Origin of the sequence: Butyricimonas sp., from assembly GCF_019423355.1 — a bacterium.
Taxonomy (GTDB): Bacteria; Bacteroidota; Bacteroidia; order Bacteroidales; family Marinifilaceae; genus Butyricimonas; species Butyricimonas faecihominis.
Window position 1 is genome coordinate 230,685 of sequence record NZ_JAHZBP010000004.1, and the last position, 115,343, is coordinate 346,027.

Here is a 115,343-nt window from a genome sequence, read left to right on the forward strand (position 1 = left end):
GGACCGAAGGGAACCTTTGAAGCGATTTGGAAGGCGGCTTATAAATTGATAGCGGATTGTAATGAGTTTCTGGAAAAGGTACCCGAACATCAAGATTTGATGTCACAAGCCAATTACAGAATGTCGATGGGAGAGGCTTTGGCTATTCGTACTTTGTTGCATTTTGATATGTTTCGAATTTTCGGGCCGGTGTACTCTGAGGCGAATAAGAAAGAATCCTCCATCCCTTATTACAATATGGTGACGGATGTCACGCAGCCTATTCTTCCGGCAGACGAGTTGGTTGAACATTTATTCGCGGATATTGATTCGGCTATCGTGCTTTTGTCTGAGGATGTGATTTTGACAGAGGGTATTGTCAAAGATGAAGATTTTTGGGATTATCGTAACCTGCGTTTGAATTATTATGCCGTGTGGGCGTTAAAAGCCCGTATGTGCTGGTATTTAGGAGATGAATATGCAGATGAAGCATACCGGATTGCAACAACCTTGTTGGAAGGCAAAGATCCGAAGACTAACGAGGCGAATAATTTTAATACGGCCTTTACCCCAGTTTCGCAAACAGTCGCGGTAAAAGATCGGGTTTTCTTCTGTGAGGAGTTATTTGCCTTACATAACATGAAGCGTACGACTATGTATAAAGAGTTATTTAGTTCCGATTTGGAAGATGATAATATTTTATTGTCAACCGAGAGTTATATAAATAAACTTTATGATGAACCGAATGATTATCGTAAGCATTCTTGGGAAGTGGCTACCGGGCGGCAGACTTCCGGTCTGATGGTGTTTGTGAAGTATGCAGAACAAACGGAAAATAGAAGTGATCCTTATTTATATGAAATTCAGTCAATGTTACGATTGAGCGAGCTTTACTTGATTGCCGCGGCGACAACAAATGATGATGCGGTGGCTTCTTCTTGGTTGGAGAAATTGCGTATGATTAGAGGGTATCAGTCAGGAATGGTGGGGACGGATGTTCAAACAACGTTACGGCAGGAGTGGGAGAAGGAATTTTATGGAGAAGGACAATATTATTACTATTTAAAACGTAATGGTATTACTTCTGTTTCCGGCCCTAATGGCTCCAAGAAACCCAATTATATTATTCCATTACCTGAGAGTGAAACTGATAACAGACGAGATTAAGAAGAATGGATTATGAAACAAATATTGATATTTTTAGGAATTGTTTTGCTTTGCTGGAGTTGTGAAGAAGACAAATTGGATTTGTATAAAGGTTCGGATAGCATTTATTTCTGTTACCCGAAGGTGACTTCTGGAGTGTCTAACGTGTATATGGATACAACGGTCTTTTCTTTTGCCATGTATAATGTGCCGGATACGATTGTTAGATTGTCTGTCAGGGCTTTAGGGGATATGGTTGACCGTGACCGTGCATTTAAGGTGAAAATTGAGAGTGCGACGGCTGTGGCCGGAACGAATTATGACGAGTTACAATCTGAGTATATCTTGCCTAAGGACAGCGTGTACGGGGAAATTCCTATTCATATTTACCGGGAGGGCTTGGGAGATGCTACAGTTTCTATCGAGTTGCGCTTGGTTTCTAATGAATATTTCCTGCAAAATATACCCCATAAAATTGTGGACAAGGATACCATCGATGTTACTCGTCACGTGTTGATGTTTACGAGTAAACTAACTAAACCGTCCATGTGGATGGAATCTTTTTTGGGATATTTCTCTGAGGCAAAATTTAATTTCTTTAATCAGGAAATGGGATTTGAGGCTACCGATTGGTTTAGTTCGGATAATGAAATAAAAAGTAGTATTGGCAATAAAATATTAATAGCGAATGTTTATTTTGCCAATTACCTGAATGCGATTATAGAGGCCGGAGATCCGACGCAGATGCCTCAAGATCCGGAAAATACGAATGAAGCGGATAAGGGATACATGACGTTCCCCGGTGTGGAGATACCGGAAGATTGGCCTGTTGCATCTGAATTGAATACAAACAATTAAAGGAAGAAGTGTATGTTGAAATATATTTATATCGGGTTAATAAGTTTGTTGTTGGCAGGAGTACTGAATTCTTGCTATGAAGACAAAGGTAATTATAGTTATAATTGGGTGCAGGATATCGATCTGATAGAGGTATTGAAAGATACGACGGTTGGGCGTGGCCATGTATTGTATCTTGAAGTCGACTTGAAAAAACAAGTTTTGGGAACGGAGGGTAAGACTGAGGTCGCTAATCCGGAGGATTATACTTTCGAATGGAAGGTTATCACGGGTGATGGAGATGTGGTGTTAAGTACTGAGAAAGATTTGAATGAGACGATAGACTTGGCGAGCGGGGTTAGTTATCAGGTAAATTATACGGTAACAGAAAAAAAGACAGGAGTATCTTGGATCACTGATTTTAAATTGAATGTGGTCGAGGAACTGAAAGGTGGATTTATCTTTATGACGGAAGATGCAGACCGTAAAGTTGATATTGAAATCTATGCAGATGATACGGAAGGAAATAAGGTTCATCGGACCGGTTTGTTGAGTGGTTCGGGATTCCCTTATTTGTCCGGAGGAGCAAATTCCATCGTTTATACAAACGTCAAGAATTGGGGCGGGAAAAGGCTATGGGTGGCTACCGGAGAGGCTACCGGTTGGTTGAATATGCCTGATTTTTCATGGGAAGAGAAGAATATGTTGCGTATGATTATGTTGACACCCCAGCCGGTTAGTTATACTATGAAGTCCATGTATTATTTGTCGAATCAATTTATGTATTTCTTTACCGGGGAGGGGAATGTGCATCTTTTGACTTCTAGGAGTATTCTTTCGGCTGATGTTACTTATGTGAATAATAAAAAATTCAAGGCTGCTCCTTATTATGGAGGTGCTAGTAGTAATGCGGCAATTTTATTTGATCAGGATCGGGGACGTTTTGTGTCCTATGCAATGAAGAGTGGTGGATTTGTTACAGAATCCTGTTATGACATGAATGACGAGTCGGCACTTCCGAATTCGGATTTGTTGTACATGCAACGGGTGACGAATGAGGGGACAGTAGCAATTGTGAAAGATGAGGATGGGAAATATCAGCGTTGTCAGTTTAGCATAGAAGAAAATCCGACGGGTACGTTCAAGGGACATTTGGATCAAATGGAAGAGTTGAAAGGTAATGCAGCCATGATCGAGGGGGCTGAATACACGGTTATTGATTGGATGAACGGTTTCTTGTATTTCTCTGTTGGTAATAAGCTATATACTTACCGAAAAGGAATTGATGAATGTGTAGAAGTTAATGTACCGGATGTGAGTTTTGATGCTATCGTTTCTTTGAATATCGTTACAAGTGGTGATTATAGTTCGAATATTTTTGTTGCAACTTATAGCGAGGCGAATGGCGGAAAAGTGTATCGGCTTACTCCGGAGAGTACCGATAGCCGTAATTTGACCGTAGAGGAAGTGATTGACACGGAAGGTGCTGTAAAATGTATAACTTATTGGTAATATTATTGATATGAAAATAAAATTAGGATTGATTGTTTGTTTGCTGGTTTCTGGGGTGCTACATGCCCAGAAACCGGTAACTGTGGAATGTAGTGTCGGAGAAGGGGTAGGAACGACTATTCAGTTGTTCGGAGTGGATAAAGGAGAGAAAAAAGTGCTGGCAAGTGCTTCTTATAACCAAAATGGTTATTATGGTTTTAGTTTTATCCCGAAATACGAAGGTTTTTATGTCGTGGGGGATGGTAGGCTTTATGAATACCCGCTTTATCTGAAAGCGGGGGATGCCGTTTCACTTTTTATGGATAAAGATACGGTGTATCTGACGGGTAAACATAATACGGCTGAGAATAAGGTGTTGTATGAGTGGGTAAATCTTTCTAAACGGGTGTGTGAAAAATCGACATATTTCATGCGGGTACGTAATAGTACGTATGAAGATTTTTTTCCGGACTTTGAAGCCTTACTTGCAAAGACAGAACCGTTTTGCAAGAGTATTAAAACGAAAAATACTCGTTTCAACGAATTGATGAAATATTTTGTCGGCTGCGAGTTGGATCGGTTTGCATTGAATTTTATTTATACCCCGCGTTCTAAGCATCCTTCTAAAGAACAGCGTATCGCCTATTATAGTACCATTACGGATAAAAATAAGTTTACGGATGAGAGGGTTTTGGAAATGCCTGATGGAATGAAACTTTTGAAATCGTACATGATGTTTTATTGTTTGGAGAATGGGAAAAGAGGGGGAGAGTTACAGGAGGCTCTATCTGTCATTCCCAGTAAGAAATTGCAGGGTGAGTTGGTCGTGAATCAGGCGAAAGGTTTCGGGCGTTCTTATTTCGAATATTTGGAGTTTATGGAGGAAGCTAAAAAATATGTGGATGCCGAGCAATTGAAAGAGTTGGAAGCTAAGGCTTCTGCCCTCTACGAGGCCAAGAAGGGGGAGAAAGCAATAGATTTTGCCTATCCGGATGCCGAAGGTAATATGCACTCTTTGTCCGACTATAAGGGGAAAGTAGTCGTGGTTGATGTATGGGCAACTTGGTGTTCGCCTTGTCGGGGAGAATTACCGCACTTGAAGAAACTGGAGAAAGCGATGGAAGGTAAGGATGTTGTTTTTATCGGGGTATCTGTTGACGAGAAGAAGAATTACGAGAAATGGAAAAAATTCTTGGTAGATGAGCAATTGCCCGGGGTACAATTGTTTGCCGATGGATGGAGTAAGATAACGAAAGATTATAAGATTACGGGTATTCCCCGCTTTATGGTTTTTGCCAAGGATGGCAGTATCGTGGAATCTCAAGCTCCACGTCCTTCCGATCCTTCTTTACAGAAAATGATCGAGAGTGAACTTCAGAAATAATTACAAGAATGGGACCCGGCAACTGGGTCCCATTCTTGTAATTATTTCCCCCGATTGGATTCCGTGAGTGAAAACTCTGGGAAATTCTCTTTTACAAAGCTTTTCGGAAGTTTTTGGATAACTTCCCGGTACGAGTGTTCAATGAGTTCTTCAATGAACTTGTCGGACAGGGTGCCGTGCATATTTATCCCGTTCCAGTATTTCTTGTTGAAGTGGTAGGCAGAAGTGATCTCCGGGTATTTTTCCCGTAATTCGATGGCCCAGTCCGGGTCACATTTCACGGCAATCCATTCGAATGGCATGATGTCCGTGCAGCAAAACATTTTGTTGAAAACCTTAAAGACTAACGTGGTTTCGTCAAAAGGAAATTCTTCGGTCGTGTGAGGAAAAGAGAGGCATAGCTCCCGGAGTTCTACGATGTCCATAAAATTGATGTTATTTCCACAAAGATAGGAATTTTTGTTTATTCCGGTGGAGACTTCATCTTTTCTATTCCTGTTTCGGTTACGGATTTCCCGGCTTGGGGAAAATAAAGTCGGTTCGGTACGGCTCCCCCTGTTATTTTTGTTTCAGAACAAAAAAATATGGAAATGAAAACAACAGGGAATTTTGGAATATTACTATGTTTTTGCATGATGTTACTTTCATGTAAAGATGCTGAACAAAAGGACCGTCAACAGGGAATGGTGGTCCGAGTGACACAAGCTGTGAAGCCTTCCGAGGGGGATCAGAAAGAATTTTCTTTTATATCGAAGCCTTTCCGTACTTCGGAATTGTCCTTCCGGGTAGGAGGACCGATCAAGCGGTTTGAGGTGTATGCCGGAACGTATTATAAACGGGGAGAGGTGATCGCGGAGATCGATCCTCGTGATTTCCGAATCCGAAAGGAACGTATGGAGGCGCAATACAATCAGGCGAAGGCCGAATACGAGCGTATCGAAGTCCTTTACCGGAAAAATAACGTTTCAGCAAGTACGTTCGAGAAAGCCAAGGCGGAGTATATTTCGGCGAAGACCGCTTACGAGACAGCTATGAATGAGTTGAACGATACCCGATTGGTCGCTCCTTTCGATGGGTATGTGGGAGAGGTGTATATCGAGGAGTTTCAAGATGTGAAAGCCTCTCAACCTGTCATTTCCTTTGTTGATCTCGGCCAGTTGAAACTGGAGGCCTACGTGACACAGGAGATCGCTTTCGGACGAGGAAATGTCCGGGAGGTTGAACTGGAATTTGATGCCATGCCCGGTAAGACTTATAAGGCGAAGGTAGAAGAGATTTCTAAAAGTACGACCTCGAACAATTTGTCTTATCTGTTGACAGCTTTATTGCCGAATCGGGAAGAGCATCTTCCGGCAGGTATGTCCGGGAAACTATTCTTGCGCTCGGATGGCGCTTTGCAACAGGCGGGTGTGATTGTCCCGCAGAAGGCCGTCTGTCATCGCCCGGTGGTTGGCGATTATGTCTGGACGCTGAATGCCGATGGGAACCGGGTAAGCCGAAAAAACGTAACTTTAGGGACATTGTTGCCGGGAGGAGAGATCGCTGTTGTGGACGGGTTGGAAGCGGGAGAGACCATTGTCGTGAGCGGACTTCGTTTTTTGTCGGAGAATATGGCGGTGCAAGTGGCTGACGAGAAACGTATTTAATGGATTCGGTTCGTTATAGCCTTTTTTAAGGGAAGATATTACTCGCTAAAAAGAATGTTATCATGAAACTGGTTAAATATTTTTTACAGAAAAAGTCTCTGACCATCCTGTTGCTTTTGCTTGTGCTGTTCGGGGGATTGTTCGCTTACGTGAAAATGGGGAAACTGGAAGATGCCCCGTTCACGATCAAACAGGCTTTGGTGCTTACCCCTTATCCGGGAGCCTCTCCATCGGAAGTGCAGGCGCAGGTGACCGACGTGTTGGAGGAATCCATACAGTCGTTGGGGGAACTCTATTATTTGAAGACGGAGAATCGGGCCGGGCTGTCAAAAATCACGGTTTACGTGAAGAAAGAGATCCGGGCGGATGAGATGCAGCAACTTTGGGATAAACTCCGGAGAAAAGTGAGTGATGTACAGGGAAAACTACCGGTAGGAGCGGGGCCTTCCATGGTGAACGATGATTTCGGGGATGTGCTGGGTGTTTTCTATGGGCTGACAGGAATGGGACATACCTACCGGGAACTGGAGGATCAGGCGAAGTTGATCAAGAATGAGATTCTTAAGGTGAAGGATGTTGCCAAGGTCGAGATATACGGGGTACAGACCCCGACGATTGATGTGAAAATCAGTCCTTCGGTGATGGCACTTAGCGGTATCACGACCGCGGATATTGCCCGTGCTTTCGAGGGACAGAATAAAGTGGTGGATGCCGGGGGGATAGATGTCGGGGAGAATCGGGTGCGTATCGAGTCAACCGGGAATTTCTATTCGTTGGATGACATTCGGAATCTGACCATTGTTTCTAAAGGCGGGGAGCATTTCCGGCTGGCGGATATTGCCGAAATCGAGGAAGCCTATCAGACTCCGGCTTCCAATATGATGCGTGTGAACGGGGAACCCGCTATTGGTATTGCTATTTCTACGGTTCCGAAGGGGAACGTGGTGGATATGGCCGAGGCGGTAAAAGAACAGATCGATTGGTTTACATCCGAGATGCCTGAAGGATATGCTCTTTCCTGCATTTATGATCAAGGGTACGAGTCTGCCGTGGCAAATCGGGGGTTCATTGTCAACCTAATCGTTTCCGTGCTGACTGTCGTGGCGATATTGCTCTTCTTTATCGGTTTTAAAAACGGGTTGTTAATTGGCAGTGGGTTGGTGTTTTCCATTTTCGCCACGTTGATCGTGATGTTTGCTGACGGGATTGCCTTGCAGCGTATGTCTTTGGCCGCGATTATCATTGCCATGGGTATGCTGGTGGATAATGCGATCGTGGTATCGGACTCCGCATTGGTGAATATGCAACGGGGGATGCGCAAGCGGATGGCCATTATGAGGGCTTGTTCTGCGACGGCTTTGCCATTATTAGCCGCAACGGTTATTGCTATCCTGACTTTTATGCCAATTTATTATTCACCGCATATTACGGGGGAATTGCTGTCTTCGATGGTTGTTGTGATCGGGGTGTCATTGATGTTTAGTTGGGTATTTGCCCTCACGCAAACGCCGTTCTTCATACAGGAATTCGTGCGTCGTCCACGTCCGGACGAGTTGACGGCAGAGTTGTTTACTGGTAAATGGTATGATCGTTTCCGACGCTCGTTACGGGTGGTGATCCGTCATAAATATGTGGTGGTGGGTTGTCTTGTGGTTATGCTTTGCGTGTCGGCGTGGAGTTTCCGGTTTATCCCGAAAGTTTTCGTGCCTTCGTTGGATAAACAATATTTCACGGTCGATATGTGGTTGCCGGAAGGGACCCGTATTGAAGAAACTGACCGGGTGGCGGACGATATGGCTGATTATGTCAGCACTTATCACGAGATGGAGATGGTGTCGGCTTTTGTGGGGCGAACTCCACCACGATATTATTTATCGAACGTGTCATTCGGGCCCCAGTCCAATTATGCTCAATTATTGATAAAATGTAGAACATCGTCGGAATCCCGTCAGCTACATGCCGTGTTACAAGATTCTCTCCCGGCGAAATACCCAGAGGCGTTTATCAAGGTGAATAGTTTCGAATTGAGCCCGTTGAACGAGGCGTTGATTGAAGCTCGTTTTCTGGGACCGGACCCGGCGGTGTTGGATTCTTTGGTGGGTGTTGCCGTGGATATTATGCGTCGCAATCCGAAAGTGGCGGATGCCCGTAACGAGTGGGGAAGTATGGCGATGATGATTCGTCCGGTGTATGATCCCGTGAAGGCCGGGGCCTTGGGGATCACGAAGGCGGATATGATGCAGTCGGTGAAATCCATTCAAGACGGGTTGACGGTTGGCGTGTATCGGGATGACGAGAAGAAGGTACCCGTGTTGTTGAAATCTGCCGGGGCGAATATTACGAATGCCGAGGCTTTGGGTAATTTCTCCGTGTGGAATGGGGTGAATTCTGCCCCTCTGTCGCAAGTGACGGAACGGATTGAAACCACGTGGGAGTTCCCACAGGTACGGACGTACAATCGGCAGTTGTCCATGGCCGCCATGTGCGGGGTGAAACCGGGTACTACTATGGCGGAAGTACACGGGGAGATTCGGGCAGAAGTTGAGAAAATACAACTCCCTGAGGGATATACATTCTTTTGGGATGCTCAATTCAAGGATCAAAAGGAGGCCATACAGGCCATCGTGATGTATTTCCCGTTGGCATTCCTGTTGCTTGTTGTCATTCTGGTGGCCTTGTTCGGAAACTTCCGGCAACCAATCATTATTCTTTGCGTGTTACCTTTGTCACTGATTGGCGTGGCTGTCGGGATGTTGCTCACGGGATTTGATTTCGGGTTCTTCCCTATTGCGGGATGGTTGGGATTATTGGGTATGATTATTAAAAACGTGATTGTGTTGATTGATGAGATCAACGTGCAGCACGGGAACGGGGTGGACTTGTACACTTGTATCGTGGAGGCCACGGTTGTACGTACCCGTCCGGTTTTGATGGCTGCAACAACCACGATCTTCGGGATGGTTCCTTTGTTGTTTGATATTGCTTTCGGGGGAATGGCAGCCACGATTATTTTCGGGTTGACATTTGCCACGCTATTGACGCTGTTTGTTACCCCGGCTCTTTATGCTATATTTTATAATGTAAAAGAAAATCAACGATGAAAAAGATATTTGTATTAGGTTGTATGCTGGCGGGTGCGTTTACCGTGTCCGCCCAACAAAGCTCTCTTCTTGAGAAATACCGGAACATGGCTTTGGAATATAACCATGATCTCAAGGCTGCGGAAAAGAATATTTCGGTGAGTATGGAACTGGAGAAATCCGCCCGTGCCGATTTGAAACCGAAAGTGGAGGCGGGAGGAAATTTTCAGTACACGGGAAATCCCATGGAACTATCGGTAGATGTGCCTTCGTTGGGACGTTCCGTGGGGTTTAAGGGGAAAAATATGAAATACGGGGTGTCGATGTCGCTCATGCAACCGCTTTATACCGGAGGACGGGTGCTTGAAACGATTCGGATGGCCCAGTCACGGCAAGTCGTGGCGGCACAACAGGCGGAGGTGGTGAAGAATGCCGTGTGTTACCAGACGGATATTCAGTATTGGAACACGGTGGCCCGGCAGGAGATCGTGGGCGTGGCCACGGATTTTCGAAATTCGATGTCCTCGTTGGTAAAAACGATCAGGGAGAGGGTGGATGCCGGGTTGGTGGACCCGCAGGATTTATTGATGGCGGAGGTGCAACTGAACGAGGCGGAGTACCGTCTGTTGCAAGCAAAGAGTAATTTCGAGACGGGGCGTATGGCTTTAAATTCGATTATCGGGTTGGAGTTGTCTAACCCGACCATGATAGAAGAGAATGTTCCTTTATTGCTGGTTGAGGATTCGGTTCTTCGGGGAAACGGGAGTAATCGGCCGGAGATCAGGATGGCCGAGGAACAGGTGAGGATGGCGGAAAGTGCGTTGCGATTGAATGATGCGCAGTATAAGCCACAGGTCTATGTCGGGGTTGACGGGAGTTATTCTTCTCCGGGGTATAATTTCCGCACGGATATGGACCCGAATTACGTGGCGTATGCGAAAGTATCCATCCCGGTGTTTGAGTGGGGAAAGCGGCGAAGTGAGAAGAGAGCTTCCCGGGGGCAAGTCGGTATGGCTTCCGATCAGTTGAACCGGGTGAAAGACAACGTGGCACTGGAAGTACAGACGGCACGGCTGAATTTGTTACAGGCACTGGAACAGGTGAAATTGACGGGAAATTCGTTGGAGAAGGCCAAAGAAAATGAGACGAAAGCGTTGGAGCGGTATGGGGAGGGAAAAACGTCTATATTGGAAGTGATCGATGCTCAGACCTATCGGGAGAATTCGCAACTTAATTACGTGCAGGCTAAAACGGAGGCGCAGAGCTATTATTCCGGGTTAATAAAAGCCTTGAACGCGTACGAATCTTTGTAAATTAGACTAACTTTGCTGAATAGATTGGAGTATAATATGACTAAGAAACTGGATATTTTGCTGTATGCCGGATTATTTTCCGGGTTGGGGGTATTTTCATATCTCCTGTTAGTGAGTTATTCCGGTTTTTCACCATTGGTACAGGAAGAGTTGTATTCTTTCGGGGCTTGTCTGTTCTGTATTCTTGCATTTAATATTTTAGGGTATTTCACAATGCGTATCAGCTCGTGGCTGAACGTGAGCTACGCTTTGAATATCCGGAGAAGGTGGAGGATCGTTGTGATTTACTTGTTGGTGATGTTGATGTTCTTTTTGCTGAACTATGGTTTACTAGTTTCGGCTAAGTTACTGGCGGGGGCATCGCGTCCTTTTACTTTCTATGCCGGGGGAAAGTTCGTACTGGTTCTCGTTTGGTTGGTGGAATTAGTTATCTTGGGGTTGTTGCTGGCTTTCAGGGCTATACGAGAGATGTTGCGGTTACAGCAACATACTGCGGCTTTGCAGGAAGAGAATAATACGGCGCGGTACGTGGCTTTGCAGAATCAAGTGAATCCGCATTTCCTGTTTAATAGTCTCAACACGCTGATTGCCGAGATCGAGTATAATCCTCGTAATGCCGTGGAGTTTACCCGGAATCTTTCGAATGTTTATCGTTACGTGTTGCAATGTCAGGATAAGACTCTTGTGACGTTGGGAGATGAACTAGATTTTCTGGATGCTTTCCTGTTTTTGCATAAAGTGAGATTGGGAGATTGTATTACCTGCGATATTGAAGTGCCGGATGATTGCCGGGAACGGATGGTGCCACCGCTGACGTTGCAATTGCTGGCGGAGAACGTGATCAAGCATAATTCGATTTCTGCCACTCTTCCGATGAGGATTGCCATTTGGGTTGATGATAATTTTCTGGTAGTGAGTAATTTGGTTCACCCTAGGAAGGATGTCCAGTCTTCCGGAATCGGGCTTCAGAATCTGGCAAACCGCTGTAAGTTGATTACAGGTAAAGAGATAGAAATAGTTGATAAATTAGGTGCATTTACAGTAAAAATACCTTTTGCTGATGAATAATTTGAAAGTAGCCATTATTGAAGATGAGGTGCCGGCAGCCCGTTTGCTACACTCTATGCTCCGGCGATTGCGTCCCGCTTGGGAGGTTATGGTTTTGCCGGGGAGCGTGGAAGAGGCGGTGCAATGGTTTGCCGAGAACCCGCATCCGGATTTATTGTTTCTGGATATTCAGTTATCGGATGGAGATTCGTTCAGTTTTCTGACATCTGCTCGCCCTTCTTCCGTGATTATTTTTACCACGGCTTATGATCAGTACGCAATTCGGGCTTTCACGGTAAATAGTGTAGACTATATCCTGAAACCCGTGGATGAGAAACGTTTGCTTGAGGCGATCGTGAAATATGAAACACTGGTTGCTGCAAATACATCTCCGGAAAACGGTTACTTGGATGTTATCCTTGATAGTCTCCGGCATCGGGAAAAAGCCTATCGTACTCGCTTTCTCATTGCGGGAGGGGAACGTTTCCGTCCGTTGGAAGTGAGTGACGTGGCTTATTTCTATTCCGAGAATAAAATCACATTTGCGGTGACCTATACCGGGCAGGAACATATTGTTGACCTTTCTTTGAATAAGTTGGTGGAACAATTGGACCCAGATCTGTTCTTTCGAGCTAATCGACAAGTATTGCTTTGCGTGAAAGCTATTAGTCATGTGGAACCTTATTTTAACGGTCGAATTGTGGTTTTCGTGAAACCACCCTATAAATCACAGATTATTATTAGCGAGGAAAAGATTACAGCATTTAAGTTGTGGTTGAATTTTTGATGTAATACATTCCCGTTTGAAGATAAACAGAAAAGAGGCTTTTTAGCCTCTTTCTGTTTGATGGTGGAGTAGTGGGGGATCGAACCCCAGTCCAAACACGGAATCCATATGCTTTCTACATGCTTAGCTTTTTGTTGGTTTTCGAATATAGCCCGGAAAAAAGCACCCAAACTATACCTTAGTTTCTGTTATTTCATCAGCACCACGAAACAAGATGTTGACTAACCTCGTATTGCCTGCACCCCGGATGCTGGTTGGCACAAGGTGGGACCGCCAGCGGGATGTCTCGTCTCCACTACCTTGAGCGGAGATTAAGCCTCAATCTACTATGATTCGATTAGGCAGCAAGAGCGTAATTTCTTTCGCCAATTAAAATTTTGCGTCCGGGATTTACGGGCCGGCTTCACTACGCCCGACATGCTTACATACCTATTCTTCATGCTGTCAAATCCACGTCTACCCCATAGATATGTGGATGCAAAGATACGAATATAATTGAAAATGGAGAATTGAAAATTGAAAATTATTCCATCAGATGCTCGATGAGGATTTTGACTCCGATGGCGATGAGGATGATTCCCCCGAATAATTCGACGTTGATACCTTTGATTTTTCCGAAACGGTAACCGCTGATAACTCCGATCAGGGAGAGGGCGAATGTCACGAAACCGATGATGAAGGCAGGGAAATAGATGCTCGTTTTAAGAAAGGCCATACTGACTCCGACGGCAAGGGCATCTATACTGGTGGCAACTCCCAGTGTCAGCAAGGTTTTGGTGGAAAAGGACGAGATGGTGGTTTCTTCTTCCCCAAAAGATTCGTAGATCATCTTACCACCTAGAAAACCAAGAAGGATAAAGGCAATCCAGTGGTCGAAGGCGGTAATGTACGAGCTGAAGCTGACTCCCATGAGCCAACCGAGCAAAGTCATCCCTCCTTGAAAAATTCCCATGGTAAGGGCCAGACGTAAAGACTGCCGCATGCAGAAAGGGCGCATGACAATTCCACCGCTGATACTTACGGCAAGGCTATCCATGGCGAGGCCTACGGCGATCAATAAAATGGAGATGATTCCCATGCATGAAATTTTTGACAAAAGTATAAAAATGATGGAGGAAATGAGCGTAAAAAATGTAACTTTGTAAAGATAGAGAGATTATTTATAATAAGTATAGATATGAATTTACAGACGAAGATTACAATTGCGGCACCGGATTTTTCGATAGATTATAATTCCAAGCTGATGATGTTGGGATCGTGTTTCGCGGAAAATATGGGTGGTAAGTTCTCGTATTACAAGTTTGACGTGGATGTGAATCCTTGCGGGATTATTTATAACCCGTTGTCCGTGGCAAACGTGTTGCGTCTGATTATGGAAGGAAAGCCGTTCGGGAAGGATGATTTAAGGAAAGTCGGTGAGAAATGGGTGAGTTTGTATCATCACGGGGCATTCTCGTCCACCGATCCGGAAGAGTGTTTGCGTCGGATAAACGAGCGTTTGGAGAGGGCCACGAGAGAACTTCGTTCTTTAGATTTATTGGTAATCACTTGGGGGACAGCGTGGGTGTACAAGCATATGGGGGAAAATATGATCGTGTCGAATTGTCACAAGATCCCTTCGCAGGAGTTTGAGCGTAGTCGGTTAAGCGTGGAGGATATTGTGAAGGAATACGTGGAGTTGATTGAGCGTTTACGGGAGATTAATCCGGGACTTCGAGTATTGTTCACGGTAAGCCCGATTCGCCATTGGAAGGATGGCGCTCACGGGAACCAGTTGAGCAAGGCCACGTTGTTGTTGGCGATTGATCAGTTGCGGGAGAAATTGGATCACGTGTATTATTTTCCGGCTTACGAGATCGTGTTGGATGAATTACGGGACTATCGTTTTTATGCAGATGATATGTTACATATGTCCGGTCTCACGGTGGATTACATTTGGGAACGTTTCCTGTATAGCTTTATCACTCCCGATGTGTTGGGGTTGATGAACCAGATCGGACGGATTAATAAAGGGGTGGCGCATCGTCCTTTCGACCCGCAGTCGGAGGATTATCAGCGTTTGGTAAAGAAAATGTTGGCTGAAATTGCGATGATTTCCCATTCCTACCCGATGATTAATTTCTCGGTGGAAGAGGAAAAATTAAAAAGTTTAGAATTTAAAATTTAGAGTTGAAAATCAAAAAGTGTCGGCCCCGTGTGGCTGGAATCTAAAATTTAAAATCTAAAATCCCACGGGTGGTGCCGTAACCGTGTCTTGCTCCACGACGGGATTCAATTCTTGTAGGTAAATAGTCGTTTTTACCGGGTAAGCTCCTGAATATTTTTTACGGATTCGTTTCAAGGCAGGGATTGCCTCGATGCGGGTGCGGAAATTACCTACCCGGATTTTAAAATCAGGATCGGTGTATTGCAGGTATGCCGGAATGTCCGGGAACTCTTCTTCGAATCGTTTGGTATAGCTTTTCAGCGTGTCCACGTTCGTACCGTATGAACTACGGGATAGGATTTGGATGCGATACCCTTGAAAAAGCTGTTCTTTCCGGTTCACGGAAATATTCAGTTTTAATAGTTGTTCGATTTTCGGATCGGCATGAATGATCACTTTACCTCCGGTAATGGAATCTGTTTCCGAGAGTTGTTTCACGAAGTCAATCTCTTTTTTGACCGGGGGAATAGAATCTGTTTGCGCCCAAGCGAGGGACGTGATGAAAAGTGATAATATGACGAGTGTTAATTTCATGGGTAAATCTCTATCGTGCGTTCAACTAATTCGACTTCAATCGACAAAGATAGTATAATTTGTCTTTTTGTGGTAGAAAAATAGATAAATAACACTATTTTTGTAGTCGCAAAAATTTAGCGTTCTACATGAAAAAGGAATAATAAGATGAATCAAGTAACAGATCAACAAATCATTGAAATATTGAGAAAAGAGGCCGTTCCGGCCTTGGGGTGTACCGAACCGGTAGCCTGTGCTTTGGCGTGTGCAAAGTGTAAAGAAGTATTGGGGGGTGTGCCCGAGCGTTTGGACGTACTGGTTAGTGGTAATATTTACAAGAATGGTATGGGCGTTGGCATTCCGGGAACAGGAATGGTCGGGCTGCCTATTGCTGCCGCTTTGGGCGCTGTTTGTGGAAAATCGGAGTACGGGTTGGAAGTGTTGAAAGAGGTGAACGTGGGGGATAACTTGCAGCGTGCGAAAGATATGTTAGGTCAGGTGACGGTTTCTTTGAAAGAGGATGCGCCGGATAAATTGTATGCCGAGGCTCTGGCCACGAAAGGAAATGATAGGGTGAAGGTGATTATTGCTCACACGCATACTAATATCGTTTTGGTGGAGAAGAACGGGGAAGAGATTTTCAAAAGAGAATTCCGTCTGGATACGTCAAAACCGGAAGATAAAGGACCGGAATTGAGCGTGAAGCGTATCTGGGATTTCGTGCATGAAGTGGACGTGAAGGACATCGAGTTCGTGTTGCAGGGGGCCGAGATGAACAAGGCAATCTCAGCCGAGGGATTGAACTCGGAGTATGGGTTACAGATTGGTAAGACATTAAAAGAAAATATAGATAAGGGGTTGCTGGAAGATGACTTGCTAAACCGCACGTTGATTCGTGCTACGGCAGCATCGGATGCCCGTATGGATGGATGCCCGAAACCGGTGATGACGAACTCCGGTAGTGGTAATCAAGGAATCACGGTATATCTGCCGGTGGTGGTGGCTGCCGAGAAATTTGGGGCATCCCGTGAACAATTGGCTCGTGCTTTGGCATTGAGTAACTTGATTGCCGTGCATATTCACCATTACATGGGACACCTTTCAGCTCTTTGTGGTATTCTGATTGCCGGAACTGGTGCGGCATCCGCAATCACCTATTTGATGGGAGGAACTTACGATAACATGGTGAACACGATCAAGACGATGTGTTCTAATTTGACGGGTATGATGTGTGACGGGGCAAAACAGGGATGTGCTTTAAAGGTGTATTCCGGGGTATCGGCTGCCGTACAGGCCGCTTTGTTGTCCATGAGAGGAATCAAGACGAATAATGATGGAATCGTGGAGGAAGATATTGAACGTACCATTCGTAACGTGGGTTTGATCGGTACGAAGGGTATGGAGGAGACGGATAAGACGATCTTGAATATCATGTGCAATAAGAAATAATAGAAAGAATTGAATCCGTACGTAAATATACACACGCATCATGTTGGTGAAGGAATTAACATTCTGGATGTTGGTGAAGGAAAGGCGTGGGTAGAAGGAGAAGAAAAACGGAAATCGGTGGAGGGGCAGGAGGTGTTTTATTCCGTGGGGGTTCATCCCATGAAATTAGCCGGGCTGGGAGAGAATGTTTTTACGGGGATAGAGGATACGGTACGGATGGAAAAAGTAATAGCGATAGGAGAGTGCGGTTTGGACCGTCGCTCTCCTATTTGTATGAAGACGCAGGAAGAGATACTGGACGTTCAAGTCGGTTTGGCGGAAGAGTTGCGTAAGCCGTTGATTATCCATTGTGTGAAGGCGTATTCGGAATTGATTGCCGTGAAGAAACGAACAGGTTCTTCCGTACCTTGGATTATTCACGGGTATAACAATAATGAACAGATATTGCGGCAGTTGTTGGATCACGGATTTTATATTTCCGTGGGAGCGGCTTTGCTGAATTCACGTTCGAATGCTTTTCAGTTATTGCGGATGATCCCGGTGGGAAGGTTGTTTTTAGAGAATGATGATAAAGAGGTAGAGATTTCGGTTATTTACGAGGCGGCATCTGCCATTCTAGGGGTAGATGTAGAGGCGTTGAAAGAAATAACGAGGAATAATTGTAATCAAGTTTTTAGAAAATAGTATGGATTGGCTGAGTAGAACGGAGTTGCTTCTGGGTGAAGAACGGTTGGGTTTGTTGAAGAAAGCTCACGTGTTGGTGGCAGGATTGGGAGGTGTCGGGGCGTATGCTGCCGAACAATTATGTCGGGCCGGAATCGGAGAGATGACGATTATTGACGGGGATTGTGTGGACGTGACGAATAAAAATCGTCAACTTCCGGCGTTGGATAGTAATATCGGTAAGGCGAAAGCCGAGATCATGGCGATCCGGTTTCGGGATATAAATCCGGATATTCAATTGCACGTGATCAATGATTTTATCAAGGATGACCGCATGATTGATATTCTGGAAATGGCGAAGTATGATTACGTGGTGGATGCTATTGATACATTGGCGCCCAAGATATTTTTAATATACCATAGTTTGCAAAAGGGGTATCGGGTCGTGAGTTCCATGGGAGCCGGGGGCAAGATGGACCCCGAACAAATCCGGATAGCCGATATTTCCAAATCCTATAATTGTAATCTAGCCCGGATGTTACGGAAAAGGCTGCATAAACTGGGTGTCTATAAAGGAGTAAAAGTCGTGTTTTCCCCCGAAGAAGTTGACCCGGAAGCTGTTGTTTTAAGCGAGAGTGAGAATAAAAAGTCGAATGTTGGGACAATTTCTTATATGCCACCTTTGTTTGGGTGTTTCTGTGCCTCGGTGGTGATCCGGGATATTACGAATCCGATTTGACGACATTATATTTACACAAATCCAACCCAAATAAAGAAGTAAATTAACCCAGATAATCTCGCTTTTTCAGAGATTATTCGAAGATTAGTCGTGGCTTAAATATTATGTAATGTCGGATCTCTGAGGAATCTTCGAGAGAGTTTCGAATAAGTGAGAGTATTTCTATTAAATTTTGGTAGCTTCTCTTGGGGTTCTCTTTAGTAAATAAAGAAAATGAGGGGGGGATAAATGACTTTTGGCACCCTCCCCCTTTTTTAAGCTCTTAGCTTTTGTGCAGTCAGCCGGTCCATCTTGGATTCGGCGTATTCTTTGGTGATCGTGATCGATTCGCAATTTTGTGAAGGAATCTCGAACATCAGGTCTGTCATGATGGCCTCGCAAATGGAACGTAGTCCGCGGGCTCCCAGTTTGAATTCAACAGCCTTGTCCACGATATATTCGAAAACCTCTTCATTAAAGTTCAGCGTGATATTATCCAACTCGAATAGTTTCACGTACTGGCGGATAATAGCATTCTTGGGTTCCGTCAGGATGTTCCGCAGGGCTTGACGGTCCAGTGGCTCCAGATAGGTTAGTACCGGGAGACGACCGATGATTTCGGGAATCAACCCGAAAGATTTCAAGTCTTGCGGTGCGATATATTGTAACATATTGTCCCGGTCAAGAACGGCCGTTTCTTTGCTTGCCGTGAACCCGACTACCTGCGTGTTCATGCGTTGGGCGATTTTCTTTTCAATTCCATCGAAGGCTCCTCCGCAAATGAACAGGATGTTTTTCGTGTTCACGGGGATCATCTTCTGGTCGGGATGTTTACGTCCGCCCTGTGGAGGAACGTTCACGATAGAACCTTCCAGTAGTTTCAATAATCCTTGTTGCACTCCTTCACCGCTCACGTCACGCGTGATGGACGGGTTGTCTCCTTTACGGGCAATCTTGTCGATCTCGTCGATGAAGACGATCCCTTTTTCAGCGGCATCCACGTCGTAGTCGGCAGCTTGTAGCAAGCGGGTCAAGATGGATTCGATGTCCTCGCCCACGTAGCCGGCTTCCGTCAACACGGTGGCATCGACGATGGTGAAAGGGACGTGGAGCATCTTGGCGATGGTGCGGGCCAACAGGGTTTTCCCGGTTCCCGTACGTCCTACCATGATGATATTTGACTTCTCGATCTCCACGTCGTCATTAGAATGTTTCTGTGTCAATCGTTTATAATGGTTGTAAACGGCCACGGCGAGGTGCTTTTTCGCCTCGTCTTGTCCGATTACATATTGATCCATGAATTGTTTGATCTCTATCGGTTTTTTGACTTCGATATGATCCATATCAAGGGGGGTAGAATGGCCTCTTTGTTCTTCCTGTACAATGTCATACGCCTGTTGTGCGCACATATCACAGATAAAACCGTCTACCCCGGAAATCAGAAGATCAACCTCACTGCGTGATCTTCCGCAAAATGAACATTTGTCTTGCATTACTTGTGTTCCCGAATTAATACTGTGTCAATCATCCCGTATTCTTTGGCTTCGGCCGCGGTCATCCAGTAGTCGCGATCAGAGTCTTTCTCTACTTTCTTGATCGGGTTCCCGGAATGATCAGCGATGATCTGGTAAAGTTCTTTTTTTAATTTCATAATCTCGCGAGCCGTGATTTCAATATCGGAGGCTTGCCCTTGAGCCCCGCCCATCGGTTGATGAATCATGATGCGTGAGTGCTGCAACGCGGAACGTTTACCTTTTGTCCCGGCTGTCATCAGCACGGCACCCATGGATGCGGCCATTCCGGTACAGATGGTTGCCACGTCGCATTGAATGTATTGCATCGTGTCGTAAATACCTAATCCGGCATAAACGGAACCGCCCGGGGTGTTGAAATAAATCTGGATGTCCTTGGTCGGGTCTGCCGATTCCAAGAAGAGTAATTGCGCCATGATAATGTTGGCTACATCGTCATCGATAGGTACTCCGAGAAAAATGATCCGGTCCATCATTAACCGAGAAAACACGTCCATGCTTGCCACGTTTAGCTGGCGTTCCTCGATAATGGTCGGGTTTATATAGCTGGAGACGGCAGATTCGAACCGGTGAAGGTTCAAGCTGCTAATCCCTTTATGCTTGGTGGCATATTTTTTAAATTCATCTTGTGAAAACATAATCTATGTATTTTAGTTATACGGGTGCTAAGTTACGAAAAAAAAGAAGGGGAAAAGATACTTTTGTCTATATTTGGGTTTAAAATTTGTGTTGTTGTGTTTAATCGAATAATGTGTTGCTATGCGGAAACAAAAGATTTGGTTATTTCTCGTGTTTTTTCTCCCGGTGATTTCCGTTTGTGGGGATGGGGTTTACAAGAAGAGTGGGAAGGGATTTCGGGACCTGAACAAGAATGGCAAGCTGGATCCTTACGAGAATCCGGCAGAGAGCGTGGAGGTGCGTTTGCAGGACTTACTCCGGCAAATGACGCTGGAAGAAAAAGTGGGACAGTTGGCTCATACCTTAGGCTGGAATTATTACGAGAAGGATGAAAATGGTCAGGTTCGGTTGACGGACTTGTTTCGGTCGGATCTGAAAAATCGTTATATCGGGTGTTTTTGGGCAACGCTGAGGGCTGACCCGTGGACCCGAAAGACTTTAAGGACGGGCTTGTCCCCGCGGGAGGCGGCAGAGATGACGAATGCCATGCAGCGTTACGCACGGGATAGCACTCGTTTGGGAATTCCCTTGTTTTTGGCGGAAGAGTGTCCGCACGGGCATATGGCTATCGGGACGACGGTGTTTCCCACGGCTATCGGGAGGGCAAGCACGTGGAACACGGAACTGGAGGAGCGAGTGGCCGAAATCGTGGCATTGGAGGCCCGTTTACAAGGGGGACATATCGGTTACGGGCCTGTGCTGGATGTTGCCCGGGAATTGCGTTGGTCTCGAGTGGAAGAGGGATACGGGGAAGATCCTTTCTTGAGTGGGAGTATGGGAAGTGCTTATGTCCGGGGGGTACAGGGAGGAAACGTGGGGAGTGGCGAAAATGTTATAGCCACGTTGAAACACTTCACGGCTTACGGGGTGCCTGAAGGCGGGCATAATGCCGGGATGGCTCATGTGGGAGTGCGGGAATTGTTGACAGAGTTGTCCTATCCTTTCGAGATGGCAGTGAAAGCGGGGGCGTTATCATTGATGACGGCCTATAACGAGGTGGATGGGATTCCTTGTACGGCGAATCCATTCCTGACGAATCAGCTTTTACGGGATCAGTGGGGATTTGCGGGATTCGTGGTTTCGGATCTCTACTCGATAGACGGGTTGATATCGCAGCGAGTGGCAGCCAGCCGGGAAGAGGCTGGGATATTAGCTTTACGTTCGGGAGTGGATTCTGATTTGGGTGGAAATTGTTTTAGTACCGATTTGGTGAAAGCTTGCCGGGAGGGGCGATTGGCTGAGGCTGACATTGACCGGGCCGTGAGTCGTATTTTACGGTTAAAGTTTAAAATGGGATTGTTTGATAATCCATACGTGAAGGTGAAGAAGGCAGAAAAGCTGATCGGCACGCCCGGGCATCGGGAGGTGGCGAGGGAAGTGGCTCGCCAGTCTGTTGTGTTGCTGAAAAATGAAAATCAATTGTTACCCTTGTCGAAGGAGGTGAAACGGGTAGCGGTTATCGGGCCGAATGCAGATAATGTTTATAATCAGTTGGGAGACTATACGGCACCACAGGCACCCGGTTCGGTAATTACTGTACTCGAAGGTATCCGGCAAAAGTTGCCCGGTGCGGAAGTCCGTTACGTGAAAGGGTGTGCCGTGCGGGACACGTTGGACACGTCGATCGGGGAGGCTTGTGAGACTGCAAAAAATTCCGATGTTGTTGTGGTGGTTTTGGGGGGCTCTAGCGCACGGGATTTTGAAACGGATTTCTTGGAGACAGGGGCTGCCGTTGCGAATGAACGCAAGGAGAGTGACATGGAGTCAGGAGAGGGGTTTGACCGGATTGGTTTGTCGCTGATGGGCAAACAAGTGGAATTATTGAAAACGTTATATGCCACGGGTAAGCCCGTCGTGCTGGTCATGATTCAGGGGCGTCCCTTGGAGTTGAACTGGGCCGCGGAACATATCCCGGCGATTTTAACGGCTTGGTATCCGGGCGGTGAGGGTGGTCGGGCCATTGCGGACGTGTTGTTCGGGGATTATAACCCTGCCGGACGGCTCCCCTTGTCTTATCCTCGTCACGTGGGGCAATTACCCGTGTATTATAATCATAAATCTGCCGGACGACATGATTATGTGGAGGGAACTGCTGCCCCATTATATCCTTTCGGGTACGGGTTGAGTTACACGACTTTTGTTTACGAGGGGATTGATGTGCGTGTCGAGGGGGATTCGGTTCGGGTTTCGGTAGATGTGAAGAATGTGGGAGGACGTGCTGGAGATGAGGTGGTTCAATTGTATTTGCGGGACGAACAGGCATCGGTGGTTACTCCTTTCATGCAGCTCAAGGCTTTTCAACGGGTTCATTTGACTTCGGGAGAATCCCGGAGGGTTGAATTTGTCCTTACAGAAGAACATTTACGAGTGCTTGACACCTCGTTGAACTGGCGGGTTGAGCCGGGATGGTTCACGGTGATGATCGGGGCTTCATCACAAGATATTCGGCAAAGGACTAGATTTAGAATAGATTGATCGCCTCTTGGTTTCATCGTTCTTATTCCTTGGGCTATCTTTGCGTTACATCAAAGGTACTCTTTTGGCATAACAATAACACGACATAAATATAAGAATGTGTTTATGCGGTGTTATTGTTATGTTGATGCTATGTTTATGATATAGCGAAAGGATAACCCAATCATGAATCAAGGGAAGTTTTGGGATAATCCCATGTTATATTCTTTCCGATGAACAGGTTTTTTGACCGCTATTATCGGTAAGTGATTTCAACAACATGATCTATGTCCGTGGGGACACTTCCCAGTTGTAGCAAGATTCCTTCTTTTGTTTTGGTGTATTTCACCGGAGTTTTGTCCTTGAAATGCACGATGGTCTTCACTTTTTTATTGGTGATCGGGAGTAAAAGCTGGTCTTTATTCAAATTTAGAATGTGAACGTAGAGTTTATTTCCTTTTTGGGTCGTGACTCCCCAGTCTTGGTGAGGGATGGTTCCGGCACGGGTTCCTTGGATAGTTTCACCATAGGTGCGCATCCATTCTCCGATTTCTTTCAAGTGCGTAACTGATCCTTCGGGAAAATCTCCACCCGGACGGGGACCCACGTTTAATAATAAGTTTGCATTGTTCCCTGCGGCACCCACCAGCGTGTGGATGAGTTGTTTCGTGGATTTGAAATTTCGGTCGTTGATGTTGTAGCCCCACGTGTTATTCATGGTCTCGCAGCTTTCCAACGGTAGGGCGCTGATTTCTGCATCGGCAGAGTACCCGGCTTTGTTTTGTCCCGGTAGATCCCGTTCGAACATTTGGAAATCTTCCCCGTCAAAAGGGGCTTTGTGATGGTTATTCCCGATCAGGCATCCCGGTTGAAGGCGGTGGATCAAGGTGTATTGTCTTTCCAGTTGCCAGTCCGCGTCGGGTTTATCCCACCAACCGTCGAACCAGATACCACCGATCGGGCCGTAATTGGTAAGTAATTCGGTTAACTGGGCATCCATGAATTTCAAGTAATCTTCCCACGTGCCGGAAGGGGTACGACCCGTGTTCCGTCCCGTGCGTCCCCACGGGTAATAATCCGGACGGTGCCAGTCGATATGGGAATAGTAGAAGAATAATTTAAGCCCGTGTTTCTGGCAGGCTTCGGCCAATTCCTTGATAACATCCCGTTTGAAAGGGGTAGCCTTGACAATATTGTAATCTGATTGTTTCGTGTCGAACATCGAGAATCCATCGTGATGGCGGGAGGTGAAACAGATGTATTTCATGCCGGCGTCCTTGGCGATACGGACCCACTCGTCGGCATTGAATTTGGAGGGGTAGAACCCGTCAGCCAGTTTTTGGTACTCCGCCTCGTTCAGGCTTTTATTGGTTAACACCCATTCGCCGTCGGCTAGCATGCTGTATATTCCCCAGTGGATGAACATACCGAACTTGGCATCCCGGAACCATTCCCGGTTGGTAAGGTTTTCTTGTGAAGGAACGTATTTCTCTTGGGCAGAGCAAAATACGACGGTTAATAATAAGAGCGTGGTAATGAATGTATTTTTCATGCTAAGGATTAGATTAAATTTTCACGAAGGTAATAAATGTGAAGAAAATGATCAAATGTTTAATAAATAAAACGGGAAAGGAGTGAAAGCCTGTTTATCGTGTCGCTTTTTGGAGATAGAAAATTAAGAGTTCCAGGTGTTGAGAGAAGTGGGAACGCAGGTGTTTGATCCCGTTGCGTAACAAGGTTTTGACGGTGTTGATCGAGATGTGGAGATCGTCGGCGACTTCTTGGTATTTCATATCCTGCATGAATACACGGGTAATGATTTTTTGGGTTTGATCGGGCATTTGTGCCAGTTCTTCTCTGATTTCCAGAAGGAGTTTTTCGTCAAACGTGATGGTTTCCTCGTCAATAATTTCTTGCTTTATAATGTCGATGTGGTAACGCATGACATCTTTTTTCTCTATTTTGTCCAAGCAAGCGTTTCTGACAGAATTGAAAAGATAGGTTTTTATCACCTTTTCGTCTGATAACAGAATATCTCTTTTTTCCCAACAACGAATAAAGACATCCTGCACGATGTCTTCCGCATCGGCCTCTGTCTCCAAGTAATTGAGGGCGTAAAGACACAAGTTCTTCGCGTATTTATCGAAGATGTGCTGCAAATCGTGGTCGAGATCGTTTTGATTTTTCATGAATTTATTTATCGTGCAAATCTAAAATATTTTATTGAATGAAACAATCGTATGTAGCTTGTAAAGTGGATAATTGTTGATTTTTGAAAAATAATGTGTTTGTTGATTCACCCGTTTTTTGCTTTTCCCGTCTTAGAGGTAAAATGAAATGATATGAACCGAATTTCGGATGATGTAATAGAACGGATTATTGATTTTTACTTGGGAGATATTTCCGAGCGAGAGAAGATGGATTTGGAGAGATGGGTGAAGGAGACTCCGGGGCAAGAGCAATGCTTTAAACAAACCCTGAAGATGTGTCAACGGTTGCGGTTAAGTTCACGTGAGGAACGGGCAGGGGGGATGAAGACCCGGATACAGGAAAAATGGCGGGAAGAAAGGTTGAAACGGCGGAGACGATTCGTGTGGGGCGTGATCTCGTCCGCGGCGGTGGTCTTACTGTTGGTGGGTATTTTCCACGTGTACTACACGAACCGGAAAGAACCGGTGCCGGAGACATTGCCTAAAATCAGTTTGTTGGAGAGTAAGCACGGGGAGAGAGAGGCTATTTTGCAATTTCCATCAGGGAACGAGGTCATGCTGGGTAGAGAGAATGATCGAACCGTGCCATTGGCGGAAGGGATTGTCTTGAAGAGTGATTCAGTGAAAAATCTGTTCCCTCAACCGGAGAGCGGGAAGGACGTGATGACAGAGGAATATCACACGGTGATTGTTCCCCGGGGAGGGGAGTATAATCTGACGCTGGCAGACGGAACGAACGTGTGGTTGAATTCCGATTCGAAGTTGAAGTTCCCTCTTCATTTTGTCGGGAATCAACGAGCCGTTTATTTGGAAGGGGAGGCTTTTTTTGAAGTGACTTCCGATTCGTTAAAGCCTTTTGTGGTGAAAACGGCGGAGGCAAATGTCAAGGTGTTGGGGACGTCGTTTAACGTGATGAATTACACGGATGAGGCGAAGGTTGAAGTGGCATTGTTAAAGGGGAAAGTGAAATTCGAGGATACACGGAATCGACAGACTCGTGCGTTGGTGCCGGGTGAGGTGGTCCGTATGGACAAGGCGAGTACTTCAATCGTTCTCACGAAAGAGGATGTCAGTCGGGTGAGCGCTTGGCGTACCGGGTATTTTTATTTCGAGAATATGTCGATGGAAGAGTTGGTCGTGAAGTTGGAACGCTGGTATCAAGTGAAATTCACTTTTGCCAGCGAGAAGGTGAAACAGATGCGTTTTACCGGGGCCGTGACGAGATACCGGGATCTGGAATACGTGTTGAAAATGATCGAGAAGACGAGGGATATTTCGTTTGTCGATTTCGGAGATCAGATTAAAATATATGAAAAATAAAATCCCGAAACGTGTTGCGACCACGCTCCGGGAGGTTTAGTAATACCGTAAATATTAACTAACTCGAAACAAAAGTATGAATAAAAAACGAAGAAACAGGCTTGTTGGACACAACAAGTTGTCAAAAATTTGTCAGGTTATGAAGTTAGGCGTTTTTTTGATGGTCGTGTTTATCACGAATGTAACGGCCGGCACGTTAGCCCAGAAGACGATGACCGTCACGGGGAGCCAGTTGAGTTTCAAGGAAATTTTTTCCGAGATTCATAAACAGACCGGTTATACGGTGGTGTATAATAATCACCGTTTGAATAGTGATTACCGCTTGAATGTGAATTTCAAGAATACTCGTTTGGACGTGGTGTTGCGTGAAATATTGGAGGGAACCGGGTTGACTTACGAGTTGATGGATGAATTTATCATCCTTTCTGCACTCCCGGCCGAACCGCAGAAAGGGAAAATTATCTTGGGAAAAGTCACGGATGGTAAGAAAATACCGATGCCGGGGGTGACCGTGCGACTGGATAGTGCGACGGTAGGGACGGCCTCGGACGTGAACGGGATGTTCCGCTTGTCGTTGCCGATGGAAAAGGGAACGCTTGTGTTCTCTTTTGTGGGCTACAAGACCAAGAAAGTGAATTTCAGTGCCGCGACGAGGGATACGATTCGGGTGGTTCTGGAGGAAGATGTGTCGGATCTGGACGAGGTGACGGTGGTTGCCTACGGTTCCCAGAAACGGAGATTGATGACAAGTGCCGTTTCCTCGATCAAGGGGAGCGAGATTCAGGAATTGCCGACGCATAGTCTGGAGAGTTTGTTGCAGGGACGGATGGCAGGAGTGGAGGTGAATAATCTCTCCGGCGCTCCCGGTGGTGGCGGGTCTATCGTGGCTATTCGTGGCTACACGAGTATCGGGGCAAAGGGAGAGGGTGAGGATCGGGAATACGGAACTCCTTTGTACGTGGTTGACGGAGTGCCTATTCAATCCTTTACGTCATCGGTTACCGGGGCTAACACGATTGCCGATCTTGACCCGGCAATGATCGAGTCGATAGAAGTGTTGAAAGATGCGGCAGCGGCGGCACTTTATGGTTCTCGTGCAGGGAACGGGGTCATACTGATCACGACCAAAAAAGGACGTGTCGGTAAAAGCCAACTTTCGGCAAAATTTTCTTATTCAGCTTCGTGGCTGCCCAAGACACCTGAAGTTACCGGGGGACACGGGGAACGTATGTATGCGCTTAACGCTTTGAAACGTACGGTTGAGCCTTATTATGATGTGAAAACCAAAGAATGGAAGGTGCCGACTTCTTACGAGGAGGTGTACAATCTGGTGGGGAAAGATATGGGACCGGTCTATAATTATTTTTGGGGTGGTAGAGATAAGATTGCTCCGGAGGTTCCTTATTTGCAAGATAGTTTGAATCCATTCTTTAATAATTCCACGGATTGGTGGCGGTATATGTACCGTACGGCTAAGGTGATAAATGCAAATTTACAGATGTCCGGGGGAAACGAGGCTATGCAATATATCGTGGGTGTTGGTTATTTTAAAGAGGAAGGGATTATCATCAGCTCTGATTTTCAACGGGCCACGTTATCCGCTAATATTTCATCTAAGCCGATGAGACATTTGAAGATGGATTTTATGAGTACTTTCACGTATAGCGACCGTAGTAGAGGGGAGGCAGAAAGAGGACTGAGTTCCAAGATACAAGGAATATCGGTTGATCCGAACCGGACTTCTTCGCTATTGCCGGGGGATAGTTACGTGAAGGAGTACATGATGGAAGATTTGAATTCCAAGATTGAGAAGAATAACAGTTACACGGCACGTTTGAATCTAAAACTGGATTATGAATTTATTCGTGATTTGCATTTGTCTGTTTCCGGTTCTCTTGATTTTAATCAACAGAATTTGAATAAATTTACTCCCAGTACGTTAGATCGGCAGAATCACTTTTCAAAATCGGAAGGTGATATTTCACGAAGCATTATGATGCTGAATGAGAATTTGTTGAATTATAAATTCAAGATAAAACATGATCACCAATTCGGTGTCTTGCTTGGGCTTTCTTTCGAAAAAGACCAAAAGTTCAATAATAGCGGATCCGGGTTGAAAGGGCCGAATGATTATGTGCATTACGTGGGAAAAGGTTGGGGAGGTGCTTCTAATATCGTGTATTCCGGAGGGTATGCTAAGGGGGCGTATACTTATGGCTCTTCTTTGACTGAGGAGACCATGTGTAGTTATTTCGGTCGGTTGTCTTATAATTATAAGGAGAAATATATTTTGGAAGGTACGATTCGGCGGGACGGATCCTCTGTCTTTGGAGAAAAGGTGCGTTGGGCAACATTCCCGTCCGTGTCTGCGGGGTGGGCATTTTCAGAAGAACCTTTTATGAAACGTTTTTATTGGTTGAGTTTCGGTAAACTTCGCGGTAGTTGGGGAACCTCCGGGCAAAAATTTTCCCAACCTTATTTGGCGCAAGGGCTGTTTTCGGCTTACGCGTATACTTTTCTCGGGCAATACGGTATGACCGCAAATAAGAAAGGCGGGCTGATTAACCGGAAGTTGTCTTGGGAATCAACCGACCAGTATAATTTAGGGTTGGATTTGGACTTGATGGACTATCGTTTTAAAATGGTTCTCGATTACTACTATCGTTACACGAAGGATCAGTTGAATCAGGTTGATTTGCCGGGTGATACTTATTTGTTCGATATGCAATGGCAGAATGTACTGGAAACTTCTAACGAGGGGATCGAGCTGGAGTTGCAGGCTAATATTTTGCGCGAGACTGCCGTGAAATGGCGGATGAAGTTGACAGCATCCCGTAACTGGAGTCGTTTCGAGAAGAGTTACACGGGTATGGATTATAAAGAACAGGTTATCGGGAAGCCGTTATATCAAATGCGGGCCTACAAGACTGACGGTTTTTATAATACTATGGATGAAGTTCCTTATATTTACTTGGCGAGTGGGGTGAAACAACCTTTGTATGACATGGGAATAAATGAAGGAATCTTTTATCCGGGGACTCGTCGAATTCTGGATCTAAACGGTGACGGGCAGATTACGGAGGATGACCAGTACTTTGCATCCAGCCCGCTGCCACAAATGCACGGGGGAATCTTTTGTGATTTACGATGGAAGGATTTTGATTTAAGCATGGCATTTAATTATTCGTTAGGCAGACATATATTGCGGGTATACGATGATTATAGTTTGCAGCCGTGGGAAACTCCTGAAAACTCTATCCGGGTGGACTTACGTAAGGTTCATGCGTGGGAGAATAAGAATACAAAGAATCCGAAATATCCCCGTTTGCAATCTTATAAGAATAATGGAGACCAATTTGTCGGGCTTTATGATAGTGATATCGAAAATATACATTTGTTGCGATTGAAACAGTTGACTTTAGGATATAATTTGAATGAGAATGTATCGAAAAAATTCGGGTTGTCGAGTGCTCGAATTTACGTGACGGCTGAGAATCTATTTTTACTATCCAATTATTCAGGATTGGATCCGGAGATCGTGAGTATTTTTGACGGAATTGATGCATTGGGATCTTATCCGCTACCACGTAAGTTTACGATCGGGTTGAGTGTTAATTTCTAATACAAAGAGTTATGAAGAAGATATGGATGTATTTATTTTTTCTACCATTGTTCGCTTGCGATGATTTTTTGACAGTAGAGTCGGAGAATGACGTGACTTATTATAGTTATTTCAAGACGGAACAGGATGTGGAAGCTGTTATTACGACTATGATGGCGATGGAAATTGATATGTGGGGATCTGTTATGAACGTCGATGTATTTGATATTGCAGCGTTACCATGTGATGAATATTGGAATGAAGACCAAAGGAATTTGGCCTTGACAGCATTCTCGATCATGGAAGGCGTGTCTTGGGGAGGTTATTATTCGATCATTGGACATGCTGATTTGTTAATTGATAATAGTTTCCGCTTTGGAGGAATGACAGAAGAGCGGAAAGAATTCTGGTTGGCTCAGGCTAATTTTATAAAAGCACTTTGTTATTTTAATATTGCCCGTAACTGGGGAGATGCCCCGATTCCGCCTAATTCCACGGCTACCGAACCTTTAGCGAAGAGTCCCGTGAAAGAGGTGTTGGGAAAAGCGATTGAATGTGCCGAGAAAGCGTTGGTTTTGCCAACGCATGAAAAGTTGGTCGATTCGTATGGTAACAAGTTAACCTCAAAGCAATATGCCAGCTTGGGAACGGTGAAAACATTACTGGCTAATATATATGCTTGGATGGGAGGACTTTACGGTGAGGAAAGTTATTGGGAGAAGGCAGAAAGGTATGCTTCGGATGTGATTGATGGTAAATGCGGCTTTTATAAACTAGAACCAACGATCGCCTTGTTGTTAGAGCGTACGCTTGGAAGGGTACGAGAGAGTGACGAAACCATTTTTTCAATAGAGGTTTCTGATAAAGATATGGATTATATGCAAATAGGATGGCTACAATATCTTTATCCGGGGATTTTATTGTGTACTTACCCGGAATTTGATTCTAGCCCGGAGCTTGCGGAAACAGGTTTTCCCCGTTATTTGGCGGCACGAATCTCGGTTGAAACCGTGGAAAATATGTTCCCGGAAGAGGATGATGCACGTAAAGAGTTATATTGGTATGATTTGGGAAATGTATTTTGGTGGAAAATTACGAAACGTGACGATGATGGTAATCCGATTGATTCTGTTAAAGTCATCTCCGATTACGCTTACTTTTATAAATGGCATGATGTGATTCGCTCTAAAATAGAAGGTAACAAAGGAGATGTTCAAAATGTGGAAGGGAATAGGGTGATTTGGAGATTGGCAGACTTGAAATTGTTGAGGGCGGAGAGCCGGGCCCGTTTGGGGCTGTCGACAGCCGTGGAAGATTTAAATGATGTGCGAGAACGAGCCGGGTTGGAGCCGTATGCCGGATCGACAGATAGCGAGGATTTGCGTCGGGAGATATTTAACGAGCGTGACCGGGAGCTGTTCGGTGAAGGGCAACGGTATTTTGATATTGTTCGTAACGGGTATTTGGACCGGCTTTCGGAAGCTTATCAGCAACTCACGGCTAAGGATATTGAAAATGGCGCTTTGTATAGGCCTGTTGCTCAACGGTCTTTTAATAATAATGAATTGATGACACAAAATAAATATTGGTTATGGAGAAGATAAATGTATTTTTCAAGTGTTTGGTTGTGGCCACTCTCGTTATTTTGAGTGCCTGTACGGATTACCAATATATTGATACCGGTTTGGCAAACGGTAAGCATGATTGTACCGTGTGGGAGTATTTGCATAGTCAGCCGGATGATTGGGATTCCACGATTATTATGATCGAACACGCCGGGATGAAAGAGTATTTTGATGGCTCAAGGCAGAATGAACAAATTACCTTTTTCGGGATTACAAATTTGAGTATATTGGCATATATGCTTGATTACAAGGAGGCACATCCGACAAAACCGTGGAAGACGGTTCGGGATATTCCGGTAGAGACCTGTCGGCATATACTGAAACGCCTTATTATCCCTCAGCGATTGGTGGTTGAGGATATTCCGAGGGGACGTTTGGAGGCAGTCCGGGGTGGTTATACTGAAGTTGAAGGAAAAGTTTGTAAGACGCTTGAGGGAGAGATGTTCGTCTATACTTACCGGGAGGATTATAATTATATCCCGGAAAAGGGAGAAATTGGTTTGTATGTCTATCTACATGGCTCCGGTAATAGTGATGCCAACCGAAGTGTGTCAACCGATATTCAAATGAGTAACGGGGTGGTACACGCCTTAAGTTATGGTTTTAGTCTAGAAGGATTATAAAGTGTATATGATGAGAACAATATATTTATTGATAGCTTTTGCTGGTTTGTGCATGACTAGTTGTCAAGAGGTTACAATCGGTTATTTGAAAACGGAACATGCCAAGTATTCTATTGATACGTTATATGTTGGCGAAAGAAGTATTCTTGAACAGATTGAGGCAATGGAATTACAGTACCCGCCGGAGTTGAAAGAGATGGCTTTGGCGTATCGTGAATTGAAAGTCTTGGAGGAGGAAATGGATGGTATATATGCGGAGAGTGATGCTTTGGAGGAGGAACTGGCATCTTTGGACGAAGAGACTGATGCGGGGCGGATGGAAGAGATATATACCCGGTTGGGTGAGATTGATGAATGGTTCTATCATTATGATGAGTTGGATGGTATTTACGGTAATGGCATGGACGTGTTTTGGGATGAAGGATACGATGACATTGATCCGATATGTGATGAATATATTGGGTTAATAACTAAGATTGAAGATGCTATTCCTTGGTCAACTTCTACGATCGAGGGTGTTCTGGGAACACAACCTATTATGTATTCGATTGCAGATGTAACTTCGACAGATGGTAATGCAGACCTTTTTAAAGAAGAACTTGTGATGCAAGGAGGTGGGCGAATGCAACTTCCGTTTGCCTGTAAAGCTCCCAAAGGAACCTATCGTATTGCAATTATTATAGAAAACGAGGGATATTCCCATCGTTTGGATAATGTGTTTACGTTTATAATAGATTAACTCACCGTATTTCGATGTGGTGTGGACTGCCTAATTCCAAACTTGGTTAGGCAGTCCTTCTTCTTGTATAGAAGGCTGTTTGCTTCACAATACGGAAATGAAATCGAGTGTGAAAGAAAATAATTTGAAATAAATTTGCAAAAACGCTTGAATATCCGAAATAAAGCGTACCTTTGTCTCAGATTGAATTGAATCATTTGTATTTAAATCTCTTTCCTAGCATGTATTTGTATCGTTAAGTAGACTTTCTATCATTGTCCAATCTCAATCGTTTTTATTAATTAATCAAAAATTGTACTTGATGAACATTTACATTTCAAATTTAAGCTATGGCGTTGATGACGCAGATTTAAACACGTTGTTTGCTGAATACGGTGAAGTTACTTCAGCTAAAGTTATTATGGACCGGGAAACTGGTAGATCAAGAGGATTCGGTTTTGTTGAGATTGCTGACGAGGCAATGGGACAAAAAGCAATCGATGAATTGAACGGTGCTGAATATGACGGTAAGGTAATTAACGTTAACGTGGCTAAACCGAGAGAAGAAAGATCAAACGGTGGAGGTCGCGGAGGATATAACAGAGGTGGCGGAAGTCGCGGAGGTTATAATTCAAATAGAAGATATTAAGATATTATATATTCTGAAGGAAAGAGGCTTGGAAACGAGCCTCTTTTTTGTGTTAAATATTTAATAGCCAGAATAATAAACCAGTCGGAAGGTAATCTGCCAGTTCTTGGCGGAGTTTTTTCAAGGCAACTTCGATGTGTTTTTCTGCCGTGCGGGGAGAGATTTCCAATTCTTCGGCAATTTGGGCGATACTTTTACCATCGAAACGATTCATAATGAAAATCTTTTGGCATTGAGGGGGAAGTTGACGGATTGCCTTTTCAATATGTTCCCGAAGTTCTGATTCCACGTAATATTCCCAAGTGAGTAATCCGGTAATGTCCCCTTTTTGTAAAAGTTGCTCTTGGTACTCGTTGCGTACCTTTAATTGTTCCAAGTGATTCAGGCAACGGTTGCGGACGGATGAGAAGAGGTAGGCTTTCGCAGATTCCATGAGGAGTGAATCTTTTTTTTCCCAAAGAGTGATAAAAACGTCATGCACGATGTCTTCCGAGATCTCGATCTGGTTCGTGAAACGATTAGCATACACGATTAATCCTGAATAGTACAGGTTAAATAAGGATTCGAACGTCTTTTTCTCTATGTTTATCATACATCAGGTTTCCTACATCAAAACAAATTTAGAATTAATATTTTGATATTGATAAAATAAAAATGTAATTTTTTCGAGAATGTGACTACGTGTATTTTTTACTTGATCTGTCTTGGTTATATAAAGAGAAGAAAAATATGAGAGAGAAAGATCAAATCGAGAAGAATGACACGGAATATGATGAAGCCCGATTGGAGGAAACATTAGATATTTTCATGCAAATGCGGGCTGTGGATAAAGCGAAAGGTTACCGTAAAATCGTGGAACCCGTGAATCGCAGAGCCCGTCGCCGGCAATTTATTTTATTGAGTCGATACGCTGCAGTTATTGTCGTGATCGTGGTGGTGGGTATAATTTGGGGAGTGCGGGGGAGAGTTGACCACGCTGTTCCGGTGATTCAGGTTCAAGAGATTACTCCGGGAGAGATGAAAGCCAAGCTTATTTTAGCGACGGGAGAAAATGTCCTTTTAGATACTTTGTCCTTAAGAAGAACTGTTATTCAGGAGGCAGGGGTTACGATTCAAAAGGCCAATGGGGTTTTAACTTATGAACATTCGGGTAAAGAGGACGTTCATTCTGTGGAAGTTGTTTACAACACGCTAGAAGTGCCTAGAGGTGGGGAGTATGATGTAGTGCTGGAAGACGGTACGCGGGTGTGGTTGAATGCAGACTCCCGGTTGAAATACCCGGTTGTTTTTCCCGGTAATGAACGTCGGGTAATTTTGGAAGGTGAGGCATATTTTGAAGTGGCAAAAGACACGAATCGTCCTTTTTGGGTGGAAACAGGCGTACAATCATTGAGGGTGTTAGGAACGGCATTTAACGTGTATGCTTATCCGGATGAGGCAGATATTTACACAACATTGGTACACGGAAGTGTGGCTGTATCTGTTGAGAAACAAGGAAATGAACAGATCCTTGTGCCGGGGGAACAAGCTGTTTGTCATGTGGATAGAGGAAATTTTACGGTTAAAAAGGTTGATGTACAACAGGTGGCAGCTTGGAAAAAGGGGGTGTTTGTATTTGAAAATCAGAATTTGGAGCAAATCATGTTGAAATTGGCTCGTTGGTATAATGTGATGGTGTTTTTTCAAAATGAAGGTGCTAAAGCGATCGAGTTTAAAGGGAATTTACCCAAATACAGTAATTTTAAATCGATATTACAGGTGATAGAAAAGAGTAGTAATGTAAAATTTGATGTTCAAGGGCAAACAGTTGTCGTGAGTATATAAAAAAATCGGGGGAATTTGACAGCTTCCCCCAAGATTTGAAAACATCTGTTGACAGCAGATGTAATGTTAAATAAAATCATAAACAAAGTTATGAAAAAAAAGATCGGATGTGAACATTTTCCGGAAGGAAAATGGCGAAAAATTTTATTGATTATGAAGTTGAAGCTTTTTATTTTGTTATGTTGCATTCACACGTTAAGTGCCACGACTTATTCTCAGGATCAGAAGCTGGATGTGAAGTTCGAGAATGAATTGATCGTGTCGGTGCTTGATTACTTGAAAATGCAAACAGGGTATCAATTCTTTTTCCAAAAGGGAATCGTATCTGAGACGGAGAAAATTACGGTGGTCTTAAAGAATGCCACCTTGAATGAAGTGTTGGATAAGGTACTGAAGGATCATGGGTACTCTTACGAGGTGCTAGATGGCGTGATTGTCGTGCGACGAATGGAAGAACAAAAACAGGAGAAAAAAACGCTTGTCGGTATTGTTACAGACCAGAAAAAAGTACCGATGCCGGGAGTTACCGTGAAAATTTTTGGTACAAACATTGGAACGGCGACGAATGCTAAAGGGCAATTTTCTTTAACTTTACCCATGGCGCAAGGAGCATTGGAGTTTTCTTTTGTCGGGTATAAATCTCAGAAAGTAAATTTTACCGGAAGAACGAAAGATACGCTTCGTATCGTGATGGTGGAAGATATTCAGGCATTGGATGAGGCAGTTGTGGTGGCTTACGGAACGACGAATAAAAGAGAAATGACCGGGGCCGTGTCAGTTGTCAAGGCCGAAGAGTTACAAGGAATACCGGCTTCGGATATAGCCTCTCTTTTACAAGGACGGGTTGCCGGTTTGGATATTACGAATATGTCCGGGGCACCGGGAGGTGGTGGAACAGCTATCACGATTCGGGGATACAATTCTTTGGATGTGGAGCAAGGACGGCGGTTTTCTAATCCTTTGTGGGTGGTTGATGGGGTTCCGTTAAATTCTTTTGCTTCTCCGATTACCGGTACTAATTTACTGGCAGACATTAATCCGGATATGATTGAATCGGTTCAGATATTGAAGGATGCTTCTTCGGCTTCTATCTATGGTTCTCGTGCTGCCAACGGGGTGATTATCGTGACAACTAAAAAAGGAAAGAAGAATCAAAAAGCAACCTTTTCGATCAACGCATCTCAATCTTGGGGTATCGTTGCTGAATTTCCCACGATGGTTATTGGAAAAGGGGAACGTGATCTGCGTTTTAAAACGCTTGAAGGAACGCAATTAGCTTATTTAGATAAGACGACCAAGCGATATAAATATCCCTTGTCCAATGAGGAAGTTTTTTGGAATGATCAACATGCATCTTATGATTATTTCTTTTCTGCCCAGCCGGGCAATCCCGTAACATTGATTTATCAAGATAGTCTGAATGCTTTTTATAATAATGCAACGAATTTTTTCCCGGCTTATTTCCGAACAGGGAAAGTGACAAATGCTAATATTCAAACTTATGGTGGAGGGGAAAGGATGACTTACGGGATTGGTTTGGGGTATTATAATGAAAAAGGGGTATTTGTCGGAACCGGATATAATCGTATGGATTTGAATTCTTCTTTGAATGTAATGCCGGTCAATCGGGTAAACGTGGATTTACGTTTTAATGCAACATTGACGAATCGGGACCGCGGGGAAAAGGTGGAGGGTTTTGGTACGGCCCCAATGGTCGAAGGAGTACCGGGTGATCCTTTCTGGCAGAGTACGTTATTGCCGGGTAAAGGAACTGAGGCTTGGGAGGCTACGATTGATAAATTGAAAGGAACAAAAGAAAAGAACCGTTCTGTTCGTTTACGAACTAATTTTAAAATAGGGTACGAGATTATTGAAGGATTAAGTGTTTCAACTTCCTTGGCAACAGATTATTCTATCCATCGTAGAAATTATTTTCAACCTTCTTACTTGAGTGGTAAAGGGTATTCGATGAGCTTGGGTGAAACGGGGATAAACCTGATGGTGTTGAACGAAAATTTGTTATCCTATCGAAAAACGATAGGCGAAGATCATACTTTTGATTTTCTCGCTGGATTCTCTTATCAATATGATCAGATGGAATATAACGGGGGAACGGCTGAGAATTCTCCAAGTGATAAGATTTATTATGCACCGAGTGGATTGCCGGATTTGGGACAGGAAGTAAATGAATGGTCGGGAGAAACGGTCCCGGTGGCTTTTCAGCATTACCAGTCAAATATGGAGGAACAGAAACTATACTCCTATTTTGGACGTTTGGAATATAATTATCGCTTGAAATACTTGTTGTCTCTGAGTTTCCGTCAAGATGGGAGTTCCGTGTTCGGGCGGAATAATAAATGGGGAACTTTTCCCTCTGTGGCTGCCGGATGGAGCTTTTCAGAGGAGCCTTTCATTAAAGATAATTTGGGTTGGCTTTCGTTCGGGAAGTTGCGGGCTAGTTGGGGACGTTCCGGTAAAATGTTCGAATACCCTTATTTGGCTTACGGTTTGATGGGTCCCGGAGAGTTTTCACATCAAGGGAATCCGACTTTGGAACCAGTGTATAATGGAGGACTTTATAATGAAGATCTTTCTTGGGAAGAAACCGATCAGTATGATTTCGGTTTAGATGTTGATCTCTTTGAGTACCGATTAGGTATTGTTCTTGATTATTATTATCGATATACGGATAAGTTGTTGTATCAGGTCGGACTTCCCGGGGATTATAATGGTTTTATGTCCCAATGGGCGAATGCGGCCGCTTTGTCGAATGAAGGACTTGAATTGTTGATTAAATATGAAATATTCCGTCGTTCTGATTTGTATTGGAAAATTTCTGTAAATGGAGCTAGAAATTGGAACAGGATTGAAAAATCATATAATGGCAAAGATTTGGGATTTGGAATTACAGGTAAGCCATTGAATCGAATCTCAGGATATAAAACGAATGGGTACGTGCAAAAACAGGAGGATCTTCCTCTATATTTCACGGCACAAGGTGAAAGTTGTTATCCATATTCTTTAATGGGAGGTTCCTATTCTTCTTTTTATCGTCCGGGAGATTATTATTACGTGGATGTGGATGGTGATGGTGTGATTTTTAATGATGGTGTATTTTTAGGAAGTGCTTTACCTATTATAAGTGGGGGAATTGTAAATGAATTCCGGTGGAAAAACTTTGATTTGAATTTTTCCATGCATTATTCCATCGGGCGGCACATGGTGAATCAGTTACCTTCCATATCTTTGGCATTCTCAACTGATCCGTCCCAGAAATATTACAAGCATCCCGTATTCGTGGATATAAATAAAACGACTTTCTGGCAGCAAGAAGGGGATGATTCGGATTATGCCCAATTACGTCTTGGGAGTGAGGGGTATGTCTTAGACAGACAAGTAGAAAAGGTGAATTATTTGAAATTGAAAACATTGACTGTTGGTTATAATCTGCCCAAATCGTTGATCTCTAAATGGGGAATGGAGCAATTACGGGTATTTGTGAGTGGAGAAAATCTTTTGACTTTTTCCAATTATTCAGGGATGGATCCTGAAGTTGTGAGTATTGTAAACGGGGTAGATGACGGAATGAGTTATCCATTAGCCCGGAAGTTTACTTTAGGTCTAACTGTAAAATTCTAGTTATGTGTAAAATACAATATTTTGTAATAATGCTTTTCGGTTTATGTTTATTGTGTGGATGTGAGGATGCGTTGACCGTGAAGCCAGAAAATTCACTCACCTATGAAAACGGTTTGAGTACTCCGAAAGATTTCGAATCCTTTATCAATGGGGTGGATAAAGCTCTAAAAGTGTTGACTTACACGAATGAACCGAATCTTCAAATAAAGAAAGGTGTGTATGTCGATGACTATTACGATGATTCTGAAATGGAATGGTCCCAGACATTAAGTTTTCCTTCTTCTGAACTTTCATATTGGAATACCCGGAGTTGGCAGATATATTATCAACCGATAGCTAATGCAAATGTCGTGCTCGCTTATGCGGACGTGGCAGATTTATCTTCAGAGGAGCGTAATTTGTACAAAGGACAGGCTTGGTTTTATAAGGCTTTATTATATTTGGAAATTATCCGTCAATGGGGAGATTGTATGTTGATTCGAGATCAGGTCGAGCTATTGCCGACGGCGAAGACGAATTGGGATGAGGTGGCTGATTACGCGATTGATCTAGCAACGAAAGCTGCTGAGGTATTACCCGAGTTTGATAAAATCAGAATGGCAAACGGGAATGTGGCAACGTATAAATCCACCCCTTGCAAAGGAAGTGCAAATGCTTTATTGGCACATCTCTGCGCTTGGAAAGCGGGAGGGAAATATTTTGCTCACGATGATGCTTATGATGAAATGGAGTTATGGAAAAAGGCTGAAGAGGCGTGTACACGGGTTATTACTTCCGGCCAGTATGGTTTGGCGGCAAATCCGGAAGAAGTATGCGCAAGCGTGTTGTTAGGGGATAGTCGGGAGAGTATTTATGAAACGATTACACGTAATTTTTGGAACGAGGAGAGACTTCCTATGGGGCCTAAACATATTGTAGAGGACTATGCAGGATGGCCAATAATTCCGACAATACAGCCTTCGTCTGTTGCGTATAATGTTTGTCGTATAAAGGCCTCTTCCATGAAGGAGATGTATCTTCAAAATGATTTACGTCGGGAAGCTTATTTTTATAAATTGGATTCCATGAGCCATGATACGTTATTACCTGTGACCGGAGGGTATGCTTATTTGTACAAGTTTCGCAAATTTTACACGGAAAGGACGGACGACGGGTATATCATGGTACGCGGTTTGGATCAGAATAAAATCTGGTGGCGTTTGGCGGATATTTATTTGTTGCGTGCGGAATGTCGAGCCCGTTTAGGAGGTAGTTACATGGAGGGGGCGATTGATGATTTGAATAAAATTCGAGAGCGTGCCAATGCTAAACTCTACGATGCCTCGGAGTATGGGGGAGATTTGAGATACGCAATTTTTAAGGAACGGGAAAAAGAGCTGTTGTTGGAGGGACAACGCTATTATGATATTATTCGGAATGATTATGTCCGAATGGAATTGAAAGGGAATTACCAAACGGTAACCAATCAGGATTTGAAAGATGGAGCTTTGTTTTTGATGATTGGTGACGGGGCTTTCAGCCAGAATCCCTTGCTGCGACAAAATACGTATTGGCATCGACGTTTGTAAATTAATTTGTTGAATCATGAAAAATAAGTTTATGAAAAAGATATGGCTATTATGGGGAATTATTGCTCTTGTTTGGGCTTGTGACACGGAACAAAAGGTGATTGATACGGGTGTTTCTAATCCTTATTTTGACGGGACAATTATGGATTATTTACGTTCGAATGATAAAAACTGGGATCTGACGGTGGAGATGATTGAGCATGCCGATTTGACGGATTTATTCGAGGGACAGGTGGATACTTGTCCGGAAATTACGTTCTGGGCTCCGCCTGCCTATTCTATTTTGCGGTTTATGCTGGAGTCGCAGAAAGCTGCGGTTCCCGGTGAGATTTATACGAAAATTTCGGATATGCCTAAAGAATTGTGCAGGACGTTCCTGTTGAAACATGTGGTGAGCAAGAAATATTTGAAGTCGGATATTGCTTACATTAATAAAGATTATTTTATCAACGAAGAGAAACAAGATGGGGGAACGGATATGACTTGTATCGGAGGCAACAAGATTCGAGCTTATTTACGAGGGTCTTCATGGGCCGGAGTTGCAGAGGCTGGGGCCGTGACACTTAATCTTTATTCTATGGAGCACGGGGAAATCCCTGTGGCTTCACCGGATATACAGCCCAAAAATGGTGTTGTACATGCATTAAATTACAGTTATAATTTTGGAAAAATATAAAAATTTAGAAGATGAGAACGCTAATAATACTTTTTATGCTGACTATCCCATTCTCGATGGTTAATATAGGATGTCAGGATATTGAAATCGGATATTTGATTACGGAGTATGCCGGGTATAGTTTAGATTCATTAGTAATAAATTATGAACTGGATGCAACACCCCCAGAAGAGGTATCGAATCCTGAATATCAAATGTATTTGGATATGGGATTTAGCCCGGAAGAAATTGCGATGTTTTTTCAAATTTACCCGACAATGTTAGTTGGGGGTGGAGAAGATTGGCTGCGGGTGACTTATGGTATGCCTTGGACAAGTACCCCAATTGAAGGAATAGAGGGAAGTAACCCGATCTGGTGTCAGGTGAAATCAATTACTTCGGAGGGCGGGGATGCTGATAAATTAGCCGCTTGTATTTCTGTCCGGGGGAATGGTGTCCTTTCTGTTCCGGTGGAGAATGATGTTCCTCGGGGAAGGTATAGTATTTCTTTAAACTTTTGGAATGAGGGCAGGTCAAAAGATGTGAATAACTGTTTTACGATTATCGTGAGATAATAACGATACGTGAATTGTATGATCGGGTGGGAGCGAATGGCTCTGCCCGATCATTTTTCGTGATATTATTTTTTCCATCTGATCGTTCGAGAATCCGGATTTTTGCGTAAGTTTGTCTCCATGAGTGGTGAGAATTGTATCATGGAAGAAGTTTTCTCTAAAATAAAGAATGGAGACCAAGGGGCATTTGAACAAGTGTTTCGGATGTTCTATATGCCATTGTGCGATTATGCAGTCATGATTCTTGGTGATCAGGCGGAGGCAGAGGATGTGGTGCAGGATCTTTTCACGTATCTCTGGAAAAGTCGGCAGGAGGTTCGGGTGCAGGAGTCCGTGAAATCTTATCTTTTTACTTCGGTACGTTTCCGGGCTTTAAATGTATTGAAACATAAAATGATAGAGCGAAAACATGGAGCGTCATTGATGGCGTTTATTGAAGATCTACAAAATTCTGATTACTCGGAAGAGGAGATGCAACGTGTGGAGCAAATAAAAGAGGTTCTGCAAACTTTACCTGCGCAATGCCGGACGGTGTTCACGATGAGTTGTTTAGACGGGAAAAAATACAAGGAGATTGCGGATGAATTGGGGATATCGGTGAATACCGTGAAGTCTCACGTGATGAAAGCGTATCGGGATATTCGAGCTAGGGTAGGTGGAGAACACACTTCCGTATTGCTTTTTATTGCTTTACAAGGCCAAAGATAGATGACATGAATTGAATATATAGGTCTTGATAATCAGATCTTTTTTTAATGTGTGATATTTTTCTTGAAAAAAGTTCATTTTTAACTCACCTTCTTTTGAAGGATGATTGTCGTATAGGAAAATAGATACAAAATGAACGATTTTCTGGAAAATAATTGGGAGCGTTTGACTTCTCTGTGGCGAAGGCCGGAGGAGGGAGAGCTATCTCAGGAGGAAAAAAAGATATTGCAACAACAATTCGAGATCCGACAGGCCATGCACGGATTGAGTTCCCATCGTTATGACGTGGATAACGCATGGCGGAAAATACAGCCGAAAAGGGGTAGAAAATGGATGTTGTCGGTTTGTAAATATGCGGCCATATTTGTATTGGGTGTTTCTTTGGTTTATGTCGTTACCCGTCCGGAGCCGAAGGAAAAAATTGTACGTGCTGAAGTGATAAAACCCGGTAGGTTACAGGCAGAATTGCGTTTGGGAACGGGAGTACGGTTAGCATTAAACGAGCATCAAGGAGTTTATTCCTCGGGAAATGCGGGAGTGGAGATCGTGAATGACACGGTGACGGGGAAAGTTTCTTACCATATTAATGAAGAGTCTGATCAAAATTCATTGATAATTAATGAATTGATTGTGCCTAAAGGTGGTGAGTATTCTCTAGAATTACCCGATGGGACTATAGTTTGGGTTAATTCAGAATCCTCTTTACGTTTTCCAGAGAAATTTGCACTAGATCAGCGAGAGGTGTTTTTGGAAGGAGAGGCTTATTTCGAGGTAAAAAAAGATACAAACCGACCTTTCTACGTGCGTACGGAAGCTGGAAATGTGCGAGTATTGGGAACATCCTTTAATGTGTGTGCTTACCCGGAAGATCGTTTTTGGCAGACCACTTTGATTGAAGGCTCCGTGATGATTGCACGAGGAGAGGAAAAAGTGTTGATGAAACCCGATGAGCAGTATCAAATTAATTTGAAAACCGGAAAAGGGGAGCTAAAGGAAGTTCTACCGGAATTGTACTCGTCTTGGCGGGATGGAAAATTTTATTTCAAAGCGTATACATTTGAAGAGTTAGTGGGGAAATTAGAACGATGGTATGACTTCACCATGTTCTACACGAGCGAGAGTATCAAAAACCGCCGTTTCTCGGGGGTGATCAACAAGCATGAACCTTTACAGGATATGTTGAAATTCTTGGAAATGACTTCTGATGTACAATTTAATATAAAAGGAAATGTGGTGACAGCCAGTTTGAAAAATAATAAATAACACGGTAAAAAGAAAGAACGAGAGATTGCGGCTCTCGTCCTGATTCTTAACCCGTGAGGATTAATAAATAACAATGTAATTACAAATCTATGAAAAAAAATGATGATGTAGGCTTATTCTACTGGAAAAGTAGAATAAAAAAAATGTTATTGCTTATGAAGCTAGTTTGTTTTGGAATTTTAATTGGGTTGATGCAAGTACATGCTACAACTTACGGGCAGGCGGAAAATGTGTCGTTTGAGCAAAAGCGGATGACGATAGACCAAGTGTTTAATACAATTACGTTACAGTTACAGTATGATATTTTTTATAGTGATGACGAACTTGATATAAAACAAGTCGTGGAGATTCCGGCATTGAGGGCGAATATTGAAGATGTTTTAAAAGCTGTTCTAGGAGAGCGATTCTCGTATCAATTTATTGGTAAGACTATTATCATATCACCTGCATCGGCGGACCCACAAGTTAATAAGAAAAGTGTTCGACTGAAAGGATTCGTGTATGACGAAAAAAAAATACCCATGCCTGGGGTTACCATTCAAGTAGTGGGAACTTCTGTCGGTACGGTATCTATCAATAATGGTTGGTTTGCCATTGATTTGCCGATATTGAAAGGAAAATTGAAGTTTTCTTTTGTGGGCTATAAAGATCAAGAAATAGAGTTCACGGAAAAAACAGACACGCTTCACATCTATATGAAAGAAGATGTTTCAAATTTGGATGAGGTGGTAGTACGGGCTTACGGTTCTCAGAAAAAACGCGAGGTAATCAGTGCCATATCCCGGGTGACGGCAGAAGAAATGAAAGAATTACCCACGGCAAGTTTGGTAAATATGTTGCAAGGCCGGATGGCGGGAGTGATGGTGGTGAACCAGTCCGGGGCACCGGGAAGTGCCCAGATGGTAGCTATCCGGGGGTATAATTCCTTGATGACGAGTGGGGCTAGCGATGGTCAGCCGCTTTACGTGATAGATGGAGTACCCATGCACTCATTCGTGTCTCCGGTGTCCGGTACCAACACGATGGCGGATATTGACCCTGCCATGATTGAATCCGTGGAGGTGTTGAAAGATGCGGCAGCTGCTTCTATTTACGGTTCTCGTGCGGGGAACGGAGTGATTTTGATTACGACAAAAAAAGGACGAGCCGGTGAAGCTAAATTTTCTGCAAACGTTTCTTATTCTGCTTCTCAATTAATGGCATATCCCGAGCAGGTTGGAGGACGGATGGAGCGGATTATTAATTTGGAACGATTGAAAAATGATCGGGGTGCGATGTATGACTACACCACCAGGAAATGGAGTTGGCCGACTTCTTATGAAGATGTTTACGAGGCTTTTTCTGGAACGTATGATGGTTTTTGGGGAAACGGACATCTGCAACAAAAGATTTCAGACTATTTACAAGATAGTTTGAACCCGTATTTCAACAATAGCACGAACTGGTGGAAATACGTTTATAAAACGGGAAAAATCTTGAATGCCAATCTTCAGGCATCCGGGGGAAGTGAGCGCATGCAATATATGGTTGGTGCCGGGTATTACGAGGAGACGGGTATTGCTATAAATAGTTCTTACGGTCGTTACAATTTATCCTCTAATCTGACGGCAAAGCCCACGAAAGGATTGGATTTAAATGTGCGATTGTATCTGGCTTATACGAACAAAGATCGGGATACCCGAAATTTGATGTCTCATAATCGTTTTGAGGTAATAACGGCAGATCCTAGTAGTACCTCAACGTTGCTCTCTAATTCTTCCGAGGTGGAAGCAGAATGGTTGAGAAATGCGAATGCGAAAAAAGATAAATCCGATGCTTACCGGGCAATGGGATCTGTTTATTTGCAATACGCTTTTTGGAAAGGGTTCTCGTTGACGGGAAGTGCTAGTGTCGATTTCTCTCAAAGTAATTCTAATATCTTTTCTCCGAGTTGGTTAGATGCTTCAAGCTGGGAAGAGAATAGATCGGAAGGATCTATTTCCCGTTCGATTACGGTTTTGGGGAACGTGCTGTTACGTTATAACAAGTCGTTTAAGGAAAAACATAATTTAGAAGTTTTGCTGGGAATGGATATCAATAAAGAGCAATATCATTATATCAACGGTCATGGTAGAGGAGGTCCTAGTGACAATATTTACTATTATAATCCGAATATTAATCAGCCGATCAAGAATCATGGATACGGAGATTATGAGAATTGGGAATCCATGACGAGTTACTACTCTGATTTTAGGGAGAAAACGATGTTGAGTTACTTTACCCGTGTGGGATATAACTACAAACAGCGTTATTTGGTGGAAGGAACTCTTCGTCGCGATGGTTCTTCTACTTTTGGAGAGGATCATCGTTGGGCGACATTCCCTTCTGTTGCCGTGGGGTGGGCTTTTTCGGAGGAACCCTTCATGCGTTGGGCTAGCTGGCTTGACTGGGGAAAATTACGAGCAAGTTATGGTACTTCTGGGCAAATATTTACGGATGAATACCTGGCTCACGGGTTAATGTCTGTCGATAGTGATGCGTTTATGGAGAATAATGGCATGATCCCGAACACGATGATCAGCCCGGACTTGACTTGGGAGAAATCTGAACAATATGACATCGGTTTGGACTTGGATATGTTTGATTACCGGTTAAAGATGAAATTGGATTATTATTATAAGTTAACTTCATCGTTGATTTATAACGTTGAACTGCCGGGTACGATCTTGCTTGCCGGTGCGCGGACGGAAAACGCTATGGAACTGTCTAACGAGGGGATCGAATTGGAGTTGGAAGCGGATATTTTAAGGAATCATGCTGTGTTGTGGCGGACGAAGTTTAATATTTCCCGTAACTGGAACCGTTTTGAAAAATCCTATGATGGGAAAGATAAAGATGGGCTTATTATTGGACGCCCCACTTCCGGATTGATGGTCTATGCGGAAGACGGTTTTTATGACTCGGATGATGAAGTTCCGATAAATTGGAAAATAGATGGTAGTCAAGAATATTTAGGAACTAGTGTGGACCCTATGACGGGTACGAGTGGTATGGTCGGACGGCAAAAGTTATTGGACCTGAATGGGGACGGTAGAATCGGTACTGATGATATGTATTACGTGGGGACAGCACAACCGTTGGCTTATGGTGGATGGGTGAATGAATTGACATGGAAGAATTTTAGTTTGAACATGTTGTTTAATTATGCGTTGGGACGAAGCATGATTAATATGAGACCTAAATCTATCTATCAAACTGTAATTAATGTGAATCCCACTGATATGGATTTTTGGGAAAAACCTGGAGACGATGCTGATTATCCGTTTTTTGGTTATGATTTTGAGATGCAAACGGACAAGCGGGTGGAGAAGGTACATTCCGTTAGTTTGAAACAGTTGACCGTTGGATATGATGTAGCTAAAAAGGTGTCAAAGAAGATAGGATTCTCTGGTATCCGCTTTTTCGTCACAATGGAGAATTTATTTTATCTGAGTAATTATTCCGGGGAGAATCCGGAGGTGGTTGATGTGTATAAAGGCATTGATAGTGGAAGTGCTTATCCGTTGCCAAGAAAATATTCGATAGGTTTAACTCTTAATTTTTAGTGAGATGAGAAGATTGATTTATGGGATAATGATGTTATTACTTTTTGCCCGGTGTGCCGATTTTATTGATGTCGTTCCGGAAAATTCAACGACGTTTACAAGTTTTTTTCAAACGGAGAAAGATGCAGAGGCTTTGCTGAACTCGTTGAAATCTCAGGAACGAAAAATGGTGTTGAACCAAATTTATGAACCACATGTCTCTGCCGGCTTGCTCGTTGACTCGACTCAAGATCTTGAGATCAATCAGGCAAAAGGTTTAGATATAAATGTCTATACCCGTGTTAATTGGAAGGAATATTATAGAACGATCAATTATGCCGATGTGATTTTAGATAATCTACATCGTTTCCCTCTTTCTGACGAAATCCTAGATATATATGCGCTACAGGCTTATTTTTCCAAAGGCTTGGCTTATTACTATCTTGCTCAGCGTTGGGGAGAATGTCCTATCACGAAAGGCTCCTTGTACATGGATAAAATAGCGAAAAGTCCGGTCGGGGATGTTTTGGAGGAAGCGACCAAGTGGGCTTTGAAGGCGATGGATCTGCCGACGTGGGAGAATCTGAAGGACTCTGACGGGAAACAACGAGGAACCAAGCAATATGCGTCGAAAGGTGCTGCGGCTGCCTTATTGGCTCACATTTATTCTTGGAGAGCCGAGATTGAGGGAAAGCCGGAATTTTGGGCGGAAGCCGAGAAATATTGTTCTATGATCATCAATGGTGAGGTGGGTAACTATTCGTTGGCCAAGGATCCGGAAGAGGTGTGTACCGGGGTGTTGCTTCGTGGGCATGCGGAGAGTATATGGGAGATATACAAGACAAAAACGGAAATGTTGACCCCGGAGGCTTATTTTCAGGCACAATTTGTGGAGTTTCCTGTTAAAAAGAATTCACAGATGAACCCGAGCAAATGGCCGATGTATGCTGTCAGGAAAACGACTGTCAATACGATGTATGACAAGGAGGATTTGCGTCGGAACGCTTATTTTACTTGGTTGGATGCAGATTCCATATTTATGTACAGTCAGGGTAAGGAACTGGTGGCGGACACGATGCGTCCGAAGGAAGGTTCTTACGACAATGATTTGGAAAACGGGGATATCGGTTTGCTGACCTTTGATAACGATGACATTGAGTTTGCGTACGTGAACGTTTTCCGGAATGCGTTTTACGAGCTTGATTCTTGGAGTGGTAAATTAAATTACCGAGGAATGGATATGGACAAAATCGTGTGGCGTTTGGCAGATATTCTTTTGTTACGGGCGGAGTGTCGTGCGAGACAAAATCTTCCTAACGCGGCCGATGATTTGAATGCAATTCGGGAACGGGCATACGGTAACCGTATGCATGATTATGATCCGGCTAGAGATGGTGATTTACAATATGCCATTTTCCATGAGAGGGAGAAAGAGTTGTTTTTCGAGTTTGATCGTTTTTATGCTTTGCGCAGAAACGGACTTGACTATGTGCGTAAGATTTCACCGCAATTTGAAGCTTTGACAGAGACAGATATTAAAAACGGAGCGTTATATTACGGTGTCCCTGATGATGCTTTTACGGCTAATGATTTAATGCGTCAAAATGTTTACTGGAATGAATTTTTACAATAAAGGAGCGGTTATGAAAACGACAAAATTTATAGCGATTATCGTTTTGTTGTGTGGACTTGGGGCCTGCACGAAAAACAATTTTATTGATACGGGAATTTGTAATGGTCGGTTCGACGGTTCGTTACTGGAGTATCTGGAAGCTCCGGCTAATTCTTATAATTGGGATTCCACGGCCCTTATGGTGTATCGTGCGGGTGATGACGTGGTACGCTTGTTCGAGGGGCAAGATCCAGATCATCCTGAAATTACCTTTTTGGGCATCACGAATCATAGCATTCGGCGTTATTTGCTGGAGCGGGGATTGAGTCAAGTTGCTGATTTAACTCCCGAGTTCTGCAAAAAAGTTTTGCTTTGTCACGTTTTGGACGGAAAGTTGTGGCGGGATAGCATTCCTTTGGGAGAGGATGGTCAAGGGGGAAATCTGATCAAGGGGGGAGCTTATTATACCACTTTGGGGGGAACCCGGTTAGCCATGTATACAAAAAGAGGAAGTTGGCAGGGAATTTCCGATATAGGTGCTTTGGCGATAACGATTAAATCCACTCATACATTATTAAAGTTAGAGGATGTTGTTTCCACGAATATAGAACCGGATCACAGTCTGGTACATGCGATGGCTTATTATTATGATTGGACAAATATGTCTGATGATTTACGTTGAACTTAACGACTGAAGAAATATGAGAATAATGACAATATTGATAGGATGTTTGCTTGTTTGTTGTTTTGCATGTCAAGAAAAAACAATCGGTTACTTGATCACGGAAAATGCGGGTTATGAACCGGATTCTTTGATTATTCCCAGCACGTTGGATCCGGAGAAAGATGCTATTCGGATTGAAAACAAGGCCCCTTGGATGACTTTTAGTTTGCAAGGGTACGAGGGTACTGCACCTATTACTTTTACGATCGAGTCGGTGACTTCTACGGCAGGGGAGGAGCAAGCCGCTTTGTTTAAGGAGGAGTTGACAATCCGTGGGGGCGGTGCTATGTTTTACCCGTTAGAACATAAAGCGGGAGCGGGGACGTATGTCGTTTCTGTTCGTCTGACCAACGAGGGGTATAGTCAGGTGATTGAAAATGCCTACACCTTTCTTATCGAGGAATAATATGTAAAAAGAAGTGGTATCAAAATGTATTTGGTACCGCTTTTTATTTTTTAATAAAAACGAAAGTACATGAGGTTCATATTATTAATGTTGCTTTGCGTGTTTACGCTGAATGTGTTCGGGCAGGGTATTGATTTCTTCAAAGGGAATTTAAGTGAAGCTTTGACAAAAGCTAGAAGTGAAAATAAAATTGTGTTTGTGGATTTTGTAGCTTCGGGGAGTGAGCCTTGTGAGCAAATGTCGGCAGAAGTTTTTTCACAAGAGATTATCAGTGCGTATTTTAACCAGAGATTTATTTGCGTGCAAATTGATGTTGAAAAGGAGAAAGAGCTTACCCAAAAGTACGATGTGACTCGAGTCCCGAGTATGCTGTTTTTTAGTCCGGAAGGAAAGATTGTCAAACAAATTGTAGGACCAATTTCTTTGACGGATTTAGTGCAGACAGCGATGTTTGTTGCTGGAGATCTTTTGTCATTAGAAGACCAATGGGTAGCTATGCAGGGAGATAAAAAGAATTTGGATTTGCAGCAACGTTTTTTGTTACAAGCTCCCGAATTGATGGCTACGATCAGGAACCAAAAGGAGTTGGAAAAATGGCAGTTTCGGGTAGAGAAAGTAATCAAGCATTATCTGGCGCAGAAACCGCGGGAAAATATGATTAATCGGGAGGATGCTAATCTCATCATGATGTATTGCTCGCAACCGCAGAAAAAGAATGAACCGGTGGAATTCATGATTCAACATTTAGAGGAATTCCAACGAATATTACCCGTGTACACGCTGGTTTCATTTTTTGCCAGTTACCAAGACAGGCTGGTACAAAGCATGGCTATGGATGGGGATCTTGAGTATAAACAACAGATAGCCAGAATAAAGGGAGATTTGAAATCGGTATTCGACTCGGTGAAGACGAAAAGTTTCTCCGTGGAGTATCTCATGACAGCTAAAGCTGATGCCTTTTACGCTTTGTATGCTCAAAAAGATCAAGCGAAATATGTTCGCTTGCAAAAGGAATTTTTTGATAAAATGGGAGATCTTGCCAGTCCGAGTGATTACCAGCGTGCCGTGGTTGCCTTGATGGATGCCGTTGCCAATAAGTTGACAGAAGAGTCTGCCACAGCAGCCTTGTCGTGGCTGGATAAGCTTTTGTCGGGGAATTCCGATATGGCGACACGGGTGAGGTATTTGATAATGGCAGGCGATTGCTATCAGGTGTTGGAAAACAACGAGAAAGCCAAAAGTTGTTATAATGAAGCTTACATGCTCTCATTCCAAACAGGTGATATTAATTTGCAGGTACGTTTGAGGGAAAAAATGGATCTGTTATCTTAAGTTATTGGTTTGTATAATAGTATATTAAGCAAAAATAATTAGTAATGTAACAGGTTTATCGATGCCTAACCAAAAAGTAATACCGGGGCTTTCTTTAGGTGCGTGAAGAATGGGTCACGGTATTACTTTCTTTTTATCAAGTTTTATTCCACGATCCATCTCTCGATATTCCGAGTATTATTATCAAAGTTAATCCCGATTTTGAACAACTGTCGGGAATCCGCTTCAAATGGTCGGGCGTAATGTTTCGCTTTGATTTGTTGCAAGGCTTCTTCGGCAGAACCTTCCAGTTTGAATTCCATCACGTAGATGTAACGGTCGGTTTGCAGTACGAGATCCACCCGGCCTTCGGATGTGTGATATCCCTCTTTCACGTAGAAACTTACAAGACGGAAAACAATAAAAAGTACGTTTTGATAGTGTACTTCCAAATCCCGGATCAACTCGTAAGGCGTGTCGGCAAAGAAGCTTTGCAGGCGATGCAGGAAGGCATCCGGTTGGTCGGTTCTAATCTCTTTCACGAATTGTTGGATCTCGAACGGAGACTCCACTTTATTCACGTTTGTATAGAAAGGCATTAGGAATTTGATAAATCACGGGGATAGGTTTTTCGTCGGTATAAATACTATTGAGGACCTCGGAATTCGTCTCTTCCTGAGACATCTGTTCGAGGTTATAATGATTTTGTTTCAATAATTCGACCAACTAGGTGGGAGTGCCTGTTTCGAACCAATAACTACCGAATTCCTAAGGCAAATTTTATGTCCCCGTCCATGGTTTTCAAGGCCCCGTAAAATGGTTTCAACGTGTTTCGGAATTCCCGTTGTAACTCGTCATTATTGATCGCTTGCAACATGGGTTTATCGTATTCGTCAACAAGGTAATGATTCGTACGTGTTATATGCGGAATATTTTTGTGACCCGTGGAATAATTTTGGGGAGATTATTTTACTTTTGCTGTAGAATTAAACACATAAAAATAGAGAAGAAATGACAGCAAATTGGTTTGAAGCGAAGGTAAAATACGTGAAAGTTGGCGAGGATGGAAAAGAGAAAAAGATGTCCGAGTTGTATTTGTTAGATGCGATGTCCTACACGGAGGCGGAGAGCCGGATCACGGAAAATCTGCGGGAGATGATTCAGGGAGATTTTTATATCGTGGGATTGAAGAAATCGAACATCACGGAGTTGGTGGAGTCGAATGACGGGAATGACGATAAGTGGTTCAAGGCGAAAGTGGCGATTATTGATGCGGACCAGATCAGTGGTAAAGAGAAAAAATCTCACCAGTATTATTTGGTGGCGGCAGCGGATATTGAGAAAGCGTTGGCTAATTTGCAGAAGAGCCTGTCAACCTACGTGGTACCTTTCGAGATCAGCTCTTTGACCGATACGAATATTATGGATGTGTTCCCTTATTTCTCTGATGACGCAGAGCAAGAAATCCCGTCCAACTTAAAGCCGTTGGGCGATTTTGAACAAGAGGCAGAGATAGACGCTTAGTGTAAAATATATTGAAATAATGGGGTTGTACAAAAAGTCAATTTTATTTCAAGAAACTCCTCCGTCACTTCGTGCCACCTCCTCTATAAACAGAGGAGGAGCTGGTGATTTACTCCGAAGATAGAGAGTATTTCAGCTCTCCCTCTGTTTATAGAGGGAGTACCCCGAAGGGGGGAGGGAGTTTGAAGAATGACTTTTTGTACAGTCCCATTATTATTTTAACACTTCATCTATAATCCGGTATTGCGTGTTGAAAAACAACCGTCTCTCGATGCGTCCGCTCCTAGAAAGAAGTGTGGAAATATGGCATAGCGAGTTAATCCATTCTTTTATCTTATTGAAATTGTCTTCCGAATCCTGTATCATCGAAAAGCTGAAATTCGTTTGGAACAAGGCGAGATGTTTGTTGCCGGAAAAGAAATAACTACTGGAAAAGCCCACGTTAATTGACGACACGAGAAAATCCGTTTCGGGTGGGAAGGGAATGCGGGGAGTACGGGTTCCGTTTAGTGTCTTTTCTAATTGTGAAAGTATAAGTTTGAGTTCATTTTTGATGTCTTCTTTTTCCTGTTCGGAAATAATATGTGTTTTGTAAAAATTACTTATCTCTTTAGATAATGCCCAAATTAGCGAGCTATCCCAAATATAAAAAACGTGTTGAAAGTTATACACGTCATGATATTTTTCACCGATAGTCGACAACCTAGGGGGAAGTTTCCACTGGGAAAAATTGTTATACTCGTCGGATTGCACGAAATAGTACCCCCATTTAAAGAACATGAATTTCATCATAAGCGGGGAATGTATGAAACATTCCAGAGGCAACGAGTGGTAGACATTCCCGCTCGTGCCGGGTTCGTCCCGGTTGATCTCTTCGATATGTTTAAAATTAAGGTCTATCATGTCACATAGGGTATCGATAGAGTGAAATTTTAACGGGGTTTCCAGTATGAATGGGAGCCATTGGATGTCTTCTTCTTGGTATAAAAGACTATCGAGCGAGATATTCAGAATTTTGGCCAGTATTCCCATTTCCCGGATGGAAAAATTTACTTTACCCGCCATCCTCCGGTAGACCGACTCTTTTTCCAGTTTCAGTATGTCCGACACCTGATTAATAAGTTCAGCTCTCTTGGAATTTCTTTTGTGTAGTTCCTCGATGAATTTATCATGAAGATCTTTTTTTCTCATGGTGGTTCTATTTAGTCATATACTCGATTCAGATAATTGTGAAACAATAATCAAATATAAACATAAATCCAGAGGATTTTTTTTAATATTACGTTAAAACGCGGGTTGTTTTAAGAATAGATTCTTCCTCTTGAATGATTCTCCGTTTCGGAGAATGGCAAAATGGTAAATCCTCTGAGATGGAGGATATGCAATGCCAACGTCTATTTATGGTATGGATAAAATCAAAAATGGCAGAAATTCCGCAAAAATGTATGATTGACCGCGGGGCAATGGACTAAAGTTGTCTTTTTCGGGCGATCTTGATGGCCTACTTTTGTATTTAGAATATAATATTATAAAAGCAAGCGAATGAAAAATAGAATGGTTCTAATGTTAACACTGGCGGCGATCGTTTTTGTCGGTTGTGTGAATGAGAAGGAAGATAAGTCGCCGGTAGGTGGCGGAGTGGCTGACGTGGCTTACATTTCTCTTCAAGTTAAAACAGAAAAAAACGAGGCTCGCTCCTCGGGTGAAAACGCGGGTATGAATGAAAGTGATTTGAAGACTCTCTACTTGATAACTTTCGACGAAACGGAAAAAGTGGTCGGTATACCCAAGACGACAGAGTACTATACCAAGATCGAGAATGCCGCTTCGAAACCGGATGCCATCAAAATCTCGGCGGCCTCTGAAAAGCTACTGGTGATAGCCAATCCGGGAGATAAACTGTTGGATGTGATTGAAAATATCAATGATCGAACCACCTTCTCCACGATAAATGCGGCAGTGAAAGAGGTTACCATGGCGGAGATTACAGATAAGGTGGACGCTATCGCCAAGGGGTTCACGATGATCAACAGCGGGAATGAGAGTGGGAAACAAGCTGGGGATAAAATTACCGATCCGTTGATTAGTCTTGTCGGTAAAATTCAAGTGGTGTCGAAGGACCTGAAAGAAGAGAATGCTATTGAAGAGGCCGAGAAAGAGGGTAACCGGGTCGACGTGAAAATTGAACGTCTGGCCTCTAAAGTGGAGTTGAAACTTAAAGGGGATAATAATGATAACGTCGTTGTTGAACCTACCGGGGCGACCTTCACGTTTAAAAACTGGACACTTGACGTGGTGAACAGTACGTTCTATCCTTTTGCCGAGAAAACCCTACTTACCGTGATTCATTCGTCCGGGGGAAGTTACGTCAGTAATTTTTATACCAAGGACCCGAATTTCACGGATGCCACGGGGATCGTGAATGCCTCGGTCAACCAGACGACGTATGAACCGGAACTGGTTGCCCCTTACTCTTGGATGGCGGCTGCAAACGGAATTTATTGCATCGAGAACACGATGAATGACAATGCCCAGATATTCGAGAATGCCACCCGTGTCGTGATCAAAGGGATATATTATCCTGAAAATCATGTCGGGACAGGAGATTGGTTTAGTTTTGCTGGTAAAACGTATGCTAATTTTGATGACCTGAAAGCGGCGTACAATGCCAGTGACGTGGGGCCTAACCTGAAGGCCGCCTGCGAGGCCATGTACTCTAGCATACGATCTTACGCGGATAAGCATAGTGATGTGAATCTTAGCGGGACATCGTTTAAAACCTTGGAAACATCCGATTTGGCGCAGGTTAAGAATGGAGGGGAAGTCCTTAAAAATGGGAAAACCCCGGTTATCCAGTGGTATCAAGAGGGCCTCTGTTACTATTATTACGAGATTCGTCATGATAATGATACTGATGAACACATGGCTTTCGGGAAATATGGTGTCGTGCGAAATAACTGGTATAAGTTGACCTTGGGTTTAGTGAAAGGTCCCGGAACACCTTGGTTCCCGGATATTGATAATCCCGGTCCCGGCGATCCCGATCCGGATGATCCTATCGATACTTCTACCGGGTATTTGGGAATCACCGTGGAGGTCGCACCGTGGATTATCTGGGAAAACGAGATCGACATTTAATGATTGAGAATCTGGATTATAAAATTTCAACGTATGAACACGGGAAGGTTATATCGGGATTGGAGCCAAAGGATAGGTATCGCGTTGGCGTGCTTGTTTCTGTGGTCATGCGACGTGATAAAGGAAGATACGGACAACTGTGGCGTGTACTTGGAATTTATCTATAATTATAATATGGAATATGTCGACTCGTTCGATCCGTGGGTCAACACGGTTGACATATTCGTGTTTGATACTGATGAGCGTTTTCTTTTTACGAAACATGCCCGGCGGGAAGAACTCGTCGGGGGAAAGCAAATGTTGCTGGCTGATAATCTACCCGTGGGACACTACAAGATCTTGACCGTGGGAGGTTTGACCAATCATTTCCGGGTATCGGATGTGCGGGGGAATGCGCTTTCCCCGGGCGAAACGATGTTAGAGGACGTGCGGATCGCTTTAGAACGGATCTCTCAGACCGTGTCTCATGAATTTTCCCCTTTGTGGATCGGGAAAACGATAGAGATTGATTATAAAGCGGATCGGGGCGTGTACCCGGTGTCTTTGGTTAAAAATACGAATCATTTTCACGTGTTACTAGCTGAAGTGGGTGGTAGTAGTGCGGGACGTGCGGACCGTCCCGCTTTTATTTTTGAAATCCTGACACCCGAGGGAGCGGTCTACGGACATGATAACGTTCCCCGGGTGCAGGAACCCGTGACTTACATGCCCTATTCCCTGATGGCGGGCGAGGGGCCGGAAGTCTTGTCAGAAGGCCACGTGAATACGGTTAGGCTACTTTACGATGAGGATTACGATTATAAACTGATCGTCTATGATACACGGACCGGATTGCGGGCATGGGATTATGATTTGATGAAACTCTTGGAGTCGAGAAAACCGATGCTGCGTCCGGACGGGAGTACGCTCCCCGTGCAGGAATTTCTCGACCGGCAAAGCGAGTGGCGTTTGGTGATCCTGTACAAAGAGGGGGAAAACCCGTCCGGTTTCGTGGCTTTGAGTATTGAGGTCAACGGGTGGATCGTTTGGCGTAATGACATAGAGGTTTGATGTATGAAAAGCAAAATGTTACATATCGTTTGGATTCTGTTCTTCTTGGTGGCCTGCATCGGGGAGCGTTCGGAGGATGGAGGGGGAGAATCTCTCGGTTCGCGGGGAAAGATCGACGTGGAAATACTCGTGCGGGGGGCCGATGAACATGATTTTGTTCGAACGGTTCGTTTTGTCGTGTTCGATGATGCTTCTGTTTCCCCGACGTTGGACATAAACGAGTTAGTAGCCTTGGGTGACGAGGAACGTGATGCAACCCGATTTAAAACCACTCTGGAAGTGAAGACGAATCCGGATAAAATGCTTGTCGTGGTAGTGAACGAACCTCAGGTCATGACGAGTGTACTGAATGCGGTCATTGCCCCGGAACAACTGGAAGAGATGCTTTTCCGGATGGATGATACCTTTAGTTTTGATCATGTGCAACCCTTGATGTCCGGGATTCCGATGTCCGGGGTGAAACGGAAAATCGTGGTGGAGGAAAACGTCACGACCAACGAGAAGATCACGATTGAACGGGCCGTGGCCCGTGTCGAACTCTGGTTGAAGAAAGCCGACGAGATTGCTTTCGCCCGGCTTTCCACGTCCATGAATTCTAGGGTACTCTTGGAGAATACTTACGGGAAGGGCTATCTGGTGACGGGGACAGAAGCCGATAAAACCCGTTTCCAGACCGGGTTAGAGATCGAGAATAATTTCGGTTATATACAAACTCCCACTTCCGGTTTCGAACACGTCATTTGGAATTACCGGGATGCAAACGTGTTGGAACTATCGGATGCCCCGCAACGGATATGTATGTTCTACACGCCGGAACGAACTTACGAGGTTGCCGATGACCGGAATAAATTGTTTTTGGATATACGAGGACTAAGTTCTCCGGAAGGGGAGAGAGGCATCCGCACCGCACTCACGGAGTTTATCCCGGAAGGGGGAAGTAGCCCGCGGGTGATTACGGAAATTCGGCGGAATAATATTTACCGGATCATCGGGACGGTGAAAGAAAAGACAGTACAATTTGAACAGGCCGTACTCCCGTGGACCGAGGTGGAACAAGGGACAATTATCGATCCCCAGTACTACTTGCGGGTAAGTCGGGACGTTCTTCATGTGGGGCGTGTGGGTGATGTTGTTTCGATTTCGGTGGAGACAAACTATAACAGGAGCGACCGGGGGTTCCCCAAGGGCGTGCGGTTGGGTGAGATTAGCTACTATGATAAAGATGATCGGCCCTTGGAAACGACTGCCGGGGGACGGGATTGGTTGGTGGTTAATATGTCCGGAACGGACGGGGATTTATCCCGGAATGCGGAGTTCATCGCAAAAGCGAGCTTGGGCAGTGTTCCCGCGGGATATTACGCTTTGGTTGAAATTAAAGCGGGAAACCTGATTAAGATCATTCGGGTTACCCGCTCATGATAAATAGCGAGTAAGATATGATGAAACGATTCAGAGGGTGTTCGAAACGGTTTAGCCTGATAATGGCCTTGCTCTTGTCGGGACTGGCGGGATGTGTACATGATAAGCTGGACGGGCCGGACCCGTCGGGGAAAGTCATGGATATAGAACTGGTTATTCCGGGATTCGAGATTCCCTTGACCCGCTCGATAGAAGGGGACAAAGGGGAAGCTGCGGTACGGGCGATAGACCTTTTATTTTTCGATCGGTCAACCCCGTCCGCTAAACTACTCCAACATCTGAGCGTGATCGATTTTAAGCAAGAACCCGCGGGTTCGGACTATAAAGTGAAATTTAGCTTGAATCTTGCCAAGGACGATCAGGTCAGCCTGATTGCGGTTGTCGTGAATGCCTCGGATGCGGTGGAACGGGCCTTGGCGGGAAGTCCGGCGGATGCCGAAAAACAAGAGCTATTAAAGGCCTTGACCTTCAGTACTTCCAAGGATAAGGATGACACGTATAAATGGAACGTGAACCCGCCGGGATATACGCCGGTTCCCATGTACGGCGAGATGGCTATGGAAGGAGTCGTGCCGGGCTATCTTGTCTCCGTCTCCTTGACCCGGATGCTGGCTCGTGTGGACGTGGAAAACAAGGTTAGCGGGGAAGTCTTCCAACTGGAGGAGATATTTCTGGTGAATTACAACACGTCCGGGTACATCGCCCCGAAATGGGACGAGACGACCGGTGTGCTTGTCCCGGACCCTTATACAGCAAACAAGAACCCGATGATTCCCGTCCCTTCGGGAAAACAGCCGGGTACGGAAGAGGCGGCGATGAAGTACGGGTACAAACAGGCCGCCAATACCCCGGGAGCCTTGATGGCGGGGAAAATTTACACCTACGAAGCTGTTAAGAACGTGGCGGCTGACCCGAAAAACGGGGTTTGTTTGGTTGTCAAGGGCAAATACAGGGGCGAGGACTATTATTACCGGGTGGACTTCACGCGGACTGCGGGAGAGGCGGCTGATGTGGCGTGTATGCCGTTGTATCGTAATCACAAGTATGTTGTTACCATAACCGATGCCGAGGGTATCGGTTACAAAACCTTTAAGGAGGCTCTTCACGCATCCGGGGTATTGTCGAACTTGAAGACATCCATTTTGATCGTGAACTTGGAGGGAATAAATCACATCGTTTATGACGGCCAATTCTTCATGGGCGTGGAACGTCGTACGCTGGACCTGCCTTACGGTATAAGTCGGCAACTTACTTACCGGGTGAGTTCCGATTACCACGGAGCATGGGAGGCGCGAGTGATTGATTCGGATGCAAACACTTGGCTCCGGCTGGCCGGGGGACAACCGGTCACGAACGGGACGGATATAAACGGGAACGGTTTGGAACTGGTGATTTCGTCCGTGTTCTCCCCGGGTAGCGGGCGTGATTACGTGACGGGGCAGATCGAGTTCACGGCGGGTCGTCTGCGGGATACCCTAACCGTGAGAAGGGTCCCGATCGCGGAGATGTTTGCCCGGAGCAATGTCGTGCTAAATTCCGGGATACTGACTTTTGCCGTGACCGCGGAGAATAACCGGGAGATTCCCGCTTGGTCGCAAGGGGTGTTTTTCAAATGGGGATCGTTGGTGGCGTTAGCTCCAGCCGGGAATCCTTATGACCCGGAGGTGCAAGCCGTTTATTACCCCTCCCACCTGAACCCCTCGGATTGGAAGGGAGGTCTGGCCGGGTGGGATAAAATCCCGTATGCTCATTCGAATTTCAACTTCTCCATGCCTTCCGCTACTGGGGAGGACGTGGATGCTTTCGAGGAATATTCCGGTAATACCGGGTTCAGTGAAAGCGCGGGCGTGGGGGATATTTGTCGCTATATTTCCAGTGGGCCGGGTGGGAAAGGATGGGTCGAGGGCAAATGGCGTTTACCAACAAATGCCGAGTTGGAACTCTTGTATGAAGAAACCGGGATAAAAACGGTGTCGATGGGTGGTTTCGTCAACCTGACTGCCGAACTGAACCGGGATGCCGGAAACTACCTGCACGGGAACTTTGATCCTGAAAGCGGTTGGTTCCTAGGGGCAAACGTGGCGGGAACAACGGCAACGTCTGACCATAGAGCGGTACCCCCGTCGGGGACGGTCTTCCTGCCTGCATCCGGGCAACGTTACCCGGATGGTAACGGGGATGTGGTACATGTCGGTGCGTACGGTTATTACTGGGCTTCTACGCCCTATCCGGTGAATGGCGGATACATCACCGATTATCTTTTCATATATAAAAGTGGGGTTGATTTTAATGCAGCCGATCGCTCGTACGCTTTTCCCGTTCGCTGTATCAAAGATTATTAATAATCACTAACACGACGAGATATGATAAAGAGACTATTCTTTTGTTTGTTTGCATGGGTAATGTGTTCCGGTCTATCAGTGCGGGCTCAGGAGGGGCTGCTCCCTTTCTTCCGGTCATTTCTGGATGGAAATTTGAATAAAATAACCTTCCCCGGTCCGAATGAACCCGGGGCTTCCGGGCGAGCGGCTGATGGGAATTATAAGCGAATAAACCGGGCGGTTTTGAACCAGTGGGGGTTGCAGTTGACAAGAGGGAAGGAAGAGATCGGGGCGTTTTACTTGCCGGAATATATTTTTTCCACGCAAGACGGGTTGTTGATTGAATTCGAGTATATCATGATGTACACGAATGCGGAAGAAATTGGCATAACTGATGGAATTTGTATGTTCCTTGTCGATGCAACCACGAACGAATATATCGGTTCGAACTTGAAATATGGAGCCGAGGGTGCGGGGTTTGGTTACACGCACCGCCGCTCCGGGCACACGGATATTAGATATGGCGTGACCTCGATCACCGGGATGAAGGGAGGTTATCTTGCCGTGGCTTTGGATCAGGGGCATTTTAAAAATTGGCGTTTCGAAAATTATGAGATGCGGAACGGGATTCCTTACGGGGATGCTGGAATTGCGAACGTACAATCGGCAACATATAATACCCGGAGTAACGTGACAATTCGGGGGGCCGCGGGAAGAGGCGAAAAGGTGATAACCACTTCGCTCAAAACTCACCGGATAGCGGAAGGTCGCTGGGGTTATCCTGTTCTCATTACTCGTCACACGGGATGGGATGAGAAGACCGGACTGGAAGATCCCAATTCCGACGGGTTGAGAAACAAGGCCGGATTTATGTTGAACACCCAGACTGGAATGTATGAACAATATGTTGTCCCAAGAATCGATAACCCCTTCTGTATTGCAGGGGGAAAGCTGTTTTATCATTCAGATGAAAGTGCTTATCGGAAAGCGATCATCGCTTTGGAACCGAACACTATCGGGGGTGGATTCCGGATCACGGTGACCATCCAACACGGAACGGAAAAGACGGTCGTGATCGAGAACTATACCTATCCTTCTTCCTTGTTATATACGGAGAATGGTATTCCTGCCCAATTTATTCCCGGGGAATACCCCACGATTACCTATTACTCGAATCCGCCACAAACCGAACTGGCCCTCAAGACTCCGGAAAAACTGGCTATAGGTTTTATGGCATCGACAGGGCAACTTACTTCCTACACGAACATCATCCGGAACCTGCGGATAACTCCCTTGTACGGTGCCAATGCGGAGGATGATATTTACAACCATCGTCGCGGTCCCGTCATCGTGCGTCCGCTGGATAACGATGTCGCCTATCGGCTTGTCGGCAACCAACCGGGTGCCAGCAAAGACAACCTTGATTTAACGAGTTTCAGGATATGGACGGACGAGAAACATTGTCTGGGAGACGGCCAATTCGAGCATGAAGAAAAGGGTGTCGGGAAATGGAAATATAACCCAGAATCGGGTGAAATGACATTTTTTCCGGCAAAAGACGTGGGTGGGGAAGCCGTTATCTGGTATGACATTAAGAGTATACACAGCCCGTACGTTGCGGAGAAATACCGCTCGTCTCTGGCGAAAATCGTGATAAATTTTACGGATGATGAAGGTTGAGTTCCCCCCTTCTCCCGGAAACGTTTGTAAAAAAGAATTGCAACGAGCTTTATTTTGTTAAATGTTTATATATGTAATTGATTTGTAGTAGTATATGTTTTCGTGCATGGAACGTAAATTATGGGTTAAAATTTGGCTTTATACTATTAACTTTATACCTTTGCCGGATTAATTTTCTTCGGGTCGTTTGTTATGGACGAGAGACATTTAGTTATTGTTTTTAACGATCGGGTGAAACTTGAAAGAAATTCAAACGTATTTGGAAATAATTAATCTATAAAGTTATGAAAACAAGAATAGAACATGATTTACTAGGCAACAAAGAGGTGCCAATGGATGCGTATTATGGCGTTCAAACTTTGAGAGCTATCGAGAACTTTGCTGGTATCAGTAATTACACGATCGGAATGTTTCCGAATTACGTGAAGGCTTTGGCCATGGTAAAATGGGCTGCCGCGAAAGCAAACTTTGAATTGGGATTGATTCCTGCTGATATTACAAATGCCATCACCGCTGCTTGCGAGGAAATCATCGATGGTAAGTTGGCTGACCAGTTCCCGGTAGATATGGTTCAAGGTGGAGCCGGAACTTCCACGAACATGAACATCAATGAGGTTGTTGCCAATCGTGCATTGGAACTGTTGGGACACCAGAAAGGTGAATACCAATATTGCCACCCGAATAATCATGTGAATCTTTCTCAATCAACGAATGACGCTTATCCTACATCATTCCACTTGGCAATTATCCTGACCAATAAAGAAGTGGTTGCTGAAATTAAATTGTTGGTTGATTCTTTTAGAAGAAAAGCAAAAGAATTCGAACACGTGTTGAAAATGGGACGTACCCAACTTCAGGATGCCGTTCCGATGACTTTGGGCCAAGAGTTCGAGGCATATGCTTACACGTTGGAAGAGAATATCGAGCGTTTGAACGAGGCCGCTAAATTATTCTTGGTAGAAAACATGGGTGCTACGGCTATCGGTACGGGTATCAACTCAGAACCGGAATACGCTGAAATCTGCGCTCGTGAACTTCGCATCATCAGTGGTGAAGAGTTTGTTTTAGCTCCGAACTTGATTGCTGCAACCCCGGATACCGGAGCTTGTGTCACTTACTCTTCAGAATTGAAACGTTTCTGCGTTCAGTTGTCTAAAGTATGTAACGACTTGCGTTTATTGTCCAGTGGCCCGAGATGCGGTTTGAACGAGATCAATTTGCCTCCGATGCAACCGGGATCTTCTATCATGCCGGGTAAAGTGAATCCGGTTATCCCGGAAGTGGTTAACCAAGTATGTTTCCGCGTGATCGGTAATGACACGACCGTGATGATGGCTGCCGAGGCTGGTCAGTTGGAATTGAACGTGATGGAGCCGGTAATCGTTTACGCTTTGTTCAACTCCATGCAGATGTTGACCAAGGTTATGGATCGTTTGAGAATTTTGTGTGTTGACGGAATTACTGCTAACGCTGACCGTTGTAAAGATATGGTGATGAACAGTATCGGTATCGTTACTGCTTTGAACCCGACTTTAGGTTACGAAAATTCATCTCGTATTGCCAAGAGAGCTTTAACGGAAAACAGAAGTGTTTATGACTTGGTTTTGGAAGAAAAATTATTGACGAAAGAGGAGCTGGATAACGTGCTTCGCCCGGAATTAATGATTGCTCCGAAAAAATTCTACAAGAAAAAATAACAAAAAGTGCTTTAGTTTCGTAACAAAAAGCGTTACCTTCGTAAAACTAATTAAATTTAAAGCATAGGTTATGAAAAAAAGTTTTAATCAAATGATTGCTGTTGTGATGATCGCAGTGTCATCAGTGGCTTTCACAGGGTGTTACGGTTCTTTCTCTTTGACTTCCAAGTTACATAACTGGAACGGACAAGTGTCTAACGCTAAATTCGTGAACGAGTTAGTATTCTTGGGATTGTGTATCCTTCCGGCATACGAGTTGTGCTGCTTGGGTGATGTTTTGATCTTCAACTCTATCGAGTTCTGGGGTGGCCAAAATCCGGTTGCCATGAAAGCTGGAGATGTGGAAGAAGGTCAGGTAATGTACGCCGGACATCCTTACCATGTAACTAAATCTTTGAATAAGATGGTCGTTGCAAGTGAAGAGACTGATGCTGTTGCTGAATTCCAATATTTCCCGGAAGAAGAATCTTGGTATTTAATGGATGGTCAGAACAAGGCTAAGTTGATGAAAAACACGAAAAAGATGATGAAAGCTGTTGTAGCGATCAACTAATTTTTTTCGGTTCAGATAATGAAAGGACGTCTTCGGGCGTCCTTTTTTTTGTGTCCTTTTGTCGCGTGATAACAGGAATCTGCTCGCTGTTTTTGTATCGGCACGTTGAAGGTAAAGGGGGAATTCGTCGCCTGTAAATGGGGACGTGAATAAAGAATACATTTATACTAACTGATAAAATTCGGATGAATACCGAATATAGTATTTTAATTAAATTGTAAACATACTTTATGAACCTTATTATATATAAGGTTCATATAAGGTTTCTATAAGGTATCTATAAGGTTCATGACGGTATTCGTCCGGAACAGATCTATTCATTATTATGAAATATGCCATTGCTTGGTCGCTGACTCCCATCGTCTTAGGCTTGTTCTGCTTGGATTGTCGGGTTGAACGGGCGGGGAACTTGGACGATTGTGAAAATAGAGGCGTAGCTGTTTTTGGGAGGTTAACTGATATATCGCCAGTTGATTTTAGTTTTGAAAAGACGTTTTACTTGGGTGGCAAAGGTTTGATTCTCTTCTTTTTGTAGGAGAGGATCGTCTTCCAGAATGAGCGTGGCAGCTTGGGCAGCCTCGTTCAGGATGCGGCCGTCTTTCCCTAGGTTGGCTACCCGCAGGTTGCAAGTTAGCCCGCTTTGTTGTGTTCCTTCGATGTCTCCCGGACCGCGTAGTTTTAAATCGACTTCGGCAATCTCAAAGCCATCATTCGTGGAGGTCATGGTCTCGATCCTTTTACGGGACTCGTTAGACAGTTTGTAGGAGGTCATCAGGATACAATACGATTGTTCGGCTCCCCGTCCGACACGCCCGCGCAGCTGGTGCAATTGGGATAGTCCGAAACGTTCGGCACTTTCAATGACCATGATAGAGGCGTTGGGAACATTTACCCCGACTTCGATCACGGTGGTTGCCACAAGAATACGGGTTTCTCCCGATACGAAACGCCTCATGTGTTCCTCTTTCTCTGTCGGTTTGAGTTTCCCGTGAACGATGTCCGCCGTGTATCCCAAGGGGGCGAAATAACTCATCACGTGTTCATAGCCCTCTTCCAAGTTCCGGTAATCCATCTTTTCCGATTCGGAGATCATGGGGTACACGATGTAGGCCTGCCTGCCGAGTTCCAGTTCTTTCTGGATGAATTTATAGACTTGCAGGCGTCTTGCCTCGAATGCATGATGTGTGGTGATAGGTTTCCGGCCGGGAGGAAGTTGGTCGATCACCGATACATCTAGATCACCGTAGAGGGTCATGGCGAGAGTCCGGGGAATGGGAGTGGCCGTCATGACCAGCATGTGTGGGGGAATCGTGTTCTTTTGCCACAGTTTAGCTCGCTGGGCAACTCCGAAACGATGCTGCTCGTCGATAACGACAAGTCCCACGTTTTTAAAATTCACCACGTCTTCCAGTAGGGCGTGTGTCCCGATCAGGATTTGCAGACGTCCGTCGGACAGGGCCTCGTGAATGATTTCCCTTTCTTTTTTCTTGGTGGAACCTGTGAGTAGGCCGACGCTAATCGGGGTATCCTTCAGAAGCCCGGATATGGTTTCGTAATGTTGGGTGGCGAGAATCTCCGTCGGGGCCATGATGGCGGCTTGGTAACCGTTGTCGAGGGCGATCAGCATACACATCACGGCGACAAGGGTTTTGCCGCTTCCCACGTCTCCCTGCAACAGGCGGTTCATTTGCTTGCCGGAACCGCAATCGGAACGGATTTCTTTAATAACCCGTTTCTGCGCGTCGGTCAAGGGAAAGGGTAGGTGATTGTGGTAGAAATCGTTGAAATAATCCCCGACCGTGGTAAAGAGATGGCCTTGGAAGGCTGCCTTGCGGTTGAATTTCAGTTTCAGTATATTGAGCTGAATGTAGAACAACTCTTCAAATTTAAGCCGGTATTGAGCCTTGCGGAGCATGTCCGGGTTTTCCGGGAAGTGGATGTTGTGCAAAGCCTCGTGCAGGTAGATCAAGTTGTGTTTTTTGATGAACCATGCCGGGAGGGTTTCTTGAATCCTGCCGTTGATAGCTTTGAAAATATTCGCTTGTATCTTGTTGATCAGCCGGGAGGTCAGGTAACTTTTTTTCATCTTCTCCGTGGTCGGGTAGATGGCCTGGAACCCCACGAGTTGCTTGGCACTCGTTTCGTACAGGTCCATTTCCGGGTGGACGATGTTCATCTTGTGGTTGAAGATGGTGGGCTTGCCGAAAATCAGGTATTCCTTGTCGGGGGCGATCTGGCTGGAGAGGTATTTGTGGCCTGTGAACCACACGAGTTCTAACTCCCCGGTCCCGTCGTAAGCCGTGGCGACCATGCGCGTCTGTTTGCCTGCACCGACGGACGTGAGGTTCGTGATTTTGGCTTTTATTTGAATATAAGGAAGGTCTGAGGTGAGCTCTCGGATCGTATAGACACGGGTCCGGTCGATGTATTTGTAGGGGATGTAATAGAGCATATCCTCGTAGCTTTGGATGCCCATTTCCTGCTCCAGCAACGAGGCTCTTTTCTCTCCAACACCCGGTACGAATTTTATGTTCAGTCCTGCCAGTTCCAAAATACAAGTTTTCGATGGTTCATTTCTCGAACGAAAGTAAAAAAAATAGATGACTTTAGTTGAGCATATCAGGAATAAATTTTAATTTCGTGGAATAAATAATTTGGACAGACAGTTTACCGGGAGATGTATGATTATTTAAAACAACGATTTAAACATGCCGTTCGTTTTCGACATAAAAGGGGATACGGGGTACATTCCCCGTTCGTTTTTGATTTGATCACGAATGTAATAAAGGAAAAAGCGGTGTATTACGATTTCGAGCGGATTGAATCGAAGGGGCATATCCGGGAGAAAGAGCGGAAATTGTATCGTTTGCTCTTCCGGTTGGCAGAATATTTTTCTTACCGGAACGTGCTGTGTGTCGGGGTGCGGTCGCCGTGGGCTTCCATGTACCTGGCGGCTGTTTCGAAACAGATGGTGTTGTTGAACGGGGGACGTGCATGTCCGGGAGCCGAATATACGGAACAGGTGAAACCGGGAGATTTGAAAGGTCGCGAGATCGATATGGTTTTCTTGGGGAGAGCGTTCGAGGAGGATTGGGATGAAACTTGGGAAGAGGTTTTGCGAGTGCGCAGGCGAGGCCCGCTATGCATCGTGATTAAAGATATTTACAAGGGACGCTTCAATTCTTTGGCATGGAGACAATTGAGGCAGGAGGGAACGGTTTCGATCGACATGATGTGGTATGGGATCGTGTTCTTTGACGCGAGATTGCAGAAGGGAAAGTATAATGTAATAATTTAGAATTTAGAATGTAGAATTTAGAATGGAAAAAACTACCCCCTCTAGCTCCCCCTTGCACAGGGGGAGAAACAGACGCGAGAGGGCGCTGCAATGATTCAATGTAGCGTATCCTCCCCCTTGGAAAGGGGGAGTTAGAGGGGGTCAATCTAAAATCTAAAATTTAAAATCATTAAATCTAATTTAGTATGAAGGTTTACACGAAAACAGGAGATAAGGGGACGACGGCTTTGATCGGGGGAACCCGGGTGGCAAAGAATAACGTGAGGTTAGAGGCTTACGGGGGTGTTGACGAATTGAACAGTCATTTGGGGATGATTCGGTCGTACCCGATTGATGGGGAGAGCGTGAAACAGTTGATCGAGATTCAAAACGTGCTGTTCGTGGTCGGGGCAAACTTGGCGACGGACACGGCTGTGAGTAATATGCAGAAGAAGTTGCCTTGCACGGATGAGGACGTGGCTTTTTTGGAGAGGGCGATAGACAAGATGGACGAGGAGTTGCCGCCACTGCAGTATTTCGTGTTGCCGGGAGGGCGGCCGGAGGTATCGGCTTGTCATATTGCCCGTACGGTTTGCCGTCGGGTGGAACGCCGGATTATTGATATGAGCGAGGAAATAGAGGTGGAGGATATTATCGTGCGGTATGTGAATCGCCTTTCCGATTATTTGTTCGTGCTGGGGCGTAAGCTGGCAAAGGATTGCGGGTTGGAAGAGGAGAAATGGGTGCCGAGAAATTGAAAATTGAAAATGGAGAATTGAAAATGAGAGAACCTGTAACTTGTAACTTTTCAATGGCGGAGGTGTTCCGGTTTTTGGAAGAGTTGAGGGAGAATAATAACCGGGAGTGGTTTAACGCGCATAAGGAGTGGTATTTGGCTGTAAAGGCCGGACATGAGGATTTCATCAACCGGGTGATTCCGGTGTTGGCCGTGACGGAGCCGGAGGTGGACGGGTTGACGGCGAAAGATTGTATTTTCAGGATTTACCGGGATGTCCGGTTTTCGCCGAACAAGGAGCCTTATAAGACGCATATCGGGGCATACATGGTGAAGGGGGGTAAGCAAAGTCCCCGGGCGGGATATTACGTGCATATAGAACCGGGGAATTGTATGATCGGGGGTGGAATTTGGTGTCCGGAACCATCGTTGCTGAAGGCTTTGCGGAAAGACGTGTATGATAATATAGATGAGTTTACGGGAATTATCCGGGATGCGGAATTCCAAAAACATTACGTGTTGGAGGGGGAGAAGTTGAAAAAGGTGCCTGCACCTTTTCCTGCCGATTTTCCGGAAGGGGATTTGTTGAAATACAAATCTTACACGGTATCGAATTATGTTCCCGATTCGTTTTTCGAGGGGGAGGACGTGGTTGAACGGTGTGTGGAGCGACTTTTACTGATGCAGCCTTTTAATCGTTTTTTAAATTACACGGTGGAGGAAACGTGGAGGTGATCGCCAGAGGCGGTTACAGGTTGTTTGGTTGCAAGTTTCAGGTTAAAAAGAGGGGAATTTGTGACTGAATTGCTTTGATAATAAGGGGAAAAGTCGTATATTTGTAATATGGAAAAAATAAAAGAAAAGATGCCGCAGCTTGTAAAAAACGCCACGGTTCGGGAAGAGATTTTGCAAGGAATGATTACTTCATTCCAACTGGAAGGGATAAAAATTTCCCAAGAAACTGCTTATACTATTTTGGAACGGGTGGATTTGAAACTTAAAACGTGTAAGCGATAATCTGCTCCATTCTGGAGTAGTCTTTTCGTGCTACTTGCTGAACAGCGATAATATATTCATTAAAATCAATCCTTTTGAAGTTTAAGCCGGGGTAACCTTGTTTTCGTGCCATGAGGTTGGCGAGAATACGGGATGTCCTGCCGTTGCCTTCCCGGAACGGGTGGATGAAGAGTAATTCACCGTGTACTTTGGCGATGTCTTTTATCAGAGCTTGTTGGCTGGTGTAGTGATCAGGGAGTTGGGAAAGAATTTCTTCTTCGAAAATGCGCATACTATCTGGGATAAATCTTCCGGCCGGGAACACGAATCCGCCTTTGGAAATGTTGACGGAACGGAAACGCCCGGCAAAGGAGTAGAGTTCTTTTAGCGCCGTGCGGTGGATGTCACAGATGTATTTGACTGAAAATTTTGTCTTGGGCGTTAGCTTTTCCGTGAACAGGATTTCTGCCATCAGGAATCCCTCGAATTCCGCGTTGTGAAGTGTCTCATCGTCCGTGATTCCGAGTAAATTCGGGAGAATTTCTCCCTCTTCGCCATTGGTGGTGTATCTGTTCATGGCCTTGATTTTTAACAAAGTTATAGAAATCCGTCAATTACTCCAAATTTATTTGTGATTTATGATTTATGATTTATGCTAAAGCCTTATCTTTGTACATTCGGCAAGGCCGAGTTACAAGTTGACAGGTTGCAAGTTACAGGTTCTTGGGAATGATAACGCACCTGCCGATGAACGTGTCGGGATTCAACTTGTAACCTGTAACTTGTAAACTTGTAACTAAAAAAGGATGAAAGTATTATTATTGGGTAGCGGTGGACGCGAACATGCGTTGGCGTGGAAAATAAATCAGAGTGAAAGATTAACAAAGTTATATGTTGCCCCGGGAAATGCCGGAACGGCAGAGATAGCTGAAAATGTAAATATCAAGGTAACGGATTTCGAGGCGTTGGCAAATTTCGTGGAACATAACGCTATCGATATGCTGGTTGTCGGACCGGAAGATCCTCTGGTGGAGGGTATTCGGGATTATTTTGAGGCAGACGCTCGTTTTGCCCGACTGATGATCGTGGGACCGGGAAAAGCGGGTGCTATTCTGGAAGGAAGTAAGGATTTTGCGAAGGAATTTATGTTCCGCCACCATATCCCGACAGCCGGTTATTTGACGGTGACGAAGGATAATCTTGAAAAAGGGTTTGCTTTTTTGGAGACGTTGAAACCGCCTTACGTGTTGAAAGCGGACGGGTTGGCAGCCGGGAAAGGCGTGTTGATTCTGGATAATTTGGAAGAGGCGAAGAGGGAGTTGGAACTGATGTTGGGAGGAAAGTTCGGGAAGGCCGGGAATCAGGTGGTGATCGAGGAGTATTTGAAAGGTATAGAGCTTTCCGTGTTCGCGCTGACGGATGGGAGAAGTTATAAAATATTGGGTTCTGCCAAAGACTACAAGCGTATTGGTGAGGGTGATATGGGGTTGAACACGGGTGGTATGGGTGCCGTTTCTCCGGTACCGTTTGCCAATGAAGAGTTCAACCGGAAGGTGGAAGAGCGGGTGGTGCGCCCCACGATCGAGGGATTACAAAAAGACGGGATTGACTACAAGGGATTTGTCTTTTTCGGCCTAATGAATGTTGGTGGTGATCCTTACGTGATCGAGTATAACGTGCGTATGGGAGACCCGGAGACAGAGGTGGTGATGCCGAGATTGAAAACAGATATTTTGTCTCTTTTCGAGGCGATGGCCAAGGGGGAGCTGGAACAGGCGGCGTTCGAACTGGATGATCGTTTCTGTACGACCGTGATGCTTGTTTCTCAGGGGTATCCCGGGGATTACGAGAAAGGAAAGGAGATCACGGGTGTACCGGACGTGAAGGGGAGTATCGTGTTCCACGCGGGGACGAAGTTGGCAGACGGGAAGGTCGTGACGAACGGGGGACGCGTGATTGCCGTGAGTTCGTTCGGGAAGACTATGCGGGAGGCTTTGGCCCAGTCTTACGAGAACGTGGCCAAGATTCATTTCGACGGGATGAATTTCAGAAGAGATATTGGTTTTGATTTGTAAAAGGATGGATGATGAGATTTAACGCCATTTTAAAAACCAAGAGAGTTTATATGCTGTATTTGCTGCCATTTATTTTGGCAGCAATTGCATTTCTACGTTTTACTTTCGGACCGGATGATTTTTCCGTTTGTCCGGATTTGGGCGTTATTTCTATTCCAGCTTTTCAGGAACAGGGTGGTTTGTGGTGGAAGGAAATTGGGGTGCTGGCTTTGTTATGCTTGTCGTTTCTGGTATTTTTTGTTGCCGATCGGTATAAGTTTTTGTCCCATATCACGGTTCTCCCGGCGGTGGTTTATGCCTTCTTGTGTATCGGTGTGATTTGTCGTTACGGGATGAGTGATTATTTGGTGGCAGCCCTGTGTGTCGTGTTGGCCGTGGCTCGTTTGCAGTCGGCCATCGTGAACACGCAATCCAACTCGCCGGTATTTGGTTTCGGGCTTTTTTCCACGTTGGCGGTTTTGCTTTGCCCGAAATTGATCATGCTGATCGTCTGGGCGATCATCGTTTTGCCTTTTTCGGGAAGGGCGGCATTGAAGGATTTGGTGGCGCTGTTTATAGGTATCTTTTCCGCGTTATTCTTCACGGGGTGTTATTATTTCCTGACAGATCGGTTGGCGACTCTACCGGATGTGTTCGTGCAGGCGTTGACGAGCGGGCAAGTGTTTTGGACGATCATGCCGGAGAAAGTGGCGGCTTTTGTCGTGATCGGTGTGCTGATCGTCGTGTCCTTGTATAATGTCGTGGTGAACTACCCGATGGCGATCGTGGCGCAACGGCGGGGTATGTTGTCGATGTTGTCGATGTTGCTTTTCGTGGGGAGTTCGTTGTTTTTTATCCCGTTTAATTGTCACGGGATCACTTTGATTACAGCGATCCCGTTATCTTATATGTTTACTCAATACTTTATTTCACATCGGACTCGCTGGCTGGGGAACGTGTTGTTCCTGTTGTTCATAGCGGCCTGCGTGCTTCTTGTTTTGTAGATTAATAGAACGTCAGCATTTCCCCGCGTACGTCGTCATTGATCTTGCCATGATCGTACACGATTTGCCCGTTCACGAGCGTCATGCTTACCCGGTAGGTAAAGGACATATCTTCGAGCGGTGACCAGCCGCATTTGTAAAGTAAGTTTTCTTTCTTCACGGTCCACGGGTGTTTCTCGAAGATGGCGATGTCTGCCTTGTAGCCTTCCCGTAGGTAGCCTCTTTCTTCGACATGGAATATGTCGGCAGGGGCATGACACATTTTGTCCACGATGTTTTCAAGCGTGATCTGGCCTTTCTCCATGAGTTCTAGCATGACGGTCAGCGAGTGTTGTACCATCGGGCCACCGCTGGCTGATTTGGTGTACACTCCGGCTTTTTCTTCCGGGAGGTGGGGTGCGTGATCCGTGGCGATGATGTCCAAACGGTTGTCATTCAAGGCTTGTAACAGGGCTTGCCGATCCTCTTCAGTTTTGATGGCAGGATTCCACTTGACGAGGTTGCCTTTGGTGTGGTAGGCCTGATCATTGAACCAAAGATGGTGAACGCATACTTCCCCGGTGATGTGTTTTTGGGTGCGGGGACCTTGATCCAGTAATTCCAATTCTTCTTTCGTGCTTAAATGAAGTATGTGCAGGCGGCTGTTGTGTTTACGTGCCAGCTCGGCTGCCAGCGAAGAGCTGGTGTAACAACACTCCCGGCTGCGGATCAAAGGATGGCAGAAAGGAGGAATGTCTTCCCCGTACTGTTGCTTGTATAGTTCCAAGTTACGGTCTATCGTGGGCGAATCCTCGCAATGGGTTGCGATAAGAATGGGGGATTCGGCAAATATCTTTTCCAAAGCCTCCCGACTATCCACCAGCATATTACCCGTGGAGGAACCCATGAAAATTTTAATGCCGCAAGTCGTGTGCGGATCGACCTTTTTAATCTCGTCGATATTGTCAACGGTGGCACCGAGGTAGAACGAGTAGTTGACAGCCGCGTTCTCCTTGGCAATCTGTTGTTTTTCCCGGAGTAATTCGTTGGTTACGGTGGGAGGTTTCACGTTAGGCATATCCATGAAAGAGGTCACGCCCCCGGCTGCTGCCGCCCGGCTACCTTCCCGGATGTCTCCTTTGTGGGTGAGTCCGGGTTCGCGGAAGTGTACTTGATCGTCAATCACTCCCGGTATGACGTATTTCCCCGTGGCATCGATAACTTTGATGTCCCCGGGAACTGAATCCAATTCGCCTTCTATGATTTTCTCGATGCGATCGTTGTGAATCAAGAGATCCCCTTTGAAGGTTCTCCCCTCGTTTATGATGGTTCCGCCTTGAAGTAATATACGCATAGTAATTTTAGATTTTAAATTTTAAATTTTAGATTTTAGATTCCGGCCGCACGAGGCTGACGTTTTAACTACCCCCTCTGGCTCCCCCTGTGCAATGGGGAGTTAGAGGGGGTAGCTTAATTTTCCATTCTCCATTTTCAATTTTCAATTTTCTTACGTTTTCCCAAGCTCCGGAGTTTCATCGTGATGACACCCCAAAAGGCCTCGTTGAAGATGCCACCGCTCATTTTGGACGTGCCGAGGGTACGGTCTGTGAAAATGATGGGGACTTCTTTCAGCTTGAATCCCAAGGTCCACGCCGTGAATTTCATTTCGATCTGGAAGGCGTAGCCTTTGAAACGGATGTTGTCAAGGTCAATGGATTCCAAGACTTTCCGGGTGTAACAAACGAATCCGGCTGTGGCATCGTGTATTTTCATTCCCGTGATGAATCTTACGTATTTGGAGGCAAAATAGGACATGAGAACCCGTCCCATGGGCCAGTTCACGACGTTAACACCTGTGACGTAGCGGGAACCGATCGCCATATCGCCTTCCCCGCTTTCGCAGGCGTGATACAATTTGACCAGATCATCGGGGTTATGGGAGAAATCCGCGTCCATCTCGAAGATGTAGTTATACCCGTGTTCCAGAGACCATTTGAATCCGGTGATATAGGCCGTGCCGAGTCCTAGCTTTCCTTTACGTTCGATCATGTGAAGTTGTGGAAACTCGGATTGCAGACGTTTTACGATCTGGGCCGTGCCGTCGGGAGAGTTGTCCTCTATCACGAGCACATCAAACTTTGGTTCCAGTTTAAAAACATAACGGAGAATGTTTTCGATATTCTCTTTTTCGTTATAGGTCGGTATGATGACAACTCTGTCGTTCATGGTCTGTTGTTTTATAAGTATTCTGTAATCCTTTCCAGTTTATTTCCCCTCGAACCTTTTATTAGGATAAAAGCGTGGCGGATCTCGTTCGCTTTGAGATACTCGATCAGCGTGTCCGTGTCGGGGAAGTAATGCGTAAAGGTATTGTTATTTGCGATGGATTCAAAACTCGGTCCCACGAGGAATACCCGGGGAAAGTTGTTTTTCTTCATGAGTTCCACGATGTTTTTGTGGGACTCTTCGGAAATGGCTCCCAGTTCACGCATTTCCCCGATAATCAGTAATTTGTTGTCTGCTTTCATTTCCCCGAAATTGGAAATGGCGACTTGCATACTGCTCGGGTTAGCGTTGTAGGCATCCAGAATGATCGTGTTGCGTTCCGTTTTCAGTAGTTGCGAGCGAAGGTTAGAGGGGGTGTAAGCCTCGATGGCGGCCTGTATTTGTAGAGGATCGATATTGAAATATGTTCCTACCGTGGTGGCTGCCATGGCGTTGTCAAAGTTATATCCCCCGATGAGTTTCGTCCGGATGTATAGTTGTCCGTGATGGGTTTTCAAGGCATACACGAGGTAAGGGGTGGTCTGAACGATTTCCCCGTTCGTGAAATGTCCATCGATGCCGTAGGTGTATCTTTTTTGGCCTTCAGATAGTTGGCACAACAATTTATCCTCCCCGTTCACGAATAAAATTCCCGATTTCTCCTTCACGGATTCGTAAAGGGCTCTTTTGGTTTGGATGATATTTTCGTAGCTCCCGAACCCTTCCAAGTGGGCGTACCCGATGTTCGTGATGATACCGTAGTCCGGTTCAACAATCTTGCATAGTTCTTTTATTTCCCCCGGATGGTTGGCCCCCATTTCCACGATACCGAATTCCGTGGAGGCGTCCATACTTAACAGGGTGAGGGGTACACCGATATGGTTGTTTAAATTGCCTTTCGTGGCAACGGTATTATATTTTTTGGAAAGAACGGCGTGACATAATTCTTTAGTGGTAGTTTTGCCGTTTGTCCCGGTGATTCCCAAGATGGGGATGTTCAACTTCCGGCGGTGGTGGTTGGCCAGTTGTTGCAGGAATCGCAGGGTGTCGGGAACGAGTACGCATTGGGGAGCCGTGTTGTAGGCGGCCTCATCAATAACGACGTGTTTCGCTCCTTGGGCCACGGCTTTCTCTGCAAAGGTGTTACCGTTGTGATTTTCACCCTTTAAGGCAATGAATATATCTCCTGTTTTTACCTCTCGGGAGTCTGTTGTAATCCGGCTACCTGCCAGAAAAGAATTATATATTGATTCAAGCTCTTTCATCTTTTCATAATATCCGATCAGAGTGACAAATTTATAAAAATAAATGAACCATGAACGGTTTTTTCATTAATATTGCAGGATAATAATATTATTACAATGAAAATAAAAACAGGTATAGGGATCGATGTCCATCGGCTGGAGCCGGGACTGGACTTTTGGTTAGGAGGGATTAAACTGGAACATGAAAAAGGGTGCGTGGCCCATTCGGATGGGGATGTGTTGATTCACGCAATATGTGATGCACTTTTGGGAGCTGCCGGGCTGGATGATATTGGGGTATATTTCCCGGATACGGACCCCGCTTACAAGGGTATTGATAGTAAAATTCTGTTGAAGAAGGTGATCGATATGATTGAGAACAAGGGATTTGCTATTGGTAATATTGATTGCGTGATATGCCTGCAAAGGCCGAAAATTAAAATGCGGACCTTGGAGATGCGGGAGTGTTTGTCTGAAATTATGGGGATTGATGTAGATGAAATAACCATCAAGGCTACCACGACGGAGAAACTGGGCTTTGAGGGGAGAGAAGAGGGGGTTTCGGCTTACGTGACGGTGCTGATTATTAAGTTATAAAAAAGGGGAGTCCCGAAAGTCATTTTTCAAACTCCCTCCCGGCTTCGCCGTACTCCCTCTATAAACAGAGGGAGAGTTGAAATACTCCCTGTCTTCGGGAAGAGTCACCAGCTCCTCCTCTGTTTATAGAGGAGGTGGCACGAAGTGACGGAGGAGTTTTTTGAAATAAAATGACTTTTGGGACTATCCCTTTTTATAACTATTTCTTTTCATGTAGTTTCAATACTTTTCCGTCGGGGAGGGTGAGTTCTGCCTCTTTCCCTTTTCCCATCAGGCTTACTTGATCGTTTTTGTACATGTAGCCGGAAGCCATGCGTTGCTGCGGTAGCTCGTAGGTCTGGTCGTCAAGTGTCACGACTGCCAGTTCTTCCGCGGGATAGAAGGTAACTTCTACTTGGTATAGCATTTTGGTTTTACCGTCACCGCCTTGGAATACCACGTTAATCACGCTTTCGGGAGTTTCGGTGTACAATGTTTCACCGCGTTGTTCGATGATCCATTGTCCGTTTACCTGTCTTACGTTATAGGTGTCGTCATCTTCCACGTTCCAAGCGTAACCGCCTTTCGGTAGTTCACGTCTGTTTAGTAGCGGGTTGTTTTCCATGTTGGGAATAAATACTTCGGCCAACGTGGAATCGGTGGAGAACACGATGAAGGTGGAAAGTGTGGCTTGCGGATCGTTAACCGGGTTCATGCGAACACCGGATTCGAACAGGCGGATACAGTCTTTTCTAGCTTCAGACCAAGTGTAGCCTGCCGCGCCGTTACATCCGTGGGCGTCGTTTGCGACACCAACTTTTTCTTCTGTTTTAGGCACGAAAACAAGAGTTTGTTTCCGGTCTTTATCCGTTAATTTCAATTCTTTGTTTTCAATGCTGTACGAGGTCATGGCAGCCAAAGTCTGGATGTATTTGCTCTCGAATTGTAGATCCGGACAAGCCATCATGGTGCTTCCACCCGGTTCTAACTTGATGGTGTTACCTTCCGTGGAGTATCTTCCGAAAAATCGGTTACACCCGGAGAATCCGTACATCGTGTTGGTGTCGGTCAGCATGAGGGTGGGTACTCGTTGCGGAAGAGTGGTTTTCCCCTTTGTGGTTGTCATCTCTTTCAGTTGCCATTCGTTGGCAGTCAGTTGCGCTTTGTCTCCGCTGTTACTTTTACAGCCAGAGAAGCCAAGCGTCACGGCGATCATCATTAAAATAGTTGTTTTTCTCATATGTGTGTGAATTTTTTACAAAGATACGACCTAAAACAGGAAAAAGTTTATAATTGTTATAAACTTTTTCTTGCTTTGTCGGCGAGGGATTCATTATCTGAATCTTATCCTTGATTCATTTTTAGTAATTCATCGATGTGCGTGCGGTCGTTCCATAACTGTGGCACTTTATTCTGTCCACCGAGTTTCCCTTTTTCTTTCAGCCAGTCGTTGAAAAGGTTCGGACGAGCTGCATGGAGGATCAGACGCTGAAGTGACATATCTTTATAGCGTTTCGCCTCGTAGTCGGAATTTACTTTTTTCAGTTCTGTATCAAGGATATTGGCAAAGTTTTCCAAGTCCGCGGGGGGAGTCCCGTATTCGATAATCCATTCGTGGGCTCCTTTTTTACCATCCTCCATGAATACCGGGGCAGCCGTGAATGCCATCACTGTGGCTCCGGTTTTTTCGCAGGTCTGTTTTAGGGCCTCGATGGCGTTGTCGATAATTAATTCTTCCCCGAAAGCGTTGATAAATAACTTTGTGCGTCCCGTGATTTTGAATTTGTAAGGACGGGTAGAGGTGAACATAATCGTATCTCCGATCATGTAGCGCCATAATCCACCATTCGTGGAAATAACAAGAGCGTAGTTCACCCCGGTTTCTACTTCTTCCAATAGAAGAGCCCGGGGATGCGGTTTAGTCAGTTCGCTGATCGGAACAAATTCATAGTAAACGCCATAGTCCAGCATTAACAGCATGGACGAGTCGCCGGGATCATCCTGTAATCCGAAGAAACCTTCCGATGCGTTGTAGGTTTCCATGTATTTCATTTTCGGGTCGGGCAACAGGCGTTTGTATTGTTCCCGGTAGGGGGTGAAGTTTATGCCACCGTGAATAAATAGTTCAAGGTTGGGCCATACTTCGTGAAGGTTGCTTTTTCCCGTGCGTTCCAGAATCCGGTTGATGAGCGTGAGGAACCACGAGGGTACCCCCGCGAGACTACGTACATCTTCTTTGATTGTGGTGTCGCATATCTTTTCAATCTTTTCTTCCCATTCGCTCATGAGCATGATCGATTGGTCGGGGGTCTTCATCATGTTGGCCCAGAACGGGGTGTTGGAGATTAATATGGCGGACAAGTCTCCGTAGCGGCAATTGTTGTTTGTCTTGGATATTTCGCTACTTCCCCCCAGAGCCAAGGTCTTCCCGTTGAATACTTGTGCATCCGGGTATAGTTTATTGAAAATAGAGATAACATCCTTACCGCCTCGGAAATGACAGCTTTCCAAAGATTCTTTGCTGACCGGGATAAACTTGCTTTTTGCCGCTGTTGTGCCTGACGATTTGGCAAACCACGTGATGGGTTCCGGCCATAACAGGTTTTGCTCGCCGTTCATTAATCGCTCTGAATAGGGGGCCAGCTCTTCGTAGTGAATGATGGGCAGGCGCTCCCGGTATTGTTCTGCCGTCAAAATAGAGTCGAAATCATATTTCAGTCCGTACTCCGTGTCAGCGGCTCTGCGAAGTAATTCAACCAACGTGTCTCGTTGCACCTGAATCGGGTTTTCTTTGAAGAAATCGATTTGTGCCAACCTTTTGGTCGAGAACATGGATATGATGGAATTGATTACGGGCATAGGATTAAGTTAAAAATTAAAAGTTAAAAACTAAAAGTTAACCTCTATTGAGGGGTAACAACTATCGTACCATTTGTTATTTTTAGTGATCGAAATCTAGTTTTAGTTGCGGGTCGAGCAACGTGAAACTTTGTCGATGATAAGGGGTAACTCCATGGAGCAAAATGCCTTCCCGGTGCTTTTTGGTCGGGTAGCCTTTGTTGCTGATCCAGTCGTAAACGGGGTACTCTTCATGCAATTTTTTCATGTATTCGTCCCGGTGTGTTTTGGCCAGAATGGAGGCTGCCGCGATAGCCATGTATTTCCCGTCCCCTTTTACGATGCAATGGTGTTCGATGTTCCGGTAGGGTTTGAACCGGTTGCCGTCAATCAGAATATGTTCCGGAGTGACACTTAGTTGTGCCAGTGCCCTATGCATCCCTTCGATGGAGGCGTTGAGGATGTTGATTTTGTCGATTTCGTTATTATCCACGCTGGCCACGGCCCACGCGAGGGCTTCCCGTTCAATGATCGAGCGCAATTCATCCCGTTTCTTTTCAGAGAGTTGTTTCGAGTCGTTAAGCATTTCGTTGGAAAAGTCTTCAGGAAGGATTACCGCTGCCGCGAAAACCGGTCCTGCCAGACATCCCCTCCCGGCCTCGTCACATCCGGCCTCGATTTTATCTTGATAGTATTTTAATGTCAACATAAATAATGGGTTTATAAAGTTCATAAAGTTCATAAGGTCTAAAGTGACGGGTGTCCTTCGGACGGTGTTTAACGGCAACTTGGACTATCGTGGACCAAACGCCCGCAAGGGTCCATTGACTTTATAAGCCTTATGGACTTTATGAACCTTAAACTTTATCACTCCCGCAAATATATGAAATACTTTGTAATTTTTGCTATATTTGCGGGGTTGTCCCTGCATACTAATTTTAATTTATCAGAGGTGTTCACGAAAGAAGAGGCAAAAGAGATTCGGGTGAAATTCTGGGAAGGTTTCAAGCGCTATTGCAAGCGGAAACATATTTACCGGAAATGGGTACTCACGGGGGTGAAGATACGATCCACGCAATTGAAATTTTACGCGGACCGGGAGAAGGCTCTCGTGTTATTCCAAATAGACCATAAAAATGAGTTACGTCGGTTCGAGGTGTACGAGTGTATGTTATCTTACCAGACGTTATTTCGGGCGGAGTGCGGTGACGAGTTGAAGTGGGAAGAGGAGTATTCCGGGATCGAGGGGCAGGAGATCAGCGCGATTTATTTCGAGTTGCGGGGGGTGAACCTTTACCGGGAGGAGGATCACGAGCGGATTTACGCTTTCTTTGCCGAGAAGATGCCTTTGCTGGAAGACCTTTATTACGAATACAGGGATTTGATTAACGAACGATTGAAACAGAACGATAATTAAAAACGCTGGATTGCGATGAAAATAAACAAGAGTGGGGCCGCTCTTTCCCGTATCGTGCAAATCGGGGAGACGCTGAAAGAACTTTCCCAGAAGAGCGGGAAGGAGTATTTGCCCTTGAACCGGGGTGTGAATCAAGTGGTAAATATCGACTTGACAGAAGTCGTGAAATCAATAAACTTTAATTCTCCGGAGATACAGGTGTACCCGCATGGAGCTGGGCGTCCGGACTTACGAGCGGCAATTAACGAGGAGTTTTTTGCCGGAAAGTCTTCGCCGGATAATATATTAATTACGGCAGGGGGAATGCATGCCCTTGATCTCGTGGCACAGACCGTGAATATCGGAAAGTTATTCCTGCCCTCGTATTATTGGGGATGTTATTTCAAAATGCTCAAGATTCGTTCCGTGGAGAGCGAAGGATATGACAGTCAATCGGATTTACTCCCGATGATCGATCGTTTGCGGGGAAATGCCGTGTTAATTAGTGATCCGAGTAACCCGCTGGGAGACAAACATGATGACGAGGAACAGTTGAATATTATTCGGGCGTTGAATGATGCCGGGGTGGTGATTTTTTATGATTGTCCCTATCGTCGGTTGTTTATGGATGCTTCGGATGATTACTACACGCGTCTGATGAATCTGGATAACGTGATTATCACGGAGAGCTTTAGCAAGTCGGTCGGGTTGAGTGGCCAGCGACTTGGGTTTATCCACACGTGTAACAAGGAGTTGCATGATGAGTTGGAGGTGAGGGTGATGTATAACACGAACGGGATTAACGGTTTTGCACAGGAACTCGTGTTACGCTTGCTGACAACGCCGGAAGGGAAAAAGGCCGTGACGGCATTTAAAGAGCGTACTACCCGGGATATAGCTTTGAATATCGAGTATTTACGAGCCAGAGGCTTGCTGGCGGAAGAATTTTATCATGGAACCACGCCACGAGGCATTTTCGTGATCGTGAATCGTGGTGAGGAGGAGTTGTTGGAACACTATATCGGTGCCGTATCACTTTCTTTCTTCACGAAAACCCGGCAGGAGTACGCGAAGAATTATTCCCGTATCTGTGTTTCCGTGCCTCATGATAAGCTGGTGAAATATTTTGAAGCGATTTGATGATTGATGCCTTGCCATTGCCCTAGGGTATGGCTAGGGATGGGCTAGGACAAATACCAAACAATTACATCACAGGAACACGGCAAGTACATGGAAGATTGTTCTTGCTATGTTCATGCTATGAAGATGCTATGTTTTTGCCCTAGTCTATCGATAGACTAGGGGATAATCACGGGCGAACAAATGGGCTTGATACTCCGGATGGGGCTTATAAACTTTATGAACCATGAACTTTATAAATAAGTTTTTCGTAACTTTGCCTAAATAAAAGTAAAGAGAACGTTCATGAATCAAATATTATCCCTTCCTCGCAAGATGCCTATCGGCATACAGAGTTTCGAGTACATTCGTCAAAATGACTTCGTGTATGTCGATAAAACAGAGTTTGTCTATCATCTTGCGACTATGGGTAAACCTTATTTTCTCAGCCGCCCTCGGCGCTTTGGTAAAAGTTTGTTGCTTTCCACGATGGAGGCCTATTTCCTAGGCAAACGGGAACTTTTCAAGGGTCTTGCCATTGAGCGGTTGGAAACGGAATGGAACGTCCACGCTGTGCTACACCTAGACCTGAATGCTGAGAAATACGATTCACCCGACCGATTGCATGATATGTTGGAGCGGCAGTTACTGTACTGGGAAGAGATTTATGAAACCGGGGGGAAGGGTATCACTCACTCCGGTCGTTTCATGGAAGTCATTCGAAAAGCGTATGAGAAAACCGGACGGGGTGTTGTTGTCTTGATTGACGAGTATGACAAACCCTTGCTCAACAGTTTTCATGACGAGACTTTGCAGAAAGCCTTCCGGGACACGCTGACCGCATTCTATTCCGTGCTAAAAAGTGCCGACCCGTGGTTGCGTCTTGTTTTCATCACCGGGGTGACTAAGTTTGCCCAGATGGGAATATTCAGTAATCTCAATCAACTTAAAGATATTAGTCTCGATCCCCGATACGCCACGCTTTGCGGTCTTACCGGGGAAGAGATCCGTGAGAATTTCGCCCCGGAATTAAAGTTGTTGGCTGAGGCAAATCGCCTCGACGGGGAGGCTTGCATGGAACGTCTCACCCGTATGTATGACGGGTATCACTTCAACTACCGAGATCTGGTGGGTGTCTATAATCCGTTCAGCATACTTAACGTGCTTGACACGACCATGTTCGATAATTTCTGGTTTGCTAGCGGAACTCCTACCTTCCTTGTCGAGATACTGAAGAAGACTGATTTTGACCTGCGAGAACTCGACGGTATAGAGGTTTCTGCCGCATCACTCACCGACGATCGGGCCGACATCAATAACCCTGTTCCTATGATCTACCAGAGTGGTTACTTGACTATCAAAAAATACGATAACGAATTTCAAATATACACATTGGGATTCCCCAACGAGGAAGTAAAATACGGGTTCCTCAACTTTGTTACCCCGTTCTATACCCCGATTAAGGAAACGGACACGAGTTTCTATATCGGTAAATTCATCCGGGAGCTACGGGAAGGTGATCCCGATGCCTTCCTCACCCGCCTGCGAGCTTTCTTTGCCGGAATCTCTTACGAGCTGAACGACCGCACGGAACGTCATTATCAGACCATTTTTTACCTCGTCTTCAAGCTCATGGGACAATTCTCCGAGGCTGAAGTGCGAAGTGCCAAAGGACGAGCCGATGCCGTCGTGAAAACTGCTGACTACATTTATGTCTTCGAGTTTAAGCTGGACGGCAGTGCCGAGCAAGCCCTTGCGCAGATTGACGATCGGGGATATCTTATTCCTTACACCGTCGATGGGCGGAAACTCATGAAAATCGGTGTTAACTTCGACCCGAAGGAGAGAAACATCGGGGACTGGAAAATTTATTGTGGATAATATCCTTGGGTTATGTTTTTTAAGAAGATCATAAAATCATCATTGAGCATGACTGTTTTATTTTTGCATGCAGCTAAGTTGTACAATTGGTAGAATTTGTATGGATTATAAAATGATTTTACCATTTCTTTCTTGTATCCGGCTTTGATAATTTGGTTTGACATATAAAACCCAATAGCGTGTCCGTTGTATTTATATATTTCGAGAAGTTTATCTATACACAGTTTCTTATCTATTCGTTTTTTTGAATATTGAACGATAATTGTTTGAAGCTGTTTTATATCATTTTCTGCATTGTTATACAACGTTGTAAATATTTCTGTTTCTTCAGGCGATGTCAAGACGTCAGAGAAGTATTTCTTATACCCCATGTATTTGTCTATTTGGTCGGCTATTCCCTCATTTTGTATCATATCGAGCATGAAGTTTATATCATTAGCATAATTGAATTCATGATTTTCAAAATGCGTCCTGTAATTATGGAAGAACTCGTGTGCAAGAAAATCTATCCTCTGTTGCTCTGTTAGTTTATATATTAAATTAAAGTCTATGAAGAGTGCGTTATCCATATCCTTGCCGTCCGCGCTAAGGAAGAAAAAATACACGGGTTTCCATTTGATAGAGGAATCCAAGGTATCACAACAAAGAAATGAATTTAATCTTTGTTTTGCTTTCATTAGCAAGGTGTTGAAATCATAATTGTCACGAAACGATTTTATGGAGAGATAATTGTTGTTTATATCTTGATAATTCGTCAATACGAGTTTCTCCAATAGACTCGTTTTATCATTGGGAATTTCTTCGTTTGTAACTTTATTACCAAAGACTTTTTGAATTGAAGACTTTATTACATGGATGATTTTCTTGTTTTTGTTTTGAGTGAAAATGGCATAAGCACTTGAGCTATCAAATTGTTCCCATTGTTTTTGACTGATTTCCTTTCCCGCTTTAAGTGTTGATGTTACTTTGAAAAATTCATCTACTGATGTCAAATCTACATCTTGAGCAACTGAGATGGAATAGTTTGATATTAATAGAATTATCAGAAGAATATTTTTCATTGTCTTGAATTGTATGTTGTTTCCTCTGTGAATGGGAGTCGGAGACGAATTAATTCTAGATTTATGATTTACGATTTTAGATTTTCTTCCACAAGTCAACGCTTTTTTTCAATTATAAATCATAAATCTAAAATCAATTCGTCACTTCAATCATCTCTTGTCAGGCTAAATTCCTTGTCTGCAAATAATTCTGCCAGTCCGGAGATTTGTTTTAGGCGTAGCAATTCGTCTTTATCCATTCCGATATTACGCATGATCCAAGTGTCGGACATTCCGGCTTTGGTCAGTTCGGCCACGATTTCGGTCATTAATTCGATGCTATGCGTGCCTCTTGCCCGGTTGTGCCGGATGGTAGAGGCCATGCGGTTGGAAATATCTTTGTTGATGACGACTACGGGGAGCAATCCCTTTTCTCGTTCGAATATCCGTTGGGATGTTTTCATGACTTTGTAGCGGTGAAAACCGTCCACGAGTTCATAAATATCCTTTTCCGGGATGTAGTAACAAACGCAGGGCATCGTGTAGCCGTCTTCCCAGATGGATAGTTCCAATAGTTTCATTTCCGGGGGAGCCACTACGTTCGGGTTGTAGGTGTTGGCAACCACCTTATCAATCGGGACGGAAATAACGTTGTATACGGGACTTTTATATTCTTCCATAAGATTCCATGATAGATTTATATTTTTGCATCACCTTGGCCCGGCGTTCCCGTTCGGCTTTCGAGGGGGCGAACCCCATGTATTTACAGGCATGATCGTTTTTCAGGATACAAATGCAGATACGTTTGAACGTGGGGAGTTCTTTGAACTCCGGAATACGTACATCATCCTGATAATCCATGCGCACGGGCTTTTTATCTGTCTTGTAATTTGTCGTTTCGCTAACCGTGATCGGGATTCCCATTCGTCGGAGTTTGGCGATGGTCTCTTCTGCCAGACAGCCGCCTTTGTTTCGCCAAAATTCCATGCTCACGGAGAGTTTGTGCAAGTAGTTTTCCCTAGCCTCGTCCGGTAGGGTGCAAAGGAGAAATTTAAAGTAATCCGACCAAGTCATGTTCTCCGGGAGGGTGATGGACTGCCAGCCCATGGCGGAAGTTCCCCCGTATAACCCGGTAAAGTTGACTCCGTTGACCCGGTTAATCATTTTGCCCCATGTGTCCGGATCTATGGCCCGGTAGAGTTTCAAGCTGGAGAGCGCCTGTGAGATAAACGGGCTGGCTACGCGTTGCCTTTCAAGAGGAACTCCTGCCTGATAATAGAGATCATACAGGTGGTTGTAGTCCCATTGAAATTTTCCGTTGGCGGTCCAGATGTCCGTGGTAAGCCAGTCGTATATGGGGTAGGCGTTAAAGATATTTGCTGTTACTTTGTGAGTCCATTTCAAGTGCTTGTAACTGTGGTAATTCCTGTCCCGGTGGATGGCTTGCCAGCGATGGTAGCTTTCTTGCGTGCGAATCCCGATGAGGCAACAAGTACGTTGAGCGTTTTTCTTCCGGTGATACCATTCTGCAAATTTGACTTGAAAATCGTAGTCCCACATCTCTTCCGAGTAGAAATCAAAATCTTCTTTGCGGTAGCATATTTCGGGCATATCCCTGACCCACAGATCTCGTAAATTATCTTCCCACGGGCGCCAGAAACGCTGGTACATGGAAGTACACGTGGAGACTTTGAACGGGATGCATACTCGGTAGACTTCCAGTAAGTCGGCGTTATCGGCGAGCGTGCGGTCCACGTACCGGATCGTCTCGTTATACTGCACCTCGTAGTCCATGTGAAAAACGCCTAGTTTCCGTTTGAGCTTGTGCTGACGGATATAGTCGATGCACAGGTTTAGTAAAACCCCGCTGTCTTTGCCACCGGAGAAAGACACGTACACGTTATCAAAATCAGAAAAAATTCGTTCCAGTCGGTTTTGCACGACATCATACACACTTTTTTTTATTCTCATAAGTTGGAGGATATACCATTTTTATATACAATTTCCACTCTTTTGAAACTATAAAACCGTTTGTCTTGAAGGTTTCTGCATCTCGGGTGTGGGAAACGGCAAAAAGAGGTTGTTCCCCTGCAAATTCTTTTTTTGCGAAGTCAATCAAGGCGGATAGTAACAAGGAATTGCCTCCTGATACGTAATAATTATCAATACAGGCGCCCGTACTCTTTATGTCAATAGGCATGAAACCTTTCACCACTCCCTTCTCTGTAGCCACAAGCCATTTGTGGTGAACGGAGGTCTTGAACGGATAGTTATTATTGTACCGGAGTACGGGAATACTCATTACCAACGGTGCCACGAGTTGGTATAACCGAGGGTCCGTACCATGTAATTTTTCTATGTCCATTACCGATCGCTTTTTGCAAAACTAATAAAATTAAGCAATGATTCAAAAGAATAATAAATAAACCTTTTAATATAGGCTTTACAAAGTAAATGTCGAACGTGTATATTATCATCTGTTTCTTATGTGAAATATCGGGAAAAGTAATTTGTGTTCTCTTTTTCATTTGTTTGCAGCTCTTGTTGTCGATTCCTGTATTGTGATTATAACCTAACGGCTTGTCTTGACGTTTATAAGGTGAATATTTTAATTCTAACTAAACTGAACTCGATTTATGGCAGATACTACAACAACAGTCTCCAGTAAAGGGGAGAAGAGGAAGATTATATTCCTGATTATCTTTATCATCGTGGCAATCGTGGTTGCCGTTTTGTGGTGGCTGGATTACAGGAAGTATATCCGCACGGACGATGCGAATCTCGATTCGTTCCGGGTGAGTGTTTCGGCTCCGGTGGCGGGACAAGTGACCCGTTTGTACGCGATGGAGGGGGATACCGTGAAACAGGGTGACACATTGTTTATTCTTGACGATAGCGCTTGTACGGTGATGGCTCCTGTTGATGGCGTTGTCGGAAAACGTTGGGTTCTACCGGGAGATCGGATTGAGGCGGGACAGACTGCGTTTACCCTGAATCGGGGAACAGATATTTGGGTAGCGGTTTACTTGGAGGAAACGAAGTTTAAGGAGATTTATCTCGGGCAGAAGGCTCAATTCACTTTGGATGCTTACGATAAGCTAACTTTCGAGGGACGGGTGTATTACATCGGGGACAACACGGCCTCGGAATTCGCTCTTGTTCCTCCGAATAATGCATCCGGTAATTTCACGAAAGTAACCCAACGCATACCGTTGAAGATCTCTATTGATAGGGTTGAAGGTGATGACGGGCAAAAGGCTCGGGTGAAGTTGGTTTCGGGTATGTCTGCAACGGTTAAAATCGAGAAGGAGTGACCATGAATGTCGTTACCGCAACACCGATCGGAGGAAGAAGTTACAAGTGGCTCGTGCTGTTTAACGTCATGTTGACCACGTTTATGGCCGTGCTTGATTCCACGGTAGTCAACACTGGTTTACCCGTGATTATGGGAACGCTTGGGGCGTCCATGAATAGTGCCGAATGGATACTGACGGGCTACATGCTTTCCATGGCAACCATTCTTCCGGCTGCCGGGTGGTTGTCTGATCGTTTCGGTTACAAGCGAATCTTTATTTTCTCGTTAACAGTATTTACCGTGGGTTCGTTCATGTGCGGCAATTCTACGACTATCGGGGAACTGGTATTCTGGCGTATATTTCAGGGAATCGGGGGTGGTTTGCTGATGCCCGTGGGGATGGCTGTGGTAACGACTGTTTTCCCGGTGGAGCAACGGGGTATGGCGCTCGGGTTCTGGGCGATCGCCTCGGCTGCCTCTGTTTCCTTTGGTCCGCTTATCGGTGGCTATCTCGTGGATAATCTGAATTGGAATTATATCTTTTTCGTGAATATTCCTATCGGGATATTCAGTATCATATACACGATGATCGTGCAACAGGAGTACAAGACGGGTATGAGGCAGAAGTTTGACATACCGGGTTTTATCACGTCTGCCGTGTTTTTGCCCGTTTTCCTGTATGGTCTGTCCGAGGTGACCTCAAGTACGAACACGAAAGGGTGGTCCAGCCCGTTGGTGTTGGGATGTATGTGGGTAGCAGTGGTTAGTTTCGTGTTATTCCTCTACACGGAATTGATGGTAAAACATCCTATGATTAATCTCAAGATATTCAGGGACCACAATTTCTCGCTGGCGAACCTGATCGTGTTTATATTCGGGATCGGGATGTTCGGGAGTACTTTTCTGATTCCCTTGTATATGCAGGATTCGCTGGGGTATTCGGCCTACCAGACGGGTTTGTTCTTCCTGCCCGTGGGATTTCTACAAGCGGTGGCATCCCCGTTGGCCGGAAATGCTTCCCGGTGGGTAAACCCAAAGGTCGTGATCGTGTTGGGATTGTTCTTGTTATGTACCAGTTTTTACATGAATTATTCTTTCTCCTTTCTGACCGATAAGTGGTACATCATGATCAGCCTCTATTTGCGGGGAGTCGGGTTAGGGATTCTTTACCCGCCCTTACTCAACGTCTCTTTGCGGCAAATCAGTAACCAACAGATGGCTCAAGCGTCGAGCGTGACGAACATCGTGCGGCAAATCGGGGGAAGTTTCGGGGTGGCCATGTTCAGCCATTTGTTGAGCCAGCGACAGACGTATCACACGGAACGTTATCACGAGGCCATTGCTTACACGGGAGAGACTTACTCGAACGTGGTGGATGGGTTAAGCCGCTTTTTTAGTTCGAGTGGTGGATTGGGACATACGGAATCCGTGTCCTACGCGAAACAATATATACTTGAACACGTGGACATGGAGGCCTATATTAGTGGGATTAACGATGTGTTTTTCGTGGCATTCGTTACCACGTTGCTAGCCGTGATCCCGATGTTCTTCTTGAAAACCAAACGAAAATAAATCTATCGGTTTATCCCTCGGTTTCGTCCTCGTAGTCTTCTTCCACGCTGATACAGTTGAACGAGTAGATCGTTTTGTGAAGATACCGTTCGCCCGGGTTCAAACGGGTGGAAGGAAAACAAGGATGGTGGGGACTGTCTGGGAGCATTTGTGTCTCTAGGGCAATTCCCGAATAGGGACCGTAATGCTTTCCGCCTTTCCCGTTGGCCACGTCGATGTATTTACCCGTGTAAACCTGCAAGCCGGGGTAATCCGACAGGATGGTAACCGTGATCCCGTTTTTCGGGTGGGACAATTCGGCCATGAGTTGGGGTTCTATCGGATCTCCGAACGTGTAGCAATCATCCAACCCGTCTTCCTGCAAGGCGAGGAAAAGCGGTTTGTTGAAATCGAAAGCGTGTTTTTTGTCTGTCGAGAGGACGGTTCCCGTTGGGATTAAATCAGGAGTCGTTTCCAGATAGTGGGAGGTATAAAGCCGTAGTTCGTGATTCCCGATATGCTCGTCGGTCGGCCTTAGATTGAAATAGGGGTGTTGCGTGAGATTTACGTGTGTCGGTTGATCGCAACTAGCCTCGTAAATCATTCGGAACACGTTGTTTTCAATGGAATAACGAACCGTGACGTCCAATGTACCGGGGAAACCGTTCTCCCCATCCGGACTAGTGTAACGCAGAATGAGATGTTCGTTGTCCGGTTGTTCCGCGTCCCAAAGACGTTGATCGAATCCGGGCGTTCCCCCGTGGAGGGTATTTTCTTTTTCATTCTTGTTCAACACGTAAGTCTTGTTGTCAATTGTGATCTCCCCGCCTTTGATGCGGTTACCATAGCGTCCGATGAGCGCCCCGAAATAAGGGTAATTCTTCCGGTACTCCGGGTCAATATATTGTTCAAGGGTATCAAATCCTAAAACCACGTCTACAAGTTTCCACCTGCAATCGCGTACAAATATGTTTTTTATAATCCCGCCGAGATTACATACGTGAATTTCAAGGCATTCATTCTTGAGAATATATTCTTTCAGTTCCATGATCCATGATTTTAATCGACTCATAAAAATAAGCAATAGAATGTAATTTTCATTCGTGTTGAACATGAAATTTTAAAGAAAATACTTTAACTTTGTAGACATACGGGTGGCTAAAAAGCCTATTTTGAATTTTAAACTCTAAATGGTTAACATGGATACAGGCGTGTTGGAACAAAGATTTGAAGAGATTTACGGGACAAAGGTTGAACATCTGTACTTTGCTCCCGGACGGGTAAATCTAATCGGGGAACATATTGATTATAACGGGGGACGGGTGTTCCCGTGTGCGTTGAGTTTCGGGACTTATCTGGCCGTGGCTCGTCGGGATGATCGGAAGATTGCTTTCGCCAGTATGAACCAAACTTTTCAAGTGGAATGTGATCAAAGTATTTTTGAGAATAAACCTGATGAATGGGTGAAGTATCCTTTGGGGGTGGTGAAGGAGTTCTCGGATCGAGGACTTGACCCGTGGGGTTTTAACATCCTGTATTTCGGGAATATTCCGAACGGGGCCGGGTTATCCTCGTCAGCCTCGATAGAGGTCGTGACGGCGTTTATGCTAAACGATCAGTTGAATGCCGGGCTGGACGTGGTGGAGTTGGTGAAAATGTCACAACGGGCAGAGAATGTTTTCGTGGGTATGAATTGCGGGATTATGGACCAGTTTGCCGTGGGTATGGGAAAGAAAGGACACGCTATTGCGCTGGATTGCAGTACTTTGTATTATGATTTGATCCCGCTAAACCTTAATGGATATAAATTGGTAATCACCAATTCAAATAAGAACCATGATCTGGTTACTTCCGAGTATAACGTGCGGCGGAGCCAGTGTGAACAGGCTTTGGCCGATATAAATCAAGAACTGGACGTGAAACATCTGTGTGATTTGAGCGAGGAAGAATTGGAGAGGGTACGTCATCTGATTTCCGATGAAACTGTTTATCGCCGGGTTCGTCATGCCGTTACGGAGAACGAGAGGGTGAATGAAGCCATTGACGTGTTGCAAAAGGGGGATTTGGTTCGTTTCGGGGAATTGATGAACGCGTCGCATCGGTCATTGAAGAAAGATTACGAGGTTACCGGTGTTGAGATGGATACGCTGGCGGAGGAAGGGCAGAAGTTACCGGGCGTGCTGGGGTCCCGGATCACGGGGGGCGGTTTCGGTGGTTGCACCGTGAGTCTTGTGAATGAGGATAACGTGCAGGAATTTATCGAGAAGTTGGCTTCCGTGTATCACGCTAAAGTCGGGTTGAATGCCGAGTTTTACGTGGCGGATATTGGTGATGGCGTGAGGAAAATTTACTAAGTATAAACCATAACAATTGGAAAAATGTTGAACACGAGTTTTGAGTTCTGGGATTATTTCATCTTCGGGGCGTATGCCTTGATGATTATCGCCGTGGGATTATGGGTGTCAAGAGGTAAGAAAGGTGTGCAGAAGACAACGGAGGATTATTTCCTTGCGAGCAAATCGTTACCATGGTGGGCTATCGGAGCCTCGTTGATTGCGGCGAATATCTCTGCCGAGCAATTTATCGGGATGTCCGGATCGGGGTTCGCCGTGGGACTGGCCATTGCCTCGTATGAGTTTATGGCAGCCTTGACCTTGATCATCGTGGGTAAATTCTTTTTACCTATATTTATCAAACAGGGGCTTTACACGATCCCCGAATTCGTGGAAAAACGTTTCTCGACGAACTTGAAGACCATTCTTGCCGTTTTCTGGATCGCCTTGTTTATTTTCGTGAACTTGACTTCCGTGCTTTTCTTGGGGGCAAAAGCTATTGATACGATTATTGGTACGGGTAACGGGGAGTTATTCATTCCCGCTATCGTCGGGCTGGCCTTTGTTGCTGCGGCATATTCCATTTACGGGGGACTATCGGCAGTGGCTTGGACGGATGTGATTCAGGTGGCCTTGTTGATCATCGGGGGCGTTATAACCACGCTTATCGCTTTGGATAACGTGTTGCCCGGTGGCGGTGTCGTGGAGGGATTTAAACACGTCGTGGACACGGCGGGCGATAAGTTCCATATGATTATCTCGAAGGATAACCCGGAGTTTAAAAACCTGCCGGGTATTGCCGTGCTTATCGGTGGTTTATGGGTGGCAAACCTCTATTATTGGGGGTTCAATCAATACATCATCCAGCGGACGTTGGCGGCCAAGTCATTGAAAGAGGCTCAACGAGGTATTGCTTTCGCGGCGTTTCTGAAATTGATCGTGCCTTTGATCGTGGTTATTCCGGGAATCGTGGCTTTCGTGATGTACACCGAGTCTAAAGACCCGTCCGTGACGGCTATGTTCGAGATGACGGGAGGAAATGATAAAGCCTATCCGTGGCTGATCGGGACGTTTGTTCCCACGGGTTTGAAGGGTTTGGTGCTGGCGGCATTGGCTGCGGCTATTGTTTCTTCGTTGGCCTCCATGCTGAATTCGACTTCTACCATATTTACGATGGATATTTATAAACCTTACATCAACCGGGAGGCCTCGCACAAAAAATTAGTGAGTGTGGGACGGATCACGGCAGCCGTGGCGTTGGTGATTGCGGGTTTGATTGCACCCATGATGGCTAATTTCGACCAGATGTTCGTGTATATTCAAGAGTACACGGGGTTAGTGAGCCCCGGTATTCTGGCCGTATTCCTGATGGGTTTATTCTGGAAGAAGACAACAAACCGGGGGGCTATAATCGGAGTGCTGATCTCTATTCCCGTGGCGTTGTTGCTGAAGTTCCTGCCCATCGAAATGCCGTTCCTCGATCAGATGATGTATACGTTCTTGTTGACGATGGTAACGATCGGTATGGTTAGTTTGGCTACCTGCAAGACGGATGATGATCCGAAAGGCTTGGTGTTGACTTCTGAAATGTTCAAAACCGATAAGGTATTTAATATTTGTGCTTACGTGATTTGTATTTTGTTAGCCGTGATTTATACGGCTTGTTGGTAGAGCGTGGATAGAGAATGAGGTGATGTTTCGGGGGTTAAAGGGGGTGATGAGCCTTTACCCCCGATTTTTTCTCTTTACACGGTCGGTACACGGTCGCTCGTGAGCGGCTTTGTACCGGCTTTGTACCGAGAGTGTACCGAAGTTGATCCCTGTCTTCACCCTCACTTCATCCGATCTTGTCGGGGATGTGATTTACTATAAGTTTATATCACAAATTTTCGTCATAAATAAATTTTGCCGAAATATATTGTTGTTCAATTTTTGTTCCATGTAAATAATTATAGCTATGAAAACATACATTAAATTTTTATTCATTGTTGTTGGTATTAGTTCCGTACTCATGGCATTCATTCCGACATCAACAATCAATACGAGTAGAATGTTAATCAATATTGATTGGAAATTACAGGACGTTTCAAATAATGGATATTCCATGATTGAGAGATTTAACGAGGGAGAATTAACAACTAAATTTATTCAAGGATACGACACGACGGTCTCTATAGCATCTTATTATTTATCAGATACGCTAGTCAAGATATTCAATCCTAGGGAAGTTCGAGCATTGAGAAGAGGTGAATACAAGTATATTGTCGTAGAAGATGGGGAAAAAAGTAGAGAACCAAAAAATCCAACACTGATATATGAGATTTTAAATTTGAATAGTGATTCTTTAGAGATTCAATACATACCACGATATGGCGAAATAATACGTGAAGGGAGACCAGTAACATACAAACCATTGAAAAAATAAAACGAATTGTTTTGAACTTGATCCCTGTTTTTTACCTTATATTTCCTATGTTACTAGGGACATGGTTAATTATAAATAGTCAAGTTTAATAGCTGGTTTTCGGAAACCGGGTTATGTCTGTGCGGATTATGTTCTTCAGCACATTTTGCCCTCCCAGAGCAAGATAGTGTCATTAAAATTGTTAAGGGGGTTGTATCTAAAGAAAGAAAAGATTAACTTTGAAATCATCTAAAGTAAGTGTTTCTTATAATTAGTACTTATTGTTTTGACGAAATCAGAGGATGTTTTAATAAAAAAGTTCCGTGCTGGAAATGGTGTGATTTTCAAGGAGATTTTTGATCGATACTATCTCCCCGTGAAGTCGTACGGTTTCCAGTATATCGAGGACGATGAGATTGTTGAAGATTTCGTGCAAGATGCTTTCCTGAAGGTGTGGGAGAAACGGGCGGACTTTTATTTTGTTGCGGCAATTAAAAGTTTCCTGTATATGAGTGTCAGAAATGCTTGTTTGGATTACCTGCGTCACCAAAAAGTGCAACGTCGCAATGAGCCGGAATTAATCCTGTGGCTCACGGAAGAGGGAGAGGAAGAATTTATTCTTGAAGAGGAAGTTCATGCGATGGTGTACGATGCGATAAAGGATTTGTCGGAGCGATCCCGTCGGGTCGTGATTCTGACGATGGAGGGCCTTTCCAATCCTGAAATTGCGAAAGAGTTAGGGGTTTCCGTGAACACGGTGAAGACGATTAAATTGCGTGCTTACAGGGTGTTGCGGGAACGGTTGAAGGGTATTCAGTGGTTGTTATTACTTCTTTTGGGCGTTTAAAGAATTTTTTTTTACAAAGGGTGTCACCCTGTGGGGAGGTGTTCACGTTTTAGGGGAAATTTTTGAAAAATGGAGAAAATTGATCCTAGGATAGAGCTTGTTATTTATCGTTTTTTACGTGGGGAAATCTCCGTGTCTGAACGGGAAATGCTCGAATCTTGGTTACGTGAAGGAAGGCATAGGGAATTGTTCGAGAAAATTTGCAACAAGGAGAATATGCTGGAAAAGTCGTTCTATTTTGATCGACTGGATAAAGGGAGGGAGAAAACGTGGCTCCGTTTGGAACGGGCTACCGGGTTGCGTCGTCGTCTTGTGATGCGTCGCTGGGCGGTGGCAGCTTCATTAATGGTTCCTCTTTTGATCGGGATAATGTACTTGAATATACGGCAGGTAGAACCGGGAGTGCCGGAGCTACGGCAAGAGCGAATTGTTCCGGGAGTATCAACGGCACAGCTTTATTTACCTGATGGCAAAGTGGTCGATTTGGGTAAAGACAGTATTTGTGACTTACAGTTGTTTGAAGGTGGCCGATTCGTGAATGAACGAGGGACGTTGACCTACAAAAGTGATAGTGCTAAAATAAGTGCGGCCCAATACAGCGAAATCCGGATTCCGAGAGGGGGAGAGTATAAAGTCGTGCTGCCTGACGGAACGGTGGTATGGTTAAATGCGGAATCGTCTCTTCGTTTCCCGACCGTGTTTACAGGGAAGGAACGGAAAGTGTACGCGAAGGGGGAGCTTTATTTTGACGTGAAACATGACGAGGCGAAACCTTTTATCGTGGAGGTGGAGAAAGACTACGTGGTTCGGGTACTCGGAACCGAGTTTAATCTCCGGGCGTATGGCGAGTCTTCTCGGGCGACAACGCTGGTGAAAGGACGTGTGCAGGTGAAAGGGGCGGATAACACGGTGCTGTTGAAACCGGGTCAACAAGCCTTTGAGGCTCCGGGTACAAATGATCTTGAAGTGCTTGACGTGGATGTGGCTCCTTACGTGGCATGGCATGAGGGAAAATTCCATTTTGTTCATGTTTCCTTGAAAAATATCATGGAGGAACTATCTCGCTGGTATGATGTGCAGGTTATTTTCGAGAATCCGGCAGTGATGGACGAGTGTTTCACGATCGAGATGCAACGATTTGATGATTTTAATAAAGTATTGAGATTAATTGAACGAACAGGTATGGTGACTATCTCCGTGGATGGCCATACGGTGACTGTAAAATAGAAAAACGGGAGATCTGGACCATCCCCCGTTTAAGTAAGGTGCCTGAGGCACAATGTGAAATTTTAATGATACAAAGTTATGAAAAAAATCAGAACGAGTGGGTTTTTTAGGCGAGCCCATGGGAATTTTTTGTTGATGATGAGGCTGACAATGTTGTGCCTGTTGATGACGTTTGTCTCGTTTACGGCCACGGCGCTGGGTCAACGAACGACGATTAAACTGGACAACGTGGAATTACAAGTTGCTTTTAACGAAATTAAACAGAAAATGGGGTACACGTTCGTGTACAATGATCAGGTGGTGAAAAGTGTGGGGAAGATTTCCGTGAATGTCACGTCTTCTGATATAAGGCAGATTTTGGCGAAATGCTTGGAAGGGACATCTCTTGATTTTTATATCGAGGATAATATAGTTGTGATCAAGGCGAAGACGGAACAATCGGTTCGCGAGACGGAGAAAAAGCCCGTGACCGTGAAAGGAAAAGTGGTGGACGAGAAAAGACAAGCCCTGCCGGGAGTTACTGTTTTGATAAAGGGTACGACCTTGGGGGTAACAACCGGGGTTGAGGGTGATTTTTCGATCGTGGTCACCGACACGACGAATGCCGAACTGGTGTTCTCGTTTATCGGGATGGTATCTCAAACAATTCCTTATAAGAGCATCCCGAAAGGAGAGTGGACCATTGTTTTGAAAGATGACGTGCAGGAGATGGATGAGGTGGTGGTTACGGGTATCTATTCTCGTAAAAAAGAGAGTTTTACAGGATCATCGACAACCTATACGGCTAAGGAATTGAAAACCATCGGTAACACGAACGTGTTGCAGAGTCTGAAGACGATGGACCCTTCTTTTGCCATCATGGAGAACAATCAGTTCGGATCGGACCCGAACCGCTTGCCGGATATTAACGTGCGAGGTAAGACCAGCGTGATCGGCTTGACACAGGAGTACGAGATAGACCCGAATCAACCCTTGTTCATTTTGGACGGGTTCGAAACAACGTTACAGACGATTAGTGACTTGAGCATGGATCGGGTGCAAAACATCACGGTCCTGAAAGATGCGGCGGCCACGGCTATTTATGGTTCGAAGGCGGCTAACGGGGTGGTTGTGGTCGAGACGAAGGCTCCGGCTCCGGGAACGTTGAGGTTGTCATATAGCGGGAATATGAATCTTTCTTTTGCCGATTTGTCGGATTATAACTTGATGAATTCGTCCGAAAAGTTGGAGTTTGAGCGATTGGCCGGTTATTATGGCGATTTGGATGAGAATGGAGAAGTTGAATCGGAGAGTAAACAACGGTTGTACTACCAGCGTTTGGCGGAGGTTACCAGAGGAGTGGACACTTACTGGATGAGCGAGCCTTTGCGTTTTGCTGTTTCCCACAGTCATAATCTTTTTGCCGAAGGTGGAGACGACCGGATGCGTTACGGTTTGGGGTTCAGTTATAATAAGACGCAAGGTGTGATGAAAGGTTCCGACCGGGATGTGATAAATGGTAACGTGCAGTTGCTATATCGGTATAAAACGTTGTCTTTCAAGAATTACTTGAACTTGGATTACACGATGTCTTCCCGGGAGAAGGTGGCTTTCTCGAAATTCTCCCAATCCAATCCTTACCACCGGAAAAAGAACGAGTTCGGTGTGGTGGAACAGGTGCTGGAACAGTATTGGGATTCGGATTCTGATTCTCCGACTTACTTGAAGGATTTAAATACATATAACCCGCTGTTTGATATGAATCAAGGAAGTTTTGACGAGACCACTTCTTTTGGTTTCAGGAATAATTTCGAGATTGACTGGCAGGTGATGGACGGTTTGCGGGCAAAGGGACGTTTCAGTATTTCAAAGTCATCGGCTCAAGGCGAAATTTTTAAATCACCCAAGTCATCGGATTTTGCGGAAGCTGCATCAACCGAACGAGGCTCTTATCGGGAAACGAGGGAAGAGAATTTAAGTTATGACGGGGATTTTAACGTGACGTATGCCAAGTTGTTTAATGAAGTACACATGGTGAATGCCGTGGGTGGAATTCGTTTGGCCTCTAGTAAATTGCAAACCAGTGGTTACGAGACGATCGGTTTTATCGATGACCGTTATTCGAATCCGTCGTTTTCAACGGGTTATCCTAGTGGGGCAAAACCTTCTTACTCCACGAGCGAGAAACGTTCCGTTAGTTATTACCTGAATGCGGGTTATGCTTATGACGATCGGTACCTGTTGGATGTAAATCTTCGTTCGGACGGTTCTTCCGTGTTCGGTTTGTCCCAGCAATTCACAACGACATGGGCGGTCGGAATCGGATGGAATGTTCACAAGGAAAGGTTTTTTCAGAATCAGAACTGGTTGAATTATTTGAAACTGCGCTTCTCTGTCGGTAATCCCGGTAACCAGAATTTTGATGCCTATATTTCCATGAATGTGTACAAGTATGCGACCGATTTCCCGAATCCTTTTGGGGTTAGTGCGATTGTTTCGACTTGGGGAAATAACAACTTGGACTGGCAGAAAACGATTGATCAGAACTATGGTATCGACTTGGCTTTTCTGAATAATCATTTGAAGATCACCGTCGATTATTTCTTTAAGAACACCGACCCGTTACTGGTTTACGTCCAGACCCCGACTTCCACGGGAACCTCTACTGTACCCATGAATCTGGGTAAACAGGTTTCTCAAGGGGTGACGGCCACGTTGAATTATATGATCCTGCAAAGAGAGGGCATAAGTTGGAACTTTAATTTCAACGCTCGTCATATCACGTATGAATACCGGAATATCGGGAATGCACTGGATAAGTTTAATTCGGATAACAGAAGTTCTAATTTAGTAAGATATTATGACGGGGGAAGTCCTTCCGATTTGTGGGCAGTACGTTCCGCGGGAATTGATCCGGCCTCAGGACGGGAGATCTTCATCAAGAAGGATGGCACGCAAACGTTCGTGCATGACTATGCCGATGAGGTAGTTGTCGGGAACTCGGACCCGAAGGTCGAGGGAGTTATCGGTACTTCTTTCTATTACAAGGGATTTACGGCATCTGTCAATTTGCGCTATCGCTTGGGAGGCCAGATATTCTTGTCCACGTTGTATAATAAGGTGGAGAATATTTCGCAGAATGCCTTGCAATACAATCAGGACAAACGGGCGCTATACGATCGTTGGCAGAAACCGGGAGACGTGAGCAAGTATAAGGCTATTTCGTTGACGGAAAAGACCCCGATGTCTTCTCGTTTCGTTGCCGACGAAAATACGCTGAGCGGGGAATCCATCTCTTTGGGATATGAAACTCAGGCTAGATGGTTACATCATATCGGGGCCTCATCGATGACGATCCGGGGCTATATGAATGATATTTTCCGTATATCCACGGTGAAGAATGAACGTGGATTGGATTACCCGTTTGCTCGCACGGTGGCATTTTCTCTGGGATTAACGTTTTAATGACTTAAAGGAATTAGTTTATGAATATGATTAGAAATATAAAATTAGGACTGATTGCAAGCGTGATGCTGTTATTCGTGTCCTGTAATTCATGGTTGGAAGTTGACCCTGACGATAGAATAATGGATAATTCTTTGTTCAAAGACAGGGAAGGTTTTCTTGCAGCTTTGAATGGCGTGTATTCGGAAATGAATACCCCGAGTTTGTACGGGGCCAATTTGTCAATGGGAATGATTGACGTGATGGCACAATATTATAACTGTAAATTTCAAGAGCATAACTACTCGGTTTATGCCAACTATTCGTACGCGCAGAAGGATTTCAAGAGTACCTTGGATAAGGTTTGGTCCGGGTTGTACTCGATGATCGCGAATTGCAACGCGATTCTTGAACATTGCGGGGAAGGGAATGCTGTTTTGCCGGACCAATATTATCGTTTGATCAAGGGGGAAGCTCTTGGACTGCGGGCCATGATGCACCTTGATTTGTTACGTATGTTCGGACCTATTTACACGGAGGAGAATAAAGGAGTGAAATGTATTCCTTACATGACCCGGGCGGACCGGGTGGTGCAGCCTTTGTTATCGGCTGATAGCGTGATGTATTACATTATCAAGGATCTGGAATCGGCATCTTCTTTACTTTCAACGGTGGATCCGGTGATCACGGACGGACCGAGAAATTATGATCCGGGGATGAATTCCAGTGATTTGTATTATAGACAATACCGGATGAACTACTTTGCCGTGAACGCTCTGATGGCGAGGGCTTATCTATGGATGGGAAACACGCAGAGGGCCGGAGAGTGCGCCCGGACCGTGATCGAGAAGGTGAGTAACGAGGATAAACCTTTATTCCCGTTGGTTGATGCCGACTACATGGCGAAGAATTTGCCGGACGGGGTGTTCTCTCCGGAAGTGCTGTTCTCGCTTTATAATACTTCTCGCGAGAGTAAGGTGTATAAGGAGTTCTTTGATCCCACTTTATCCGTGGCTAAAATATTGACCATGGCCGGAAATCTCACGTCGGGGCGGGTAAATACGACATACGACGATAAGGATGATTATCGCTACCGGATGTGGGCATCTACCATATCCAATAGTAAGGAGGTGACTTATTTGAATAAATATATTGACGAAACGGAGGCCGATTCGGCGTATCATTATCGCTATATGATCCCGTTAGTGCGTGTCAGCGAGTTATACCTGATCGCGGCGGAGTGTGAGACGGACGTTCCGACGGCTCTTGAGAAGTATTTTAATCCGTTACGTTTTTCCCGAAATTGCGTGAATCAGAGCGCATCCACTGCAGAAGAGATGAAGAGTTTGATTCGGGCTGAATACGTGAGAGAATTTGTAGGAGAAGGTCAGCTATTCTTCTATTACAAACGGAACGGGTTGCAGACGATCCCTGACGGGGCAACAGCGAGTGGCACGATGAACGTGCAATTAACAGATTACGTGTTCCCGTTGCCGGACAGCGAAACGAGCCAACGGGCAGAGTCACAGGATAATGTTTCACAAGAATAAGTTATGGCTATGAAAAAGATATTATATATGATCGCTCTCGTCTGGATGGCTTTTTGCGTGGCGAGTTGTGAAAAAGAGGTTAAAGACTATGACGGGCAGGAAGGCGTTTATTTTTACGTGCAATACGGTGCGGCACACGGTGATACTACGATTTGGGCCAGCCATTCTTCTACCCCGGTGGCATTTGCGAATGTTTCGGGTGATTATTACGATGTTAAATTGCGGGTGATGACCACCGGGAGGATAAAGGATTACGATAGGACTTTCCGGGTAGTTGTGGACAAAGATTCAACTACCGCCGTGGAAGGTATAAATTACGAGCCTTTTGACGAGTTCCAAGTGGTGAAGGCAGGAGTTCATTATGCCGATGTGATGGTTCGTTTGAAACGGGATGTGAGTATCCAAACGGAAGAACGTGTGTTGGGGTTGAAGTTGGAACCTACTGATGATTTTGGAATTGGAATTAACCAATGGGGGAAACTTGATGGTTTGTGGTCCAGCGACGGGGGCAATGATTTTGACGCATCCATACATAAGGTTACCATGAATGATTTTCTTGTACGTCCGGCTCGTTGGATTCCGGCAAAAGATTACGCTGTAGGAGAGGCTGAAGGAGGTTTATGGGGAGCTTTCACGAGAAAGAAGTATGAGTTGATGTGTGAGAAATTTAATTTGACTTATGAAGATTTCGAATCGGAGGCTACGATGCCTAATGCGAAGCGGACGATGATAAAGGATTATTTCGTGAATTATTTGCAGGATCTTTACGACAAGGGAACTCCCGTGCTGGAGGATGACGGACGTGCCATGTGGTTCATGGGGGTATCGTGGAAAACGGTCGTGGGACAACCTTGGATTCCGGAACAATAATGGTTGAACAATGTAAATCTGATAATTATGAAACGAAATATAGTATTCTTTTTAACAAGCGTGTTCATCTGTTTGTCGGTGGCCTGTTATGATGACAAGGGGTCTTACGACTACAAGGACGTGAACGAGGTTGAGGTGGATGGCCTAGGGACATCGTATAACCTGATATTCAAAAAGGACACGTTGAAAATTACACCGGAACTAAAGTTCACGCAGGATAGTTTGAGTTTGGATCGTTATGGTTACGAGTGGATCGTGGTATCGGGAATTTCGGGTTCTGAAGAGACCCGTGAGGTGATCGGTACGGAACGCAACTTGAAATACTTCGTGGAGTTGGAGCCAGGAACTTATACCCTGTATTTGAAAGTGAGGGATAAGCAGACCGGATTGTTATGGATGAACTACACCTCGCTCACAGTTCGGACAGAAGTCGGATTGGGGTGGTTATTGATTGGTGAAGATGCCGAAGGATATGTAAATGTCGATATGATTGCCATGCCGAATGATACGATCGTGATAAATAATTTGTTGTCAAATAACGGATTGCCTAGGCTGAAAGGTCCGAAAAGTATCATGTACACGGGAAGTCCATACGCGAGTTACTTGGCTCCTTACGAGAAGTTGTGGATTGCCACGGAAGACCGTTCTTATTACGTGAATACATCAACCTTTGAGGGAGAGCTGACGAATGTTTTCGAAACGATGGTTTACTCGTATCTTGATATTCCGGAGCAATTGAATCCGGTACATTTGCTCTCCCAAAGAACGGGAGGTTCGATGAACACAAGTAGATCGGTGGCTTGTGCTGAAGGTTTCGTGTTTAATATATCATCCCTTTTGAGTGGTGGTGACTATGCTAATCCTTTGAACCGTACGGCTGATGCTCCAGAAAAGTTGTTTAAGGCTTATCCGTACATCTTTGCCTCTTTAGGGTATGTTTCCGGGGGAGTACTTTATGATACGGACAATGGCCGTTTCTTGAGATTCACGTCTTCCGGTTCGACCTCAACGGCATTGCTTGATAATAGTGGTGAGGCGTTCCCGTGGATTCAGCCGGAAGGACGGACTTTGGTTTACGGGGAGAACACGATGGACACGGAAGGTGGTAGCCGGGGAAATTCGTTCACGTTGATGAAGGATGCGGGAACGGGCAAGTACTTCATCTATAAGTTCTATGCTTACGGTAGTTCTGCACAAAAACGTGCGGGTTACGAGGTAAAGAGTTCGCTTGCCACGGATATTGATAAAGCTGAATTTTATGCTTTTGCATCCAATCGTTCGCTCCTTTTATATGTGGTGGGAAAGACCCTGTATGCTTATGATTATAAAGTAGGCTACGAGAAGTTGTATTCCATGGATTTACCGGATGAAGTTTCGATGATGAAGTTTGATGTGAAATCGGGATATGGAGATTATAATGATCTTTATATTGCAACTTATAACAGTACGACGGGAGGAACGTTACAAAAATATGTGCTGGGAACCGATCAAAATAAGTTTGAGTTGAAACCGGATGAAAGATGTTGCTGGACAGGGTTAGTGAAAGTGAAGGACATGGAGTGGAAAAATAGTGCACAATAAATATGAAGATAAATTTAATATTATACTGGATGATAGCGGTAGTTTTACCGCTGTCATCTTTTGCTCAGGGGGTTGATTTTAAGTCGTTGACGATGCAGGAGGCGCAGGCTGTCGCGGAGAAAGAGAAGAAGATGATATTCATAGACTTCTACACGACATGGTGTGGACCGTGTAAGATGATGTCTTCGGAGGTATTTACCCAAGATCAGGTGGGGGAGTATTTTAACCGTGCGTTCGTGAATCTGAAAGTGGACGCAGAGAAGGGTGAAGGGGTGGAGTTAGCTAAGAAGTATCAAGTGAAGGCTTACCCGACATTCGTGGTGTTACGGGCGGATGGGACGGAAGTTTACCGGACGGCAGGAGCCCGTCCGGCAGACGAGTTCGTCGATAAGATTCGGAAAGGAATTGATCCCAAGTGGTCGCCCGAAGGTTTGACTCGTCGTTACGAGAAGGGGGAACGCACCCCGGAATTAGTGAACGAGTATGCCCTGTTGCAAATGGAATCGGGAAACGGGGAGATCGGGGGAAAGGTCGTGCAAGAGTATTTTGATAAACTGTCGGATAAGAAGAGGGTGAAACCGGAAAACTTCTTTCTTTATACCCGTTATACGTTGAGTTACAAGGATCCGAAGGCCGATTACGTGTTTGCTAACAAAGACCGTTTTATCAAGTTAAATGGACAAGAGGTTGTTGAGTCTTTGTTGTATAATTGGCTACGGCAAGAGATGATCCCTTTCGTGATGGCGAAGGGAGTTCCGGATACGGGAGAAAACTTAAAGGCTTTGCAGGATTTGGAAACAAAGATTCAGAAGGCCGCTCTGGCGAATCCCGGTTGTATGTCTGAACTGGATGAGATTGCGAGGGTACGTTGGGAAGGTGATTTGAAGGCTTATCTGGATATTTGCCGGGAAAAATTTGCCTCGCTGGAATCTAAGGATCGTTTTTCCATATTACTTAGTTTGGGGGCCTTGCAAGAAGAGAATGATGCTATAAAGACTTTGGCAGCTGGGTTACTCCGGGATCATTTGGATGAGTTTGAAAATACGAATCGGCGAGTGCTTTATATGACGCTGTTGAATCTTGAGGGAAAGAAGGAATACCGCCTGCGGGCCTCCATAGATGGGGTGAAAAAAGGGAAAGTGACGGTTTCTTACTTCTTGCGTGGAAAGTTTGAACGGGAAGATTACGAGTTCGATAATCACATGATAGATATTAGCCTTGCGGGACGGGACACGGTGGCCGCGAGTGTACGTTTGTTGTGTGAAGAACTAGCTTGTCCCACGGCAAGAGGGAATGATTATTATCCTCATTTTAACTTTATCGTTGTTCCGGGAGAGGCTGCCGTGGTGAAGGTTAACGCGGAGAAAGGGAAGGTTGCCGAGTTGGAATGGCAAAGAGGGGGATCGATTTCTCATGATTTTGTTCGTCTGAATTATGATCTGTTGGAGGCAGACGAGCGGGATTATAACCAACTGGTGATGGATAATATTATTCGTGGTGGTGATATTCGGGATTACCCGGACGAGTTCCAAGCGTCATGGGATGCGGGGAAACGTCGGGTCATGGCATTTATCCGGGAGAATCCGAATAGTTTTATCTCGGTGATGGAGTTGTGGGAACATTACATCTGGTTTGACGAGAACGAGGCCGAAGATATTTATAACCGTTTCCCCGCAAACTTGAAAGTAAGTCCCTACGGGCGGGTGATTGCGCAGCGTCTGGAGCGGAGTAAGGATTCGAGAACGGGGCAATCGGCAAAGAATTTCGTGAAGAAAGATATGAATGGGAAAACGGTGTCTCTTGAAAAGTTACGGGGAAAGTACGTGTTGCTGGATTTCTGGGGAAGCTGGTGCGGACCTTGCCGGGCATCGCATCCTCATTTGAAAGAGTTGTATGAAAAGTACAAGAAACAGGTCGTTTTTATCAACGTGGCGCAAGAGAACGTGAAAGATTTGAACGAGGCCCGGAAGCTTTGGAAGACGGCAGTTAAAGAGGATGGAATGACGTGGACTCAAATATTGAATAACGAGGGACGGGACGAGTATGACGTGGTACGTTTATTTAATATTTCCTCGTTTCCGACGAAGGTATTAATTGATCCCAATGGTGTCGTGGTTTCACGAATGGTCGGGGGAATGGTTGATGCGGGGGAGATTCTAAAGAAAGTGCTGGGTAAATAAACGAATAACCCCGCCTTCCGGCGGGGTTATTTACTTTTATAGTTGGTTAACAACTTCAACGCTGTTCATTCCGGTCTGGATGGCCTCGATGTTCATCGGGATCATCTTGTGATGACGAGGGGGTAAAGATTTTTGCAAACCTTTTTCCACGTTGTCAAGTTTCACGATCGGTTTTACCTTCAAGAATCCACCAAGAACGATCATGTTGAACACTTTCGGGTTACCTTGCTCTGCGGCAATGGCGGTTCCCTCGATCTTGTAGATATTGATGTCTTTTCTCGTCGGTTCGTGAGTGATACCGTTCGGGTCATAGATTAAGGTACCACCCGGTTTTACCATGCTTTCGAACTTGTCCATAGATTGTTGGTTCAAGACGATAGCGGTATCGTATTTCGTTAAGATCGGGGAGCTGATACGCTCGTCGCTCAGGATAACGGTCACGTTGGCAGTACCACCACGCATTTCAGGACCGTAAGAAGGCATCCAAGCAACTTCCTGATCTTGCATAATTCCGGAGTAAGCAAGAATCTTTCCCATAGAAAGAACTCCTTGTCCACCGAATCCTGCTATAATGATTTCTTCTGTCATAATTTTAGAGTTTATAAGGTTTATAAAGTTGTAAAGTTTATAAGGTAAGTACAGAGACTTTATGGACCTTATGGACTTTATGAACTTTATGAACTGATTAAATGTCTTTGATGTCTCCTAACGGGTATTTCGGGAACATGTTGTCTACCATCCATTTGTTGGCTTCTACCGGGGTTACTTTCCAACCGGAGTTACATGTACTAACGATTTCCACGAAAGAAGTTCCTTTGTCTTTCCGGGTGTTCTCGAATGCCTTGCGGATAGCGGCTTTTGCTTTACGCACGTTAGCCGGGGTGTGAACTGACTGACGGGTTACGTAACAAGTTCCATCCAATTGTGCAAGTAATTCAGTTAATTTCATCGGGAATCCGTTCAATTTAGCGTCACGTCCGTAAGGAGTGGTAGCGGTTACCTGTCCCAAAAGGGTGGTAGGTGCCATCTGTCCTCCGGTCATACCGTAGATTGCGTTGTTGATAAAGATTACCACGATGTTTTCACCACGGTTACAAGCGTGCATGATTTCCCCGCATCCGATAGATGCCAAGTCTCCATCACCTTGATAGGTGAACACGTAACGATCGGGATGAATACGGCTGATACCGGTTGCAACGGCCGGTGCACGTCCGTGTGCTGCCTCTGCCCAATCAATATCCAAATAGTTGTAAGCGAGTACGGAACATCCTACCGGAGAAACACCGATGGTTTTGTCTTGGATACCCATTTCTTCAATCACTTCCGCGATAATTTTGTGAACCACGCCATGGGAACATCCCGGACAGTAGTGCATCACGTTATCGGTAAGCACGGGAGTTTTCTTGTAAACAATATTCTCCTCTTTTATTATATCTTTTAATTCTACTGACATAGCTTATGCTCCTATAATTTGTTTTTCAAGTGCTTCAACGATCTCTTCCGGTGTCGGGATTACTCCTCCGAAACGTCCGAAGTGTTCTACCGGGATGTTATTGGCCACGTTCAAACGAACGTCTTCTACCATTTGACCGGCACTCATTTCTACTGTCAAGATACCCTTAACTTGTTTAGACAAGCGTGCAATTTCTTTCTTCGGGAAAGGATAAAGGGTAATCGGGCGAAGGATACCTACTTTGATTCCTTTTTCACGGCATAGTTGTACTGCTTTTTGGCAAATACGAGATGCTGATCCATAAGCCACAAATATGTATTCCGCGTCTTCACATTGAATTTCTTCGAAAAGAACGTCGTTTTCTTCCATCGCTTTGTATTTCTCTTGAAGTTTGTGGTTGAAAACCTCTTGTTTGTAAGAGTCCAGTTCCAATGAAGTTACCGTGTTGTGAGAACGGTGTGCTTTCTTACCGGTTAAAGCCCAGCTATCAGACATCTTGTCGATTTCTTCTTGTGTCCAGCGGGGTTTATATTCGCTCAATTGAACTTTTTCCATCATCTGTCCGATAACACCATCGGCAAGGATCATGGCCGGGTTACGATATTTGAATGCCAAGTCAAAACCAAGTCCTACGAAATCGTTCATTTCTTGAACGGAAGCGGGAGCAAGTACGATCAAGTGATAGTCACCATGACCACCACCTTTGGTTGCTTGGAAATAGTCACTTTGTGCCGGTTGGATGGTTCCCAATCCTGGACCTCCACGTACTACATCGATCACCAAGCAGGGAAGTTCTGCTCCTGCCAAGTAGGTTAAACCTTCTTGCATCAACGAGATACCGGGGCTAGATGATGATGTCATTGCCTTTTTACCGCAAGCAGCGGCACCGTATACCATGTTGATAGAGGCCAATTCACTTTCGGCCTGCAATACGACCATTCCTGTTTCCTCCCACGGTTTGCGTAACATGAGAGTCTCCATGACTTCGGATTGCGGGGTAATAGGGTAACCATAATAAGCATCACATCCACAACGGATAGCAGCTTCGGCTAATACCTCGTTCCCTTTCATTAATTTTACTTCTGCCATTTTCGGTAGTTTTTATTCTTATTGTACATTCATTTTGTAAACGGTGATCACCGAGTCTGGGCATACCAACGCACAGCTGGCACATCCAATACATGCTTCCGGGTTTACCATCTCGGAGTAGTGGTATCCTTTACCATTCACTTCTTTCGCCAAGTCAAGAGTTTTGGTAGGACACGCAACCACGCAAAGGTTACATCCTTTGCATTTTTCTTTGTCAACGACGATAGCGCCTCTAAATTTTGCCATAATTGAATTGATTATGATTTATAAATAAATTCTCTTTTTGCCTTATATTTTGTAACACATTTACGGGATAAAATTACAAACTTAAATTGAATCATGAAATAGTTTCCCTGTATTTTAACATTGTTTTACTTTCATGTTAAGACCATTCCACTGGAGCTTTTCCCGATTCAATTTCAGTAAATTGAAAACTTGAAGTTGAAAATTGAAAATGAGATTTTTGCAAGACATTTTCAATTTTCAATTCTCCATTTTCAATTATTTCGTGTGATCTGCCGCGAATCGTTTCAAACGTTCTTCCAGTTCCGGCATCCGTTCCAGTCCGGTTTGAGAAACGCAAGCGCGGAGACCTTGTTTCTTGGAACCCGTGTCACGCAACGGGATCGCTGATATGCCGTAATACAGAATTTCTTTCGTGAGGTCACCACCCGTGAATCCCGGGTAGATGATCGTGAAATAGAACCCGTCAGCGATAGGTTCTTCCAGATCCCGGTCATACACGATCTCGAAACCGTATTTGGTGAACAGCTCTTTCATGGCGTGGGCTCTCTCCGCGTATTCCCGTACGCCGTCGAGGATATTGATACGTCCCTCGTTGGCGGCTTTCAAGATGGCAGCCATGGCGTACTGGCAGGAGTGTGTGGTTCCGGATGATAGCGTGTAGATGATCCGGTTCACGATAGTGTAACCCAAGGTACCCATTCCCCCGAAACGATCGTGCAGGTTGTCGTATTTCCGGTTGTATAAAGCGTCTGAAATACACATGATTCCCAAACGTTGTCCGGCGTAACTAAATAGTTTGGAACCGGAGATCATGACGATGTAGTTATCCGTGTATTTGCCAACTGAGGGTTGGAACGGGGCTTTACCCGGTACGGAAAGATCCCGACGGAAGTCCATGGCAAAATAGGCCAAGTCTTCCAGCACGATCACGTCATACTTGGTGGCCAGTTCCCCAACGATTTTCAGCTCCTCGTCCGTGAAACATATCCAAGCCGGGTTATTCGGGTTGCTGTACAGGATGGCAGCGATGTTTCCCTTGGAAAGATGCTCTTCCAGTTTCTCCCGTAATTTTTCGCCCCTGTAATTATAAACGTCAAATGACTCGAACGGTTTTCCGATGACTTGCATTTGTGTTTTTTGAACGGGGAATCCCGGGTCGATGAAAAGAACGGTGTCTTTTCCTTTTTTACATTCCGTTACTGCCATGAAGGCGGCGAAACAGGCCTGCATGGAACCTACGGTCGGGATGATGCCTTCCGGCTTGATGTCGATGTCCACGAAGTTCTTCACGAACTTGGAACCTTCTTCCTTGAATTCCTTGTGGCCTTCGAGCATCGGGTAGAATTGAGCGCATCCGGCACGTAGCGCCTCGATCTCGGCGTCGATACCTATTTTAGAAGGGGCAAGTCCGGGAACGCCCATTTCCATACGGATGAATTTTTCCCCGCTTTCGGCTTCCACCATATTCACCACTTTCACGATGTCGCGTATCGTGGCATCTTCCATGTCACTGATCCCGCAGGCTGCCAGTTTCTGGTCAACGATCTTTTTGTCAATTAGATTATTTTGCATGACTACTTTATATGATTTATTCTATTTTTTCTCAGCATGTACGCGAGTTTAATAAAAAATTGTCATTATATATTCCGAAATCGTTTTAAATTTGACGTGAAGTGTCTAATTTAGTTTGATTCTGAAATTGATTTTATCGGTTAAAAGCTCTATCGGATTTCAAAAGAATCGTTTGTGGAGGAATCTCTTTTTCTAATAAAATGTGCGGACTAAGAAATTTTCTCACAGAGAGGATAATATTTAGTATTATTTAACAAATTGAGGGTGATTGGGTGCTTTTGTCTTGGTGATGTGACTATATCTCCTTGGTGATGTGCCGTACTCTCGTTAATAACTTAACGGGAAGTCAACGGGAAGTCAACGGAAAAATAATGGCGTGAGGGGGAGAATTTTTGGGAGAAATTGTATTTTAATATAAAGGAGATATGAATGAGAGTACGGCACATCACCAAGGAGAGTGTAAGTCGTGTGTAGTGAAGAGAGAATGGATTGTTTAATAATTTAAAAATTGAAATGATGGATGTATTTTTTCCGGAACAGAGAAAGAGACGAAAATGGACGATGAACGGGATCACGTATTATTACAAGAATGGGATGCTGTGTCAATGTATGAGCCATCGACCCCGGTTGAGAACGGGAAAGAAAAAGAATGGGAAACCTTTGATCCCGACGCCGGAACAAGTGAAGGCACGGGCGACGTTCAAACAGATGAATTTCTTGAAACGTTATTTTTTTTCAGCGCAAATAAAGGGAATTCCAATTTGGGATCTGGCTCCCGGGATAGTGGGGCAGGACCGGATGGCGAAATTTCATCGGGCAAACGCGGCGGCTTGCGGGGAACGGGGAGTTGAATATTACTCGATTTTCAAGTTTAGCGAGGGTATTTTGTTTCCGCCGATTAATATGCACGTGGAGCGGAATGGGTGGATGGTGACCATGACTTGGGAGAACCGAGAAGAGCGGGAACTATCATTAGCGTCGGATTGGTTGCGAGTGGGGTATTTTTATGATGCTTACCCTTTTGCCCCGAGGTTGTTGCCTGAAATTGTGGCCAAACGAGGGGATTGTCAGGCTGTTTTTAGAATACCGGATTCGAAGTTACCCGTCTCGATGGTATTACATTTGTACCCGTTTTTCTCTAGGCAGGACAAGTATGCTTTTTCTACGAGCTGTTATTTCCAAGTTTAAGTATTGGATAATTTTTGTAGCATTCGAAAGGGAGGTCTAAATGTACTTTCTTGTGCTGTCCCTTTTGAATCTCTTTTTGTTTTCGTAGTTTTGCATGATAAAACCGGGAAATTGGAGTATTGAAGTGATCGTCATTTTCAATTTTCAATTTTCAATTTTCAATTGTTATGAATCTGGAATGGTACATTGCGCGTAGGTTGTTGAAAGGAGACGGCACGAAATCCGTGTCGGTGCCGATCGTAAAGATTGCGATTGTTGGGATCGCCTTGGGGTTGTGCGTGATGTTATTGTCGTTGTTTATTATCACGGGGTTTAAGTACGAGATCACCGAGAAATTGTCGGGTTTCACGGCTCATTTGAGCGTGGTGCCTTTTGTCCCCGGTTCGACGAGTGAGGGGGGAGTGGTCCGTGAATCGGAGAGTCTGGTGAAAAGCTTGAAAGAGGTGGAAGGAGTGAAGAACGTGTACGGGTATATTGAGAAACCCGCAATTTTCAAGAGTAAGGAGGAGATTCACGGGGTGGTGTTGAAAGGGGTAGATGTGGGGTATGATGTTGTTTTTTTCAGGGAGAATCTGAAGGAGGGGAAAATGCCTGATTTTAAAACGGAACGGGCGTCAAATGAAATATTAATTTCTGCATCCGTGTCGGATATGCTGGAAATCGGTGTCGGTGGAAAAGTCACGGCCCATTTCGTGCAGGACCCGCCGAGAGCGAGAGTGTTTACCGTTGCCGGAATTTACGACACGGGTTTCAAGGAGTATGATGACGTGATGGTGTTGGTTGATGAACGACATCTGGCGAAATTGAATGATTGGGGACCGGGGGCGGTTTCCGGGATTGCTATCGAACTGGAGAATGTGGAACGATTAAACGAGGTGGTAGAGGAGGTGGAAAATGTCGTGTATGATGCGAGTGGAAATTACGAGGTACAGACGCTTGCTGACGTGGCTCCGCAAATTTTTGACTGGTTAGCGTTGTTGAACATGAACGTGTGGGTGATCCTGATTTTGATTGTCACGGTGGCCGGTTTTAATATGGTGTCGGGGTTATTGATTTTGATTCTGGATAAGACTACTTTGATCGGGATATTGAAAGCGTTAGGCTACAAAAATGTTTCTTTGAGAAAATTGTTCCTGTACATATCGGCCGGATTGATTATTAAAGGAATGTTATGGGGAAATGTGCTGGCTTTTGTTTTGGCAGGAATTCAGGCGATATTCCGTGTGATTCATCTAGATCCTGTGACGTATTATATGGACACGGTTCCAATTAATTTTAGTCTCGGATACGTGATATTATTGAATGTAGGAGTGATCGTGATAACCGTTTTAATGTTGATTGTCCCGACGATGCTGATTTCCAAGATTAGTCCGGTGAAGGCGATTAAATTCGAGTAAAGTTATGAGCGTGAAAAATGATATATATGCTATTAGAGATTCTCTATTGGATTGGTTGAAGGAACACCGACATGGTGTGATGGGTACGGTAATTTTTCATCTCGTGCTTGCTATCTTTTTGGTTTGTGTCGGAATTTCACGTTTGGATTCGCAACAGAGGATGGAAATCGAGATTGATATGCCGGAACCGGAAATCGTTCAGCAAAAGCAAGAGGAGCAAAAAAAGAAGGAGCAAATTCTCCAACAAAGCGCTGACGAGGAGGTGAACGAGATGTTGCGTTCGTTGGCGGTGAACGAGGATGCCGTGAAGAAAAATGCTGAAACCCAGCCTCACGAACGAGTAGAAGAGTATATTGAACAGATTCAGGAGGAGATTGATAGTGATTATGGGGGACGTTACCGGGCGAATAAAAACAAGCATTACAAGGAGGATAGTATTCGTGTCCAGCGGGATAAGAAGGAACGGATGTTGGATTCACTCCAATCCACGGTTTACGTGGGGAAAAGTAGCGTGTCATATAATATAAAAGGGCGTTACAAGACTTATCTGCCGATTCCTGTTTATAAATGCGAATTCGGTGGAAAAATCGTGGTAGCGGTAGTCGTGAACCGGCAAGGACGGGTTATTAAGGCTGAGGTGGTGGATGCGGAGTCGAATAAAGATGATTCTTTGCGGGAGGTGGCAGTAGATGCAGCCTTGAAGTCGGAATTTAACGTTGACGAGAAGGCCCCGGAACGACAGACGGGAACGATCACGTATAATTTTGTCAAACAATGACACGGTTTGTTTCTTCTATTTTTTCCCGCTTTTTCAGATTGTTATATCCCCGCACGTGCGTGGTGTGTGGCGATGTTCTGGTTGATGGTGAGCTTTTTTTGTGTTCTGCTTGTTTAAGCGGTTTGCCTTTGAACGAGGGAGTTGATGAGGAGGCGGACAAGGTGCTTGCGGATGATTTGGGAATCGAGCATTTATACTGGTTGTTCCGTTATGACCGGGCAAGTGATTTTCATAAATTAGTGTACGCCATCAAGTATCGTTCCAACCGGGAATTGGGCGTGTGGACCGGGAAAATGTTGGGAGAGCGGATGAAAGATGTTCGTGGGATTGATTGTATTATTCCCGTGCCGCTACATCCCGAAAGGGAGAAGAAACGGGGTTTTAATCAGGCTTTTCTGATTGGCACGGGGATTGCAAGTGTTTTAGGAGGACGGATCGAGCCGGAAGTGTTGAGGCGAGTGGTAAACACTCCTTCGCAAACAGGTTTGGAACGGGGACAACGGGCTGATAACGTGGCCAAGGCTTTCGAGCTGGGAAATACTACTCGGGTGGAGGGATGCCACGTGTTGCTGGTAGATGATGTCGTGACAAGTGGAGCCACGATCCGGGCGTGTATGATGGAATTGAGTAAAATCAAGGGAGTACGGGTAAGTGTTGCTTGTTTGGGGAAGTCCGGCAGCATCTAAAAAAACTTGAATCTTAAATCTAAAATTGAAAGGATTTTAGCTTTTTTTCCCTAGTTTTGTAAAGTTAATATTTTTGAGGACTATGAATAAATTTTTTTGGAACGGATTCTGTTTTGTCGCTATTATCGTGGCGTTGATTATATATGCCTGTGCAAACAGGGGTTACCCGCAGGGAGGAGAGAAGGACGTGACTCCCCCTCAGGTTATCAAGGAGGTTCCGGAATCTTTTTCAACGAATTTCAAGGGAAAACAGATTGATATTTATTTCAACGAATATGTTCAATTAAAGGATATTAACAAGAAATTCGTGATGTCTCCCCCGATGAAGAAGAAAGCCCGGGTGAGCTTGCGGGGAAAATACGTGCGGGT

94 protein-coding genes, 1 other RNA gene and 1 pseudogene (2 of these 96 cut by a window edge) are annotated in these 115,343 nt (G+C 44.9%); 67 read left to right on the plus strand and 29 right to left on the minus strand.

Translation table 11 applies throughout. From position 1 onward, the window contains the following. The 4 genes in view from QVC79_RS07440 to QVC79_RS07455 are tightly spaced (at most 12 nt apart) and all read left to right on the plus strand, a layout consistent with a single transcriptional unit that may run on beyond the window. On the plus strand, positions 1-1,146 hold the 3' portion of the coding sequence (locus QVC79_RS07440; protein WP_124315588.1) for a RagB/SusD family nutrient uptake outer membrane protein. Its footprint begins 288 nt before the window's first position; only the last 1,146 of its 1,434 coding nucleotides appear in the window; the start codon falls outside the window, past its left edge; its stop codon occupies positions 1,144-1,146. Between the two features lie 12 nt (positions 1,147-1,158). Beyond that, the gene (locus QVC79_RS07445; protein WP_270592281.1) at positions 1,159-1,983 is read left to right on the plus strand and encodes a DUF4843 domain-containing protein; all 825 of its coding nucleotides are present in this window, start codon (positions 1,159-1,161) and stop codon (positions 1,981-1,983) included. Positions 1,984-1,995: 12 nt separating this feature from the next. Continuing rightward, on the plus strand, positions 1,996-3,474 hold the full coding sequence (locus QVC79_RS07450; protein WP_270592283.1) for a PKD-like family lipoprotein: 1,479 nt from the start codon (positions 1,996-1,998) through the stop codon (positions 3,472-3,474). A 10-nt stretch (positions 3,475-3,484) separates the two neighbouring features. Then, positions 3,485-4,837: a TlpA family protein disulfide reductase gene (locus QVC79_RS07455; protein ID WP_124315591.1), complete on the plus strand. Its 1,353-nt coding sequence runs from the start codon at positions 3,485-3,487 to the stop codon at positions 4,835-4,837. A gap of 41 nt (positions 4,838-4,878) precedes the next feature. On the opposite strand, the gene QVC79_RS07460 is transcribed toward QVC79_RS07455, so the two are convergent. Then, on the minus strand, positions 4,879-5,262 hold the full coding sequence (locus tag QVC79_RS07460; protein ID WP_124315592.1) for an MmcQ/YjbR family DNA-binding protein: 384 nt from the start codon (positions 5,260-5,262) through the stop codon (positions 4,879-4,881). 165 nt (positions 5,263-5,427) lie between these two features. Between QVC79_RS07460 and QVC79_RS07465 the strand changes: the two genes are divergently transcribed. The 5 genes from QVC79_RS07465 to QVC79_RS07485 all read left to right on the plus strand — a co-directional run bounded on the left by QVC79_RS07465 (position 5,428) and on the right by QVC79_RS07485 (position 12,710). Continuing rightward, a complete protein-coding gene (locus tag QVC79_RS07465; RefSeq protein WP_124315593.1) occupies positions 5,428-6,483 on the plus strand; it encodes an efflux RND transporter periplasmic adaptor subunit in 1,056 nt (351 codons plus the stop codon). A 62-nt stretch (positions 6,484-6,545) separates the two neighbouring features. Next, positions 6,546-9,584: an efflux RND transporter permease subunit gene (locus QVC79_RS07470; protein ID WP_270592294.1), complete on the plus strand. Its 3,039-nt coding sequence runs from the start codon at positions 6,546-6,548 to the stop codon at positions 9,582-9,584. Then, the gene (locus QVC79_RS07475; protein ID WP_270592296.1) at positions 9,581-10,876 is read left to right on the plus strand and encodes a TolC family protein; all 1,296 of its coding nucleotides are present in this window, start codon (positions 9,581-9,583) and stop codon (positions 10,874-10,876) included. Before QVC79_RS07470 ends, QVC79_RS07475 begins: the two co-directional genes overlap by 4 nt. A gap of 36 nt (positions 10,877-10,912) precedes the next feature. Further along, complete coding sequence (locus QVC79_RS07480) at positions 10,913-11,944, plus strand: sensor histidine kinase (protein ID WP_270593377.1); 1,032 nt, start codon at positions 10,913-10,915, stop codon at positions 11,942-11,944. Continuing rightward, entirely contained in the window at positions 11,937-12,710 is a 774-nt protein-coding gene (locus QVC79_RS07485; RefSeq protein ID WP_124315596.1) for a LytR/AlgR family response regulator transcription factor, read from the plus strand. The genes QVC79_RS07480 and QVC79_RS07485 overlap by 8 nt, the downstream gene beginning before the upstream one ends. A gap of 61 nt (positions 12,711-12,771) precedes the next feature. On the opposite strand, the gene ssrA is transcribed toward QVC79_RS07485, so the two are convergent. Together ssrA and QVC79_RS07495 are read right to left on the minus strand one after the other, a co-directional pair. Continuing rightward, positions 12,772-13,173, minus strand: a transfer-messenger RNA (tmRNA) gene (gene ssrA / locus QVC79_RS07490). A 60-nt stretch (positions 13,174-13,233) separates the two neighbouring features. After that, positions 13,234-13,788 (minus strand): manganese efflux pump MntP, encoded by a 555-nt coding sequence (locus QVC79_RS07495; RefSeq protein WP_087420870.1) that lies wholly within the window; start codon positions 13,786-13,788, stop codon positions 13,234-13,236. 99 nt (positions 13,789-13,887) lie between these two features. Between QVC79_RS07495 and QVC79_RS07500 the strand changes: the two genes are divergently transcribed. Then, positions 13,888-14,877, plus strand: coding sequence for a GSCFA domain-containing protein (locus QVC79_RS07500; protein WP_270592298.1), 990 nt, complete (start codon positions 13,888-13,890; stop codon positions 14,875-14,877). A 54-nt stretch (positions 14,878-14,931) separates the two neighbouring features. Here QVC79_RS07500 and QVC79_RS07505 read toward each other — a convergent pair whose 3' ends face one another. After that, positions 14,932-15,450 carry an SPOR domain-containing protein gene (locus QVC79_RS07505; protein ID WP_124315598.1) on the minus strand — a complete coding sequence of 173 codons (519 nt, stop codon included), beginning with the start codon at positions 15,448-15,450 and terminating at the stop codon, positions 14,932-14,934. A gap of 147 nt (positions 15,451-15,597) precedes the next feature. On the opposite strand from QVC79_RS07505, the gene QVC79_RS07510 reads away from it, so the two are divergent. Genes QVC79_RS07510 through QVC79_RS07520 form a run of 3 tightly spaced genes read left to right on the plus strand, consistent with a single transcriptional unit; the run spans position 15,598 to position 18,280 of the window. Then, positions 15,598-16,878 carry an L-cysteine desulfidase family protein gene (locus tag QVC79_RS07510; protein WP_270592302.1) on the plus strand — a complete coding sequence of 427 codons (1,281 nt, stop codon included), beginning with the start codon at positions 15,598-15,600 and terminating at the stop codon, positions 16,876-16,878. Positions 16,879-16,887: 9 nt separating this feature from the next. Beyond that, positions 16,888-17,562: a TatD family hydrolase gene (locus QVC79_RS07515; RefSeq protein ID WP_270592303.1), complete on the plus strand. Its 675-nt coding sequence runs from the start codon at positions 16,888-16,890 to the stop codon at positions 17,560-17,562. Position 17,563: 1 nt separating this feature from the next. Continuing rightward, on the plus strand, positions 17,564-18,280 hold the full coding sequence (locus QVC79_RS07520; protein WP_124315600.1) for a tRNA threonylcarbamoyladenosine dehydratase: 717 nt from the start codon (positions 17,564-17,566) through the stop codon (positions 18,278-18,280). A 254-nt stretch (positions 18,281-18,534) separates the two neighbouring features. On the opposite strand, the gene clpX is transcribed toward QVC79_RS07520, so the two are convergent. Then, positions 18,535-19,752 carry an ATP-dependent Clp protease ATP-binding subunit ClpX gene (gene clpX, locus QVC79_RS07525; RefSeq protein WP_118305787.1) on the minus strand — a complete coding sequence of 406 codons (1,218 nt, stop codon included), beginning with the start codon at positions 19,750-19,752 and terminating at the stop codon, positions 18,535-18,537. Next, complete coding sequence (gene clpP / locus QVC79_RS07530; protein WP_124315601.1) at positions 19,752-20,429, minus strand: ATP-dependent Clp endopeptidase proteolytic subunit ClpP; 678 nt, start codon at positions 20,427-20,429, stop codon at positions 19,752-19,754. The genes clpX and clpP overlap by 1 nt, the downstream gene beginning before the upstream one ends. Positions 20,430-20,550: 121 nt before the next feature. On the opposite strand from clpP, the gene QVC79_RS07535 reads away from it, so the two are divergent. After that, positions 20,551-22,944, plus strand: a complete 2,394-nt coding sequence (locus QVC79_RS07535) for a glycoside hydrolase family 3 C-terminal domain-containing protein (RefSeq protein WP_270592304.1) — start codon at positions 20,551-20,553, stop codon at positions 22,942-22,944. A 235-nt stretch (positions 22,945-23,179) separates the two neighbouring features. Here QVC79_RS07535 and QVC79_RS07540 read toward each other — a convergent pair whose 3' ends face one another. Then, on the minus strand, positions 23,180-24,475 hold the full coding sequence (locus QVC79_RS07540; RefSeq protein ID WP_118304479.1) for an alpha-L-fucosidase: 1,296 nt from the start codon (positions 24,473-24,475) through the stop codon (positions 23,180-23,182). A gap of 94 nt (positions 24,476-24,569) precedes the next feature. Next, positions 24,570-25,112 (minus strand): RNA polymerase sigma-70 factor, encoded by a 543-nt coding sequence (locus QVC79_RS07545; RefSeq protein ID WP_270592307.1) that lies wholly within the window; start codon positions 25,110-25,112, stop codon positions 24,570-24,572. 153 nt (positions 25,113-25,265) lie between these two features. Between QVC79_RS07545 and QVC79_RS07550 the strand changes: the two genes are divergently transcribed. From QVC79_RS07550 to rbp, 6 genes are all read left to right on the plus strand, one after another. Beyond that, positions 25,266-26,453, plus strand: coding sequence for a FecR family protein (locus QVC79_RS07550; protein ID WP_270592309.1), 1,188 nt, complete (start codon positions 25,266-25,268; stop codon positions 26,451-26,453). A 139-nt stretch (positions 26,454-26,592) separates the two neighbouring features. Next, on the plus strand, positions 26,593-30,075 hold the full coding sequence (locus QVC79_RS07555) for a SusC/RagA family TonB-linked outer membrane protein (RefSeq protein ID WP_124315606.1): 3,483 nt from the start codon (positions 26,593-26,595) through the stop codon (positions 30,073-30,075). A gap of 11 nt (positions 30,076-30,086) precedes the next feature. Further along, positions 30,087-31,658, plus strand: coding sequence for a RagB/SusD family nutrient uptake outer membrane protein (locus tag QVC79_RS07560; RefSeq protein ID WP_270592320.1), 1,572 nt, complete (start codon positions 30,087-30,089; stop codon positions 31,656-31,658). Further along, a complete protein-coding gene (locus QVC79_RS07565; RefSeq protein ID WP_270592324.1) occupies positions 31,646-32,302 on the plus strand; it encodes a hypothetical protein in 657 nt (218 codons plus the stop codon). Before QVC79_RS07560 ends, QVC79_RS07565 begins: the two co-directional genes overlap by 13 nt. A 10-nt stretch (positions 32,303-32,312) precedes the next feature. Then, positions 32,313-33,041 (plus strand): ABC transporter C-terminal domain-containing protein, encoded by a 729-nt coding sequence (locus QVC79_RS07570; RefSeq protein WP_270592327.1) that lies wholly within the window; start codon positions 32,313-32,315, stop codon positions 33,039-33,041. A 301-nt stretch (positions 33,042-33,342) separates the two neighbouring features. Next, positions 33,343-33,669, plus strand: coding sequence for an RNA-binding regulator (rbp, locus tag QVC79_RS07575; RefSeq protein ID WP_124315610.1), 327 nt, complete (start codon positions 33,343-33,345; stop codon positions 33,667-33,669). Positions 33,670-33,721: 52 nt separating this feature from the next. On the opposite strand, the gene QVC79_RS07580 is transcribed toward rbp, so the two are convergent. Further along, on the minus strand, positions 33,722-34,261 hold the full coding sequence (locus QVC79_RS07580) for an RNA polymerase sigma-70 factor (protein ID WP_124315611.1): 540 nt from the start codon (positions 34,259-34,261) through the stop codon (positions 33,722-33,724). 137 nt (positions 34,262-34,398) lie between these two features. On the opposite strand from QVC79_RS07580, the gene QVC79_RS07585 reads away from it, so the two are divergent. The 12 genes from QVC79_RS07585 (at position 34,399) to QVC79_RS07640 (ending at position 51,538) form a co-directional block, all read left to right on the plus strand. Further along, entirely contained in the window at positions 34,399-35,493 is a 1,095-nt protein-coding gene (locus tag QVC79_RS07585; RefSeq protein ID WP_124315612.1) for a FecR family protein, read from the plus strand. Between the two features lie 90 nt (positions 35,494-35,583). Then, the gene (locus tag QVC79_RS07590) at positions 35,584-39,132 is read left to right on the plus strand and encodes a SusC/RagA family TonB-linked outer membrane protein (RefSeq protein ID WP_270592338.1); all 3,549 of its coding nucleotides are present in this window, start codon (positions 35,584-35,586) and stop codon (positions 39,130-39,132) included. A gap of 2 nt (positions 39,133-39,134) precedes the next feature. Next, positions 39,135-40,700 carry a RagB/SusD family nutrient uptake outer membrane protein gene (locus QVC79_RS07595; RefSeq protein ID WP_270592340.1) on the plus strand — a complete coding sequence of 522 codons (1,566 nt, stop codon included), beginning with the start codon at positions 39,135-39,137 and terminating at the stop codon, positions 40,698-40,700. A gap of 31 nt (positions 40,701-40,731) precedes the next feature. Next, positions 40,732-41,376: a fasciclin domain-containing protein gene (locus tag QVC79_RS07600; RefSeq protein ID WP_151411506.1), complete on the plus strand. Its 645-nt coding sequence runs from the start codon at positions 40,732-40,734 to the stop codon at positions 41,374-41,376. An 11-nt stretch (positions 41,377-41,387) separates the two neighbouring features. Continuing rightward, positions 41,388-41,930: a hypothetical protein gene (locus QVC79_RS07605; RefSeq protein WP_124315764.1), complete on the plus strand. Its 543-nt coding sequence runs from the start codon at positions 41,388-41,390 to the stop codon at positions 41,928-41,930. 120 nt (positions 41,931-42,050) lie between these two features. Then, complete coding sequence (locus tag QVC79_RS07610; protein WP_270592342.1) at positions 42,051-42,638, plus strand: RNA polymerase sigma-70 factor; 588 nt, start codon at positions 42,051-42,053, stop codon at positions 42,636-42,638. Between the two features lie 132 nt (positions 42,639-42,770). Then, entirely contained in the window at positions 42,771-43,901 is a 1,131-nt protein-coding gene (locus QVC79_RS07615; protein ID WP_270592344.1) for a FecR family protein, read from the plus strand. A 155-nt stretch (positions 43,902-44,056) separates the two neighbouring features. Further along, positions 44,057-47,485, plus strand: coding sequence for a SusC/RagA family TonB-linked outer membrane protein (locus tag QVC79_RS07620; protein WP_270592347.1), 3,429 nt, complete (start codon positions 44,057-44,059; stop codon positions 47,483-47,485). A 4-nt stretch (positions 47,486-47,489) separates the two neighbouring features. Next, on the plus strand, positions 47,490-49,097 hold the full coding sequence (locus QVC79_RS07625) for a RagB/SusD family nutrient uptake outer membrane protein (protein ID WP_270592349.1): 1,608 nt from the start codon (positions 47,490-47,492) through the stop codon (positions 49,095-49,097). Positions 49,098-49,107: 10 nt separating this feature from the next. Then, positions 49,108-49,758, plus strand: coding sequence for a hypothetical protein (locus QVC79_RS07630; protein WP_270592351.1), 651 nt, complete (start codon positions 49,108-49,110; stop codon positions 49,756-49,758). 28 nt (positions 49,759-49,786) lie between these two features. Next, positions 49,787-50,206, plus strand: a complete 420-nt coding sequence (locus tag QVC79_RS07635; RefSeq protein ID WP_270592352.1) for a hypothetical protein — start codon at positions 49,787-49,789, stop codon at positions 50,204-50,206. A gap of 69 nt (positions 50,207-50,275) precedes the next feature. Beyond that, positions 50,276-51,538: a thioredoxin family protein gene (locus QVC79_RS07640; RefSeq protein WP_270592353.1), complete on the plus strand. Its 1,263-nt coding sequence runs from the start codon at positions 50,276-50,278 to the stop codon at positions 51,536-51,538. Between the two features lie 143 nt (positions 51,539-51,681). Here QVC79_RS07640 and QVC79_RS07645 read toward each other — a convergent pair. Then, positions 51,682-52,418: pseudogene (locus QVC79_RS07645) on the minus strand (PD-(D/E)XK nuclease domain-containing protein); the annotation flags it as partial. 110 nt (positions 52,419-52,528) lie between these two features. On the opposite strand from QVC79_RS07645, the gene QVC79_RS07650 reads away from it, so the two are divergent. Continuing rightward, positions 52,529-53,041 carry a DUF4494 domain-containing protein gene (locus QVC79_RS07650; RefSeq protein ID WP_270592355.1) on the plus strand — a complete coding sequence of 171 codons (513 nt, stop codon included), beginning with the start codon at positions 52,529-52,531 and terminating at the stop codon, positions 53,039-53,041. A 213-nt stretch (positions 53,042-53,254) separates the two neighbouring features. Here the strand turns inward: QVC79_RS07650 and QVC79_RS07655 are convergent, their stop codons facing one another. After that, positions 53,255-54,232: a hypothetical protein gene (locus QVC79_RS07655; protein ID WP_270592357.1), complete on the minus strand. Its 978-nt coding sequence runs from the start codon at positions 54,230-54,232 to the stop codon at positions 53,255-53,257. 351 nt (positions 54,233-54,583) lie between these two features. On the opposite strand from QVC79_RS07655, the gene QVC79_RS07660 reads away from it, so the two are divergent. The 7 genes from QVC79_RS07660 (at position 54,584) to QVC79_RS07690 (ending at position 64,899) form a co-directional block, all read left to right on the plus strand. After that, on the plus strand, positions 54,584-56,179 hold the full coding sequence (locus QVC79_RS07660; protein ID WP_270592359.1) for an Mfa1 family fimbria major subunit: 1,596 nt from the start codon (positions 54,584-54,586) through the stop codon (positions 56,177-56,179). A gap of 33 nt (positions 56,180-56,212) precedes the next feature. Beyond that, positions 56,213-57,229, plus strand: a complete 1,017-nt coding sequence (locus QVC79_RS07665) for a FimB/Mfa2 family fimbrial subunit (protein ID WP_270592361.1) — start codon at positions 56,213-56,215, stop codon at positions 57,227-57,229. Between the two features lie 3 nt (positions 57,230-57,232). Continuing rightward, complete coding sequence (locus QVC79_RS07670) at positions 57,233-58,648, plus strand: hypothetical protein (protein ID WP_124315750.1); 1,416 nt, start codon at positions 57,233-57,235, stop codon at positions 58,646-58,648. A 17-nt stretch (positions 58,649-58,665) separates the two neighbouring features. Beyond that, entirely contained in the window at positions 58,666-60,990 is a 2,325-nt protein-coding gene (locus tag QVC79_RS07675) for a fibrobacter succinogenes major paralogous domain-containing protein (RefSeq protein WP_270592364.1), read from the plus strand. Between the two features lie 21 nt (positions 60,991-61,011). Then, entirely contained in the window at positions 61,012-62,649 is a 1,638-nt protein-coding gene (locus QVC79_RS07680) for an L-type lectin family protein (protein ID WP_270592365.1), read from the plus strand. 284 nt (positions 62,650-62,933) lie between these two features. Further along, the gene (gene aspA, locus QVC79_RS07685) at positions 62,934-64,346 is read left to right on the plus strand and encodes an aspartate ammonia-lyase (protein WP_124315747.1); all 1,413 of its coding nucleotides are present in this window, start codon (positions 62,934-62,936) and stop codon (positions 64,344-64,346) included. A gap of 70 nt (positions 64,347-64,416) precedes the next feature. Then, positions 64,417-64,899, plus strand: coding sequence for a DUF3332 domain-containing protein (locus QVC79_RS07690; protein WP_124315746.1), 483 nt, complete (start codon positions 64,417-64,419; stop codon positions 64,897-64,899). 451 nt (positions 64,900-65,350) lie between these two features. Here the strand turns inward: QVC79_RS07690 and recG are convergent, their stop codons facing one another. After that, positions 65,351-67,453 (minus strand): ATP-dependent DNA helicase RecG, encoded by a 2,103-nt coding sequence (recG, locus tag QVC79_RS07695; RefSeq protein WP_270593378.1) that lies wholly within the window; start codon positions 67,451-67,453, stop codon positions 65,351-65,353. A 123-nt stretch (positions 67,454-67,576) separates the two neighbouring features. On the opposite strand from recG, the gene QVC79_RS07700 reads away from it, so the two are divergent. The 4 genes from QVC79_RS07700 to QVC79_RS07715 all read left to right on the plus strand — a co-directional run bounded on the left by QVC79_RS07700 (position 67,577) and on the right by QVC79_RS07715 (position 69,929). Further along, on the plus strand, positions 67,577-68,197 hold the full coding sequence (locus tag QVC79_RS07700; protein WP_270592370.1) for a hypothetical protein: 621 nt from the start codon (positions 67,577-67,579) through the stop codon (positions 68,195-68,197). A gap of 185 nt (positions 68,198-68,382) precedes the next feature. Continuing rightward, a complete protein-coding gene (locus QVC79_RS07705; protein ID WP_270592373.1) occupies positions 68,383-68,934 on the plus strand; it encodes a cob(I)yrinic acid a,c-diamide adenosyltransferase in 552 nt (183 codons plus the stop codon). A gap of 23 nt (positions 68,935-68,957) precedes the next feature. Further along, the gene (locus QVC79_RS07710) at positions 68,958-69,647 is read left to right on the plus strand and encodes a DUF2461 domain-containing protein (protein ID WP_270592375.1); all 690 of its coding nucleotides are present in this window, start codon (positions 68,958-68,960) and stop codon (positions 69,645-69,647) included. 108 nt (positions 69,648-69,755) lie between these two features. Continuing rightward, positions 69,756-69,929: a hypothetical protein gene (locus tag QVC79_RS07715; RefSeq protein WP_164720125.1), complete on the plus strand. Its 174-nt coding sequence runs from the start codon at positions 69,756-69,758 to the stop codon at positions 69,927-69,929. On the opposite strand, the gene QVC79_RS07720 is transcribed toward QVC79_RS07715, so the two are convergent. Continuing rightward, positions 69,910-70,485: a Fic/DOC family protein gene (locus QVC79_RS07720; protein WP_124318477.1), complete on the minus strand. Its 576-nt coding sequence runs from the start codon at positions 70,483-70,485 to the stop codon at positions 69,910-69,912. The genes QVC79_RS07715 and QVC79_RS07720 overlap by 20 nt on opposite strands. Positions 70,486-70,714: 229 nt before the next feature. On the opposite strand from QVC79_RS07720, the gene purD reads away from it, so the two are divergent. Both purD and QVC79_RS07730 read left to right on the plus strand, forming a co-directional pair. Then, positions 70,715-71,983, plus strand: a complete 1,269-nt coding sequence (gene purD, locus QVC79_RS07725) for a phosphoribosylamine--glycine ligase (protein WP_270592386.1) — start codon at positions 70,715-70,717, stop codon at positions 71,981-71,983. Positions 71,984-71,994: 11 nt separating this feature from the next. After that, a complete protein-coding gene (locus QVC79_RS07730; RefSeq protein WP_270592388.1) occupies positions 71,995-72,966 on the plus strand; it encodes a hypothetical protein in 972 nt (323 codons plus the stop codon). 1 nt (position 72,967) lies between these two features. Here QVC79_RS07730 and QVC79_RS07735 read toward each other — a convergent pair whose 3' ends face one another. The 3 genes from QVC79_RS07735 to QVC79_RS07745 form a co-directional block, all read right to left on the minus strand. Next, entirely contained in the window at positions 72,968-74,299 is a 1,332-nt protein-coding gene (locus QVC79_RS07735; RefSeq protein ID WP_196071303.1) for a dihydroorotase, read from the minus strand. Positions 74,300-74,436: 137 nt separating this feature from the next. Further along, positions 74,437-75,171 carry a polyprenol monophosphomannose synthase gene (locus QVC79_RS07740; protein ID WP_124317832.1) on the minus strand — a complete coding sequence of 245 codons (735 nt, stop codon included), beginning with the start codon at positions 75,169-75,171 and terminating at the stop codon, positions 74,437-74,439. Between the two features lie 11 nt (positions 75,172-75,182). Beyond that, on the minus strand, positions 75,183-76,475 hold the full coding sequence (locus QVC79_RS07745) for a UDP-N-acetylmuramoyl-tripeptide--D-alanyl-D-alanine ligase (protein WP_270592390.1): 1,293 nt from the start codon (positions 76,473-76,475) through the stop codon (positions 75,183-75,185). A 96-nt stretch (positions 76,476-76,571) separates the two neighbouring features. Here QVC79_RS07745 and ispF point away from each other — a divergent pair, with 96 nt between their 5' ends. After that, a complete protein-coding gene (ispF, locus tag QVC79_RS07750) occupies positions 76,572-77,051 on the plus strand; it encodes a 2-C-methyl-D-erythritol 2,4-cyclodiphosphate synthase (protein ID WP_087421297.1) in 480 nt (159 codons plus the stop codon). Between the two features lie 199 nt (positions 77,052-77,250). Here the strand turns inward: ispF and QVC79_RS07755 are convergent, their stop codons facing one another. From QVC79_RS07755 to rnhB, 3 genes are all read right to left on the minus strand, one after another. After that, complete coding sequence (locus tag QVC79_RS07755) at positions 77,251-78,270, minus strand: META domain-containing protein (protein ID WP_229782907.1); 1,020 nt, start codon at positions 78,268-78,270, stop codon at positions 77,251-77,253. A gap of 104 nt (positions 78,271-78,374) precedes the next feature. Continuing rightward, entirely contained in the window at positions 78,375-79,889 is a 1,515-nt protein-coding gene (locus tag QVC79_RS07760) for a GH3 auxin-responsive promoter family protein (RefSeq protein WP_270592391.1), read from the minus strand. A gap of 82 nt (positions 79,890-79,971) precedes the next feature. Then, positions 79,972-80,577 carry a ribonuclease HII gene (gene rnhB, locus QVC79_RS07765; RefSeq protein ID WP_124315786.1) on the minus strand — a complete coding sequence of 202 codons (606 nt, stop codon included), beginning with the start codon at positions 80,575-80,577 and terminating at the stop codon, positions 79,972-79,974. 174 nt (positions 80,578-80,751) lie between these two features. Here rnhB and QVC79_RS07770 point away from each other — a divergent pair, with 174 nt between their 5' ends. The 3 genes from QVC79_RS07770 to QVC79_RS07780 all read left to right on the plus strand — a co-directional run bounded on the left by QVC79_RS07770 (position 80,752) and on the right by QVC79_RS07780 (position 84,264). Then, a complete protein-coding gene (locus QVC79_RS07770; RefSeq protein WP_270592394.1) occupies positions 80,752-81,285 on the plus strand; it encodes a DUF4268 domain-containing protein in 534 nt (177 codons plus the stop codon). Positions 81,286-81,300: 15 nt separating this feature from the next. Further along, complete coding sequence (locus QVC79_RS07775; RefSeq protein ID WP_270592396.1) at positions 81,301-82,404, plus strand: pyridoxal phosphate-dependent aminotransferase; 1,104 nt, start codon at positions 81,301-81,303, stop codon at positions 82,402-82,404. A gap of 285 nt (positions 82,405-82,689) precedes the next feature. Further along, on the plus strand, positions 82,690-84,264 hold the full coding sequence (locus QVC79_RS07780) for a PD-(D/E)XK nuclease domain-containing ATP-binding protein (protein ID WP_270592399.1): 1,575 nt from the start codon (positions 82,690-82,692) through the stop codon (positions 84,262-84,264). On the opposite strand, the gene QVC79_RS07785 is transcribed toward QVC79_RS07780, so the two are convergent. The 4 genes from QVC79_RS07785 to QVC79_RS07800 all read right to left on the minus strand — a co-directional run bounded on the left by QVC79_RS07785 (position 84,252) and on the right by QVC79_RS07800 (position 87,669). Next, positions 84,252-85,325 (minus strand): DUF5700 domain-containing putative Zn-dependent protease, encoded by a 1,074-nt coding sequence (locus QVC79_RS07785; protein WP_270592401.1) that lies wholly within the window; start codon positions 85,323-85,325, stop codon positions 84,252-84,254. The genes QVC79_RS07780 and QVC79_RS07785 overlap by 13 nt on opposite strands. 146 nt (positions 85,326-85,471) lie before the next feature. Further along, positions 85,472-85,984 carry an IbrB-like domain-containing protein gene (locus QVC79_RS07790; protein ID WP_087420924.1) on the minus strand — a complete coding sequence of 171 codons (513 nt, stop codon included), beginning with the start codon at positions 85,982-85,984 and terminating at the stop codon, positions 85,472-85,474. Further along, on the minus strand, positions 85,971-87,275 hold the full coding sequence (locus tag QVC79_RS07795; RefSeq protein ID WP_124315789.1) for a DUF3440 domain-containing protein: 1,305 nt from the start codon (positions 87,273-87,275) through the stop codon (positions 85,971-85,973). The genes QVC79_RS07790 and QVC79_RS07795 overlap by 14 nt, the downstream gene beginning before the upstream one ends. Then, positions 87,250-87,669, minus strand: a complete 420-nt coding sequence (locus tag QVC79_RS07800) for a hypothetical protein (RefSeq protein WP_270592402.1) — start codon at positions 87,667-87,669, stop codon at positions 87,250-87,252. The genes QVC79_RS07795 and QVC79_RS07800 overlap by 26 nt, the downstream gene beginning before the upstream one ends. Positions 87,670-87,940: 271 nt before the next feature. Here QVC79_RS07800 and QVC79_RS07805 point away from each other — a divergent pair, with 271 nt between their 5' ends. Together QVC79_RS07805 and QVC79_RS07810 are read left to right on the plus strand one after the other, a co-directional pair. Beyond that, positions 87,941-88,618 carry an HlyD family secretion protein gene (locus QVC79_RS07805; RefSeq protein WP_270592404.1) on the plus strand — a complete coding sequence of 226 codons (678 nt, stop codon included), beginning with the start codon at positions 87,941-87,943 and terminating at the stop codon, positions 88,616-88,618. A 2-nt stretch (positions 88,619-88,620) separates the two neighbouring features. Then, positions 88,621-90,171: a DHA2 family efflux MFS transporter permease subunit gene (locus tag QVC79_RS07810; RefSeq protein ID WP_270593379.1), complete on the plus strand. Its 1,551-nt coding sequence runs from the start codon at positions 88,621-88,623 to the stop codon at positions 90,169-90,171. Between the two features lie 10 nt (positions 90,172-90,181). On the opposite strand, the gene QVC79_RS07815 is transcribed toward QVC79_RS07810, so the two are convergent. Beyond that, a complete protein-coding gene (locus QVC79_RS07815) occupies positions 90,182-91,198 on the minus strand; it encodes an aldose epimerase family protein (RefSeq protein ID WP_270592406.1) in 1,017 nt (338 codons plus the stop codon). A 151-nt stretch (positions 91,199-91,349) separates the two neighbouring features. Here QVC79_RS07815 and QVC79_RS07820 point away from each other — a divergent pair, with 151 nt between their 5' ends. The 10 genes from QVC79_RS07820 to QVC79_RS07865 all read left to right on the plus strand — a co-directional run bounded on the left by QVC79_RS07820 (position 91,350) and on the right by QVC79_RS07865 (position 106,565). Next, positions 91,350-92,504, plus strand: coding sequence for a galactokinase (locus tag QVC79_RS07820; protein WP_270592408.1), 1,155 nt, complete (start codon positions 91,350-91,352; stop codon positions 92,502-92,504). Between the two features lie 24 nt (positions 92,505-92,528). Then, the gene (locus tag QVC79_RS07825; protein WP_124315794.1) at positions 92,529-94,154 is read left to right on the plus strand and encodes a sodium/sugar symporter; all 1,626 of its coding nucleotides are present in this window, start codon (positions 92,529-92,531) and stop codon (positions 94,152-94,154) included. 286 nt (positions 94,155-94,440) lie between these two features. Further along, positions 94,441-94,908, plus strand: a complete 468-nt coding sequence (locus QVC79_RS07830) for a hypothetical protein (RefSeq protein ID WP_270592412.1) — start codon at positions 94,441-94,443, stop codon at positions 94,906-94,908. 265 nt (positions 94,909-95,173) lie between these two features. After that, the gene (locus QVC79_RS07835; protein WP_158572041.1) at positions 95,174-95,734 is read left to right on the plus strand and encodes an RNA polymerase sigma factor; all 561 of its coding nucleotides are present in this window, start codon (positions 95,174-95,176) and stop codon (positions 95,732-95,734) included. Positions 95,735-95,803: 69 nt separating this feature from the next. Then, a complete protein-coding gene (locus QVC79_RS07840; protein ID WP_270592413.1) occupies positions 95,804-96,961 on the plus strand; it encodes a FecR family protein in 1,158 nt (385 codons plus the stop codon). Between the two features lie 78 nt (positions 96,962-97,039). Then, entirely contained in the window at positions 97,040-100,405 is a 3,366-nt protein-coding gene (locus tag QVC79_RS07845) for a SusC/RagA family TonB-linked outer membrane protein (RefSeq protein WP_270592414.1), read from the plus strand. A gap of 20 nt (positions 100,406-100,425) precedes the next feature. Further along, a complete protein-coding gene (locus tag QVC79_RS07850; RefSeq protein ID WP_270592416.1) occupies positions 100,426-101,934 on the plus strand; it encodes a RagB/SusD family nutrient uptake outer membrane protein in 1,509 nt (502 codons plus the stop codon). A 9-nt stretch (positions 101,935-101,943) separates the two neighbouring features. Continuing rightward, positions 101,944-102,804, plus strand: coding sequence for a DUF4843 domain-containing protein (locus QVC79_RS07855; RefSeq protein ID WP_270592419.1), 861 nt, complete (start codon positions 101,944-101,946; stop codon positions 102,802-102,804). A 27-nt stretch (positions 102,805-102,831) separates the two neighbouring features. Then, positions 102,832-104,385 carry a PKD-like family lipoprotein gene (locus QVC79_RS07860; protein ID WP_270592420.1) on the plus strand — a complete coding sequence of 518 codons (1,554 nt, stop codon included), beginning with the start codon at positions 102,832-102,834 and terminating at the stop codon, positions 104,383-104,385. A gap of 2 nt (positions 104,386-104,387) precedes the next feature. Continuing rightward, positions 104,388-106,565: a TlpA family protein disulfide reductase gene (locus tag QVC79_RS07865; RefSeq protein ID WP_270592422.1), complete on the plus strand. Its 2,178-nt coding sequence runs from the start codon at positions 104,388-104,390 to the stop codon at positions 106,563-106,565. Positions 106,566-106,601: 36 nt separating this feature from the next. Here QVC79_RS07865 and QVC79_RS07870 read toward each other — a convergent pair whose 3' ends face one another. From QVC79_RS07870 to QVC79_RS07890, 5 genes are all read right to left on the minus strand, one after another. After that, a complete protein-coding gene (locus QVC79_RS07870) occupies positions 106,602-107,153 on the minus strand; it encodes a 2-oxoacid:ferredoxin oxidoreductase subunit gamma family protein (RefSeq protein ID WP_027202853.1) in 552 nt (183 codons plus the stop codon). Between the two features lie 97 nt (positions 107,154-107,250). Further along, the gene (locus QVC79_RS07875; protein ID WP_087420937.1) at positions 107,251-108,018 is read right to left on the minus strand and encodes a thiamine pyrophosphate-dependent enzyme; all 768 of its coding nucleotides are present in this window, start codon (positions 108,016-108,018) and stop codon (positions 107,251-107,253) included. A 3-nt stretch (positions 108,019-108,021) separates the two neighbouring features. Further along, positions 108,022-109,107 (minus strand): 3-methyl-2-oxobutanoate dehydrogenase subunit VorB, encoded by a 1,086-nt coding sequence (locus QVC79_RS07880; protein ID WP_124315802.1) that lies wholly within the window; start codon positions 109,105-109,107, stop codon positions 108,022-108,024. Between the two features lie 18 nt (positions 109,108-109,125). Continuing rightward, positions 109,126-109,353 (minus strand): 4Fe-4S binding protein, encoded by a 228-nt coding sequence (locus QVC79_RS07885; RefSeq protein ID WP_124315803.1) that lies wholly within the window; start codon positions 109,351-109,353, stop codon positions 109,126-109,128. 255 nt (positions 109,354-109,608) lie between these two features. After that, positions 109,609-110,925, minus strand: coding sequence for a pyridoxal phosphate-dependent aminotransferase (locus tag QVC79_RS07890; protein WP_270592426.1), 1,317 nt, complete (start codon positions 110,923-110,925; stop codon positions 109,609-109,611). Positions 110,926-111,441: 516 nt separating this feature from the next. Here QVC79_RS07890 and QVC79_RS07895 point away from each other — a divergent pair. From QVC79_RS07895 to QVC79_RS07915, 5 genes are all read left to right on the plus strand, one after another. Continuing rightward, positions 111,442-112,113 carry a hypothetical protein gene (locus QVC79_RS07895; RefSeq protein ID WP_270592427.1) on the plus strand — a complete coding sequence of 224 codons (672 nt, stop codon included), beginning with the start codon at positions 111,442-111,444 and terminating at the stop codon, positions 112,111-112,113. A gap of 167 nt (positions 112,114-112,280) precedes the next feature. Further along, on the plus strand, positions 112,281-113,510 hold the full coding sequence (locus tag QVC79_RS07900) for an ABC transporter permease (protein WP_270592428.1): 1,230 nt from the start codon (positions 112,281-112,283) through the stop codon (positions 113,508-113,510). A gap of 4 nt (positions 113,511-113,514) precedes the next feature. Beyond that, complete coding sequence (locus QVC79_RS07905; RefSeq protein WP_118304442.1) at positions 113,515-114,288, plus strand: energy transducer TonB; 774 nt, start codon at positions 113,515-113,517, stop codon at positions 114,286-114,288. Then, positions 114,285-114,974: a ComF family protein gene (locus tag QVC79_RS07910; RefSeq protein ID WP_270592431.1), complete on the plus strand. Its 690-nt coding sequence runs from the start codon at positions 114,285-114,287 to the stop codon at positions 114,972-114,974. The genes QVC79_RS07905 and QVC79_RS07910 overlap by 4 nt, the downstream gene beginning before the upstream one ends. 82 nt (positions 114,975-115,056) lie before the next feature. After that, a protein-coding gene (locus QVC79_RS07915; RefSeq protein WP_270592433.1) for an Ig-like domain-containing protein crosses the window boundary here: on the plus strand, positions 115,057-115,343 show its 5' portion. Its footprint extends 1,627 nt past the window's final position; only the first 287 of its 1,914 coding nucleotides appear in the window; it begins with the start codon at positions 115,057-115,059; the stop codon falls past the right edge of the window.

What these genes read in the sequence shown, in the direction of transcription:
- QVC79_RS07445 (WP_270592281.1), top strand. Translation starts at nt 1,159, where the DNA reads ATGAAACAAATATTGATATTTTTAGGAATTGTTTTGCTTTGCTGGAGT.
- QVC79_RS07450 (WP_270592283.1), top strand. Translation starts at nt 1,996, where the DNA reads ATGTTGAAATATATTTATATCGGGTTAATAAGTTTGTTGTTGGCAGGA.
- QVC79_RS07455 (WP_124315591.1), top strand. Translation starts at nt 3,485, where the DNA reads ATGAAAATAAAATTAGGATTGATTGTTTGTTTGCTGGTTTCTGGGGTG.
- QVC79_RS07460 (WP_124315592.1), bottom strand. Translation starts at nt 5,262, where the DNA reads ATGGACATCGTAGAACTCCGGGAGCTATGCCTCTCTTTTCCTCACACG.
- QVC79_RS07465 (WP_124315593.1), top strand. Translation starts at nt 5,428, where the DNA reads ATGAAAACAACAGGGAATTTTGGAATATTACTATGTTTTTGCATGATG.
- QVC79_RS07470 (WP_270592294.1), top strand. Translation starts at nt 6,546, where the DNA reads ATGAAACTGGTTAAATATTTTTTACAGAAAAAGTCTCTGACCATCCTG.
- QVC79_RS07475 (WP_270592296.1), top strand. Translation starts at nt 9,581, where the DNA reads ATGAAAAAGATATTTGTATTAGGTTGTATGCTGGCGGGTGCGTTTACC.
- QVC79_RS07480 (WP_270593377.1), top strand. Translation starts at nt 10,913, where the DNA reads ATGACTAAGAAACTGGATATTTTGCTGTATGCCGGATTATTTTCCGGG.
- QVC79_RS07485 (WP_124315596.1), top strand. Translation starts at nt 11,937, where the DNA reads ATGAATAATTTGAAAGTAGCCATTATTGAAGATGAGGTGCCGGCAGCC.
- QVC79_RS07495 (WP_087420870.1), bottom strand. Translation starts at nt 13,788, where the DNA reads ATGGGAATCATCTCCATTTTATTGATCGCCGTAGGCCTCGCCATGGAT.
- QVC79_RS07500 (WP_270592298.1), top strand. Translation starts at nt 13,888, where the DNA reads ATGAATTTACAGACGAAGATTACAATTGCGGCACCGGATTTTTCGATA.
- QVC79_RS07505 (WP_124315598.1), bottom strand. Translation starts at nt 15,450, where the DNA reads ATGAAATTAACACTCGTCATATTATCACTTTTCATCACGTCCCTCGCT.
- QVC79_RS07510 (WP_270592302.1), top strand. Translation starts at nt 15,598, where the DNA reads ATGAATCAAGTAACAGATCAACAAATCATTGAAATATTGAGAAAAGAG.
- QVC79_RS07520 (WP_124315600.1), top strand. Translation starts at nt 17,564, where the DNA reads ATGGATTGGCTGAGTAGAACGGAGTTGCTTCTGGGTGAAGAACGGTTG.
- clpX (WP_118305787.1), bottom strand. Translation starts at nt 19,752, where the DNA reads ATGCAAGACAAATGTTCATTTTGCGGAAGATCACGCAGTGAGGTTGAT.
- clpP (WP_124315601.1), bottom strand. Translation starts at nt 20,429, where the DNA reads ATGTTTTCACAAGATGAATTTAAAAAATATGCCACCAAGCATAAAGGG.
- QVC79_RS07535 (WP_270592304.1), top strand. Translation starts at nt 20,551, where the DNA reads ATGCGGAAACAAAAGATTTGGTTATTTCTCGTGTTTTTTCTCCCGGTG.
- QVC79_RS07540 (WP_118304479.1), bottom strand. Translation starts at nt 24,475, where the DNA reads ATGAAAAATACATTCATTACCACGCTCTTATTATTAACCGTCGTATTT.
- QVC79_RS07545 (WP_270592307.1), bottom strand. Translation starts at nt 25,112, where the DNA reads ATGAAAAATCAAAACGATCTCGACCACGATTTGCAGCACATCTTCGAT.
- QVC79_RS07550 (WP_270592309.1), top strand. Translation starts at nt 25,266, where the DNA reads ATGAACCGAATTTCGGATGATGTAATAGAACGGATTATTGATTTTTAC.
- QVC79_RS07555 (WP_124315606.1), top strand. Translation starts at nt 26,593, where the DNA reads ATGAAGTTAGGCGTTTTTTTGATGGTCGTGTTTATCACGAATGTAACG.
- QVC79_RS07560 (WP_270592320.1), top strand. Translation starts at nt 30,087, where the DNA reads ATGAAGAAGATATGGATGTATTTATTTTTTCTACCATTGTTCGCTTGC.
- QVC79_RS07565 (WP_270592324.1), top strand. Translation starts at nt 31,646, where the DNA reads ATGGAGAAGATAAATGTATTTTTCAAGTGTTTGGTTGTGGCCACTCTC.
- QVC79_RS07570 (WP_270592327.1), top strand. Translation starts at nt 32,313, where the DNA reads ATGAGAACAATATATTTATTGATAGCTTTTGCTGGTTTGTGCATGACT.
- rbp (WP_124315610.1), top strand. Translation starts at nt 33,343, where the DNA reads ATGAACATTTACATTTCAAATTTAAGCTATGGCGTTGATGACGCAGAT.
- QVC79_RS07580 (WP_124315611.1), bottom strand. Translation starts at nt 34,261, where the DNA reads ATGATAAACATAGAGAAAAAGACGTTCGAATCCTTATTTAACCTGTAC.
- QVC79_RS07585 (WP_124315612.1), top strand. Translation starts at nt 34,399, where the DNA reads ATGAGAGAGAAAGATCAAATCGAGAAGAATGACACGGAATATGATGAA.
- QVC79_RS07590 (WP_270592338.1), top strand. Translation starts at nt 35,584, where the DNA reads ATGAAAAAAAAGATCGGATGTGAACATTTTCCGGAAGGAAAATGGCGA.
- QVC79_RS07595 (WP_270592340.1), top strand. Translation starts at nt 39,135, where the DNA reads ATGTGTAAAATACAATATTTTGTAATAATGCTTTTCGGTTTATGTTTA.
- QVC79_RS07600 (WP_151411506.1), top strand. Translation starts at nt 40,732, where the DNA reads ATGAAAAAGATATGGCTATTATGGGGAATTATTGCTCTTGTTTGGGCT.
- QVC79_RS07605 (WP_124315764.1), top strand. Translation starts at nt 41,388, where the DNA reads ATGAGAACGCTAATAATACTTTTTATGCTGACTATCCCATTCTCGATG.
- QVC79_RS07610 (WP_270592342.1), top strand. Translation starts at nt 42,051, where the DNA reads ATGAGTGGTGAGAATTGTATCATGGAAGAAGTTTTCTCTAAAATAAAG.
- QVC79_RS07615 (WP_270592344.1), top strand. Translation starts at nt 42,771, where the DNA reads ATGAACGATTTTCTGGAAAATAATTGGGAGCGTTTGACTTCTCTGTGG.
- QVC79_RS07620 (WP_270592347.1), top strand. Translation starts at nt 44,057, where the DNA reads ATGAAGCTAGTTTGTTTTGGAATTTTAATTGGGTTGATGCAAGTACAT.
- QVC79_RS07625 (WP_270592349.1), top strand. Translation starts at nt 47,490, where the DNA reads ATGAGAAGATTGATTTATGGGATAATGATGTTATTACTTTTTGCCCGG.
- QVC79_RS07630 (WP_270592351.1), top strand. Translation starts at nt 49,108, where the DNA reads ATGAAAACGACAAAATTTATAGCGATTATCGTTTTGTTGTGTGGACTT.
- QVC79_RS07635 (WP_270592352.1), top strand. Translation starts at nt 49,787, where the DNA reads ATGACAATATTGATAGGATGTTTGCTTGTTTGTTGTTTTGCATGTCAA.
- QVC79_RS07640 (WP_270592353.1), top strand. Translation starts at nt 50,276, where the DNA reads ATGAGGTTCATATTATTAATGTTGCTTTGCGTGTTTACGCTGAATGTG.
- QVC79_RS07650 (WP_270592355.1), top strand. Translation starts at nt 52,529, where the DNA reads ATGACAGCAAATTGGTTTGAAGCGAAGGTAAAATACGTGAAAGTTGGC.
- QVC79_RS07655 (WP_270592357.1), bottom strand. Translation starts at nt 54,232, where the DNA reads ATGAGAAAAAAAGATCTTCATGATAAATTCATCGAGGAACTACACAAA.
- QVC79_RS07660 (WP_270592359.1), top strand. Translation starts at nt 54,584, where the DNA reads ATGAAAAATAGAATGGTTCTAATGTTAACACTGGCGGCGATCGTTTTT.
- QVC79_RS07665 (WP_270592361.1), top strand. Translation starts at nt 56,213, where the DNA reads ATGAACACGGGAAGGTTATATCGGGATTGGAGCCAAAGGATAGGTATC.
- QVC79_RS07670 (WP_124315750.1), top strand. Translation starts at nt 57,233, where the DNA reads ATGAAAAGCAAAATGTTACATATCGTTTGGATTCTGTTCTTCTTGGTG.
- QVC79_RS07675 (WP_270592364.1), top strand. Translation starts at nt 58,666, where the DNA reads ATGATGAAACGATTCAGAGGGTGTTCGAAACGGTTTAGCCTGATAATG.
- QVC79_RS07680 (WP_270592365.1), top strand. Translation starts at nt 61,012, where the DNA reads ATGATAAAGAGACTATTCTTTTGTTTGTTTGCATGGGTAATGTGTTCC.
- aspA (WP_124315747.1), top strand. Translation starts at nt 62,934, where the DNA reads ATGAAAACAAGAATAGAACATGATTTACTAGGCAACAAAGAGGTGCCA.
- QVC79_RS07690 (WP_124315746.1), top strand. Translation starts at nt 64,417, where the DNA reads ATGAAAAAAAGTTTTAATCAAATGATTGCTGTTGTGATGATCGCAGTG.
- QVC79_RS07700 (WP_270592370.1), top strand. Translation starts at nt 67,577, where the DNA reads ATGTATGATTATTTAAAACAACGATTTAAACATGCCGTTCGTTTTCGA.
- QVC79_RS07705 (WP_270592373.1), top strand. Translation starts at nt 68,383, where the DNA reads ATGAAGGTTTACACGAAAACAGGAGATAAGGGGACGACGGCTTTGATC.
- QVC79_RS07710 (WP_270592375.1), top strand. Translation starts at nt 68,958, where the DNA reads ATGAGAGAACCTGTAACTTGTAACTTTTCAATGGCGGAGGTGTTCCGG.
- QVC79_RS07715 (WP_164720125.1), top strand. Translation starts at nt 69,756, where the DNA reads ATGGAAAAAATAAAAGAAAAGATGCCGCAGCTTGTAAAAAACGCCACG.
- QVC79_RS07720 (WP_124318477.1), bottom strand. Translation starts at nt 70,485, where the DNA reads ATGAACAGATACACCACCAATGGCGAAGAGGGAGAAATTCTCCCGAAT.
- purD (WP_270592386.1), top strand. Translation starts at nt 70,715, where the DNA reads ATGAAAGTATTATTATTGGGTAGCGGTGGACGCGAACATGCGTTGGCG.
- QVC79_RS07730 (WP_270592388.1), top strand. Translation starts at nt 71,995, where the DNA reads ATGAGATTTAACGCCATTTTAAAAACCAAGAGAGTTTATATGCTGTAT.
- QVC79_RS07735 (WP_196071303.1), bottom strand. Translation starts at nt 74,299, where the DNA reads ATGCGTATATTACTTCAAGGCGGAACCATCATAAACGAGGGGAGAACC.
- QVC79_RS07740 (WP_124317832.1), bottom strand. Translation starts at nt 75,171, where the DNA reads ATGAACGACAGAGTTGTCATCATACCGACCTATAACGAAAAAGAGAAT.
- QVC79_RS07745 (WP_270592390.1), bottom strand. Translation starts at nt 76,475, where the DNA reads ATGAAAGAGCTTGAATCAATATATAATTCTTTTCTGGCAGGTAGCCGG.
- ispF (WP_087421297.1), top strand. Translation starts at nt 76,572, where the DNA reads ATGAAAATAAAAACAGGTATAGGGATCGATGTCCATCGGCTGGAGCCG.
- QVC79_RS07755 (WP_229782907.1), bottom strand. Translation starts at nt 78,270, where the DNA reads ATGAGAAAAACAACTATTTTAATGATGATCGCCGTGACGCTTGGCTTC.
- QVC79_RS07760 (WP_270592391.1), bottom strand. Translation starts at nt 79,889, where the DNA reads ATGCCCGTAATCAATTCCATCATATCCATGTTCTCGACCAAAAGGTTG.
- rnhB (WP_124315786.1), bottom strand. Translation starts at nt 80,577, where the DNA reads ATGTTGACATTAAAATACTATCAAGATAAAATCGAGGCCGGATGTGAC.
- QVC79_RS07770 (WP_270592394.1), top strand. Translation starts at nt 80,752, where the DNA reads ATGAAATACTTTGTAATTTTTGCTATATTTGCGGGGTTGTCCCTGCAT.
- QVC79_RS07775 (WP_270592396.1), top strand. Translation starts at nt 81,301, where the DNA reads ATGAAAATAAACAAGAGTGGGGCCGCTCTTTCCCGTATCGTGCAAATC.
- QVC79_RS07780 (WP_270592399.1), top strand. Translation starts at nt 82,690, where the DNA reads ATGAATCAAATATTATCCCTTCCTCGCAAGATGCCTATCGGCATACAG.
- QVC79_RS07785 (WP_270592401.1), bottom strand. Translation starts at nt 85,325, where the DNA reads ATGAAAAATATTCTTCTGATAATTCTATTAATATCAAACTATTCCATC.
- QVC79_RS07790 (WP_087420924.1), bottom strand. Translation starts at nt 85,984, where the DNA reads ATGGAAGAATATAAAAGTCCCGTATACAACGTTATTTCCGTCCCGATT.
- QVC79_RS07795 (WP_124315789.1), bottom strand. Translation starts at nt 87,275, where the DNA reads ATGAGAATAAAAAAAAGTGTGTATGATGTCGTGCAAAACCGACTGGAA.
- QVC79_RS07800 (WP_270592402.1), bottom strand. Translation starts at nt 87,669, where the DNA reads ATGGACATAGAAAAATTACATGGTACGGACCCTCGGTTATACCAACTC.
- QVC79_RS07805 (WP_270592404.1), top strand. Translation starts at nt 87,941, where the DNA reads ATGGCAGATACTACAACAACAGTCTCCAGTAAAGGGGAGAAGAGGAAG.
- QVC79_RS07810 (WP_270593379.1), top strand. Translation starts at nt 88,621, where the DNA reads ATGAATGTCGTTACCGCAACACCGATCGGAGGAAGAAGTTACAAGTGG.
- QVC79_RS07815 (WP_270592406.1), bottom strand. Translation starts at nt 91,198, where the DNA reads ATGGAACTGAAAGAATATATTCTCAAGAATGAATGCCTTGAAATTCAC.
- QVC79_RS07820 (WP_270592408.1), top strand. Translation starts at nt 91,350, where the DNA reads ATGGATACAGGCGTGTTGGAACAAAGATTTGAAGAGATTTACGGGACA.
- QVC79_RS07825 (WP_124315794.1), top strand. Translation starts at nt 92,529, where the DNA reads ATGTTGAACACGAGTTTTGAGTTCTGGGATTATTTCATCTTCGGGGCG.
- QVC79_RS07830 (WP_270592412.1), top strand. Translation starts at nt 94,441, where the DNA reads ATGAAAACATACATTAAATTTTTATTCATTGTTGTTGGTATTAGTTCC.
- QVC79_RS07840 (WP_270592413.1), top strand. Translation starts at nt 95,804, where the DNA reads ATGGAGAAAATTGATCCTAGGATAGAGCTTGTTATTTATCGTTTTTTA.
- QVC79_RS07845 (WP_270592414.1), top strand. Translation starts at nt 97,040, where the DNA reads ATGAAAAAAATCAGAACGAGTGGGTTTTTTAGGCGAGCCCATGGGAAT.
- QVC79_RS07850 (WP_270592416.1), top strand. Translation starts at nt 100,426, where the DNA reads ATGAATATGATTAGAAATATAAAATTAGGACTGATTGCAAGCGTGATG.
- QVC79_RS07855 (WP_270592419.1), top strand. Translation starts at nt 101,944, where the DNA reads ATGAAAAAGATATTATATATGATCGCTCTCGTCTGGATGGCTTTTTGC.
- QVC79_RS07860 (WP_270592420.1), top strand. Translation starts at nt 102,832, where the DNA reads ATGAAACGAAATATAGTATTCTTTTTAACAAGCGTGTTCATCTGTTTG.
- QVC79_RS07865 (WP_270592422.1), top strand. Translation starts at nt 104,388, where the DNA reads ATGAAGATAAATTTAATATTATACTGGATGATAGCGGTAGTTTTACCG.
- QVC79_RS07870 (WP_027202853.1), bottom strand. Translation starts at nt 107,153, where the DNA reads ATGACAGAAGAAATCATTATAGCAGGATTCGGTGGACAAGGAGTTCTT.
- QVC79_RS07875 (WP_087420937.1), bottom strand. Translation starts at nt 108,018, where the DNA reads ATGTCAGTAGAATTAAAAGATATAATAAAAGAGGAGAATATTGTTTAC.
- QVC79_RS07880 (WP_124315802.1), bottom strand. Translation starts at nt 109,107, where the DNA reads ATGGCAGAAGTAAAATTAATGAAAGGGAACGAGGTATTAGCCGAAGCT.
- QVC79_RS07885 (WP_124315803.1), bottom strand. Translation starts at nt 109,353, where the DNA reads ATGGCAAAATTTAGAGGCGCTATCGTCGTTGACAAAGAAAAATGCAAA.
- QVC79_RS07890 (WP_270592426.1), bottom strand. Translation starts at nt 110,925, where the DNA reads ATGCAAAATAATCTAATTGACAAAAAGATCGTTGACCAGAAACTGGCA.
- QVC79_RS07895 (WP_270592427.1), top strand. Translation starts at nt 111,442, where the DNA reads ATGGATGTATTTTTTCCGGAACAGAGAAAGAGACGAAAATGGACGATG.
- QVC79_RS07900 (WP_270592428.1), top strand. Translation starts at nt 112,281, where the DNA reads ATGAATCTGGAATGGTACATTGCGCGTAGGTTGTTGAAAGGAGACGGC.
- QVC79_RS07905 (WP_118304442.1), top strand. Translation starts at nt 113,515, where the DNA reads ATGAGCGTGAAAAATGATATATATGCTATTAGAGATTCTCTATTGGAT.
- QVC79_RS07910 (WP_270592431.1), top strand. Translation starts at nt 114,285, where the DNA reads ATGACACGGTTTGTTTCTTCTATTTTTTCCCGCTTTTTCAGATTGTTA.